At 71.6% G+C, this 112,364-nt stretch carries 113 protein-coding genes, 3 tRNA genes, 3 pseudogenes and 1 riboswitch (2 of these 120 only partly in view); of the genes and pseudogenes, 61 read left to right on the top strand and 58 right to left on the bottom strand.

Annotated features, from left to right (window positions below; all coding sequences use genetic code 11):
* On the bottom strand, positions 1-251 hold the 5' portion of the coding sequence (locus tag Pdca_RS03880) for a GntR family transcriptional regulator (protein ID WP_085914507.1). It extends 112 nt beyond the left edge of the window; the window shows 251 of its 363 coding nt (coding positions 1-251); its start codon is at positions 249-251; the stop codon falls past the left edge of the window.
* Positions 252-469: 218 nt separating this feature from the next.
* On the opposite strand from Pdca_RS03880, the gene Pdca_RS03875 reads away from it, so the two are divergent.
* Positions 470-1,933, top strand: coding sequence for an amidase (locus Pdca_RS03875; protein WP_085914526.1), 1,464 nt, complete (start codon positions 470-472; stop codon positions 1,931-1,933).
* A 101-nt stretch (positions 1,934-2,034) separates the two neighbouring features.
* On the opposite strand, the gene Pdca_RS03870 is transcribed toward Pdca_RS03875, so the two are convergent.
* Positions 2,035-2,808, bottom strand: coding sequence for an SDR family oxidoreductase (locus Pdca_RS03870; RefSeq protein ID WP_085914506.1), 774 nt, complete (start codon positions 2,806-2,808; stop codon positions 2,035-2,037).
* Between the two features lie 134 nt (positions 2,809-2,942).
* Between Pdca_RS03870 and Pdca_RS03865 the strand changes: the two genes are divergently transcribed.
* Genes Pdca_RS03865 through Pdca_RS03860 form a run of 3 tightly spaced genes read left to right on the top strand, consistent with a single transcriptional unit; the run spans position 2,943 to position 3,918 of the window.
* The gene (locus Pdca_RS03865; RefSeq protein WP_085914505.1) at positions 2,943-3,269 is read left to right on the top strand and encodes an ArsR/SmtB family transcription factor; all 327 of its coding nucleotides are present in this window, start codon (positions 2,943-2,945) and stop codon (positions 3,267-3,269) included.
* On the top strand, positions 3,269-3,418 hold the full coding sequence (locus tag Pdca_RS35305; protein ID WP_158092238.1) for a hypothetical protein: 150 nt from the start codon (positions 3,269-3,271) through the stop codon (positions 3,416-3,418). Before Pdca_RS03865 ends, Pdca_RS35305 begins: the two co-directional genes overlap by 1 nt.
* Positions 3,415-3,918, top strand: coding sequence for an SRPBCC family protein (locus Pdca_RS03860; protein ID WP_085914504.1), 504 nt, complete (start codon positions 3,415-3,417; stop codon positions 3,916-3,918). Before Pdca_RS35305 ends, Pdca_RS03860 begins: the two co-directional genes overlap by 4 nt.
* A 207-nt stretch (positions 3,919-4,125) precedes the next feature.
* On the opposite strand, the gene Pdca_RS03855 is transcribed toward Pdca_RS03860, so the two are convergent.
* Positions 4,126-4,761, bottom strand: coding sequence for a hypothetical protein (locus Pdca_RS03855; protein ID WP_125911249.1), 636 nt, complete (start codon positions 4,759-4,761; stop codon positions 4,126-4,128).
* A 124-nt stretch (positions 4,762-4,885) separates the two neighbouring features.
* On the opposite strand from Pdca_RS03855, the gene Pdca_RS03850 reads away from it, so the two are divergent.
* Positions 4,886-5,578, top strand: a complete 693-nt coding sequence (locus Pdca_RS03850) for a TetR/AcrR family transcriptional regulator (protein WP_085914525.1) — start codon at positions 4,886-4,888, stop codon at positions 5,576-5,578.
* Between the two features lie 15 nt (positions 5,579-5,593).
* Here Pdca_RS03850 and Pdca_RS03845 read toward each other — a convergent pair whose 3' ends face one another.
* The 5 genes from Pdca_RS03845 to Pdca_RS03825 form a co-directional block, all read right to left on the bottom strand.
* Complete coding sequence (locus tag Pdca_RS03845; RefSeq protein WP_125911248.1) at positions 5,594-6,295, bottom strand: hypothetical protein; 702 nt, start codon at positions 6,293-6,295, stop codon at positions 5,594-5,596.
* 23 nt (positions 6,296-6,318) lie between these two features.
* Complete coding sequence (locus Pdca_RS03840) at positions 6,319-7,266, bottom strand: ATP-binding cassette domain-containing protein (RefSeq protein WP_158092237.1); 948 nt, start codon at positions 7,264-7,266, stop codon at positions 6,319-6,321.
* A 143-nt stretch (positions 7,267-7,409) separates the two neighbouring features.
* Positions 7,410-8,051, bottom strand: coding sequence for a DedA family protein (locus Pdca_RS03835; protein ID WP_232021402.1), 642 nt, complete (start codon positions 8,049-8,051; stop codon positions 7,410-7,412).
* A 97-nt stretch (positions 8,052-8,148) separates the two neighbouring features.
* The gene (locus Pdca_RS03830; RefSeq protein WP_085914499.1) at positions 8,149-10,326 is read right to left on the bottom strand and encodes a 3-hydroxyacyl-CoA dehydrogenase NAD-binding domain-containing protein; all 2,178 of its coding nucleotides are present in this window, start codon (positions 10,324-10,326) and stop codon (positions 8,149-8,151) included.
* Between the two features lie 14 nt (positions 10,327-10,340).
* Entirely contained in the window at positions 10,341-11,561 is a 1,221-nt protein-coding gene (locus Pdca_RS03825; RefSeq protein WP_197719913.1) for an acetyl-CoA C-acetyltransferase, read from the bottom strand.
* Between the two features lie 177 nt (positions 11,562-11,738).
* Here Pdca_RS03825 and Pdca_RS03820 point away from each other — a divergent pair, with 177 nt between their 5' ends.
* Entirely contained in the window at positions 11,739-12,479 is a 741-nt protein-coding gene (locus Pdca_RS03820; RefSeq protein ID WP_085914498.1) for a MerR family transcriptional regulator, read from the top strand.
* A gap of 29 nt (positions 12,480-12,508) precedes the next feature.
* Positions 12,509-12,940: an acyl-CoA thioesterase gene (locus Pdca_RS03815; RefSeq protein ID WP_085914497.1), complete on the top strand. Its 432-nt coding sequence runs from the start codon at positions 12,509-12,511 to the stop codon at positions 12,938-12,940.
* A gap of 669 nt (positions 12,941-13,609) precedes the next feature.
* On the opposite strand, the gene Pdca_RS03810 is transcribed toward Pdca_RS03815, so the two are convergent.
* A complete protein-coding gene (locus Pdca_RS03810; RefSeq protein WP_085914523.1) occupies positions 13,610-14,800 on the bottom strand; it encodes a fumarylacetoacetate hydrolase family protein in 1,191 nt (396 codons plus the stop codon).
* Between the two features lie 97 nt (positions 14,801-14,897).
* On the opposite strand from Pdca_RS03810, the gene Pdca_RS35300 reads away from it, so the two are divergent.
* The 4 genes from Pdca_RS35300 (at position 14,898) to Pdca_RS03795 (ending at position 17,780) form a co-directional block, all read left to right on the top strand.
* Entirely contained in the window at positions 14,898-15,329 is a 432-nt protein-coding gene (locus tag Pdca_RS35300) for an ATP-binding protein (protein WP_166665895.1), read from the top strand.
* A 45-nt stretch (positions 15,330-15,374) separates the two neighbouring features.
* Positions 15,375-15,806, top strand: coding sequence for a hypothetical protein (locus Pdca_RS35295; RefSeq protein WP_166665894.1), 432 nt, complete (start codon positions 15,375-15,377; stop codon positions 15,804-15,806).
* Between the two features lie 247 nt (positions 15,807-16,053).
* Complete coding sequence (locus Pdca_RS03800) at positions 16,054-17,142, top strand: S-(hydroxymethyl)mycothiol dehydrogenase (RefSeq protein WP_085914496.1); 1,089 nt, start codon at positions 16,054-16,056, stop codon at positions 17,140-17,142.
* Positions 17,142-17,780: an MBL fold metallo-hydrolase gene (locus Pdca_RS03795; RefSeq protein ID WP_085914495.1), complete on the top strand. Its 639-nt coding sequence runs from the start codon at positions 17,142-17,144 to the stop codon at positions 17,778-17,780. The genes Pdca_RS03800 and Pdca_RS03795 overlap by 1 nt, the downstream gene beginning before the upstream one ends.
* Before the next feature lie 64 nt (positions 17,781-17,844).
* On the opposite strand, the gene Pdca_RS03790 is transcribed toward Pdca_RS03795, so the two are convergent.
* The 3 genes from Pdca_RS03790 to Pdca_RS03780 are packed head-to-tail and all read right to left on the bottom strand — an operon-like array spanning position 17,845 to position 21,482.
* On the bottom strand, positions 17,845-19,014 hold the full coding sequence (locus tag Pdca_RS03790; RefSeq protein WP_085914494.1) for an MFS transporter: 1,170 nt from the start codon (positions 19,012-19,014) through the stop codon (positions 17,845-17,847).
* A 22-nt stretch (positions 19,015-19,036) separates the two neighbouring features.
* Positions 19,037-20,047 (bottom strand): ABC transporter substrate-binding protein, encoded by a 1,011-nt coding sequence (locus tag Pdca_RS03785; RefSeq protein ID WP_085914493.1) that lies wholly within the window; start codon positions 20,045-20,047, stop codon positions 19,037-19,039.
* 52 nt (positions 20,048-20,099) lie between these two features.
* Complete coding sequence (locus Pdca_RS03780) at positions 20,100-21,482, bottom strand: carotenoid oxygenase family protein (protein WP_085914522.1); 1,383 nt, start codon at positions 21,480-21,482, stop codon at positions 20,100-20,102.
* 73 nt (positions 21,483-21,555) lie between these two features.
* Here Pdca_RS03780 and Pdca_RS03775 point away from each other — a divergent pair, with 73 nt between their 5' ends.
* A complete protein-coding gene (locus tag Pdca_RS03775) occupies positions 21,556-22,086 on the top strand; it encodes a PadR family transcriptional regulator (protein WP_085914492.1) in 531 nt (176 codons plus the stop codon).
* 81 nt (positions 22,087-22,167) lie between these two features.
* On the opposite strand, the gene Pdca_RS03770 is transcribed toward Pdca_RS03775, so the two are convergent.
* From Pdca_RS03770 to Pdca_RS03745, 6 genes are all read right to left on the bottom strand, one after another.
* Positions 22,168-23,337 (bottom strand): amidohydrolase family protein, encoded by a 1,170-nt coding sequence (locus tag Pdca_RS03770; RefSeq protein WP_085914491.1) that lies wholly within the window; start codon positions 23,335-23,337, stop codon positions 22,168-22,170.
* A 73-nt stretch (positions 23,338-23,410) separates the two neighbouring features.
* Positions 23,411-25,099 (bottom strand): chaperonin GroEL, encoded by a 1,689-nt coding sequence (gene groL, locus Pdca_RS03765; protein ID WP_085914490.1) that lies wholly within the window; start codon positions 25,097-25,099, stop codon positions 23,411-23,413.
* 161 nt (positions 25,100-25,260) lie between these two features.
* The gene (gene mimD / locus Pdca_RS03760) at positions 25,261-25,623 is read right to left on the bottom strand and encodes a propane 2-monooxygenase effector subunit MimD (RefSeq protein WP_085914489.1); all 363 of its coding nucleotides are present in this window, start codon (positions 25,621-25,623) and stop codon (positions 25,261-25,263) included.
* Positions 25,623-26,825: a ferritin family protein gene (locus tag Pdca_RS03755; protein ID WP_085914488.1), complete on the bottom strand. Its 1,203-nt coding sequence runs from the start codon at positions 26,823-26,825 to the stop codon at positions 25,623-25,625. Before Pdca_RS03755 ends, mimD begins: the two co-directional genes overlap by 1 nt.
* Positions 26,822-27,880 (bottom strand): FAD-binding oxidoreductase, encoded by a 1,059-nt coding sequence (locus tag Pdca_RS03750; RefSeq protein ID WP_085914487.1) that lies wholly within the window; start codon positions 27,878-27,880, stop codon positions 26,822-26,824. Before Pdca_RS03750 ends, Pdca_RS03755 begins: the two co-directional genes overlap by 4 nt.
* 212 nt (positions 27,881-28,092) lie before the next feature.
* A complete protein-coding gene (locus Pdca_RS03745) occupies positions 28,093-29,730 on the bottom strand; it encodes a ferritin family protein (protein WP_166666025.1) in 1,638 nt (545 codons plus the stop codon).
* A gap of 461 nt (positions 29,731-30,191) precedes the next feature.
* On the opposite strand from Pdca_RS03745, the gene Pdca_RS03740 reads away from it, so the two are divergent.
* From Pdca_RS03740 to Pdca_RS03725, 4 genes are all read left to right on the top strand, one after another.
* Positions 30,192-32,084: a sigma-54-dependent Fis family transcriptional regulator gene (locus Pdca_RS03740; protein WP_307724074.1), complete on the top strand. Its 1,893-nt coding sequence runs from the start codon at positions 30,192-30,194 to the stop codon at positions 32,082-32,084.
* A gap of 10 nt (positions 32,085-32,094) precedes the next feature.
* The gene (locus Pdca_RS03735) at positions 32,095-32,343 is read left to right on the top strand and encodes a hypothetical protein (RefSeq protein WP_085914485.1); all 249 of its coding nucleotides are present in this window, start codon (positions 32,095-32,097) and stop codon (positions 32,341-32,343) included.
* A 26-nt stretch (positions 32,344-32,369) separates the two neighbouring features.
* The gene (locus Pdca_RS03730; RefSeq protein WP_085914484.1) at positions 32,370-32,639 is read left to right on the top strand and encodes a hypothetical protein; all 270 of its coding nucleotides are present in this window, start codon (positions 32,370-32,372) and stop codon (positions 32,637-32,639) included.
* Positions 32,640-32,855: 216 nt separating this feature from the next.
* Positions 32,856-33,959, top strand: a complete 1,104-nt coding sequence (locus tag Pdca_RS03725) for a gamma-glutamylcyclotransferase family protein (protein ID WP_085914483.1) — start codon at positions 32,856-32,858, stop codon at positions 33,957-33,959.
* Between the two features lie 60 nt (positions 33,960-34,019).
* Here the strand turns inward: Pdca_RS03725 and Pdca_RS03720 are convergent, their stop codons facing one another.
* The gene (locus tag Pdca_RS03720) at positions 34,020-35,393 is read right to left on the bottom strand and encodes an MFS transporter (RefSeq protein ID WP_085914482.1); all 1,374 of its coding nucleotides are present in this window, start codon (positions 35,391-35,393) and stop codon (positions 34,020-34,022) included.
* A 178-nt stretch (positions 35,394-35,571) separates the two neighbouring features.
* On the opposite strand from Pdca_RS03720, the gene Pdca_RS03715 reads away from it, so the two are divergent.
* Together Pdca_RS03715 and Pdca_RS03710 are read left to right on the top strand one after the other, a co-directional pair.
* A complete protein-coding gene (locus Pdca_RS03715; protein WP_085914481.1) occupies positions 35,572-36,477 on the top strand; it encodes an ABC transporter ATP-binding protein in 906 nt (301 codons plus the stop codon).
* Positions 36,474-37,664 (top strand): ABC transporter permease, encoded by a 1,191-nt coding sequence (locus Pdca_RS03710; RefSeq protein WP_085914480.1) that lies wholly within the window; start codon positions 36,474-36,476, stop codon positions 37,662-37,664. Before Pdca_RS03715 ends, Pdca_RS03710 begins: the two co-directional genes overlap by 4 nt.
* On the opposite strand, the gene Pdca_RS03705 is transcribed toward Pdca_RS03710, so the two are convergent.
* The 4 genes from Pdca_RS03705 to pdxH all read right to left on the bottom strand — a co-directional run bounded on the left by Pdca_RS03705 (position 37,645) and on the right by pdxH (position 42,750).
* The gene (locus Pdca_RS03705) at positions 37,645-39,036 is read right to left on the bottom strand and encodes a cryptochrome/photolyase family protein (protein WP_085914479.1); all 1,392 of its coding nucleotides are present in this window, start codon (positions 39,034-39,036) and stop codon (positions 37,645-37,647) included. The genes Pdca_RS03710 and Pdca_RS03705 overlap by 20 nt on opposite strands.
* Before the next feature lie 202 nt (positions 39,037-39,238).
* Positions 39,239-40,549 (bottom strand): citrate synthase, encoded by a 1,311-nt coding sequence (locus tag Pdca_RS03700; RefSeq protein ID WP_085914478.1) that lies wholly within the window; start codon positions 40,547-40,549, stop codon positions 39,239-39,241.
* An 89-nt stretch (positions 40,550-40,638) separates the two neighbouring features.
* The gene (locus Pdca_RS03695) at positions 40,639-42,048 is read right to left on the bottom strand and encodes an MFS transporter (RefSeq protein ID WP_197719912.1); all 1,410 of its coding nucleotides are present in this window, start codon (positions 42,046-42,048) and stop codon (positions 40,639-40,641) included.
* Between the two features lie 48 nt (positions 42,049-42,096).
* Positions 42,097-42,750, bottom strand: a complete 654-nt coding sequence (pdxH, locus tag Pdca_RS03690) for a pyridoxamine 5'-phosphate oxidase (protein ID WP_085914477.1) — start codon at positions 42,748-42,750, stop codon at positions 42,097-42,099.
* A 196-nt stretch (positions 42,751-42,946) separates the two neighbouring features.
* Here pdxH and Pdca_RS03685 point away from each other — a divergent pair, with 196 nt between their 5' ends.
* Entirely contained in the window at positions 42,947-44,089 is a 1,143-nt protein-coding gene (locus tag Pdca_RS03685) for a citrate synthase 2 (protein WP_085914476.1), read from the top strand.
* A 9-nt stretch (positions 44,090-44,098) separates the two neighbouring features.
* Here the strand turns inward: Pdca_RS03685 and Pdca_RS03680 are convergent, their stop codons facing one another.
* Together Pdca_RS03680 and Pdca_RS03675 are read right to left on the bottom strand one after the other, a co-directional pair.
* Positions 44,099-44,998, bottom strand: a complete 900-nt coding sequence (locus Pdca_RS03680) for a DUF7847 domain-containing protein (protein WP_085914475.1) — start codon at positions 44,996-44,998, stop codon at positions 44,099-44,101.
* Positions 44,999-45,209: 211 nt separating this feature from the next.
* Positions 45,210-46,484 carry an MFS transporter gene (locus Pdca_RS03675; protein WP_085914474.1) on the bottom strand — a complete coding sequence of 425 codons (1,275 nt, stop codon included), beginning with the start codon at positions 46,482-46,484 and terminating at the stop codon, positions 45,210-45,212.
* Positions 46,485-46,555: 71 nt separating this feature from the next.
* Between Pdca_RS03675 and Pdca_RS03670 the strand changes: the two genes are divergently transcribed.
* The 3 genes from Pdca_RS03670 to sepH all read left to right on the top strand — a co-directional run bounded on the left by Pdca_RS03670 (position 46,556) and on the right by sepH (position 51,108).
* Positions 46,556-47,548, top strand: a complete 993-nt coding sequence (locus Pdca_RS03670) for a GlxA family transcriptional regulator (protein ID WP_085914473.1) — start codon at positions 46,556-46,558, stop codon at positions 47,546-47,548.
* A gap of 67 nt (positions 47,549-47,615) precedes the next feature.
* A complete protein-coding gene (gene serC / locus Pdca_RS03665) occupies positions 47,616-48,752 on the top strand; it encodes a phosphoserine transaminase (protein ID WP_085914519.1) in 1,137 nt (378 codons plus the stop codon).
* Between the two features lie 334 nt (positions 48,753-49,086).
* Positions 49,087-51,108, top strand: a complete 2,022-nt coding sequence (sepH, locus tag Pdca_RS37430; RefSeq protein WP_197719911.1) for a septation protein SepH — start codon at positions 49,087-49,089, stop codon at positions 51,106-51,108.
* Positions 51,109-51,232: 124 nt separating this feature from the next.
* Here the strand turns inward: sepH and Pdca_RS03655 are convergent, their stop codons facing one another.
* On the bottom strand, positions 51,233-52,039 hold the full coding sequence (locus tag Pdca_RS03655) for a TrmH family RNA methyltransferase (protein WP_232021401.1): 807 nt from the start codon (positions 52,037-52,039) through the stop codon (positions 51,233-51,235).
* A gap of 168 nt (positions 52,040-52,207) precedes the next feature.
* Here Pdca_RS03655 and Pdca_RS03650 point away from each other — a divergent pair, with 168 nt between their 5' ends.
* The 7 genes from Pdca_RS03650 to Pdca_RS03620 all read left to right on the top strand — a co-directional run bounded on the left by Pdca_RS03650 (position 52,208) and on the right by Pdca_RS03620 (position 59,498).
* The gene (locus Pdca_RS03650) at positions 52,208-53,695 is read left to right on the top strand and encodes a glutamate-cysteine ligase family protein (protein ID WP_166665893.1); all 1,488 of its coding nucleotides are present in this window, start codon (positions 52,208-52,210) and stop codon (positions 53,693-53,695) included.
* A gap of 206 nt (positions 53,696-53,901) precedes the next feature.
* Entirely contained in the window at positions 53,902-55,344 is a 1,443-nt protein-coding gene (locus tag Pdca_RS35290) for a hypothetical protein (protein WP_125911247.1), read from the top strand.
* Positions 55,341-55,877: a hypothetical protein gene (locus Pdca_RS03640; RefSeq protein WP_085914469.1), complete on the top strand. Its 537-nt coding sequence runs from the start codon at positions 55,341-55,343 to the stop codon at positions 55,875-55,877. Before Pdca_RS35290 ends, Pdca_RS03640 begins: the two co-directional genes overlap by 4 nt.
* The gene (locus tag Pdca_RS03635) at positions 55,865-56,995 is read left to right on the top strand and encodes a VldE C-terminal domain-containing protein (protein WP_085914468.1); all 1,131 of its coding nucleotides are present in this window, start codon (positions 55,865-55,867) and stop codon (positions 56,993-56,995) included. The genes Pdca_RS03640 and Pdca_RS03635 overlap by 13 nt, the downstream gene beginning before the upstream one ends.
* On the top strand, positions 56,992-57,543 hold the full coding sequence (locus tag Pdca_RS03630; RefSeq protein ID WP_085914467.1) for a hypothetical protein: 552 nt from the start codon (positions 56,992-56,994) through the stop codon (positions 57,541-57,543). Before Pdca_RS03635 ends, Pdca_RS03630 begins: the two co-directional genes overlap by 4 nt.
* Before the next feature lie 15 nt (positions 57,544-57,558).
* Positions 57,559-58,503 carry a glycoside hydrolase family 16 protein gene (locus tag Pdca_RS03625; RefSeq protein ID WP_085914466.1) on the top strand — a complete coding sequence of 315 codons (945 nt, stop codon included), beginning with the start codon at positions 57,559-57,561 and terminating at the stop codon, positions 58,501-58,503.
* A 65-nt stretch (positions 58,504-58,568) separates the two neighbouring features.
* Positions 58,569-59,498: a glycoside hydrolase family 16 protein gene (locus Pdca_RS03620; RefSeq protein ID WP_085914465.1), complete on the top strand. Its 930-nt coding sequence runs from the start codon at positions 58,569-58,571 to the stop codon at positions 59,496-59,498.
* A gap of 183 nt (positions 59,499-59,681) precedes the next feature.
* Here Pdca_RS03620 and Pdca_RS03615 read toward each other — a convergent pair whose 3' ends face one another.
* Positions 59,682-61,115, bottom strand: a complete 1,434-nt coding sequence (locus Pdca_RS03615; RefSeq protein WP_085914464.1) for an NCS2 family permease — start codon at positions 61,113-61,115, stop codon at positions 59,682-59,684.
* A 66-nt stretch (positions 61,116-61,181) separates the two neighbouring features.
* Between Pdca_RS03615 and Pdca_RS03610 the strand changes: the two genes are divergently transcribed.
* Together Pdca_RS03610 and Pdca_RS03605 are read left to right on the top strand one after the other, a co-directional pair.
* Positions 61,182-61,463, top strand: coding sequence for a DUF2530 domain-containing protein (locus tag Pdca_RS03610; RefSeq protein WP_232021400.1), 282 nt, complete (start codon positions 61,182-61,184; stop codon positions 61,461-61,463).
* Positions 61,464-61,487: 24 nt separating this feature from the next.
* A complete protein-coding gene (locus Pdca_RS03605) occupies positions 61,488-62,225 on the top strand; it encodes an SDR family NAD(P)-dependent oxidoreductase (RefSeq protein ID WP_085914462.1) in 738 nt (245 codons plus the stop codon).
* Between the two features lie 3 nt (positions 62,226-62,228).
* On the opposite strand, the gene Pdca_RS03600 is transcribed toward Pdca_RS03605, so the two are convergent.
* The gene (locus tag Pdca_RS03600) at positions 62,229-62,450 is read right to left on the bottom strand and encodes a hypothetical protein (protein ID WP_085914461.1); all 222 of its coding nucleotides are present in this window, start codon (positions 62,448-62,450) and stop codon (positions 62,229-62,231) included.
* A 31-nt stretch (positions 62,451-62,481) separates the two neighbouring features.
* The gene (locus Pdca_RS03595) at positions 62,482-63,543 is read right to left on the bottom strand and encodes a UDP-N-acetylmuramate dehydrogenase (protein WP_085914460.1); all 1,062 of its coding nucleotides are present in this window, start codon (positions 63,541-63,543) and stop codon (positions 62,482-62,484) included.
* A 22-nt stretch (positions 63,544-63,565) separates the two neighbouring features.
* On the opposite strand from Pdca_RS03595, the gene Pdca_RS03590 reads away from it, so the two are divergent.
* Entirely contained in the window at positions 63,566-64,063 is a 498-nt protein-coding gene (locus Pdca_RS03590) for a DUF2505 domain-containing protein (protein WP_085914459.1), read from the top strand.
* Positions 64,063-64,941 (top strand): formyltetrahydrofolate deformylase, encoded by an 879-nt coding sequence (gene purU / locus Pdca_RS03585; RefSeq protein ID WP_085914458.1) that lies wholly within the window; start codon positions 64,063-64,065, stop codon positions 64,939-64,941. The genes Pdca_RS03590 and purU overlap by 1 nt, the downstream gene beginning before the upstream one ends.
* A 251-nt stretch (positions 64,942-65,192) precedes the next feature.
* On the opposite strand, the gene Pdca_RS03580 is transcribed toward purU, so the two are convergent.
* The 8 genes from Pdca_RS03580 to Pdca_RS03545 all read right to left on the bottom strand — a co-directional run bounded on the left by Pdca_RS03580 (position 65,193) and on the right by Pdca_RS03545 (position 72,865).
* A complete protein-coding gene (locus Pdca_RS03580; RefSeq protein WP_085914457.1) occupies positions 65,193-65,657 on the bottom strand; it encodes a DIP1984 family protein in 465 nt (154 codons plus the stop codon).
* Positions 65,658-65,781: 124 nt separating this feature from the next.
* On the bottom strand, positions 65,782-68,112 hold the full coding sequence (gene lon, locus Pdca_RS03575; RefSeq protein WP_197719910.1) for an endopeptidase La: 2,331 nt from the start codon (positions 68,110-68,112) through the stop codon (positions 65,782-65,784).
* A 63-nt stretch (positions 68,113-68,175) separates the two neighbouring features.
* The gene (locus Pdca_RS03570) at positions 68,176-68,484 is read right to left on the bottom strand and encodes a DUF2516 family protein (RefSeq protein ID WP_085914455.1); all 309 of its coding nucleotides are present in this window, start codon (positions 68,482-68,484) and stop codon (positions 68,176-68,178) included.
* 211 nt (positions 68,485-68,695) lie between these two features.
* The gene (locus Pdca_RS03565; RefSeq protein WP_125911246.1) at positions 68,696-69,424 is read right to left on the bottom strand and encodes a hypothetical protein; all 729 of its coding nucleotides are present in this window, start codon (positions 69,422-69,424) and stop codon (positions 68,696-68,698) included.
* 5 nt (positions 69,425-69,429) lie between these two features.
* Positions 69,430-69,966: a helix-turn-helix domain-containing protein gene (locus Pdca_RS03560; protein ID WP_085914518.1), complete on the bottom strand. Its 537-nt coding sequence runs from the start codon at positions 69,964-69,966 to the stop codon at positions 69,430-69,432.
* A gap of 144 nt (positions 69,967-70,110) precedes the next feature.
* Positions 70,111-71,385, bottom strand: a complete 1,275-nt coding sequence (locus tag Pdca_RS03555) for a DUF445 domain-containing protein (protein ID WP_166666024.1) — start codon at positions 71,383-71,385, stop codon at positions 70,111-70,113.
* Positions 71,386-71,784: 399 nt separating this feature from the next.
* Positions 71,785-72,300 carry a bifunctional DNA primase/polymerase gene (locus Pdca_RS03550; protein WP_085914452.1) on the bottom strand — a complete coding sequence of 172 codons (516 nt, stop codon included), beginning with the start codon at positions 72,298-72,300 and terminating at the stop codon, positions 71,785-71,787.
* A 361-nt stretch (positions 72,301-72,661) separates the two neighbouring features.
* On the bottom strand, positions 72,662-72,865 hold the full coding sequence (locus Pdca_RS03545) for a cold-shock protein (protein WP_068796724.1): 204 nt from the start codon (positions 72,863-72,865) through the stop codon (positions 72,662-72,664).
* Between the two features lie 672 nt (positions 72,866-73,537).
* Between Pdca_RS03545 and Pdca_RS36655 the strand changes: the two genes are divergently transcribed.
* Positions 73,538-74,440, top strand: coding sequence for a hypothetical protein (locus Pdca_RS36655; RefSeq protein WP_218031436.1), 903 nt, complete (start codon positions 73,538-73,540; stop codon positions 74,438-74,440).
* 76 nt (positions 74,441-74,516) lie between these two features.
* Here the strand turns inward: Pdca_RS36655 and mftR are convergent, their stop codons facing one another.
* Positions 74,517-75,155 carry a mycofactocin system transcriptional regulator gene (gene mftR / locus Pdca_RS03535; RefSeq protein ID WP_232021399.1) on the bottom strand — a complete coding sequence of 213 codons (639 nt, stop codon included), beginning with the start codon at positions 75,153-75,155 and terminating at the stop codon, positions 74,517-74,519.
* A gap of 204 nt (positions 75,156-75,359) precedes the next feature.
* On the opposite strand from mftR, the gene Pdca_RS03530 reads away from it, so the two are divergent.
* From Pdca_RS03530 to Pdca_RS03515, 4 genes are all read left to right on the top strand, one after another.
* Positions 75,360-76,469: a sigma-70 family RNA polymerase sigma factor gene (locus Pdca_RS03530; RefSeq protein ID WP_232021398.1), complete on the top strand. Its 1,110-nt coding sequence runs from the start codon at positions 75,360-75,362 to the stop codon at positions 76,467-76,469.
* Between the two features lie 81 nt (positions 76,470-76,550).
* Positions 76,551-77,102, top strand: coding sequence for an ATP-dependent Clp protease proteolytic subunit (locus Pdca_RS03525; protein ID WP_085914450.1), 552 nt, complete (start codon positions 76,551-76,553; stop codon positions 77,100-77,102).
* Positions 77,103-77,112: 10 nt separating this feature from the next.
* Positions 77,113-77,745, top strand: coding sequence for a MerR family transcriptional regulator (locus Pdca_RS03520; RefSeq protein WP_085914449.1), 633 nt, complete (start codon positions 77,113-77,115; stop codon positions 77,743-77,745).
* Positions 77,746-77,800: 55 nt separating this feature from the next.
* Entirely contained in the window at positions 77,801-78,757 is a 957-nt protein-coding gene (locus Pdca_RS03515) for a hypothetical protein (protein WP_085914448.1), read from the top strand.
* Here the strand turns inward: Pdca_RS03515 and Pdca_RS03510 are convergent.
* Complete coding sequence (locus Pdca_RS03510) at positions 78,729-79,214, bottom strand: MarR family winged helix-turn-helix transcriptional regulator (protein WP_085914447.1); 486 nt, start codon at positions 79,212-79,214, stop codon at positions 78,729-78,731. The two genes, Pdca_RS03515 and Pdca_RS03510, sit on opposite strands and share 29 nt — an antisense overlap.
* Before the next feature lie 74 nt (positions 79,215-79,288).
* On the opposite strand from Pdca_RS03510, the gene Pdca_RS35285 reads away from it, so the two are divergent.
* From Pdca_RS35285 to crcB (Pdca_RS03490), 3 genes are all read left to right on the top strand, one after another.
* Positions 79,289-79,699 carry a helix-turn-helix domain-containing protein gene (locus Pdca_RS35285; protein ID WP_085914446.1) on the top strand — a complete coding sequence of 137 codons (411 nt, stop codon included), beginning with the start codon at positions 79,289-79,291 and terminating at the stop codon, positions 79,697-79,699.
* 27 nt (positions 79,700-79,726) lie between these two features.
* Positions 79,727-79,788: riboswitch (Fluoride riboswitch) on the top strand.
* Between the two features lie 12 nt (positions 79,789-79,800).
* Entirely contained in the window at positions 79,801-80,223 is a 423-nt protein-coding gene (gene crcB / locus Pdca_RS03495; RefSeq protein WP_232021397.1) for a fluoride efflux transporter CrcB, read from the top strand.
* On the top strand, positions 80,211-80,585 hold the full coding sequence (crcB, locus tag Pdca_RS03490; RefSeq protein WP_307724080.1) for a fluoride efflux transporter CrcB: 375 nt from the start codon (positions 80,211-80,213) through the stop codon (positions 80,583-80,585). The genes crcB (Pdca_RS03495) and crcB (Pdca_RS03490) overlap by 13 nt, the downstream gene beginning before the upstream one ends.
* A 4-nt stretch (positions 80,586-80,589) precedes the next feature.
* Here crcB (Pdca_RS03490) and Pdca_RS03485 read toward each other — a convergent pair whose 3' ends face one another.
* The 4 genes and pseudogenes from Pdca_RS03485 to Pdca_RS37930 form a co-directional block, all read right to left on the bottom strand.
* Positions 80,590-81,123 (bottom strand): hypothetical protein, encoded by a 534-nt coding sequence (locus Pdca_RS03485; protein ID WP_085914444.1) that lies wholly within the window; start codon positions 81,121-81,123, stop codon positions 80,590-80,592.
* A 205-nt stretch (positions 81,124-81,328) separates the two neighbouring features.
* Complete coding sequence (locus tag Pdca_RS03480) at positions 81,329-81,925, bottom strand: TetR/AcrR family transcriptional regulator (protein WP_125911243.1); 597 nt, start codon at positions 81,923-81,925, stop codon at positions 81,329-81,331.
* Positions 81,922-83,016, bottom strand: coding sequence for an ATP-binding cassette domain-containing protein (locus Pdca_RS03475; RefSeq protein ID WP_373865541.1), 1,095 nt, complete (start codon positions 83,014-83,016; stop codon positions 81,922-81,924). Before Pdca_RS03475 ends, Pdca_RS03480 begins: the two co-directional genes overlap by 4 nt.
* A 36-nt stretch (positions 83,017-83,052) precedes the next feature.
* Positions 83,053-83,463: pseudogene (locus Pdca_RS37930) on the bottom strand (ATP-binding cassette domain-containing protein); the annotation flags it as partial.
* Between the two features lie 158 nt (positions 83,464-83,621).
* Between Pdca_RS37930 and Pdca_RS03470 the strand changes: the two are divergent.
* Positions 83,622-83,894: a DapH/DapD/GlmU-related protein gene (locus Pdca_RS03470; RefSeq protein WP_085914441.1), complete on the top strand. Its 273-nt coding sequence runs from the start codon at positions 83,622-83,624 to the stop codon at positions 83,892-83,894.
* Between the two features lie 75 nt (positions 83,895-83,969).
* Here the strand turns inward: Pdca_RS03470 and Pdca_RS03465 are convergent, their stop codons facing one another.
* Positions 83,970-84,923, bottom strand: a complete 954-nt coding sequence (locus Pdca_RS03465; RefSeq protein ID WP_125911242.1) for a putative RNA methyltransferase — start codon at positions 84,921-84,923, stop codon at positions 83,970-83,972.
* Between the two features lie 283 nt (positions 84,924-85,206).
* On the opposite strand from Pdca_RS03465, the gene Pdca_RS03460 reads away from it, so the two are divergent.
* Together Pdca_RS03460 and Pdca_RS03455 are read left to right on the top strand one after the other, a co-directional pair.
* Positions 85,207-85,566, top strand: a complete 360-nt coding sequence (locus Pdca_RS03460; RefSeq protein ID WP_085914439.1) for a VOC family protein — start codon at positions 85,207-85,209, stop codon at positions 85,564-85,566.
* Between the two features lie 119 nt (positions 85,567-85,685).
* Entirely contained in the window at positions 85,686-86,000 is a 315-nt protein-coding gene (locus Pdca_RS03455) for a cold shock domain-containing protein (protein ID WP_085914514.1), read from the top strand.
* Between the two features lie 225 nt (positions 86,001-86,225).
* On the opposite strand, the gene Pdca_RS03450 is transcribed toward Pdca_RS03455, so the two are convergent.
* Both Pdca_RS03450 and Pdca_RS03445 read right to left on the bottom strand, forming a co-directional pair.
* Positions 86,226-87,521, bottom strand: a complete 1,296-nt coding sequence (locus Pdca_RS03450) for a cytochrome P450 (RefSeq protein ID WP_197719909.1) — start codon at positions 87,519-87,521, stop codon at positions 86,226-86,228.
* A gap of 289 nt (positions 87,522-87,810) precedes the next feature.
* Positions 87,811-89,067, bottom strand: a complete 1,257-nt coding sequence (locus tag Pdca_RS03445; RefSeq protein ID WP_125911181.1) for an IS256 family transposase — start codon at positions 89,065-89,067, stop codon at positions 87,811-87,813.
* Here Pdca_RS03445 and Pdca_RS37925 point away from each other — a divergent pair.
* Complete coding sequence (locus Pdca_RS37925) at positions 89,055-90,392, top strand: replication initiator (RefSeq protein ID WP_408635053.1); 1,338 nt, start codon at positions 89,055-89,057, stop codon at positions 90,390-90,392. The genes Pdca_RS03445 and Pdca_RS37925 overlap by 13 nt on opposite strands.
* 158 nt (positions 90,393-90,550) lie before the next feature.
* Positions 90,551-91,864: an ISL3 family transposase gene (locus tag Pdca_RS03440; RefSeq protein ID WP_085916822.1), complete on the top strand. Its 1,314-nt coding sequence runs from the start codon at positions 90,551-90,553 to the stop codon at positions 91,862-91,864.
* Between the two features lie 16 nt (positions 91,865-91,880).
* On the opposite strand, the gene Pdca_RS03435 is transcribed toward Pdca_RS03440, so the two are convergent.
* Entirely contained in the window at positions 91,881-92,564 is a 684-nt protein-coding gene (locus Pdca_RS03435) for a TetR/AcrR family transcriptional regulator (protein WP_085916823.1), read from the bottom strand.
* Between the two features lie 114 nt (positions 92,565-92,678).
* On the opposite strand from Pdca_RS03435, the gene Pdca_RS03430 reads away from it, so the two are divergent.
* Positions 92,679-93,134 carry a VOC family protein gene (locus Pdca_RS03430; protein WP_125911241.1) on the top strand — a complete coding sequence of 152 codons (456 nt, stop codon included), beginning with the start codon at positions 92,679-92,681 and terminating at the stop codon, positions 93,132-93,134.
* Positions 93,135-93,270: 136 nt separating this feature from the next.
* Positions 93,271-93,852 (top strand): NADPH-dependent FMN reductase, encoded by a 582-nt coding sequence (locus Pdca_RS03425; RefSeq protein WP_085916824.1) that lies wholly within the window; start codon positions 93,271-93,273, stop codon positions 93,850-93,852.
* Positions 93,853-93,953: 101 nt separating this feature from the next.
* On the opposite strand, the pseudogene Pdca_RS03420 reads toward Pdca_RS03425, so the two are convergent.
* Positions 93,954-94,133 (bottom strand): annotated as a pseudogene (locus tag Pdca_RS03420) (IS5/IS1182 family transposase); the annotation flags it as partial.
* 58 nt (positions 94,134-94,191) lie between these two features.
* Between Pdca_RS03420 and Pdca_RS03415 the strand changes: the two are divergent.
* Together Pdca_RS03415 and Pdca_RS03410 are read left to right on the top strand one after the other, a co-directional pair.
* Entirely contained in the window at positions 94,192-94,569 is a 378-nt protein-coding gene (locus tag Pdca_RS03415; protein ID WP_085916825.1) for a tyrosine-type recombinase/integrase, read from the top strand.
* 461 nt (positions 94,570-95,030) lie between these two features.
* Entirely contained in the window at positions 95,031-96,404 is a 1,374-nt protein-coding gene (locus Pdca_RS03410) for a rolling circle replication-associated protein (protein WP_085916826.1), read from the top strand.
* A gap of 101 nt (positions 96,405-96,505) precedes the next feature.
* On the opposite strand, the gene Pdca_RS03405 is transcribed toward Pdca_RS03410, so the two are convergent.
* The 5 genes and pseudogenes from Pdca_RS03405 to Pdca_RS03385 form a co-directional block, all read right to left on the bottom strand.
* Positions 96,506-97,312 carry a 3'-5' exonuclease gene (locus Pdca_RS03405; RefSeq protein ID WP_125911239.1) on the bottom strand — a complete coding sequence of 269 codons (807 nt, stop codon included), beginning with the start codon at positions 97,310-97,312 and terminating at the stop codon, positions 96,506-96,508.
* A gap of 13 nt (positions 97,313-97,325) precedes the next feature.
* Positions 97,326-98,205: pseudogene (locus Pdca_RS03400) on the bottom strand (IS5 family transposase).
* On the bottom strand, positions 98,202-99,311 hold the full coding sequence (locus Pdca_RS03395) for a UvrD-helicase domain-containing protein (RefSeq protein ID WP_125911237.1): 1,110 nt from the start codon (positions 99,309-99,311) through the stop codon (positions 98,202-98,204). The pseudogene Pdca_RS03400 and the gene Pdca_RS03395 overlap by 4 nt, the downstream one beginning before the upstream one ends.
* Positions 99,312-99,313: 2 nt before the next feature.
* Complete coding sequence (locus Pdca_RS03390) at positions 99,314-101,242, bottom strand: ATP-dependent nuclease (RefSeq protein WP_085916170.1); 1,929 nt, start codon at positions 101,240-101,242, stop codon at positions 99,314-99,316.
* Positions 101,243-101,332: 90 nt separating this feature from the next.
* A complete protein-coding gene (locus Pdca_RS03385) occupies positions 101,333-101,734 on the bottom strand; it encodes an NUDIX hydrolase (RefSeq protein WP_197719907.1) in 402 nt (133 codons plus the stop codon).
* Positions 101,735-101,839: 105 nt separating this feature from the next.
* Here Pdca_RS03385 and Pdca_RS03380 point away from each other — a divergent pair, with 105 nt between their 5' ends.
* The 7 genes from Pdca_RS03380 (at position 101,840) to Pdca_RS03360 (ending at position 106,307) form a co-directional block, all read left to right on the top strand.
* On the top strand, positions 101,840-102,616 hold the full coding sequence (locus Pdca_RS03380; RefSeq protein WP_085916171.1) for a GntR family transcriptional regulator: 777 nt from the start codon (positions 101,840-101,842) through the stop codon (positions 102,614-102,616).
* Positions 102,617-102,728: 112 nt separating this feature from the next.
* On the top strand, positions 102,729-103,115 hold the full coding sequence (locus tag Pdca_RS03375) for a hypothetical protein (protein WP_085916172.1): 387 nt from the start codon (positions 102,729-102,731) through the stop codon (positions 103,113-103,115).
* Positions 103,115-103,270 carry a hypothetical protein gene (locus Pdca_RS35280; RefSeq protein ID WP_158092328.1) on the top strand — a complete coding sequence of 52 codons (156 nt, stop codon included), beginning with the start codon at positions 103,115-103,117 and terminating at the stop codon, positions 103,268-103,270. Before Pdca_RS03375 ends, Pdca_RS35280 begins: the two co-directional genes overlap by 1 nt.
* Entirely contained in the window at positions 103,267-104,508 is a 1,242-nt protein-coding gene (locus Pdca_RS35275; protein ID WP_085916173.1) for a hypothetical protein, read from the top strand. Before Pdca_RS35280 ends, Pdca_RS35275 begins: the two co-directional genes overlap by 4 nt.
* A gap of 1 nt (position 104,509) precedes the next feature.
* Positions 104,510-104,689: a helix-turn-helix domain-containing protein gene (locus Pdca_RS03370; protein WP_085916174.1), complete on the top strand. Its 180-nt coding sequence runs from the start codon at positions 104,510-104,512 to the stop codon at positions 104,687-104,689.
* Positions 104,686-105,051 carry a hypothetical protein gene (locus Pdca_RS03365; RefSeq protein ID WP_085916175.1) on the top strand — a complete coding sequence of 122 codons (366 nt, stop codon included), beginning with the start codon at positions 104,686-104,688 and terminating at the stop codon, positions 105,049-105,051. Before Pdca_RS03370 ends, Pdca_RS03365 begins: the two co-directional genes overlap by 4 nt.
* A complete protein-coding gene (locus Pdca_RS03360; protein WP_085916176.1) occupies positions 105,048-106,307 on the top strand; it encodes a site-specific integrase in 1,260 nt (419 codons plus the stop codon). The genes Pdca_RS03365 and Pdca_RS03360 overlap by 4 nt, the downstream gene beginning before the upstream one ends.
* 77 nt (positions 106,308-106,384) lie before the next feature.
* On the opposite strand, the gene Pdca_RS03355 is transcribed toward Pdca_RS03360, so the two are convergent.
* From Pdca_RS03355 to Pdca_RS03335, 5 genes are all read right to left on the bottom strand, one after another.
* Positions 106,385-106,458 (bottom strand) — tRNA-Phe (locus Pdca_RS03355).
* Positions 106,459-106,495: 37 nt separating this feature from the next.
* Positions 106,496-106,569 (bottom strand) — tRNA-Asp (locus Pdca_RS03350).
* Positions 106,570-106,583: 14 nt separating this feature from the next.
* Positions 106,584-106,656, bottom strand: a tRNA-Glu gene (locus tag Pdca_RS03345).
* A 139-nt stretch (positions 106,657-106,795) separates the two neighbouring features.
* On the bottom strand, positions 106,796-107,014 hold the full coding sequence (locus Pdca_RS03340; RefSeq protein ID WP_085916177.1) for a hypothetical protein: 219 nt from the start codon (positions 107,012-107,014) through the stop codon (positions 106,796-106,798).
* A 205-nt stretch (positions 107,015-107,219) separates the two neighbouring features.
* On the bottom strand, positions 107,220-108,476 hold the full coding sequence (locus Pdca_RS03335; RefSeq protein WP_085916178.1) for a GDSL-type esterase/lipase family protein: 1,257 nt from the start codon (positions 108,474-108,476) through the stop codon (positions 107,220-107,222).
* A gap of 275 nt (positions 108,477-108,751) precedes the next feature.
* Between Pdca_RS03335 and Pdca_RS03330 the strand changes: the two genes are divergently transcribed.
* From Pdca_RS03330 to Pdca_RS03315, 4 genes are all read left to right on the top strand, one after another.
* Positions 108,752-110,641: a propionyl-CoA synthetase gene (locus Pdca_RS03330; RefSeq protein ID WP_085916179.1), complete on the top strand. Its 1,890-nt coding sequence runs from the start codon at positions 108,752-108,754 to the stop codon at positions 110,639-110,641.
* Positions 110,642-110,787: 146 nt separating this feature from the next.
* Positions 110,788-111,084 (top strand): hypothetical protein, encoded by a 297-nt coding sequence (locus Pdca_RS03325; protein ID WP_085916180.1) that lies wholly within the window; start codon positions 110,788-110,790, stop codon positions 111,082-111,084.
* 98 nt (positions 111,085-111,182) lie between these two features.
* Complete coding sequence (locus Pdca_RS03320; protein ID WP_085916181.1) at positions 111,183-111,374, top strand: ferredoxin; 192 nt, start codon at positions 111,183-111,185, stop codon at positions 111,372-111,374.
* An 88-nt stretch (positions 111,375-111,462) separates the two neighbouring features.
* On the top strand, positions 111,463-112,364 hold the 5' portion of the coding sequence (locus Pdca_RS03315; RefSeq protein ID WP_373865548.1) for an acyl--CoA ligase family protein. It continues 733 nt past the right edge of the window; 902 of the gene's 1,635 nt are visible here — the first part of the coding sequence; it begins with the start codon at positions 111,463-111,465; its stop codon lies off the right edge, out of view.

The following is a 112,364-nucleotide window of genomic DNA, read 5'->3' as shown; positions in this document are numbered from 1 at the left end:
CGGCGGCTCTCCAGCAGCCGGGTCCGCGCCCCTTCGGCGACGAACATGCCGATCCCCCGTCTCTTGTAGAGGACACCCTCGCTGACCAGCTGGTTGAGCCCCTTGGCCGCGGTCGCCGGGTTGATCCGGTGGAACGCTGCCAGCTCATTGCTGGACGGGACCTGGGTCTCCTCCGAGTAGGTCCCGTCCACCACCGCGGAGGCGATCTCCTCCGCGATCTGCACGAACAGTGGGCGGCCGTCGTCGTTCACGGTGACCTTCCGGTGCTGTAGTGCGGTGGCTCATTAGTCATGTAATGAACCATAGAGCTGACGAAGCTCGTCGTCCAGTCCTGATCTATTTCCGTTTCTACTTATATAAGTCGGTGCATGCCGATGCCAATCCGATCGCGACACCGGCCCGGATCGCCGACACTGTCGGCACCCGCCGTCCGGCACCGGCCGGCGGAGCAGGCGGAGGGGGAACCGGCATGACCGATACCGAGCCGACCTGGCGGAGCGCGGGCGAGCTGGCCGGCGATCTGGCCGCACGCCGCATCTCGGCGGTCGAGCTGGCCGACGAGACGATCGCCCGTATCGAGCGCCTCGACCCGGCGCTCAACGCGGTGTGTGTGCCGGACTTCGAGCGGGCCCGCCGTGCCGCCGTCGACGCCGATGCCGCACTCGCCCGCGGGGAGCGACGACCACTGCTCGGCGTACCGCTCACCGTGAAGGAGTCGTTCCGCGTCGCCGGGCTGCCCTCCACCTGGGGCCTCACCGAGCACCGCGACGCCGTCGCCGACACCGATGCCGTTGCCGTGCAGCGGGTCCGCGCCGCCGGGGCGGTTGTGTTGGGCACCACCAACGTGCCGCCGCACCTGGGCGATCTGCAGACCTTCAACGACGTGTACGGCACCACCGTCAACCCGTGGGACCACGACCGCACACCGGGCGGATCCTCGGGCGGGTCCGCCGCCGCGCTGGCGGCCGGCTTCGGGCCGCTGTCACTGGGCTCGGACCTCGGCGGATCGCTGCGCTACCCGGCGCACTGCTGCGGGGTGTACGCACACAAGCCCTCACTCGGCCTGCTGCCGCCGCGCGGGCACACCCCTCCGGGACTGCCCGCCCTGCCCACGGAGCACGATCTCGCGGTGATCGGACCGATGGCCCGCACCGCCGCGGATCTCGATCTGCTGCTCGACGTACTCGCCGGCCCGGACGAGCTCACCGGGGGCGTCGCCTACCGGCTCGCGCTGCCGGCGGCCCGGCACACCGAGCTGCGCGGTCACCGGGTGCTGGTGCTCGACGGGCATCCGCTGCTCCCCGGCTCGGCGCCGGTACGGGCCGCGATCGACGGGTTCGCCGAGGCGCTGGCCGGCGCCGGCGTCACGGTGCTGCGGGAGAGCCCGCTGCTGCCCGATCAGGCCGAGTCCGCCCGGATCTACATGCGGATCCTGCATTCCGGTCTCGCCGCAGGGTTCCCGCCCGAGGCATACGACCGGGCCCGCGCCGACGCGGCGCTGGTCGCCGACGACGACCGCAGCCTGGCTGCCGAACGTGCCCGCGGCGCCGTGCTCAGCCACCGTGACCGGGTGGCCGCCGAGAGCGGGCGCGAGCTGATCCGGCAGCGCTGGCGGGAGCTGTTCGCCGAGTTCGACCTGGTGATCGCGCCGATCGCGCCGACCACGGCCATCCCGCACGACCACAGCGACCTGACCGACCGGCGGATCACCGTCGACGGCGTCGAGTACCCGTACTTCGACCAGCTCGCACCGGCCGGCACGGCGACGCTCCCGGGCCTGCCGGCGACCGCCCTGCCCATCGGGCTGTCCGGCGACGGCCTGCCGATCGGGGTGCAGGCCATCGGGCCGATGTTCGGCGACCGCACCACGATCGCCTTCGCCCGGTTCGTCGAGCGCGAGTTCGGCGGTGCGATCCGGCCGCCCGGGGTCTGAGCGGGCTCTCCGGGCGCGGGCCGTCCGGCCCGGAGTCGGGCGCCCGAGGCCGGGGGGCCGGGGGCCGAGGTCCGGGGGTCCGGGGGGGCGGAGGTCCGGGCTCAGACCGTGGGGACCAGTCCGCCGTCGCACCGGATCGCGGATCCGGTGACGTAGCCGGCCGGCCCGCTGCACAGGAAGGCGGCGACCGCGCCGAACTCGTCCGGATCGCCGTAGCGGCCCATCGGGATGGCGGCCCGAGACTCGGCGGCGACCTCCTCGACGCTCCGGCCGAGCCGCTCGGCGTTGGCTTCGTCGAGCCCGCGGACCCGGGGCGTCTCGATCCGGCCGGGCAGCAGCGTGTTCACCGTGATCCCGTGCCGGGCGACCTCCCCGGCGAGCGTCTTGAGGTAACCGAGGAGTGCGGAGCGACCCACGTTCGACAGGGCGAGCCGCGGGATCGGTGCCTGCACGCTGGTGGAGCTGATGCTGAGGATCCGGCCCCAGCCGCGCTCGATCATCGTCGGGAGAACCCCGGCGACCAGGCGCTGCTGCGGCAGCACCAGGGTGCGCACCGCCTGCTCGATACCGGCGGCGTCGACGTCGGCGGCCGTCCCCGGAGCAGGTCCGGGTCCGTTGAGCACCAGGATGTCGGGCGATCCGACGGCCTCCCGGGTGGCCTCCAGCAGGAGATCGACCCCGCCGTCGGCGGTCAGATCGACGCCGACGCCGACCGCGCCGGGGATCGTCGCCGCCACCTGCTCGGCCCGCTCCGCCGTCCGGCCGGTGATCACCACCCGGGCACCGTCGGCGGCCAGCGCCCGGGCGGTGCCCAGGCCGAGGCCCGACGTCGAGGCGCAGACCAGCGCCGCGCGGCCGGCGATTCCGAGATCCATGGCGGGCCCCTCCGAGTGCTGACGTGGCCGGACGCCGCCGGACCGGCGACGGCCGACCACGCTACGTGCCCGGTCCTGCGACGCTCGCGCCGGTCCTTCTTTTATTTCTGCATCAGCTTATATAAGCTACCGCTATGCATGCGTTCGACGTGCTGGGCGATCCGGTCCGGCGCCGGATCCTCGAGCTCCTGGCCACCGGTGAGCACACCGCCGGCCAGGTCACCGAGATCGTCCGGGCCGAGTTCGGGATCTCCCAGCCTGCCGTCTCCCAGCAACTGAAGGTGTTGCGGGAGAACGGGTTCGCCACCGTCCGCAAGGACGGCACCCGACGCATCTACGCCGTCGACCCGGCCGGTCCGTCCGACGCCGAGAAGTGGCTGTCCCGGCTGCGCGGCTTCTGGTCGCAGCGGCTCGACGCGCTCGACACCGAACTGGCCCGTGGCCGGAGGAGGAACCCCTGATGAACGACCTGCTCGACACCCCGGACGAGGTGCACCGTCGCGTGCACGACGACCGGACCGGCGATGCCGCGACGACCCGGCCGGTCGTCGCCTCCGCCGTCGCGGAGTTCTCCCTGCAGCAGCTCACGGTCCTCCCGGAGGACCGGTGACCGCCGCGCCCGGTCCGGCCGGGGAGGTCCGGCGCGGTCCCGACGGCCGGTCCCGGCTGGTGTTCCGCCGAGTCTTCCCCGACCCGATCGACGAGGTGTGGTCGGCGGTCACCGACCCGGCTCGGTGCGCCCGCTGGTTCGGCACCTGGACCGGCGACGCCCGGCTCGGCGGGACCGTTGCACTGAGCCTGACCAGCGATGAGGACAGCGGCGGGCCACCCGCGGACACCCTGATCACCGAGTGCGACCCCCCGCACCGACTGGCGGTCCAGGTCACCGAGGGCGGCGATTCCGCATGGGAGCTGTCGGTCTCGCTGCACCCCACCGGCACCGGCACCGTGCTCACCTTCGAGCAGGTGCTGCCCGGCACGTTCAGCCCGGCCGACGCCGGGCCGGGCTGGCACTGGTACCTGGACCGACTGTCCGCGGTGCTGTCCGGCGGACCGATGCCGGACTGGGAGGCGACCCTGGCCGCGACGGCGCAGCATTACCCGCGCTGATTCGGCGCTGATTCGGCGCTGCATCGGCACTGCATCGGCACTGCATCGGTGCTGAATTGGCACTGCATCCGCACTGAGCCGGCAACCCGGTGGCGCCGCGGGCCGAGATCGACGGTGTCGCACACGCCTACGTCGACCGGCCCGCGCTCGCGGGCGTCGCCGCGCTGCCCGGCCGGCCGGCGACCGCGTGCAACCGTGCGGCACCGCTCAGCGCAGGGCAGCGCCCCGGTCCGCGCGCACCGACCCCGTCCGCAGCGCCGCGGCGAGCAGCACACAGCCCACCGCCAGCAGCACCCCGTGCGCGATCCGCATCGCCGGCGGTGCGAAGAACTGCGGCAGATAGAGCACCAGCGCGACGGCGAGCACGGCAGCCGCCGGCACGGGTAGCCCGCCCCGGCGTGCCGCGACCAGCACCGCGATCCCGGCCGAGGCCACCGCGAGCAGCCCGATCAGGAACGTCGCTGCGGCGTACGGGCCCAGCCGGATGCCCTCGGCGAGCGCCGAGGCCTGCCCGGCGTCGATCCCGGACTCCGGCAGGCCGATCAGGTGCAGCGCATAGGCCTCCGCGCCGTAGTACGGCAGGACGAGTGCCGCACCCACCCCGGCCGACACCAGCGCCACCCAGCCGGCGCGCTCGCCCGGCGTGTCGCGCAGCCGTGCCCACACCGTGGCGAGCCCCGGCACCAGCAGCGCGAACCCGACGACCCCGAGCAGGTGCGACGGCACCCACAGCGGCTGCGCCCATACCTGCGAGCCGTCGGTCCACGGCCGCAGCGCCGGGTAGGCGGCGAAAGCCACCCCCGCGGCCCCGAGCGCCACGGCCCCCCATTTCGTCCGGTCCATCACGGCTCCCCCTCGTCGTCGCTGTCGAAGAGCAACGCTCTCAGTACGGAGCAGAAGAATCAAGAGCATTGCTCTGTTTTCAGACTGTTGCTTCACTACAGGGACAGTGGTCTACCGTGCGGGTGTGAACGCCTCCCGCACAGCCCGCGAGCGCGCCCGGGCCGAGCTCGTCGCCGAGATCACCGCTGCCGCCCGCCGGCAGCTGGCCGACACCGGCGCCGCCGCGCTGTCCATGCGGGCCGTCTCCCGCGAGCTCGGCATGGTCTCCTCGGCGCTGCACCGCTACTTCCCGACCCGGGACGACCTGCTCACCGCACTGATCGTGCAGAGCTATGACGCGCTGGCCGACGCCATCGAGCGAGCCCTCACCGGCGTCGCGGACCCGGTCGACCGCTGGCGCGCCCTCGCCCGCGCGGTACGGGGCTGGGCGCTCGCCAACCCGCACGAGTACGCACTGATCTACGGCTCGCCGGTGCCCGGCTACCGGGCTCCCGCCGACACCGTCACGTCCGCGGCCCGCGGGATCACACCGCTGGGCAGGTTGCTCGCCGACGCGCACGCAGCGGGCGCGCTCGCCGTCGATCCGGAGCCGGTAACGCCCGGACCGGCCGCCGACGCCGGCCGGCTCCGCGCCGCGCTGGCCACCCCGGACCTGCCGGACGGAGCGCTGCTCGCCGCGATCACCGCCTGGACCGGGTTGTTCGGGCACGTGTCGTTCGAGCTGTTCGGCCAGTTCGAGAACGTGCTGGAGCACCGGGACGCCGCATTCGACGCCACCATCGACCGGCTGGGCCGGATCGCCGGGCTCGGCACCTGACCCGGTCCGGGCGACTCAGCGACCGGGACGCAACCGTTCGAGCAGCCGTTGCAGCAGCCGGTCCCAGCGCTCCCGCCAGGCCGCGAACCCACCCTGCTCCACCCGCACCACCAGCGCCAGCGCGGCAATCGCGACCAGCACCGCCAGCAGCAGGTCACCGAACGGGCCCAGCCCACCGCGGCCGGATCCCATCGACGCCGCGGCCGTGCCGACCGGCGGCAGCCAGGATCGGGTCCCGGTGACCACCAGGAAGGTCAGCGCCGCGACCAGCGCGATCCCCTCGCTGCGGAACAGCGGCCTGGCGAACACCGAGCCCACCGCCGCACCGGTGATCCCGCACGCCAGGTGGGCGAGCATGCCGTCGAGCAGGCCACCGGTGGTGGCCGTGCCCCAGGTCGCGACCACCCCCCACACGACCGCGACCAGCCCCAGCGCGGCGATCCCGGCGGTCGCCGCGAGCAGCACCCCGGCGGCGACCGGGAGCGGCCCGCCCGCGGCGGACAGCGTGACCGTGCGTGCGACGTCGTCCTCCGACTCGGCGAGTGCGTGCGCGAACCACGCCCCCAGCGGGTAGAGCAGCAGCGCGCTCGCCGCCCACGGCTGCGGCAGCGGATCGGCGTCACCGGCGAACAGGAACGCGACCACGCCGACGTAGAGCAGCGCGGGGGCGATGAACCGCTCCGAGCGGGCCAGGTCCTCGCCGAGCAGCATCGCCACCGCGAAAGCCGAGCGGGCCCGCCTCACCACTGTGGTTCCACCCGTCCCCGGCGACGCCCCGCGGACGTGTCCGGCGGGCCGGCCGGCGGCCGGGCGTCCGGAGCGGCGGAGGTCCCGTCGCCCTCCTGACGCACCGGCCGGACCGACCGCACCGCGCAGCCCGCGGCCAGCGCGGCCATCAGCCAGGCGTCACTCTCGGGGGCGGGCACCCGGACGGTCAGCCGCCCCGGGGCCGCGGCCTCCACCCGAGCCGGCGGGAGCCCCTCCAGCACCGGCCGGGGATCCCCCGCGCAGGCCAGGTCGAGCCGCATCACCGAACCGGGCGGCGGCGCCGTCCGCAGCGGGACCGAGTCCGGATCGGAGGCGGCCGCCAGCCTGCCGTGGCGCAGCCGGTGCAGGCGGGCGCCGGTGAACCCGGCCGCGGTGCCGGTGCGGTCGGTGAGCAGCAGCCCGCCGGAACGGTCGGCCAGCAGCCGGGTGAGCACGTCGGCCGCGTCGTCGTCGAGCCCGGACCACGGTTCGTCGAGCACCAGCACGTCCGGGTCGCAGGCCAGCGCCTGCACCAGACCGATCTTCTGCGCATCGGACCGGGACAGCTCGGACATCGGCTCGTCGTCGGCGCCGCCGTAGCCGAACTCCTCGAGCAGCTCGTCGGCACGGTCGCCGGTGTCGTCCGGGTCGAGTCCGCGGATCCGGCTCATGTGGTCGAGCCAGCGCCGCGGCGGCAGCTTCATCCGGGCGGGAAACCGGTCGGGCAGGTAGCCGACGACTGCGGGCCGGTCCTCGATCTCACCCGCGGTCGGGACGACGACGCCCGCGGCGACCCGCAACAGGGTCGTCTTCCCGGCACCGCCCGGCCCGCGCAGCACGGTCGGGGCCGCCGGATCGACGACGAGATCGATCCCGCGCAGCGCGACGATTCCGGACGCGTGAGTGTGGTGGATGCCGACCAGGCGCACGACCACCTCCACCTGTCCGTCCGTCGGCTGGCTGCCGATCAGGTTCGCACAGCGCCGATCACCGGCGGTCGGCCGGTAGCACACGGGTACGCCCCGTGGTGGGACCGGCACGCGGGGCGTTCGTGCTCACCCGTCCGCCGCAGCGGCGGGGACCTTCAGCGCGGAGTGGGCGCGTCCTTCTCCGGCACCGCGCCACGGGCCCTGCGCTGCGCGACCTTCCGCCAGATCAGCCAGCCCAGCACCAGCACGCCGGCCACCGCGACGATCTTGCTCAGCGGCGACATGTAGCCCTCGACGACCTCCCACCGCTCCCCGAGCGCGAACCCGAGATAGACGAAGATCGAGTTCCAGACGGCGCTGCCGAGCGTGGACAGCCCGACGAACCGCAGCAGCGGCATCCCGGCGATCCCGGCCGGGATCGAGATGAGACTCCGGACGATCGGGATGCAGCGCCCACCCAGCACGAACCAGCTGCCGTAGCGCTCGAACAGGTCGAGGCCCTTCTCCAGGTCCTTCTGGCTGGAGAGGATGAACCAGCGGTTCCCCGCGAGCCGGTGCACCCGTTCGAAGCCCAGCATCGCGCCCAGTGCGTAGAGCACCAGCGCCCCCGCGACGGCACCCATCGTGGCCGCGGCCCAGACCGCGACCGGATCCATCGCGCCGGTGGACGCGCGGAAGCCGCCCAGCGGGAGGATGACCTCCGACGGGATCGGCGGGACGACGTTCTCCAGGAAGATCAGCAACCCGATCCCGGCCGCCCCGAGCCGGTCCACGATGTCGAACACCCATTGCGTCACGCGTTCCATGGTGCACGTGTCCGGCTGCCGGCGGGTGGACCGGGCGCGGGACGGCCCCGCCCGCGCGGGCGCGCGGACGGGGCCGGGACCTCCGGGATCAGGCGGCCGCGGTGGCCGACTGCCCCTTGGCGGCGCGGTCCCGCAGGCTCTGCGGCACGTCGAAGCGCTCGCCGTAGGTGGCCTTCAGCTCGTCCGCGCGGGCGACGAAGCCGGCCGGACCACCGGGGTAACCCTCGATGTACTGCAGCACCCCGCCGGTCCACGCCGGGAAGCCGATGCCGAAGATCGAGCCGATGTTGGCGTCGGCGACGGTCTCCAGCACGCCCTCGTCGACGCAGCGCACCGTCTCGATCGACTCGATGAACAGCATCCGCTCGCTGAGCTCGTGCAGGTCGACCTCGTGGTTCGTCGCGCCGAACTGGTCACGCAGCCCCGGCCAGAGACCGGTCCGCTTGCCGTCGGCGTAGGAGTAGAACCCGGCGCCCGAGCTCTTCCCCTTGCGGTCGAACTCGTCGACCATCCGGTCGATCACCTCGTCGGACGGGTGCGGCGTCCAGGTGCCGCCGGCCGCCTCGACACCCTTGCGCGTCTCCTCGCGGATCTTGCGCGGCAGGGTCAGGGTCAGCTCGTCCATCAGCTGCAGCACCGGGGCCGGGTACCCGGCCTGCGAGGACGCCTGCTCGATCGTCTGCGGGTCGATGCCCTCGGCGATCATCGCGACGCCCTCGTTGATGAAGGTGCCGATCACCCGGCTGGTGAAGAAGCCCCGGGAGTCGTTGACGACGATCGGGGTCTTCTTGATCCCCAGGGTGAGGTCGAACGCCTTGGCCAGGGCCTCGTCGTTGGTCCGCTCGCCCTTGATGATCTCGACCAGCGGCATCTTGTCGACCGGCGAGAAGAAGTGCAGGCCGATGAAGTCGTCCGGGCGGTCGACGCCCTTGGCGAGCTCGGTGATCGGCAGCGTCGAGGTGTTCGAGCAGAGCAGCGCGTCCGGGTCGATGTGCTTGGCCGCCTCGCGGAACACCTCCTGCTTCAGCTCGACGGACTCGAAGACGGCCTCGATCACGACGTCACAGCCGGCGAGGTCGGCGTAGTCGTCGGTCGGCAGGATCCGGCCGAGCAGCGCGTCGCCCTTCTCCTGGGTGGTCTTCCCGCGCTTGACGCCCTTCTCGACCAGGGTCTGCGAGTAGGCCTTGCCCTTCTCGGCGGCTTCCTTGGAGACGTCCTTGAGCACGACGTCCCAGCCGGACAGCGCGCAGACGTAGGCGATCCCGGCGCCCATCATCCCGGCGCCGAGCACGGCGACCTTGGTCGGCTGCCACTTCTCCGGGCCGTCCGGGCGGGACTTACCGCCGTTGATCGCGTTGAGGTCGAAGAAGAACGCCTTGGTCATGTTCTTCGAGACCTGGCCGACGACGAGCTCCGCGAAGTAGCGGCCCTCGATCTTCTGCGCGGTCTCGAAGTCGACCTGGCTGCCCTCGACGGCCGCGGCGAGGATGTTGCGCGGCGCCGGCATCGGCGCTCCCTTGAGTTGCTTGCGCAGGTTCGCCGGGAACGCCGGGAGGATCGAGGCCAGCGACGGGCTCGACGGCGTGCCGCCGGGGATCCGGTACTTCGGCTGGTCCCAGGGCTGGGCGGTGTGCTCGGGGTTCGCCAGCACCCACGCGCGCGCGGCGTCGAACGCCTCCTCGCGGGTGGCCACGAGCTCGTCGATCAGGCCCAGCTCCAGCGCCTTGGCCGGCTTGTGCCGCTGGCCCTGGGCCAGGACGTTCATGAAGCCGTTCGCGATGCCGAGCATCCGCGTGATGCGGGTGACACCACCGCCGCCGGGCAGCAGGCCCAGGCTGACCTCGGGCAGGCCGTAGACGATGCCCTTGGCGTCGACGCCGACCCGGTGGTGGGTGGCGAGCGCGATCTCCAATCCGCCGCCCAGCGCGGCACCGACCAGTGCCGAGGCGACCGGGCGGCCGAGGGTCTCCAGCTTGCGCAGCTGGGCCTTGACCTCGGCGACCAGCTCGACGATCCGCCCGGCGTCCTCCGGGCGGGCCGCGGAGAGCTGCTGCAGGTTCCCGCCGGCGAAGAAGGTCTTCTTCGCCGAGGTGATGACGACACCGACGATGTCGTCCTTGTTCTTTTCCAGGTCGTCGACGACCTCCCGCATGGCCTCGCGGTAGGCGTCGTTCATGGTGTTCGCGCTGCTGGCGGGGTCGTCGAGGGTGACGACGGCGATGCCGTCGGCGTCGCGCTCCCAGCGCACGGCCTTCTGCTCAGTCACTGATCCAGTCCCCTTCAGACTCGCTCGACGATGGTGGCGATGCCCATGCCGCCGCCCACGCACAGCGTGGCCAGCCCGCGGCGCAGGTCACGACGCTCCAGCTCGTCGACGAGCGTGCCGATGATCATCGCGCCGGTGGCGCCGAGCGGGTGGCCCATCGCGATGGCACCGCCGTTGACGTTGGTGATGTCGTGCGAGATGTCCATGTCGCGCATGAAGCGCAGCGCGACGGCGGCGAACGCCTCGTTGATCTCGAACAGGTCGATGTCGCCCACCGAGAGACCGGCCTTGGCCAGCGCCTTGCGGGCGGCCGGGGCGGGCCCGGTGAGCATGATCGTCGGGTCGGCGCCGGACAGCGCGGTGGCGACGATCCGGGCCCGCGGGGTCAGCCCGTTGGCCTTCCCGGCGGCCTCGGTGCCGATCAGCGTGAGTGCTGCACCGTCGACGATGCCGGAGCTGTTGCCGGCGTGGTGGACGTGGTCGATCTTCTCGACCCAGTGGTACTTCTGCAGCGCCACGGCGTCGAACCCGCCGTCACGGCCCATCATCTCGAAGGACGGCTTGAGCCCGCCCAGCGCTTCGACGGTCGCGCCGGCCCGGATGTGCTCGTCGCGGTCGAGGACGGTGAGGCCGTTGCGGTCGCGCACCGGGATGACCGAGTTGGCGAAGCGGCCGTCGGCCCACGCCTTGGCGGCACGGGTCTGCGACTCGACGGCGAACGTGTCGACGTCGGTGCGGGACCAGCCCTCGAGCGTCGCGATGAGGTCGGCTCCGATGCCCTGCGGCACGAAACCGGTGGTGTAGGCGGTGTCGGGGTCCATCGCCCAGGCGCCGCCGTCGGAGCCCATCGGGACCCGGCTCATGGCCTCGACGCCGCCGGCGAGGACCATCTCCTCCATGCCGGAGCGCACCTTCTGCGCAGCGGTGTTGACGGCCTCCAGGCCGGACGCGCAGAACCGGTTGAGCTGCACACCGGCGACGGTGTCGGGCAGCCCGGCCGCGATCGCGGCGGTCTTGGCGATGTCGCCGCCCTGGTCACCGATCGGCGAGACGACGCCGAGCACCAGGTCGTCGACGGTGTTGGTGTCCAGGTCCGGGTGGCGCTCCCGGATCGCGTCGATCAGTCCGGTCACCAGCGAGATCGGCTTGACCTCGTGCAGCGAACCGGAGGCCTTGCCCCGGCCGCGGGGTGTGCGGATCGCGTCGTAGATGTAGGCCTCGGGGATCTCGCTCATCCGAACCTCTCGTGGGTGGTCGGTAGGCGTGACGCGTGGGCGCCATCGCTCCTACTTGCTGGTAGCTTTTGTTACAGCAGCACTGTCACATGGTCAATACGCCCGACCGAGTATGTGACAGCAATGATGTCACATCAAGACTGTCACGTTCGCCGATCGGGCCGTAGCCTCCTCGCCATGTCCGCTCCGGCAACCCCCGAGGACCTGCTCACCGTCGACCAGCTGGCCGAACGGACCGGGATCTCGGTGCGCACGATCCGCTTCTACGCCGGGAAGGGCCTGCTCCCGGCGCCGCGACTGCGCGGGCGCACCGGCCTCTACGACGCCGGGCACCGCGCCCGCCTCGAACTGATCAGCGAGCTGACCGGCCTCGGCTTCACCCTGGCCGCGATCGAGCGGCAGCTGGAGCGGCTCCCGCACGACGCGGGCCCCGAGGAGCTGGCGCTGCAACGGGCGCTGCTCACCCCATGGATCCCCGAGCACGGCGAGGACCTGACCCGGGCCGAGCTGGACCGGCGGGCCGGGCGCCCGCTCACCGACGGCGACGTCGAGACCCTGCAGACCCTCGGCGCGCTCGTCCGGTACGACGACGGCCGGGTCCGGGTGCACGGCGCGACCGCACTCGGCACCGCCCTCTCGGCACTGGACTCCGGGCTCCCACCGGAGATGTGGCAGCGCGCCCAGGCCTCGATCGAGCGGCACACCGCCGCGCTGGCCGAGGAGCTCATGGCCCTGTTCCAGGACGAGGTGCTCCAGCCCTACCGGGACCGCGGCCGCCCGGCCGACGAGCGGAGCAGGCTCGCCGCGGCGCTGTCGCGGCTCAAGCCGATCACCGTGCAGGGCGTGGTCACGACGTTCGGCCGCGCGGTGAACCGGACGATCCGGGAGCGGATCGGCGTCGCAGCGCAGGACGGGTGAACCCGGCCGGGCGGTCGTAGCATCACCGCATGGCGACCTTCGAGTTCCCGGTGCGGGTGCGCTACCACGAGGTGGACGCTCAGGGTGTGGTGTTCAACGCCTGGTATCTGGCCTGGTTCGACGAGGCGATGACCGAGTTCCTGGAGCACCGCGAGCTGACCTACCGGGCGATGCTCGACGCCGGCTACGACGTCCAGCTCGTGCACACCGAGCTCGACTGGCGGGCCGGTGTCGGCTGGGGCGAGGACGTCGTCGTCGCCGTCTCCACGGCACGTATCGGCCGGACCAGCTTCGCCCTGGACTTCGAGGTCAGGGCACTCGACGAGGCCGGCAACCGGATCGTCACCTGTGACTGTCGCACCGTCTACGTGGTGATCGCCGTCGACGGCTCGGGGAAGCAGGAGGTGCCGCCGCTGATCCGCAACGCACTGGGCGAGCCGCAGCCGTTGCGCGCCGGATGAACGGCCCGGCCCGCTGTGTGCCGGATGCGGCTCAGAGAGTTCTGCGAAACCTGGTCATGGACCGGCGTGGCGTGAGTGGCGGCCGTTCGGAGCCGGTGATCATCCGGTCGGTGAGCACGGGTTCGTGCCGTCCTCACAGGTCGAGGATCGGCGTGACCCGCGACCGTCGCCGGCGGTGCGGGACTCGCAGCCTGCCCGCGCGGCCGAGAGTGGTGCAGCGAGCGGCTACGGCGCCCCGAGACGGGCGGGAGGGTATGCGGCCCGGTCGGGGTTCGAGCGACCCCGAGGTGTGCCTGTTCCCGGATTTCGCTCACCAGATGAGCGAACTCCACCGACAGACAGGCCCCCGGTCCCCGGGTAGACCGAGCGCCGACAGGTCGAGCCACCCCGAGATGTACCTGCGCCCGAGTTCGCTCACCAGATGAGCGGACTCCGCCGACAGACAGGCCCCCGGCGCCCGAGTAGACCGAGCGCCGACGGGCCGAGCCACCCCGAGACGTCCCTGCTCCCCGAATTTCGCTCACCAGATGAGCGAACTCCGGCCGAGAAGGGTCCCGCGGACCACGGACCACGGGACCGGTGTGTGAGCGCGAGCCGTTCGAGGTCGCCGCGTTCCGCGGAACGCAGACGTGAGCGGCCCAGCCGCTGCGCACCCGAGGAGCGGCGCGATCACGAACCGCGGACCCGGCCCCGCACCTCCCCCAGCGAGAACCGTCCGCCGCCGGGCGCCGGCGCGGTCGCACCGATCACGATCTCGTCGCCGTCCTCCAGCCAGCAGCGCTGCGCGCCGCCGGACAGCGCCACCGGGTCCCGGCCGTTCCAGCCGAGCTCCAGCATCGAGCCGAACTGCCGGCGCTCGCGCCCGGAGACCGTCCCCGAGCCGAGCAGGTCACCGGCCCGCAGATCCGCCCCGTTCGACGTCAGGTGCGCGACCATCTGCTCGGGCGACCAGTAGAGGTCCGCGGCCGGCGGCGTGGAGATCCGCTCCCCGTTGAGGTGCACGACGAGCTCGATGTCGAGCCCCAGTGCGCCCGCCGACGGCGTGAGATGGGGCAGCGACGGCGGATCGTGCGGCGGGACCGGGACCCGGGCCGCGGCGAGCTCCTGGAGCGGGGTCACCCAGGCCGAGATCGAGGTGCCGAACGACTTGCCCAGGTGCGGGCCGAGCGGACGGGACTCGAAGAACTGGATGTCGCGGGCGGACCAGTCGTTCAGCAGCACCACGCCGAAGACGTGCTCGGCAGCGTCGTCGATACCGACCGGGCCGGGCACCGGGCCGCCGAGGACGAACCCGAGCTCGGCCTCGAAGTCGAGCTTCGCGCTGGGGCCGAAGTCCTCGGGGCCGCGCTGCCCCGATGGGCGCACGACCGGGGTGCCGGTGACCCGGACCGTCCCGGAACGACCGTGGTAGCCGACGGGCATCCGGCGCCAGTTCGGGGTGAGCGGATCGGCCGCGTCCGGGCGGAAGAGCAGCGTGGCGTTACGCGCGTGCTGCTCGCAGGCGTAGAAGTCGACGTAGTCGGCGACGGTGAACGGCAGCACCGGGATCAGCCCTTCGGCGGGCATCCGGTACGCGGCGGTGCGCTCGGGATCGGCGCGCCATCCGCGCAGCCACTCGACGACCTCCCGCCATGCCGGCGCGCCGGCGTCGAGCAGCCGGGTCAGGTCGGGCGCGGTGAGCAGGTCCGGGTAGGGGCCGCGCTGGGCGGTAGCCAGCGAGCCGACGTCGAGCAGGCCGCCGTCGGGCAGCGGGCAGGCGATCCGGGAGCGGCCGGGCCGCCCCGTCCCGGCGACGGCGCCGAGCGCGAGCGCGGGAAGGGCCGTCGGTGTGTCGGTGGGCTCGGGCGGCGCGGTCGTCACCTGCCCGACCGTACCCACCGGGGCGGTCACCGAGCCCGGATGTCCTCGGGCGGGCGAGGCACTAGCGTGGGCTCGTGGCCGTCGATCTCCGCTGCTCGTGTCGCTCGTAGGTAGGCAGAGCGAGATCCGGCGCCTCGGCGAGCTGATCGGCGCCACGCGGGCGGAGAAGGGCGGGGCACTGGTCCTGCGTGGTGAGGCGGGCATCGGCAAGACGGCACTGCTCGACCACGCCCGCCGCGCCGCCACCGGACTGCAGGTGATCGACGCGGAGGGATCGGAGTTCGAGTCGGAACTCCCCTTCGCCGCCCTGCACCAGCTGTGTGCTCCGGTGATGACGCATCTCGACGACCTGCCCGCCCCGCACCGTGAGGCACTCCGGATGAGGTTCGGTCTGGCCCGGGGTGCGCCCGATCCGTTCCGCATCGGTCTGGCGACCCTGGAGCTGCTCGCGTCCGCAGCGCGGGAGCGCCCGTTGCTGTGCGTGATCGACGACGCGCAGTGGCTCGACGTGGCGTCGGCGCGGGCCTGAGCATCGACGAGGACACCCACGTCTGGACCTTCACCCCGACTGTGGGTGGTCATCGCCGCGCGGCCGCGCAGCAGCCACGGCGTCTGGGAACTGCTGCTGCAGAGAATCCTCGTGACGATCTGGGCCTTCGTGATCTTCGGCGTGCCCGAGTCCGTGCAGAGCGCCTTCGTCGACCTGTACCTGGTGGTCACGACCGCCACCGCGCTGATCTCGGGCCTGCCCGTGATCGCGGCCGTGGTCTCCGCGGTACGCAGTCGCGGCGCACGTGTGCAGCGCGCCCTGACCGCTGTCATGGCGGCGGCCCATCTCGTCCCGCTGGCGTCGTGGCAGTTCTCCACCAGCGGTGCACCCAGCCTCACCACGTACCTGAGCCCGACCGCCACGGTGGTGGTCGTCGCGATCGGTGTCGTCGTGGCCGGCGCGCTCACCGTCCTACGCTTTCGGTCAGGTGCCACCGCCGGCCGGGCAGCGACCTGACCCCGCACCGGCGTCCCCCACTGGGCAGCAGGTCGATCCGGCTACGACCGACGGTCACGGCCGACGACCGCACGCGGGTCGCTCGCGCCGTGGTGCGGCCCCACCGCACGCCTGCGGGCAGGTGACTCGCGAGTAACACATGTTTCAAGTCGACGGGGGCGAGACACTCCATGGGCACACATGCCAGAGTCGCGATCTGAGCATCCGTCGACGGGTCCTCGTCGACGACGACTGGGAGTAGGTACGCATGACACAGCAGGTACGTGGCGTCGTGGCCCGCGCCAAGGGTGAGCCGGTCACCATCGAGACGATCAACGTCCCGGACCCGGGCCCGGGCGAGGCCGTGGTGAAGATCCAGGCCTGTGGCGTCTGTCATACCGACCTGCACTACCGCGAGGGCGGCATCAACGACGAGTTCCCGTTCCTGCTCGGCCACGAGGCCGCCGGGATCGTCGAATCCGTCGGCGACGGTGTCGTCGATCTCGAGCCCGGCGACTACGTCGTGCTCAACTGGCGCGCGGTCTGCGGGGTCTGCCGGGCCTGCCGCAAGGGCAAGCCGCACCTGTGCTTCGACACCCACAACGCCACCCAGAAGATGACCCTGGCCGACGGCACCGAGCTCTCCCCCGCCCTGGGCATCGGCGCGTTCATCGAGAAGACCCTGGTCGCCGCCGGACAGTGCACCAAGGTCAACCCCGAGGCCCCCGCCAAGGTCGCCGGACTCCTGGGCTGCGGCGTCATGGCCGGGCTCGGTGCCGCGGTCAACACCGGCCAGATCGGGCGCGGCGACTCCATCGCCGTGATCGGCTGCGGCGGTGTCGGTGACGCCGCCATCGCCGGGGCGAAGCTCGCCGGCGCGACCACGATCATCGCCGTCGACACCGACCCGCGGAAGCTCACCTGGGCCACCGAGTTCGGCGCCACCCACACCGTCAACGCCAAGGAACAGGACCCGGTCGAGTACATCCGCTCGGTCACCGGCGGCAACGGCGCCGACGTCGTCGTCGAGGCCGTCGGACGCCCGGAGACCTACAAGCAGGCCTTCTACGCCCGCGACCTCGCCGGCACCGTCGTCCTGGTCGGCGTGCCCACCCCGGACCTCAACGCGCCCGAGATCCCGCTGATCGACTACTTCGGCCGCGGCGGCGCACTCAAGTCGTCCTGGTACGGCGACTGCCTGCCCAGCCGCGACTTCCCGATGTATGTCGACCTGTTCCTGCAGGGCCGGTTCCCGCTCGACAAGTTCGTCACCGAGGAGATCGGCATCGACGGCGTCGAGAAGGCCTTCGAGAAGATGCACTCCGGCGAGGTCCTGCGTTCGGTGGTGGTCCTCTGATGGCCGCTCTCGACTCCGCGATCGGGCACGTCGTCACCTCCGGCACGTTCAACCTCGACGGCGGATCCTTCGACGTCGACAACAACGTCTGGATCGTCGGTGACGACCGCGAGGTGTTCGTCATCGACGCCGCCCACGACGCCGACGCCATCGCCGCCGCCGTCGGCGACCGCACGGTCAAGGCCATCGTGTGCACCCACGCCCACGACGACCACGTCAACCAGGCGCCCGCGCTGGCCGACCGGTTCTCCGCGCCGATCCTGCTCAACCCGGCCGAGCAGGTCCTGTGGGACATGACCTGGCCCGACCGCAAGCCCGACCAGGAACTCGCCGACGGCCAGGTCCTCTCCGCCGGCGGGATCGACCTGCGGGTCCTGCAGACCCCCGGTCACTCCCCGGGCTCGTCCTGCCTCTACGCACCGGAACTGGGCGTCGTGTTCACCGGCGACACCCTGTTCCAGGGCGGACCCGGCGCGACCGGACGCTCCTACTCCAGCTTCGACACGATCATCGAGTCCATCCGCACCACCCTGCTCACCCTGCCCGGCGACACCGCCGTCCGCACCGGGCACGGCGACTCGACCAAGATCGGCGACGAGGCACCGCACCTGGAGGAATGGATCCGCAACGGATCCTGACCCGCCAGGAGCACGACCGGGCCCGGCACCGAACGATCGGTGCCGGGCCCGGCGCACGTCGGCCTCAGCCGGCCCGGCGCCGGACCAGCGGTGTGACGCCCAGCAGCACCACCGCTGCCACCCCGAACGCGGCGACGAAGCCGAACGGCTCGGCGATCGCCCCCAGCCCGGTGGCGCCGAGGCCGGTACCCGCGTCGTAGGCGATGTTCCACGCCGCGCTGGCCTGGCCGTAGTGCAACGGCCCGGCCGCCGTGAACAGGGCGACCAGGGAGTCGTTCTGCACGATCCCGAACCCGATCCCGACCGCGATCGCGCCCGCCACCAGCAGCGCCGGGGCGAGCGGGGCGGCGAGCACCCCGAGCATCCCGGTGCCCGCGATCAGCGTGCCGACCGGCAGCAGCGCACCGGGACGACCACTGCGGTCGGTGCGCGCACCGGCGAAACCGCGGCCCAGCAGCGCACCGAACGCGGTCGCGAACAGCGCGACGGGGACCACCGCCGACGCACCGGGGACGGCGAGCGGCGCGAAGGTGATCACCCCGCCCTGTGCGGTGGAGCAGGCCAGCATCGCCAGCACGGGAGCGGCCGGCAGCCGGTGCCGCGGCGCCCGTGGATGCCCACCGGGATCCCGGGCCGCGGTGTGCCGCGCGGGCGCCGGGTCCGTGAGCCGGCCGCGCCGGGGGCCGCGTACGAACGCGACGACCAGCGCCCCGGCCACCGGCGCGATCCCGGCCGCGAGGAACACCCCGGTGAACCCGGTGAGGTCGACGACCGCGACCCCGGCCGGCAGCAACGCCAGCTGCGGCACCCCGATCGCGTAGCCGTAGCGGGCCGAGGCCCGGCCGTGCGCGGACGGCTCGACGAGCTCGGCCACCAGCGCGCTGCCCGCGACTGTCGCCATGCCGAACCCGATGCCGCGCACCGCGGAGATCGCCAGCACCGGTGCGAGCTCCGCGGACAGTGCCAGCAGCGGGGTCGGCAGGCCGAGCAGCAGCGACCCGCCGACGAGCACCGCACGGTGCCCGATCCGGCGCAGCATCGCCGGGACGAGCAGCTGGGTTCCGACCGTGACCGCCATCAGCACGCCGGTGGTCAGTCCCGCTCCGAACGCCCCGGAGCCGCCGCGGGCCACCCACAGCGGCACCACCGGCAGCATCAGGGCGTAGCCGCCGAACCCGAGCGCGGTAGCGCCCAACAGCAGCAGGAACGAGGGTGCGGACAGGGAGCGGGACACACCCCACCCTCGCAAGCGGCCCTCAGGTCTTCGGCAGCGCCTGCTCCAGCAGCGGGAGCACGCCGTCCAGCGCGGCGGGCAGGCTCAGCACCGTCTGCCAGGCGAACGCCAGCTCGGTCGCGCCCTCGAGGAAGACCGTCCGCCCCTCGCGGGTCACCGCGAGCCGGGAGATCAGCGGATCGGCCTCGACCGTGGCCCGCCCACCCGGGGTGAACGACAGCTGGTCCCAGACCACCAGGTCGCGCTCCAGCTCGTTCGACTGCTCGAAGCTCAGGTCGGCGTAGAAGTTCTCGCCGGACAGCTCGTCGAACCGGGCCGGGACGACGAAGCCCAGCTCGGTGAAGAACTGCGACCGCAGGTCGTGCGAGGCGAACACACCGAGCTTGTCGGCGCTTCGGGTCGCGACCGCGACCTCCTTGCCCGCCCACTGCGGGTTGGCCTCGCGGGCGGCCGCGAACCGGGCCTCGACCCCGGCGACGGCCTGCTCGGCCTGCTCGGACCGGCCGAGCGCCCGCCCGACGATCCGGGTCGTCTCCTGCCACGGGACGCCGTAGTCGGCGTACTGCGCCGGGGCCGCGACGGTCGGCGCGATCGCGCTGATCAGGTCGTAGCTGCCCTGCTCCAGATCGGAGTAGATGCCGATCACCAGGTCCGGGGACGCGGCGGCGATCTTCTCCGGGTCCGGGGTCTCCATGGTCAGGATCTGCGGCTGCGAACCCGTCTGCCGGGCCGCATCCTCCGCCCAGGGCTGGATCGCGTCGCCCTCCGGGCCGTACCAGTAGCGGACCCCGGCGACCGGTACCCCGAGCGCCATCACGGCGTCGTGGTCGCTGTAGCCGATGGTCACGACCCGCTGCGGTGCACGCTCGATCGTCGTCGTCCCGAACCGGTGCTCGATGGTGACCGGGAACCCCGGGCCGGCCGCAGCGTCGTCACCGCCGCCGGTGCCCTCGCCGCGGCCGCAGCCGGCGAGCACCAGCCCACCCGCCGTGACCAGTGATCCGACCAGCAGCTGCCGGCGCGTGATGTTCATGTGTGGCCTCCATGTTCCGCGGCGGAATAGTAGATCCACTATTGAGGTTTGCCTAGCCTTGCCCACGATCCGGGAGCCAGGAGCCGTGGAATCCGGTCGGCACCCCGCGCGGGAGCGTCACCCGGGCCACCGGATCGGTGGCGGGATCCCGTGCGTCGAGCACGAGCAGCTCCGACGCCCGGCCGTCACGGGTGGTGGTGATCGAGAGCAGCCAGCCGTCGTCCTCGGCGCGGTCCGCGGCCGCGGACGGCACGAACACCGCCTCACCGGCGACGACGTCGGAACCGAGCTCGTGCGCGGCCATCTCGTCGCGGAGCCGGTCGTGGCGCAGCACCGCGGCGTAGGGCGCAGCCGACGGGCCGGCGTCGGCCACGGCGTAGGTATAGCGGTTCGAGCGTCCGACTACGGCGTCGTCGACGGTGGGGAACTCCAGCCCCACCTCGGAGAGCGCGTTCTCGCTGACCGCACCGGTCGCCGGGTCGAGCGTCCAGCGGTGCAGGGTGGCCTTCCCGGAGGCTGCCGCGGAGGCCGCGGGCCCGGCCGGGTCGCCATCCAGCGACGACCACATGACGGCGACGTCGGCCGGGGCGTAGCGGGCACCGTCGACGACGATCCGGCCGCGGTCGTCGGTGTGTGCGTTGCCGACGTGGAACACGAAGCACGGGGCGATCTCGAACCAGCGCACCTCGCCCGGGCGGTCCAGCGCCATGACGCCCAGGCGCGCACCGTGGTCGTCGTCCCACCGGTAGGGCATGGCGCCGGCCGACGCGTCCTCCATCCGGAACATCATGGGAAGTTCCAGGAACACCGCGTGCCGGTCGGTGATCGCGAAGTCGTGCATCATCGTCGGCGCCGGCACGGCGACCTCGGTGGTGGTGACGAGTTCGCCCGCCGCGGAAACCCGGTGATAGGTCAGGTACGGCGGGACGAAGCCGTAGCCGAAGGAGTGCAGGTCCCCGGTCACCGGATCGATCTTCGGGTGCGCCGTCATCGCGGTGCGCAGCCGGCCGCCGAAGTCCAGGGCTCCGACGGTCTCCAGCTCCGGCGTCACCTCATGGGGCAGCCCCGCCTCGACGAGCGCGAGGATCCGGCCCGCGTGCGGCACGACGTGGGTGTTGGCGGGTACCGCTGCCAGGTCGGGAGCGCCGTCGAGGGTGAAATGCGGCCGCCCCGCGAGCAGGCCGGTGCGCACCCAGCGGTTGCGGTACCACTCCGCACGACCGTCGCGCAGCCGGATGCCGTGCAGCATCCCGTGCCCGGCGAACCAGTGGCCGGAGTGCTGACCGGGCAGCGGATTGGGCCCGTTGCGCAGGTAGCGCCCGGTCAGCTCGGGCGGAAGCGCTCCGATGACGGGCAGGTCGTGTGCGGTGATCTCGTCCGGAACCGGGGCGAAGTGGCCCTGCAGGGGAGCCGGGAGGCGGTCGCTCGTCGTCATGCCGACGAGCATCGAGGCGCCACCCTTGACATGTCAATACTGACATGTCGAAATTGACAGGTAAGCTTGCCCGGTGTCGCTCCCGCACGCACTGCTCGGACTGCTCGCCCTGAACCCGGCCACCGGCTACGACCTGGCCCGGTGGTTCGACACCGACCTGGGCAGCTACGCCTGGCAGGCCGGGCACACCAGCGTGTACCCCGAGCTCGGGAAGCTCGCCGCGCAAGGACTCGCCGAGGTGACCGAGGAGGGAGCCCGCGGCGCGAAGACCTACACCCTCACCGACGACGGCCGCGCCGAGCTCCGCCGCTGGATGCTCGCCCCCCAGCAGCAGGCCAAGGTCCGCAACGAGCCGGTGCTGCGCATGTTCCTCATCGCGGCACTCCCACGGGACGACGCGCTCGCCGTGCTCGACCGGACCGCGGACGAGGCCGAACGCGGGCTGGCCGTGCTGCGCGAGGTGCGCGCCGAGCATCCCGCCGACGCCTCGATGCTCGGCGAGGACGGCATCGGCCAGCTCGCCGCCGAGTTCGGCGTCCGTCAGTACGAGGCGATCCGCGACTGGGCCCGGTGGGCCGCGGACCGGCTGCGCGCCGAGGCATGACCCACGCCGGGAGGCCCAACCGTGTCCCCGGGCCGGCCGCGAGCGGAATCGGGCCGGCGCGCCGGCCGCGGACCGGGTCGTTCAGCGCGCCCGCGGCGAGCGGGTGAGCGCGACCGGCCCGGCGGGCCGGCGGCGCCCGACCTGCGGCACCCGCGGATCGGCCAGCTGGTAGAGCCGGGATGCGGTACCGCCGAGCAACGCCTCCAGGACCTCGTCGTCCAGCTCGGGGTAACGCCCGCGCAGCGACTCCGGGTAGCGGAAGGTCATCAGGTCCCGGATCAGCCGGGCAGGCCGCACCAGCGGGTAGCCGCTGCCGAACATCAGGCGGTCCGGCCCGTAGGCGGCGAGCAGCTCCCCGAGCGCGGCCGCGGCCGGTTCCGGGTTGCGCCGCAACGCGATCAGCAGGTCGGTGAGCAGCACGTAGACGTTCGGCAGCCGGGCCAGACGGATCAGTGCGGCGGTCGGTGCCGCCGCCGCGCCGAGCACGAACCGGACCCGCGGCAGCGCCGCGGCCAGCTCCCGGACCTCGGCGACGTCGACCGCGCCGGCGGGCAGCGGGCCCGCCGTCCGGGCCCGGACCGGTAGCGCCGAACCGGCCCGGACCGGCTCCGCCCAGGACGGCCAGCGTGGACGCGGCACCGCCTCCCCCGCGTCCACGACGCCGGCGTGCGCCCAGTCCGGTGCGGCGGCCGGCGGTCGCGCGGTCGGCGCCACCCCGATGTGGACGACGCCGGCGCCGGCCTGCTCGGCCCGGATCAGCGTCCGGCGCAGCCAGGACTCACGCAGCGACACCGTGGTCTCCGGACGCCGCGACGGCAACACCGTCAGCGCGCGCAGGCCACCCCTGGTGACCTGGGCCCCGATCCCGCGGGCCCGGTCCCGATCGGCCGGGTCGAGCTCCCCGGCGAGCACCAGCCGGCCCGGGTGTTCCTCGGCCAGCTCGGCGTGCCAGGCCGGGGCGGCGAACCCGAGCACGAACAGGTCGTCGAAGGTCGCCGGCACGAGCACCGCACGGTCCACGGCGGACAGCACGTGCGCGGCCAGCGCCTCCCGGGTGACCAGACCGAACGCGTCCGCCGACAGCGGCCGCGGCGACGGGTCGACCATCCGGTGCCGGTGGTGCAGGTCGGCGACGAACTGCTCACCGGCCGGCCCGGCCTGGTTGTGCGGGCGTCCGTCCCAGCCGTGGACCTGGGCGTCCACGACGAACGAGACGCCGGAACCCCCGCAACACCGGTCCACCACGACCACCTCTCCACTCCCACGGACCGGCCCGGCACGCGCTCGGCGTGCCGGGCCGGGATTGCGATGTGCTGTGCGCGTCTCAGCCGACCGACGGGCCGAGGCCCATCGACTGCGGCGTGCTCGAGTCCGGGCTGGGCTGCGGGATGCCCTCGTCCAGCTCACCGAACTCGGTCATCAGCGCCTTGTTCCAGGGCGTGACCTCCTCGGCCACCAACGAGTTGGTGGTCAGGATCAGACCGGCCACCGAGGCGCCGTTCTGCAGCGCAGAGCGCACCACCCGGAGCGGGTCGATGATGCCCATCTCGACCATGTTCCCGTAGCGGCCCTCGAGGGCGTCGAAACCGGAGTCGGCGTCCAGCGCGGTGACCTGCTTGACCACGTCGTCACCGTCGTAGCCGGCGTTCGAGGCGATCAGGTGCACCGGCTCGGTGAGCGCGTGCCGGACGATCTCGACGCCGATCCGGTAGTCCTCGTTGACCTCGAGCGCGTCCAGCGCGGGCTCGGCGTGCAGCAGCGCCACACCACCGCCCGCGACGATGCCCTCGGCGACCGCGGCCCGGGTGGCCTGCAGCGAGTCGTCGACCCGGTGCCGGATCTCGCGGGCCTCGGCGTTGGTCGGCGCGCCGACCGAGATGATCGCGGCCTTGCCGGACAGCCGGGCGATCCGGTCCGAGAAGAAGTCCTCGTCGGTGCCGATGGTGGCCCTGGCGAGCTCGGCACGCAGCTGGGACAGCCGGTACTCCAGCTTCTGCTTGTCCCCGTGGCCGCCGATGATGGTGGTGTTCTCGCTGGTCACCCGGATCTGGGTGGCCCGGCCGAGGTGCTCGATGTCGATCTGCTCCAGCGAGAACGACGAGCTCTTCGAGTGCACCTGGCCGCCGCACAGCGCGGCCATGTCCTCCAGCAGGTGGATGCGCTTCTCGCCGAAACCGGGCGCCTTGATCGCGACGGCCTGGAAGTGCCCGTTGACGTGGTTGTGCACCAGCATCTGCAGGGCGGTGCCCTCGACCGTCTCGGCGATCACCACGAGCGGGCGGCGCTCGTTGCGCATCACCCGGTCGAGCACCGGCATGATCTCCTGGACGTCCTTGATCCGGCCCGCGGAGAACAGGATGTAGGCATCGTCGACGACCGCCTCGAGCGTGCCCGGGTTGGTCACCATGTACGGCGTCACGTACCCGTTGTCGAACTCGAAGTCCTCGACGAAGTCGACCGAGACGCCGGGCACCGGATTGTCGTCCACGGTCACCACGCCGTCGTCGCCGACGGTGTGCAGGGCCTTGGCGACGACGGTGCCGATCGACCAGTCGTCGTTGGCCGAGATGGCGGCGACGCGTGCGTAGTCCTCCTCGGTGCTCACCGGGTGCGACACCGTCTGCAGCCGGTCCACCAGCGCGCCGACCGCGATGTCGATGCCCCGCTTGACCAGCACCGGGTTACCGCCGCGCTCGATGGCGATCATGCCCTCCCGGACGATCGCCTGGGCCAGCACGGTGGCGGTCGTGGTGCCGTCGCCGACCGTGTCGTTGGTCTTGACCGCCGCTTCCTTGACCAGCTGGGCGCCCATGTTCTCGAACGGGTCGCGCAGGTGGATCTCGCGGGCGATCGTCACGCCGTCGTTCGTGACCTCGGGCGAACCCGTGATCTTCTCCAGGATGACGTTGCGGCCCTTGGGGCCGAGCGTGCTCTTGACGGCTTCGGCCAGCTGGTCGACACCGGCCTGCAGCAGGTGCCGGCCCTCTGCGCCGAAGCGGAGTTCCTTGGCCATGGTGGAGTCCTCCCGGAGGAATGAGTTGGTCCAGTGCGCGGGTGCGGATCAACGCAGGTGCTCGGTGACCGAGCAGCGCCGCACCGCCCGAGCCGGCTCGGGTGTGGTGGCTCCGTGCCGGGTCGTCGTCCCGGGCGGTGCGGCGCGTCAGGGCGAGGGCGTCAGTCCACCGGCTTCAGATCGAAGTCGATGTACTCGGCGGCGTCCTCGGGGTTGGCGAACATGATTGTCTTCTCGTCGAGGTGCACCATCCGCCCGTAGTGGGTGGACATGTTCTCCTCGAACTGGGCGGCGTCGAACCAGCCCTCCTCCTGACCGGCCTCCTCGTCCATCGCGACGTAGTCGAGCTCGAACATGCCGGTGCCGTCGATGCGGATCATCGAGGGCAGGTGCTGCACGGTGACGTTGTCCTGCCGGTCCAGCACGGTCGCGATGACCGCGCCGATCTGGTTGTTCATCAGGGTGAAGCCGCACATGTTCGACGCGGTGCTGTCCTGCTTGAACGGCGAGTCGGTGCTGGTCATCACTGCTTCAGCTCCTCGGGGACGTCGAGGCCGAGATCGCTGCAGATCCCGGCGAACCGGTTCTTGGCGCGGTCGAGGGAGTCCTCGAACGTCGGCGGCTTGGAGTCCGACTGGGACCACATCGGCTGCATCGTCCGGGCAGCCTCCAGTGCCTGCGGCACGTAGTTCCGCAGCCAGCCGTTGAGCAGCCCCCGGTTGTGGTCGGCGAACTCCCGGTCCTGGCTCAGCGGCGCGAAGCAGGCGATCGACCAGCGCAGGTCGCGCTGCGCGTAGTCGTACTCGCCGGCACCCATCACCGTCGGAGTGACGAAGTCGCCGTTCGTGGCGGCGGACTGCATCACCAGGTTCGACCGGAACAGCTCTCCGACCAGCGGCTCGAAGATGCAGTTCGTCGCGAAGATGGCCTCGCCCCAGTCGTCCTGGACAGCGGTGAGGCTCTCGACCAGCTTGCGCACGCCCTGCCACTCGGGCGCGTTGTCCCAGGCGTCGATGTGGGCCCGGCCGTCGAACTCCTCGATCTCCTCGGACAGGGTCAGGTTGTAGAGCGCCAGGTCCTGTGCGAAGCGGATCTTGCGGGTCGAGTTCGCGGCGAGCGCCGTGTTGTGCATGTTGGTCGGCGCCGACCGCTCGTTCGCGGCGAAGACGTACAGCCCGAGGATGTGCTCGATGTGCATCCAGGCACCGACGTTGCGCTCGACGAAGCGCGTCCAGTTCGTGTTCCAGAGCTCGAACGCCTTGCCGTTACGGGCGTTCTCGATGTTCTGGGTCAGCTGGCGGACGACGTTCGCGTTGTACCGGAAGAGGGACTGCTCCCACTCCTCGTTCGGGTCGCGGAACTCGTGCCAGCCGTGGGCCGGCCAGTTCTTGACGGTCATGCCGCCGGTGCCGATCCCGCGCTGCGGCTCGGGCTCGTCGACGCCCCAGGTCTTCAGCTTGGTCCAGTGCAGCGGGTAACCGCCCTCACCGTTCGCGAAGCCGTAGATCCAGCCCTGGGTGAGGTAGTGCCGCGGGTCCGGCTGGACCTCGACGGTGGTGTCCTCGTAGATGGTCTGCTTGCGCTTGGCCGGGGTGTAGTAGTTGTAGCGGCGCGCGTTCGAACTCGAGTCGGGGAACTCGCGTGCCCCTGCCTCCGCGTCGGTGAAGACGGGCTTGGGAACGCTGCGCTGCGAACCGGACGACGTGCTGCTTTCGGTGGTGGTCACTGTCCGTCCTCGCCTTCTTGCTCACCGGTCGTGGTGAACTTGTCGTAGAAGATGTTGTCCTCGCTCACACCCAGTTGGGTCAGCGTCGCGATGGCCGCGTCGACCATCGGTGGCGGACCGCAGACGTAGGCATCGACTCCCTTCAGATCGGTCTCGTTCTTCCTGACCACATCGGTGATCAGGCCCGTCTCGCCGGCCCAGTCGCCGTCGGAGCTGTCCGGATCGGACAGCGCCGGCACGAAACGGAAGTCGGTGAGCTGTGGTGCGAGCTCGGCGATCTCCTTCTCGAAGCACAGGTCCTTCGACGTGCGGGCGCCGTAGTAGAAGGTCGCCCGGCGCTCCACCCCGCCCTCGGTCATCGCTCGGAGCAGACCGAGCACCGGGGCCATTCCGGCCCCGCCGCCGATGAAGATCAGCCGCGAGCTCCGGTTCTGGCGGAGCGTGAACGTGCCGAAGGGTGCTTCGACCTCCAGCCGGTCACCCGGCTTGGCGGTCTCGTCGAGCCAGGTGCCGAACAGGCCACCCGGGTAGACCTTGATGACGAACTCGAACAGGCCGTCCCGGTTCGGCGTGTTCGCCATCGAGAAGGAGCGGCTCTCCTCGGTGCCCGGGCAGACCAGATCCATGTACTGCCCGGGGAAGAACTTGATCTCGCTCGGCTCGACCAGCTTGACCGTCAGGTGCCGCATGTCGTGGGTGACGCTCTCGACCGACACCACCTCCACCGCTCCCCTGGTGAGCGGCAGGCCGGACCGGATGATCTCCTCGTCGTAGTTGAGGAGCTCGATCACCAGGTCCTCGTACGCGTGCGCCCGGCAGAGGAGCGTCGAGCCCTCCTCCTTCTCGTAGTCCGGCAGGGCGAACGTCGAGTAGCTGTCGTACTCGATGTCCTCTCCCTCGAGGACGAACGACTTGCAGGCCGCACACTGGCCTTCCTTGCAGCCGTGCATGAGCTGGACACCCTGCTCGGCAGCGGCACGCAGGATGTTCTGGTCCTCGTCGACCTCGATCTCGATGCCGACCGGCTCGAACCGCACGACGTGTTTGTCACCCACGGTCTCCGGACCACCTCTCTGGCGTGAACAACACCGCAACATTGGTGTGAGAAAAGCGACGAATCGGACAATTGAGCACGCGGAGGAACCCGCCGTCCTACGTAGGGACGGCCGGGTTGACCCGGCCGGGGAAGACGACCCCCCGGCCGGGCCGCGGAGAGAGGGCCCCGCTATGGACTAGCGGGGGCCCTCCCCCCTCGCCTGACCCGCGCTCAGGCGTCGGTGGGCGCGGGCCGACCAGCCGGCCCCTGGCGGTTGTAGTCCGCCACGAACGCTTCGCGCTCGGAGTCGCTCATCTCGTTGAGGATGACGTTGGGGCTCGCCAGGTGCGGCATCCGCCGCATGTGGTCGAGCGTCCACATCTTCTTCGGGTCGAGATCCAGGTGCGGCTGGGCGGTCAGGGTCTTGCCGTCGTCCCGGACGAAGCCCATGTCCTGGATGACGTCCGCCCAGTTCCAACCGTGGTAGAGCGTCTCCCACTCGCGGTGACCCACGAGCTTGCCCATGTTCGGGGTCTCGCGACCCTGGTACACGGGACGGAACGCCTCGGCGTCGGTCCAGCGGCAGACCTCGTGGCAGTACGTCCGCCACTGGCCGTCCACCTTGTCGACGACCATGTCCTCGCGCACCAGACACGGCACCATGCAGGTCCAGCACCGGTGCGGGTACACGTAGTCGACGTCCTCGGCGACGATCGCGTGGTGACCGTTCGGCTTGGCAAGGCGGTTGTAGTTCTCCCACCACTTGCCGTACCGGTCGTACCAACCCGGGTACTTGTACTCGAACCACTCGAAGTCGGTGTCGGTCATGCCGTCGATCCGCCAGTAGTTGGCGCACCAACCGGTGGCGAAGAACTGCGCGACCTCGTGGACGTAGCCCTTGTTCCAGATCTGGTTCCAGGACTCCTCGACCAGGTCGTGCGGGATGACCAGGCCGTACTTCTCCAGCGGCAGCAGGTACGAGCGGTAGTAGTCGTCGTAGATCCAGCGACGCCACATCTCCGCGTAGGACTCGCGGTCCTTACGGCGGTCCTTCGTGCCGTACTCGATGAAGGTACCGATCGCGGCGTCGACCACCCGGTGGTTGTTCCACCAGGCGTACCGCAGGTCACGCTCGAGCAGCTGGCGGTTGTCCTCGTCGGACAGCGCCATCAGCAGCGTGGCGTAACCGTTCGAGATGTGCCGCGACTCGTCGGACTGCACCGAGTGGAAGACCGTCGGCAGCAGGTAGTCACCGTTTGCCGCCGCCTCCGCCGGCATCGCCACGAACAGGGTGTTCGTGAACGCGGTCTCCGCGACGATGGTCAGGTAGATCGACGCCGCGGTGATCGCGTCACCGGTGATGAACCCCTCGGCGAACTGACGGCCGATCGTGCCGGCGTAGTCCGACTGGAAGTTCCGCAGCGAGTTGTTGAACCCCGCCGGGTCGATGTAGTTGTTCATGTACAGGCGCTTGAGGTTCTGCTGGATCGTGCTGTGCCGAACCTCGTCGATCATCTGGATCGCCTGGCCGTTGTGCAGCTCCGGGTTCGGAACCACGTGGAACAGCATCGGCATCGACCGCGCCGCCGAGATCTCCGGCAGCGGGATGATCGACAGGAAGAGCTTCTGCCACTCCAGCCAGCGCTCCTGCACCTGCCGGAACATGTTGCCGCGAATGGCGCCGTCCTGGGCACCGTAGACGCGGTGGTCCTTCTCCTCCTCCATCGGGAAGTACGAGCGCAGGACCTGCTTGAGCGGGTCCTTCTTCGCCGCCTTCTTGAAGGTGTAGTCGGTTCCGTACTTCATGTACGGCTCGTGGTACTGCGGCTCCCAGGAAAGCTCCTGGATCTTCTGGTGAGCCTTTGCCAAGCTCTGCCGACTCACGTCGTCTCCTCACGGTGGTGGGTGGTGGTCGGATTCGGTCCAACCGGTCGTGCGTCGATCGCGGCGGCCGCCGGTGCATGCGCCCCGCGGGTCCCCGAGTCCTTCCGGGGAGAGCGCCTGTCGTACGGGTCCGCCTCGCCCGACCGCCGGACCACGGGGCGAGCGCGGGTGCCCCGGGTGGAGATCGGTCACGGGACCTGCAGCGGCCGGGGGGCGCGAGTGGATCCCGCGGCTCCGGTGCCGTTCATCCCGTGCTGCGAATCACACCGGCTCCGCAGGGGGTCGGAGGTCTCAATATGAGACGCTGCAGAACGGTCACGTCTGGTGATCTTGCTCTCACGGCGCGTACCGTCGTCGTCACACCTTCTTCCGGAGCAGGTCACCGCTGCTCAGCCCTCGGTTGCGGGGTGTGGTTCCCGATCACGACGCAGGCGAGGAGGCCATCCGTGACATCCCTGCCCGATGGTGCGCAGGGCGGTACCGGATCAGGGCGGACCACCGCCCCGCACAGCCCCGGTAGCCGCCACGCGAGTGCTCTCGTCGCAACGGAACGGGTGGCGGCGGCGCGGGAGGCCTTCCTGCACCGCGACGCCGTGGCCCCCGAGTCGGTCCGCGCCCCGATCCTGGCCTCCTGGATCCGGTCCCGCGACATGGATGTCCCGGCCGATTCGATCGACCTCGCCGAGCTGGACTGCGAGACCGACGGGCCGCTGGCCAGGGCCGCGACACCGATCGTGGCCGAGCTCGCGGACCAGTTCGCCACCGAGCCGGTCAGCCTGATCCTGTGCGACCACGACGGCGTCGTCCTCGACCGCCGCACCGGTGACTCGGCGCTGCGCCAGCACCTGGATCGGGTGTGGCTGGCGCCGGGCTTCTCCTACGCCGAGCGGCACGTCGGCACGAACGGGATCGGCACCGCACTGGAGGGGCGCCGGCCGACCGCGGTCTTCGGGCACGAACACTTCGTCGAGCACCTGGAGGACCTGGCCTGCGCCGGCGCGCCGATCCGGCACCCGGTGACCGGGAAGATCCTCGGCGTGGTCGACCTGACGGGCTGGCGGAGGGAGGCCAACTCGCTGATGATGGCGACGGCGGCGACCACCGCCCGCCGGATCGAGGAGGCGTTGCTGGCCGCCTCCGGGCGGCACGAGCTGACCCTGCTGCACGACTACCTCGCCGCTGTCCAGCGGGCCGGGAACACCGCGGTGCTCGCCGTGGGCGACGACCTGGTGATGATGAACGACCGGGCCCGCGAGCTGATCGCGCCGTCGGACCAGGTCCCGCTGCTGGCCGGGGCCACCGAGGCGCTGCGCTCCGGGCGCAGCCGCCAGCTCGTCGTCGACCTGCCCAGCGGCGCGACCGCCAGGGTGCAGTGCCGTCCGAGCTGGGCCGAGAGCGACGGGTCCTCGGGCGGGGTGCTCCAGGTGACACTGACCCACCGGGAGGCGCCCGGCCCCCGCGGCTCGCACCCGACAATCACCACGGCGCTGCCGACCGCGGTCGGCTCCGGCGCGCTGTGGACCAAGTGCGCCCAGTCCGTCGACCGGCACCTGCGCAAGAACGAGTGGGTGGTGCTCGAGGGCGAGCCGGGTTCGGGCCGGACCACCCTCGCCCGGGCCACCCACCACCTGCACTCCCCCGCCGGGCACGTGCGGATCCTCGACGCGGCCGACTTCTCGCCGCGCTGGCTGTCCGAGGTCGTCGACGAGCTCGCCGGCAGCAACGGGACGCTGGTGCTCCGCGAGGTCGACACGCTGCCCGCGGCCGCCGCGAGCGCGCTGACCGAGGCACTGGAACCACAGCGCGAGTCGACCGACCACGAGCGCCCGTGGGTGGTCGCGACCCGTGGCCCCGCACCCGAGAGCGGTACCGACCTCCCGGAGCTGACCGAGCTGCTGGGCGCGTTCCCGCGGACGATCGAGGTGCCGCCGCTGCGCCACCACGTGGAGGACGTCGCCGAGCTCGTGCCGTACCTGCTGGCCCGGCTGACCCGCGGCGCCGACCTGACCTGCTCACCGGAGGCGCTGCGGGTGCTGATGCGCAACCGCTGGCCGGGCAATGTGGACCAGCTCTACCAGGTCCTGCGCAAGGTCGTCGCCCGCCGCCGCACCGGGGTGATCCGGGTGGAGGACCTCCCGCCGGAGACCAGGGCCCTCACCCGCCGGGTACTGACACCACTGGAGTCGATCGAGTGCGACGCGATCGTCGACGCGCTGCTCGACGCCGACGGCAACAAGGCCGAGGCCGCCCGGCGGCTCGGGATGAGCCGGGCCACGATCTACCGGAAGATCCGCGGCTACGGGATCGCGATGCCGGAGGGTGTGTCGATCTCCGGGTAGCGTGCGCGATATGTCCGATCCGGTCCGGCGCAACCCGCTCGTGCGGGCCCTGACGTTCCCGGCGGGGACCCCGCCGCCGCTGCTGGTCATGATCGTGCTCAGCACCTCGATGGTCGGGGTGTTCTCGGTGCCCCTGCTGCTCCCCGACGCCACCCCGCTGTGGGTGCGCTCGATCGTCGGGGTGCTGGTCGTGTTCGGACTGATGGTCGCGACCGCACTGCTGCGGCGGGCAGTCGCGAAGGGCCGTGAGCGGCGATGACCGGAGAGCGCCGTAGCGTCACCCCGGTGACCCGGCCGATCGGACCCGCCCTGCGCCGGCTGCTCGGATCGCTGACCCTGCCCGAGGAACTCCCGGGCTGGCAGCGGCTGCTGGTCGGCATCGGCGCAGCTCTGCTCACGCTCGTCGGGGTGGTGACCTCGGTACCCGAGGGCGCACCGGCCTGGGTCTACGCCCTGACCGGTTGGCTCGGGGTGCTCGCGCTGGCCGCACTGGCGTCGGTGCTGATCCGCCGCCTGCATCCGGCGCTGCGCCGGACGCACGACGACACCGGCTGACGCCCGTACCGGGAGGTGCGCACTCCCCGGTGTTGATCCGGTGCCCCGTCACAGAACGTTCAGGGCCGAACTCGGCGGCCCAGCCGCCCGCTCGCGGCGTTGCCGAACAAGCCGAGTACCTCCGGTACTGGGCCCGTCCGGCGCCTTGCGAGTGAACGCCTGGATCCACCGATTCCGACCCCAACGTCCTGCGACGAGGCACTACCGTCGCACCGCATGAACCCGGACACCTCGCCACCGTGGCCGGATTCCGGCTTCCCCGCGGAGCCCTATCCGGGGTCCCGGCCGGATGTCTCGTTCGTGCACGAGGACGCGCTGACCAACCCGATCACGCCGGATCCGTCGGCGCCGTCCGGATGGCGGGTCGACCGGCGCTGCCTGGACGACTGGCTGGCCGGGCGAGGTGCGGTGCCGCTCGCGCAGCGGGTGCCGGTGCTCGGCTACGGATCGAACGCGAATCCGGAGAAGATCAGCTGGATGCGGGAGCACCGGGGGCTCACCGGGCCGGTCGTCGCGTTGCAGGTCCGGACGGAGGGCCTGGCCGCCGTCTGGTCGGCCGGCCGGCGGGTGGTCGACGACCAGCGTCCGGCCACCCTGGCCGCCGTCCCCGGAGTGGCCGAGGAGCACGTCGTCTGGCTGACGGCGCCGGAGCAGTTCGCCGCACTCGACGCCGTGGAGGGCCGATCCGCGGACCCGCCCCGCTACCGGCTGGCCCGGATCGCCACCGGATCGGTGATCGTCCCCGAGACCGGGGCGGTGCTGGACCGGCTCTGCGCCTACGTCGCGCCCGAGCGCCCCACCGGTGTCGCACGGACCGACCGGCGCCCGCTGCTGGTCGGCGGCAGCCCGGTCCGGTGCACGCAGCTCGGCCAGGCGGATGCGGCCGCGCTGACCGGCGAGCCGGGCGCCGACGGTCTGGACACCACGACGGTGACCGGTCCGCCCGAGCCGGACGGCTGGCCGTCCCGGATCTTCGTCTACGGATCACTGATGCCCGGCCAGCACGCCTGGCCGCTGGCCCGCGGGCACGCCGATCCGCTCGTCCTGCCGCGACCGGCGTTCCTGTCCGTCGGCGGTGTCGCCGACACCGGGCACGGCTATCCGGCGCTGAGCCTGGACGGCACCACGGGCGTCCCCGGCTATCTGGTCGAGCTCGCCGATCCGGTGCGCTCGCTGCCGGCGCTGGACGACCACGAGGGCCCGGAGTACCGCCGGATCCGGGTGGTGCTGGAGGACGGCGCCGTCTGCTGGGTCTGGCTGTGGACGGCCTCGCGGGACGGGCACGTGCCGCTGCCCGGCGGCTGGGCCGCCCGCCGCTGAACCGGGCCGGGCCCGCCTCCGGCCTGCGGAGACGGGCCCGGCCCGGTGGTGGTGCGGAGTTCAGGCGCGTGCCTTGGCCGCCAGCCTCGCCTCGTGCTCGGCGAGCCCCGGCAGCTCCCGGCCGCCCAACGACGACCCCTTCGTCTCGATCACGAAGTAGAGCGCGACCAGCCCGACGAGCGAGGCACCCATCATGAAGTACGCCGGGACGAGCAGATCCCCGGTCGATTCCACGAGCGCCTCGCTCGCGACCGGCGCCCAGCCGCCGAAGATCGCGGTGGCCACGTTGTAGGAGATCGCCATCCCGGCGAACCGGACGTGGGTCGGGAACATCGCCGGGAACGTCGCCGAGATGGTGCCCAGCTGCAGCGCGTAGACCAGCCCCAGCACGGTGAAGCCGACCACCGCCCAGCCGAAGCTGACCCCCATCAGCATGTACATCGGGATCGCCAGCACGAACACGCCGGTCAGCGAGATGAGCCAGCAGGGCTTGCGGCCGATCCGGTCGGACAGCGACCCCGCCATCGGGATGAAGACCATCATCAGCGCCCCGCCGAGCACGCCGACCAGGGTGGCGTCGTCGGCGTTCATCCCGATGGTGCCCTGCAGGTAGGTCGGCATGTAGGTCAGCAGCACGTAGTTCGTGACGTTCAGCGCGATGACCAGGCCGAAGAGGGTGATGATCGGCTTGTTGTAGTCGACGAGCAGGCGCTTGAGCGCCCCGGTGGCCGCCGTCTCCGCCTGCCCGCTCTCCTCCAGCTCGCGGAACACCGGGGTGTCCTCGAGCTTGCTCCGGATGTACAGACCGATCAGCGCGAGCGGGAGCGCCAGCATGAACGGGATCCGCCAGCCCCAGCTGTTCATCGCGTCGCTGCCGACCGCGGCGGTGAGCCCGAAGACGACCAGCGCGGCCAGGGTCAGACCAGCCATCGTGCCGAACTCCAGGAAGCTGCCCCAGAAGCCTCGCCTCCGGTCCGGGGAGTACTCGGCCATGAAGGTCGCGGCGCCGCCGTACTCACCGCCGGTGGAGAAGCCCTGCACCACGCGCAGCAGGATCAGCAGGATCGGCGCGAGCACACCGATGGTCTCGAAGGTCGGCAGGATGCCGATCAGGAAGGTGGCGACACCCATCAGGATGATGGTCATCGCGAGGACCTTCTGCCGGCCGATCCGGTCGCCCAGCGGCCCCCAGACGATCCCGCCGAGCGGGCGCAGCACGAACGAGACGGCCAGCCCGAGGAGCGCGAACAGCCGCTCGTAGTCGCCGGGGAAGAAGTTCGCCCCAATGATCACCGCGACGTATCCGTAGACGCCGTAGTCGTACCATTCGGTGGCATTTCCGATCGCCGAGGCGGCGACCGCTCGACGCAGGATCGACGGCTCGACCTCACCGTGCGTGCCCTGCTGACCGGGATCGGCCGGAACCGAGGACATTCGATACACCCCCCATTACCGAAATGCGTTCCGCAACCAGGGAACGCATTTCGTTACACAATCGACATATTCTCGGGCATTGCGCGGCGGGGAGCTTACAGAGCGAAATCCGGGCCTGCTACCCCGTGCAACGATCACGTTCCGCTGTGCGGACGGGGGTCCGTGTAGCGTCGCCGCCGTGCTGGCGATCGAGGGGCTCGACAAGCGGTTCGGCACCGCGACGGCACTGGAGGACGTGACGTTCGAGGTGCGCCCGGGCGAGCTCTTCGGCTTCGTCGGCGGCAACGGGGCGGGCAAGACGACCACGATGCGGATCGTGCTCGGGGTGCTCGAACCCGACGCCGGATCCGTCTCGTGGCGGGGCGCGCCGGTGGATGCGGCGGTTCGCCGCCGGATCGGGTACCTGCCCGAGGAACGCGGCCTCTACCCGAAGATGCGGGTCGTCGAGCAGCTCGTCTACCTGGCCCGGCTGCACGGCGTGCCGCGTGCGGCCGCCGTCGCCGCCGCCGAGCACTGGACCGAGCGGCTCGGCCTCGCCGGTCGGCGCGCCGACGAGGTCCAGAAGCTGTCACTGGGCAACCAGCAACGGGTGCAGCTGTGCGCCGCGCTGGTGCACGATCCGGAACTGCTGGTGCTCGACGAGCCGTTCTCCGGGCTGGACCCGACTGCCGTCGACACGATGAGCGACGTGCTGCGCGAACGGGCCGCGACGGGCACCCCGGTGATCTTCTCCTCGCACCAGCTGGAGCTGGTGGAGCGGCTCTGCGACCGGGTGGGGATCATCTCGGCCGGTCGGATGGTCGCCGTCGGGTCGGTCGGGGAGCTGCGCTCCGGCGGTGGCGACCGCTACGACGTCACCGGCCCGCCGCCCGGCTGGGCCGACGGGCTGGCGGGGGTGCGAGTGCTGGACACGACGGGTGACCGGACCCGCGTCGAGCTGGTGGCGGGCACCGGCGATCAGGAACTGCTCACGGCCGCGCTGGCGGCCGGACCGGTGCGCGCGTTCGGGCCGTACCGGCCGCCACTGACCGAGCTGTACCGCGACGCCGTCGCCGATCGACTCCCCGGCGGTGCGGCCGCATGACCGGACCCGCCGCCACGATCGCCCTGGTCGCCCGCCGGGAGATCACCACCCAGGTCCGATCCCGGACCTTCCTGGTCGGGCTGCTGCTGATGCTGGCCGTGTTCGGTGGCTACGGCGCGGTGTTCGCGTTCGTCGGCTCGCAGAGCTCGGAGTCGTCGCTGGTCCTGCAGGGGCAGTCCGGCGAGCTGCGCACCGATCTGCAGGCCGGCGCCGATCGGCAGGGTCTCGTGCTGCGGCTCACCGAGGCCGGTGACCGGCCCACCGGGGAGTCGATGGTGCGCTCCGGTGAGGCCGACGCGATGCTCACCGGCGCACCGGGCAGCTATCAGCTCGTCGGTCGCGACGATGTCGGCGGCGCCCTGCGCGGGCTGGTGACCGAGGTCGTCGAGCAGCGCGCGGTGAGCGACGCGCTGAGTGCGGCGGGCGCCGATCCGGCGCAGGTCACCGAGCGGTCCGGGGTCGGTGTGCGCACCCTCGAACCGGAGGACCCGGAACGCGGCCAGCGGGTCGGTATCGCGCTGTCGGTGACGCTGCTGCTGTTCTTCTCGGTCACCGCGTACGGCGCCGCCGTGTCGCAGGGTGTGGTCGAGGAGAAGTCCAGCCGGGTGGTGGAGCTGCTGCTGGCCACCGTCCGGCCCGGCCACCTGCTCGCCGGGAAGATCCTCGGGCTGGGCCTGGTCGGGCTGTTGCAGCTGCTGATCCTCGGCGGGATCGGGACGACGATCGCGCTCGCCACCGGCGTGCTCGCGGTGCCCACGCTGCTGCTGGGGATGCTGCCGTCGGTCGTCGTCTGGTACCTGGTCGGCTTCTTCCTCTTCGCGACGCTGTACGCGGCGGCCGGGGCGCTGGTGTCCCGTCAGGAGGAGCTCCAGTCGGTGACGGCGCCGATCGCGGTGCCGCTGCTGCTGCCGTTCCTGCTGGCCGTCGCGATCCTGCCGGCCGATCCGCGGAACACCGTTGCCACGGTGCTGTCGTTCGTGCCGTTCTTCTCCCAGACGCTGATGCCGGCGCGCACCGCGCTGGGGGTCACCGCCTGGTGGGAGCCGCTGGTCGCGCTGCTGCTCGCGCTGGCGGCGCTGACCGGGATGGTGCTGCTGGCCGCGCGGGTCTACCGGAACTCGATCCTGCGCACCGGCGCCCGGATCTCCTGGCGGGAGGCGCTGCGGGTCAGCCCCGGGCGTTCTTGACGAGCTCGTAGCGGTCCAGCGCGTCCTGCCGTTCGGCGCGGTGGTCGACCATCGGCTCCGGATAGCCGTCCGGGATCCCGCCGGGCAGCTTCCACGGCTGGTGCACCGCCTTGCCCCCGACACCGGCCAGCTCCGGCACCCAGCGCCGGACGTACTCGCCGTCCGGGTCGAAGCGTTCCCCCTGGGTGATCGGGTTGAAGATCCGGAAGTACGGCGAGGCGTCCGTCCCCGATCCGGCCGTCCACTGCCAGCCGTGCTGGTTGGACGCCAGGTCGCCGTCCACCAGCAGCTGCATGAAGTGCCGGGCACCCCACCACCACGGCAGGTGCAGGTCCTTCACCAGGAACGACGCGACGACCATCCGCAGCCGGTTGTGCATCCAGGCCGTGGCGCGCAGCTGGCGCATCCCGGCGTCGACGATCGGGAAACCGGTCCGGCCGTCGCGCCAGCGGTCGAAGTCGGCGTACGCGTCCTTCCCGGTGCGCAGCGGCAGGTGGTCGAACGCGGTGTCGTAGTTGCCCCGGGCCGAGTCCGGGCGCCGGTGCAGCACGTCGGCGTAGAACTCCCGCCAGGCGATCTCGGTGCGGAAGGTGGACACCGAGTCGCCGCGCCGGCGGCCGAGATCGGCGAGCAGCGTGCGCGGGTGCACACAGCCGTACTTCAGGTACGGCGACATGCCCGAGGTGCCCGCCTTCGCCGGGATGTCGCGCTCCGGCTTGTAGTGCGCCACGGCATCGTCGAGGAACTCCGCCCAGCGGGCCAGCGCCGCCCGCTCACCCGGCTCCGGGAGCTCGGCGTCGCACGGCTCGTCGCCGGGGATGCGAACCGCGCGCGGGCCGCCGGCCGGCGCCGCCGGGTCGAGCCAGTCGCAGGTGGACCCGTCGGTCGTGGCGGGGGCCCGCCAGCCGTGATCGGCCCAGGCCCGGCTGAACGGGGTGAACACCTTGAACGAGCCGCCGGTGCCCTTCTCCACCCGGCCGGGCGCGACCGCGTAGGGCGAGCCGGTGCGGACCAGCTCGGCGCCGTCGTCGGCGAGCGCCTTCTCGACCCGCTCGTCGCGTTCCCGGCCGTAGGGCCCGAAGTCGGCGGCGACGTGCACCGTCGTGGCACCGGCCGCCCGCGCAACCCGCGGGACGACGTCGGCCGGGTCGCCCCGGACGATCAGCAGCCGGCCGCCGAGCGCTTCGTCGAGCTCGCGCAGGCAGCCGAACAGGAAGTTGATCCGGGCCGCGCCGGAGGGCTTCAGCAGCGCCGGGTCCAGCACGAACAGCGCCAGCGCGCGATCGGCCGCGTCCGCGGCGGCGAGGAACGTGGGCTGGTCGGCGACCCGCAGGTCACGCCGGAACCAGACGACGGCGGTCGAGTCGGCCATGATCGGCGACGCTAGTGCCAGGCCGGTCTCCCCGCGCGGCGACGCCCGCCGGCACCCCGGGTCGCGCCCGCCACGGCGCACCGTCCACCGGGGAGGCGGCTGAACGCGCGCTCCGCCCGCCGAGCGGCACCCCGGCGGGACACGGGCACGACGAACGGCCCCGCCGGATCCCGGCGGGGCCGCTGGTGTCTCGGCTACCCGGTCAGCGCTGGCCGACCGGGACGTAGAGCCGCTCCGCCGAGCCGGTGTACAGCTGGCGCGGGCGGCCGATCTTGTTCTGCGGGTCGCTCATCATCTCGCGCCAGTGCGCGATCCAGCCGGGCAGCCGGCCGAGCGCGAACAGCACGGTGAACATCTTGGTCGGGAAGCCCATCGCCCGGTAGATGACGCCGGTGTAGAAGTCGACGTTCGGGTAGAGCTTGCGCTCGACGAAGTAGTCGTCGGCGAGCGCCTTCTCCTCCAGCGACATCGCGATGTCGAGCAGCGGGTCGTTGACGCCGAGCTTCTTCAGGATCGTCTCGGCCTGCTCCTTGACGATCTTGGCGCGCGGGTCGTAGTTCTTGTAGACCCGGTGCCCGAAGCCCATCAGCTTCGCGCCCTGCTCCTTGTTCTTCACCCGGTTGACGAAGTCGTCGACGTTGCCGCCCTCGACGTCGGAGATCCGGGTCAGCATCTCCAGCACGGCCTGGTTGGCCCCACCGTGCAGCGGGCCGAACAGCGCGTTCACCCCGGCCGAGATGGAGGCGAACAGGTTCGCCTGGCTGGAGCCGACCAGCCGCACCGTCGACGTCGAGCAGTTCTGCTCGTGGTCGGCGTGCAGGATCAGCAGGGTGTCCAGCGCCCGGGCCATGTCCGGGTCGACCTCGTAGGGCTCCGCCGGGAACCCGAAGGTCATCCGCAGGAAGTTCTCCACCACACCCAGCGAGTTGTCCGGGTAGAGGAACGGCTGGCCGACCGACTTCTTGTACGCGTAGGCGGCGATCGTGAAGACCTTCGCCATCAGCCGGACCGTGGAGAGCTCGACGGCCTCCTCGTCGTGCGGGTCCAGGCTGTCCTGGTAGAAGGTGGACAGCGCGCTGACCGCCGAGGACAGCACCGGCATCGGGTGCGCGTCCCGCGGGAAGCCCTCGAAGAACCGCTTCAGGTCCTCGTGCAGCAGGGTGTGCCGGCTGATCCGGTTCGTGAACGCGTCGAGCTGCTGACGGGTCGGCAGCTCGCCGTAGATGAGCAGGTAGCTGACCTCGAGGAACGTCGAGTTGGTCGCCAGCTGGTCGATCGCGTATCCGCGGTAGCGGAGGATCCCGGCGTCACCGTCGATGTAGGTGATGGCCGAGGAACAGGCTGCGGTGCTCGTGAAGCCCGGATCGTAGGTGACCAGGCCGGTTTTACCGAGGAGTTTGCTGACGTCGACGGCCTGCGACCCCTCCGTCGGGGTGTGCACCGCCATCTCGAACTCGCCACCGGAATGCTTCAGGACGGCGGAGTCGGCGCGGGCGGCGGTCTCGTCGGACATGTGGAGGTTCCCTCTCACAGCTGGGTCATATGGGTTCAGCCGCACACGCTAGCCCGCCGCGCCGAATCCGCAGAACGCGGCGACGAGGGTCACCCCGGATCGCGCCCGGCGACCGGTGCGCGATATCGCCAGAACTCCGGGAACCGGGCCACGACGACCAGCGTGCCGACGATGACGGCCAGCCCGCCGAGGGTCGCGGTCGTCCCCGGGCCGATCACGTCCGCCGACGCGCCGTGCCACATGTCGGCCAGACGCGGCCCGCCGGCGACGACCACGATGAACACGCCCTGCATCCGGCCGCGCATCTCGTCGGTGGCGACGGTCTGCAGCATCGACGACCGGTACACCGAGCTGACCAGGTCGCCCGCCCCGGCGACGGCGAGCGCGAGCACCGCGAGGAACAGCGACCCGGTGAGGCCGAACAGGGCGATCCCGCCGCCCCACACGCAGATGGCCACGACGACGGCGACCCCCTGGCGTTCCACCCGCTGCAGCCAGCCGGACAGCACCCCGCCCGCGACCATCCCGATCGGGATCGCCGCGAACAGCATGCCCAGCGCGATGCCGCCGCCCGGTGGATCACCGAAGGTCTGCTCGGCCATCTCCGGGAACATCACCCGGGGCATCCCGAGGCCCATCGCGATCACGTCGACCAGGAACGAGACGAGCAGGATCCGGTGCATCCCGACGTAGCGGAAGCCGTCGACGACCGCCCGCAGCCCGACCTTCGGCCTGCGGCCGCCCGCGGCCTGCGCCGAGCTGGGCAGCGGCGGCAGCCGCCAGGTCGCCCACAGCGTCGCGAGCAGCGCGATCGCGTCCAGCAGGTACAGCATCGGCAGGCCGATGATCGGGATCAGGATCCCCGCGAGCAGCGGGCCGAGTACCGCCCCGACCTGTACGACGGTCATGTTCAGCGCGTTCGCCGCCGGCAGCTGCTCGGCCGGGAGCAGTCGCGGGATGACGGCGCTGCGGGTCGGCTGGTTCATCGCGAGCATCGCGGACTGGATCGCGAACAGCACCAGCACGAGCCACACGTCGCCGACCCCGCTCGCCGAGACCACCCACAGCGCCAGCGAGGTCAGCGCGATCCCGGATCCGGTGAACAGCAGCATCACCCGGCGGTCGACGGCGTCCGCGATCGCACCGCCCCACAGCCCGAACACGACCAGCGGGACCAGGCCGAACAGCCCGGTCAGTCCGACGTACGCCGACGACCCGGTCATCTGGTAGATCTGCGTCGGGACGGCCACCACGGCGAGCTGGGCGCCGATCACGGTGACGATCCCGGCCGTCCACAGCCTGCGGTACGCGGGCGTGCGCAGCGGCGTGGTGTCGGCGAACGCCGACCGCAGCGCGCCGGTGAAGCGGCCGCCGGCACGGACCCGGCGGGTCGGTGCGTCGGCGGAGCTCTCGTTGACGACCGGCCGGGTCGGCGACTCCCGGTCACCGCCGGGAACCGGCTGCGTCGGCCCGTCGTCGGGATCGTTGCGCTTGCTCACGGGACCACGTCTACACGGGGTCTCCCCCGCGCCGCCTCGGGGTTCCCCTTACGGGGCGAGCCTGCGGACCGTCCAGCGGTCGTCCCGCCCGATGTCGAAACGGAGCCGGTCGTGCATCCGGTCCCCGCGGCCCTGCCAGAACTCGACCTGCCACGGCACGATCCGCCAGCCGCCCCAGTGCGGCGGGCGCGGGATCCGCTCGACACCGTCGAACCGTGTGGTCACGCCGGCCAATGCCTGGTCGAGCACGTTGCGCCCGGCGACGACCGTCGACTGCGCGGACGCCCACGCCCCGAGCTGCGAGCCACGCGGACGGGTCGCCCAGTAGGCGTCGGACTGGGCCTCCGAGCAGCGCTCGACCCGCCCGGCGAGCTGCACCTGCCGATGCAGGTCGTACCAGGGGAACGTGACGGAGGCGACCCTGGTGCGGTTCAGGTCGTGGCTCTTCGCGGACGTGTAGTTCGTGTAGAAGGCGATGCCGCCGGAGTCCAGACCCTTGCACAGCACCGTGCGCGACGCCGGTGTGCCGTCCGGGTCGGCGGTCGCCAGGACCATCGCGTTCGGCTCGGCCAGGTTCGCCTCGCGGGCCTCCTCCAGCCAGACGGCGAGCTGTTCGTGCCAGGTGGGGGCGAGATCAGGGACGTCGAAGGGCCGACCGGCGTAGTCGATCCGCATCCTCGCCAGTTCGGGCGCGTCCGTCATGGGTCCCCTCCCCCTCGTGCGTTCCCGGCCGGGTGTCGCAGGTTCGACGGTAGGCGGCGGCCGGGCGCCGGGGCACCCGCCGAACGGCGTGTTCCGCGACGCGCCGGTCGGGTGACCGATGACACCGGTGCCGCACGTTGCCGACGCGGACACGCCCCGAGCATGGTGATCGCGAGCCCGAGCCGAAGGAGCCCCGGTGACCGTGACCGAACCGTCCCACGCCGTACCCGCGCCACCTCCCGGATTCAAGTCCGGTCTCGAGGGGCACGTCGCGTTCCGGACCGAGATCGCCGAGCCGGACAAGGACGGCGGGTCGCTGCGCTACCGCGGCGTCGACCTGGAGGACCTGGCGGGCGTCGTCACCTTCGGCGACGTGTGGGCGCTGCTGGTGGACGGCCGGTTCGGTCAGGGACTGCCGCCCGCCGAGCCGTTCCCGATCCCGGTGCACGCCGGTGACGTCCGGGTGGACGTGCAGGCGGCGCTGGCGATGCTCGCCCCCTACTGGGGCTACCGCCCGCTGCTCGACATCGACGACGCCGAGGCCCGCGACAACCTGGCCCGGGCCTCGGTGATGGCGCTGTCCTACGTCGCCCAGTCGGCCCGCGGGATCGGGGTCCCGGCGGTCCCGCAGGCCCGGATCGACGAGTGCTCGACGATCACCGAGCGGTTCATGACCCGCTGGCGCGGCGAGCCGGACCCGCGGCACGTCGCCGCCGTCGACGCCTACTGGGTGTCCGCCGCCGAGCACGGGATGAACGCCTCGACCTTCACCGCCCGGGTGATCGCCTCCACCGGGGCCGACGCCGCGGCGTCGTTGTCCGGTGCGATCGGCGCCATGTCCGGGCCGCTGCACGGCGGTGCGCCCGCCCGGGTCCTGCCGATGATCGACGAGGTGGAGCGGACCGGGGATCCGGCGGCGCTGGTCACCGGCCTGCTGGACCGCAAGGAGAAGCTGATGGGCTTCGGGCACCGGGTGTACCGGGCCGAGGACCCTCGGGCCAGGGTGCTCCGCCGCACCTGCCAGGAGCTGGGTGCGCCCCGGTTCGAGGCGGCCGCCGAGCTGGAGCGGACCGCGCTGGCGATCCTGCGGGAACGACGCCCGGACCGCCCGATCGAGACCAACGTCGAGTTCTGGGCCGCGGTCATCCTCGACTTCGCCGAGGTGCCACCGCACATGATGCCCGCGATGTTCACCTCGGCACGGACGGCGGGCTGGTCGGCGCACGTGCTGGAGCAGAAGCGCGAGGGCAAGCTGGTCCGCCCGTCCGCCCAGTACATCGGTCCCGGTGCGCGGCACCCCCGCGAGGTCGAGGGCTGGGACGGCGTCGTCGTCCGCTGACCCGCGCCGTCACCACCCCTGGGCGGCCTCGCGTGCCAGGTCCAGGTCGTAGCGCTCCCGCCGGATCCGCTGGTCCTGGTGCAGCAGGCCGATGACACCCGGTCCGACGGCGAGCGCCAGCGTCATCAGCACCGTGCTCGCGAGCAGAGTGCCCACGACGATCGGGGCCGGCCCGGCGCCGGCGATCGCGAGACCGATGCCGAGGAACATCAGCGGCAGCATCACGACCATCCCGGCGACCATGAGCAGCAGCACGGCGAGCAGCTGCACCCCGAAGAACCGCCACCAGGAGCCGCGGACCAGCTCGACCGAGCGCCACAGCGCGTCCCGCAGCCCCAGGCCCTCGACGACGATCACCGCGGTCGCCGGGTAGAGCAGTACCCCGATCCAGGTGAGGGCCAGGTAGCCGACCAGCATGATCAGTACCGCGACGACGACGGCCACCCCGCCGGCTCCGGCCATCGGGACGGCGACACCGACCAGCAGCAGGATCGGGACGAGGCCGAGCAGGGTCAGACCGATCTGCAGGCCGTAGAGGCTCGGCAGCCGGGGCCGCGTCGTCGCCCACGCCTGCGCGAGCGACGTCCCGCGGCCGAGCACCGCGGGCCGCAGCGCCGAGAGCACCATCCCCAGCATCGGCGGGAGCACCGCGGCGTAGAGCAGGCTCAGCGGGATCGCGGACACCAGCGAGTCGACGAAGACATCGGTCAGGCCCTGACCGGGCTCCGGCACCGCCGCGCCGGAGAGCTGGATGCCGTACTGCGTCGCCCCGATCACCAGCGCGACCAGGAACGCCGGGCCCAGCACGACGAGCGGGTACCGCCGGGCGAGCCGGACGGCGCCGCCGACGATCTCGAGGGCGTCCAACGGGCGCAACGGGACGATCCCGGGCCGGTCCTCGTCGGTCATGCGCTCTCCTGCGGTCGTCGGCGGGCACCGGGACCGGTGCCGCGGCCGCATCGGGGCCGCGGCGCGATGGTGCCGGGCCGGGCCGGGTGCGCGCCCACCGGGGCGCGCCGGGTGCGTGCCCACCGAGCCGGGCCGGGTGTGCCCACCGAGGCACGACAGGCGCGTGCCCACCGGGGCGCGCCGGGAGCCGCCGGCCGGCCCGGTGGCTTCCTCAGGCCGCGACCGCGACCCGGCGGCGGATCGCGATCGAGAGCACCGCCGCCACCAGGCAGAGCACCGCCCCGCCGTACCAGGCGGCGTCGTAGCTGCCCAGCGCGTCCCGCACCAGTCCGGCGCTGAGCGCCGCGACGGCCGCGCCCACCTGGTGCGCGGCGAAGATCCACCCGAACACGACGGCCGACCGGGCCCCGAACTCGGCCCGGGCCAGCGCCATCGTCGGTGGCACGGTGGCCACCCAGTCCAGCCCGTAGAACACGACGAAGGCGAGCATGCTGGCGTTCAGGTCCGTGCCGAACAGGGCAGGCAACGCGAACAGCGACACCCCGCGCAGCGTGTAGTAGGCGGCCAGCAGCAACCGCGGATCGAAGCGGTCGGTCAGCCAGCCGGAGAACACCGTCCCGACCAGGTCGAAGACCCCGACGACGGCGAGCAGCGACGCGGCCGTGGTCGCCGGCATCCCGTGGTCGTGCGCGGCCGGGACGAAGTGCGCCTGCACCAGGCCGGCCGTCGTCGCCCCGCAGATGAAGAAGCCCGCGAACAGCAGCCAGAACGTCCGGTTCCGCGATGCCTCGACCAGCGACCGCAGCGCGAGCGCGGCGGCACCGGTGCGCTGGGCGGGGACGACGTCGGCCGCGGTGCCGCCGTAGGGCAGCACACCCACGTCGGACGGCCGGTCGCGCATCAACAGCAGCACCACCGGTACGACCGCCAGTGCCGCGACCGCCGTGACCAGCGCCGCGGGCCGCCATCCGGCCGACTCGACGACCAGCGCGACCAACGGCAGGAACACCAGCTGCCCGGTCGCCGACGCGGCGGTGAGGATCCCGGACACCAGACCGCGGCGGGCCACGAACCAGCGGTTCACCACCGTCGCGACCAGCGCGAGGGCCATCGATCCGGTCCCCAGCCCGACGATCACGCCCCACAGCAGCACCAGCTGCCAGACCTGCGTCATGAACACGGTGCTGCTCGCCCCGGCGGTGACGAGCAGCAGCGCGACCGTCACCACCCGGCGCACCCCGAAGCGCTCCATCAGCGCGGCCGCGAACGGCGCCGTCACCCCGAACAGCGCCAGGTTCACCGCGATCGCGAACGAGATCGCCCCGATCGACCAGCCGAACTCCGTGTGCAGCGGCTCGACCAGGACCCCGGGCGTCGACCGGAATCCGGCCGCGCCGAGCAGCGCGAGGAACGTCGCCGCGGCGACCCACCAGGCCGGGTGCACCCGGCGTGCCCGTCCCGCCGTACGCGGGCGTGCCTCCGTCATGGAGATCAGCCTGCGCCGTCCCGCCCGATCATGACAGTGGCCGATCGGACGACATGTGCAAAGATTCGGCCATGCCCGCCACACCGCACCGGGTCGGGGTGCTCGCCGTCGACGGGGTGATCACCTTCGAGCTCGCGATCCCGGAACGCATACTCGGCACCACGACCGGCCCCGGCGGCGCGCCGCTCTACGACGTGCGGGTCGGCTCCGTCGACGGCGGCCCGGTCCGCACCAGCTCCGGCTACCGGCTGCTGCCCGAGTACGGCCCCGAGGTGCTCGACGGCGCGCAGACCCTCGTCGTTCCCGCGATCGCCGGGCCGCACGCGCCCGGCCCCGCGGGTGGCCCGGAGCTCGGGCCGGACCAGCGGGTCCTCGACCTGCTGCGCCGGGTCTCCGGGCGCGCGCGGATCGTCGCGATCTGCACCGGCGCCTACACCCTCGCCGCGGCGGGGCTGCTCGACGGCCGCCGGGCGACCACGCACTGGGCGCACGCCGCCCGGCTCCGCAGGCGGTGCCCGCAGGTGCAGCTCGATCCGGACGTCCTGTTCGTCGACGACGGCGATCTGCTCACCTCCGCCGGCGTCGCCGCCGGGATCGACCTGTGCCTGCACCTGGTGCGCCGTGACCACGGGGCGGAGGTCGCCGCCGCCACCGCGCGGCGCAACGTCGTCGCCCCGTGGCGGGAGGGCGGGCAGGCCCAGTTCGCCGAGAACCACACCCCGGAGGCGACCGGGACCGACACCGCGGCCGTGCGCCGGTGGGCGGTCGAGCATCTCGACCGCTCCCCCGGTGTCGACGAGCTCGCCGCACGGGCGTCGATGAGCGTGCGCACCTTCACCCGCCGGTTCCACGCCGAGACCGGCACCAGCCCGGGCCGCTGGCTGGCCGCTCGACGGCTGGACCGGGTGCGGCGGCTGCTGGAGAGCACCGACCTGCCGGTCGAGCAGATCGCGGCGCGCACCGGATTCGGCACCACCGCCGCGCTGCGGCACCGGTTGCGCGCCGAGATCGGGATGGCGCCGCTGGCCTACCGCCGTGCGCACCGGCCGCCGCGGGCGGGCTGAGCCGGCCGGTGTGGTCCGGCGCACCACAGCCGCTGCACCGCCGTACGGTGCTGCGACACTGGCACCCGTGACCTCTCCTGCCGACCTGAAGATCCCCACCGATCTCCTGCCGTCGGACGGCCGCTTCGGATGCGGTCCGTCCAAGGTGCGCCCGGAGCAGCTCTCCGCGCTGGCCGCGACCGGCGACTCACTGCTGGGCACGTCGCACCGGCAGAAGCCGGTGAAGAACCTGGTCGGACGCGTGCGGGCCGGGCTGTCCGAGCTCTTCTCGCTGCCCGACGGCTACCAGGTCGTCCTGGGCAACGGCGGATCCACCGCGTTCTGGGACGCAGCGGCGTTCGGCCTGGTCCGGCAGCGCTCGCTGCACCTGGCCTACGGCGAGTTCTCGCAGAAGTTCGCCGACACCACGACCGGGGCGCCGTTCCTGGCCGACCCGGTGATCGTCTCGACCGCCCCGGGCACCGCCCCCGCCCCGGTGAGCGACCCGTCGGTGGACGCGATCGCGTGGGCGCACAACGAGACCTCGACCGGCGTCGCGGTGCCGGTCACCCGCCCCGCGGACGCGACCGACGACCAGCTCGTGCTGATCGACGCGACCTCGGGCGCCGGCGGCCTGCCGGTCGACGTCGCACAGTCCGACGTCTACTACTTCGCGCCGCAGAAGGGCTTCGCCTCCGACGGCGGGCTGTTCATCGCCCTGATGAGCCCGCGCGCGCTGGACCGGGTGGCGGAGCTGAAGGCGGCCGCCGATCGCTGGATCCCACCGTTCCTGTCGCTGGCCACCGCCGTCGACAACTCCGGCAAGGACCAGACCTACAACACCCCGGCCGTCTCGACATTGTTCCTGCTGGCCGAGCAGATCGACTGGATGAACGGTCTCGGCGGGCTGGACGGCTGCGTCGCGCGCACCCGTGACTCGTCGGACCGGCTCTACTCGTGGGCCGAGAAGAGCACCTTCGCGACGCCGTTCGTGACCGACCCGGCACACCGCAGCCAGGTCGTCGGCACGATCGACTTCGACGACGCGGTGGACGCCGCCGCGGTCGCCGTCGCGCTGCGGGCGAACGGGATCGTCGACACCGAGCCATACCGCAAGCTGGGCCGCAACCAGCTCCGGATCGGCATGTTCCCGGCGGTCGAGCCCGCCGATGTCTCGGCGCTGACCACGAGCGTCGACTGGGTCGTGGAGCAGCTCGGCTCCTGAGCCGGACAGCACGACGACGGCCGGGCCCGGAGCACGCGGGGCCCGGCCGTCGTGTGTCCGGATCAGGTATCCGCACATCGGGGTTGCCTCGGGCCGGCCGTCCGTTGCGCGATCGATAGACACTCGTTGTAGTCACAGTAGTAACATCCGCCCCAATTGCATCTTGTGTCACGCATCATGGAAGTCTGAGCACGGTGAGTGAGACCGGCCCGCAGATCCCTCTGCCAGGTGGGTGTCGTCGACCAGGCGGAACTCGCACGGCGCGCCTCACTCGGCACGGAGCTGCAGGCATCTACCGTCACCCGGACGGGGACGACAGCGGGAGGTCTGATCGATGCGCGCGTTGCGGGTCGTGGGGGTGACCGGGGACGGCTCGGTCGTCCTCGAAGACCCGGGGCGCCGCGAGCGCTACACGGTGCCGGCCGACGAGCAGCTGCGAGCTGCCGCACGTGGTGACGTGACCCGGCTCGGCCAGATCGCGATCGAGTTGGAGAGCCAGTTGCGCCCACGGGAGATCCAGGCCCGAATCCGGGGCGGCGCGTCGGTCGACGAGGTCGCCGCCGCGGCGGGCGTGCCGACCCAGAAGATCGAGCGGTTCGCCTACCCGGTCCTCCTCGAGCGGTCCCGCACCGCCGAGCTCGCGCAGAGCGCACACCCGCAGCGGGCCGACGGCCCCGACTCGCGCACGCTCGGCGAGACCGTCGCGCACACCTTCGGCCTGCGTGGCCAGGACTTCACCGCCGCCGGCTGGGACTCCTGGAAGGGCGAGGACGGCAAGTGGGTCATCGTCCTGACCTGGCAGACCGGCCGCTCCGACAACGCCGCGCACTGGGCGTTCCAGCCCGGGGCACACGGGGGCACCGTCGCCCCGCTGGACGAGCACGCCTCCGATCTCGTCGAGGGGCTCCCGGCGCGGCCGCTGCGGCCGCTCGGCTCGGTCGTCGACCTGGCGCGTGACGACGAGCCCGTCCACGACCACACCACCGAGGCCGCCCCGGCCCGGGCGGTCGCCGGCGGTCAGGCACACCCCTCGGCCGACTCCTGGGCCGGTCGCGGCATCGCGCCCGAGCAGCGGCGTTCCAGCCTGCCACCGCGGCCGCGGGTCGAGACGTCCACCCGGACCAGCACGACGCGTCCCGACGAGAACCGGCCCCCGGCCGCCGCGGCACCGGTGATCCCCCGGGTCGAGCCGGTCGACGACACCGAGCGCCGCACCGCGGACGAAGGCGAGGGCGCCCCGACCTCCGGCGCGGACACCGAGCAGGACGGCACCCCCGCGCCGGCAGCGGCCGGGACTGCGGCGGCAGGCGACGGCACGGGCGATCGAGCCGTGGCCGGTGGTGAGAGTGGCGCCGGGGCAGGCGCCACCGCCGGCGGTTCCGGGGCCAGCGGCTCCGGCGACAGCAGCACCGCCGACAGCGGCTCCGGAGACAGCACCGCCGACAACGACGCCGCCGACAGCAGCCCGACGGTCGGCACCGTCGCAGCGGGCGGTGCAGCGACCGTCGGTGCAGCAACTGCCGGTGCAGCGAGCACCGGCGCGGACCGCGCCAGCACGGACGCGACCAGCGTGGCAGGCACCGGCACGGCTGTGGGCGGCGCGGCGACGAGTGGCACGGCGACGAGTGGCACCACGGTCGGCGACGCAGCAACCGACGGCGCGACGATCGGCGACACCGCAGCCGGGAACTCGGCGAAGACCGGCAACGCGGAGACGAGCGGCGCCACCGGTGGCAACGCGGCTGCGGGCGACACCGCAACCGGCAACTCGGCCGCCAACGGCACCGCGACCACGGACGGCGGCACAGCCGCCGGCGCGACCAAGGACATCGTGGCGGTCGGCGACACCGCGACCGCAGGATCCTCCGACGCGGCAGCAGCGGCAGCAGATGACGCGGCGAAGGGCCGCACTGCGTCCGACGGCACTGGGCCCGACGGCACTGGGCCCGACGGCACTGGGCCCGACGGCACTGCGACGGAGGGTGGCGCGACGCCCGCCGCGACGCCCAGCAGCGCAACCGCTACCGGGACACCGGCCGAGGACACCACCGACCGGGGCTCCGCGGCCGAAGCCACTGCGGCCGAAGCCACTGCGGCCGGGGCCACAGCCGACCGCGATGCGGCACCGGCTCGTGACAGTGCCCCGAACCCGACCGACGAACCTTCCGCCGACCAGCAGCGGGGCTCCGGCAACTCGGAGTCCGAGCAGGGCGCCGGCACCCCGGAGCAGGACTCGTCCGCGCCCCAGGACTCGTCGTCCCGCCAGCGCAGCGCGGCGTCGCGGCGGACCAAGAAGGGCAAACCGGTCATGCCGTCGTGGGACGAGGTCCTCCTCGGCGTCCGCGGCCAGCGCTGAACCATCTCGCACGGGTTCGTCGCGTTCGCACGGGATCCGATCCCGTGCGAACGGGGTGATCCCGTGCGAACGCGGCGATCCGGTGCGAGCGCGGCGACGCTGCCGGGGGCGACGGCGCCGCGAGTCAGCCGCCGGTGACGGCGTGGAACGCCACGGCGGCGGCGGTGGCGACGTTCAGCGAGTCGACCCCGGAGGCCATCGGGATCCGGATCCGCCGGTCGGCCGCGGCCAGCGCCTCGTCGCTGAGCCCCGGCCCCTCGGCCCCCAGCAGCAACGCCACCCGCGCCCCGGCGAGTCCGGCGGTCGCCAGCGGCTCGGCGTCCGCCGCCGGGGTCAGCGCCGCGACCGTGAAACCGTGCGCACGGAGCGTGTCGAGTGATGCAGGCCACGTACCCGCCAGATGGGTGAACGGCACCCGCAGCACATGCCCCATCGACACCCGGACGCTGCGCCGATAGAGCGGGTCGGAGCACCCCGGCCCGAGCAGGATGCCGTCCACCCCCAGGGCGGCGGCGTTGCGGAACAGCGAACCGAGGTTCTCGTGATCACCGACACCCTCGCAGACGGCGACCGTGCGGGCCCGCCCGAGCAGCTCTGCCGGATCCGGCTCACCGACCCGGTCGGCCACCGCGAGAACGCCCCGGTTGAGGTGGAAACCCACCGCCCGGGCCATCGTGTCGGCGTCGGTGGAGTAGGCCGGTACGTCCACCCGGGTGAGCTCGTCGGAGAGCTCCTCCAGGCGCCTCCGCACCCCCAGCAGCGAGCGCACCGGATACGGCGACTCCAGCAGCCGCCGCACGACGACCACGCCCTCCGCGATCACGAGGCCGCGGCCACCGGGCCGATCGGGGCGCCGATCGGCGGTCGTGAGGTCACGGAAGTCGTCGATCCGGGGATCGTCCGGGGTGTCAACCGGCGTGAGTATGGCCACGAGGGCCGATCGTCCCATGTCACTGACCGTTCACCGCTCCCGGTCGCCCGGTCAGCCGGTACCGCCCGGTCCGGCGATATGTCACCGTGTAGTGCCTCTCCCTTCGGAACCGGACCTGGTCCGGGAGGGTGAGGAGGCGCTCCCCGTTCGATGGAGGTCGGTTCACGCATGGGTCAGGTGGTCGACCGGACGACGTTCACCCGGCGCGACCGCCAGCGATACCGGATCAAGGTGCAGCGCTGTCTGGACTCCCTGGCAGACATGCTCCGCACCTACCCCTTCCCCGAGACGGAACCGATGACGGGGGTGGAGGTCGAGTTCAATCTCGTCGATCCGGAGCTGGCGCCGTCGCTGAACGGTCACGACGTTCTGGAGACGATCAACAGGGGCGAGTGGCAGACCGAGCTCGGCCGCTGGAACCTCGAGCTGAACCTGCCACCCCGCCCGCTGCCGGGTGACCAGTGGCGTCAGCTCGAGCACGAGCTGCTGGACCTCCTCGCCGGAGCCGGCGCCAAGGCCGGTGATCTGCGCACCCAGCTCGTCATGATCGGGATCCTGCCGACCCTCGACCCGGGCCACATGGTCGGTGAGTCGATCACCGCGGACGACCGCTACCAGGCGCTCAACGACCAGATGCTCAACGCCCGGGGCGAGCCGATCCGGATCGACATCACCGGCAGCGACCCCGACGAACGGGTCAACGCGGACTTCGACACGATCATCCCGGAGGCCGCCTGCACGTCGCTGCAGCTGCACCTGCAGGTGGCGCCGTCGGAGTTCGCCCGCTACTGGAACGCGGCGCAGTGCCTGGCCGGGGTCCAGCTCGGCCTGGGCGCGAACTCGCCGTTCCTGCTGGGCTCCCAGCTGTGGGCGGAGACCCGGATCCCGCTGTTCGAGCAGTCCTGTGACGTCCGCACACCTGAGTTCCACAACCAGGGTGTACGGCCGCGGGTCTGGTTCGGCGAGCGCTGGATCGACTCGGTCCTGGACCTGTTCTCCGAGAACGCCCGCTACTTTCCGGCCCTGATGCCGTTGACCACCGACATCGACCCGGTCGCCCAGATGCGCGACCACGGCTTCCCCGAACTGCCCGAGCTGACCCTGCACAACGGCACGATCTGGCGCTGGAACCGGCCGATCTACGACAGTACGGGGCGTACCCCGCACGTCCGGTTGGAGAACCGGGTGCTCCCCGCGGGACCGACCACAGTCGACATGGTCGCGAACGCCCTGTTCTTCTACGGGCTGCTCCGCACGCTCGTCGAGTCCGATCAGGAACTGTGGCGGTCGGTGTCGTTCGAGGCGGCCCGCGAGAACTTCCAGACCGCAGCCCGGCACGGCATGCAGGCTCCCCTCTACTGGCCCGGCACCGGCTGGATCAGCCCGGACGAGCTGGCGCTGCGCAAACTGATCCCGCTCGCGCACGAGGGATTGGCCCGCTGGGGTGTCAGCGAGGCCGTCTGCGACCGCTATCTGACGGTGCTGGAGCGGCGCTGTGTGACCCGGCAGACGGGTGCGTCGTGGCAGCTCGACACCGTCGCCGCCCTGGAGGCCCGCGGCGCGGACCGGATCACCGCGCTGCACGGGATGCTCGAGCGCTACCTACCCCATTCCGCCGCCAACGAGCCGGTGCACACCTGGGAGATCCCCGGCTGATCCCGGGCTGAACGTTCCCAACCGGCTTCGCCATCGCGAAGGGCCCCAGCCGAAGCAGCACGGCACGGGCCGCGTGTTCCTACCGTCCTCCATCGCGCGACCGCCCCGGGCGCGCGAGGAGGTCGGAGCGCCATGTCCGTGCAGCAGCCGCCGGAACCGCAGTGCGGCACCCGGTCGTCCGGTCCCGCCCACCGGTGACGCGGCCGATGTCCCCGTTCCGCATCTTCGGCCGGTCCACCCGCCCGGTCGACGACGGCCCCGATCCCTGGCTGGACGATCCGCCGCCCGCCCAGGCCCACCACCCCGGTCCGCCGCCGCCCCCGGCCCGCCCCGCGACGGCCGCAGCCCGGCCCGCGCTCTGGACGCCTCGGCGCCCGCCGCAGAGTCCGCCCGCCGATCCGGAGCCGGTCACCGACCCGTTCGGGTTCCCGCTCGTCCAGGACCGGGTCGGCAACCCCGGCACCGGCTGGGGCCCACCGGCGGGTGATCCGCTGTCCCCGTTCGCCCCGGCTGGAGATCCGCTGTCGCCGTTGACCGCGGCGAGGCCCGGGCCGCACGCCGCGGACGGAGCACCCGGTGGGATCGCGCCGGAGCCGGGTGGGGCCGCGATCATCGGCACCGCGATCATCGGCGCCGCGGCCACCGGCAGCCCCACAGCGGACGCCACGCTCGGCGCTCCCCCGCCCGGACACCGGGACGACCGATGGCTCACCGGCCCGCAGCCGCCGGGTGCCGTCTCCCCTGCGCCGCCGGTCACCGCTGTCCCCGCCGGCCACCCGGCTACCACCGCCGCCCCCTCCGGCACGGCCACCCCCGGCACAGCCACCCGCTCCGGCACCGCCACTGCCCCCGGCGCAGCCGCCCCCTTCGACACGGCCGCCCGGCCCCAGCCGGACACCGCGTCCGTGCCCGGCCCGACGACTCCGCCGGCCGTGGACCCCCGGCCCGGCGCAGCGGCCATACCCACCACCGAAGCACCGGACGGCGCTCCGGAACCGGCGACCGGCACCCGGCCGGACACCACCGACCCCACCACCGACACGACCACGGAGCCCGCCACCGAACCGGAGCGCGCGCCGGAACCGCCCGCAGCCGACGCCCCGGCCGCCGGCCAGGACACCGGCTCGGACATCGAGTCGGGCGCCGAGCCGGCTGCCGGGACCGCGATCGATCCCGCCGAGGCGGCCGCGCTGGCCGGAGCGTTCGCGGTCGACCTGCTGTCCTGGGACGAGGACGATCCGGCCCGCCGCGGGCACGCGCTCGGCGCCCACCTGGCGTCCCCCGAGGGGGCGGCCCTGCTGGGCTGGACCGGCACCGGCCGGCAGCGCGCCGATCTGGTGCTGCCCGGGAGCGTCCGGGGCGACGGCGGGCGGGTGCAGGTCGACGTCCGGGTCCGGATCGTCCCGTACCGCCGGGTCGGCACCCGCAGTCCGGCTGCTCCCGAGGTGGAGCCCGAGCAACCGCTCGGTGAACCCGCCGCCGCACCCGCGCCGTCGGCCCGCGGCTGGCGCGGGCTGGCCGCGAGGTGGCTGCGGATCGAGGTGACCATCGCCCGGATCGGCGACCGGCTCGTCGTCGACGCGGGCCCGGCAGCGGAGCCCGGACCGCACACACCGAGCCCGCACGATCTCGCCGGGCGACCCCGGTGACCGGTACCCAGCGCATCCCGGCGGTCGGCGGCCTCGCCGGCGGCGTCGGCACCACGACCGTCGCGCGCGCACTGCGGGCCCACGATCTCGGCGTCGTCCGGGGCTCCGATCTCCTGCCGGACGTGCTGCTGTGCCGGGACACGGTCGCCGGGCTCGCCGACGCCGCCCGGGTCGCGCCGGGGCCTGGGCCCGGCGCGCCGGTGCTGGCACTGCATCCGGGATGGAGCGAACCGGACGGGTTCGACGCCGACGCCGCGGGCACCGGCTGGGCCGCCGTGGTGGCGCTGCCCGCGGTGCCGGGATGGGTCCGCTCACCCGATCCGTGGTCGGACGCCGCGACGGTGCTGACCCGCTCCGCGCCGTCCACCGCGATCCGCCGGTACGCCGAGGCGCTCGGCCGGATCGTCGCCGCACTGACCGCCGGGGACCGGCTCGCGCGCCCGCTCGTCACCGGTGGGTCCGGGGGCCTGCGCCCGCTGCACGGGGCCGTCCCGCTCCCCCGGACCGGACCCGGTGACCCGTGCGGGCACTGATGCTGGTGCCTGCCCTGCTCGCCGCGCTGCTGGCGGCGCCGGGTCCGGCCGCCGCCGAGCCTCCGGAACCGTCCGGGATCGACCACGAACGGGTCCCCGAGGCCGCCCGGCCGCATCTGCCGCTGATCACCGAGCTCACCACCGATGGCTGCCCTGAGCTGCCGGCCGCCTGGGTCGTCGCGCAGGTGCAGGCCGAGTCCGGCTGGAACCCTGAGCTGCGGACCGGCTCCGCGGTGGGGTTGCTCCAGGTGTCCGAGCGGACCTGGACCGCAGCGGGTGGCGCCCCCTGGCCGGATCCCGCGCTCACCGATCCCGCCGCACATCTGCGGACCGTCGTGCCGTGGCTGTGCGCCACGCTGCGCGCCGCCGCCGGGCACCTGGCGACCACACCGAAGGACGTCACGGTGCTCGACGCGATGCTGGTCTGCCACATCGCGGGCTGCCGCCGGGTCAGCGGATCGGCGAACGGGATCCCCGCCGCAGGCGAGGCCGGCTGCTCGCAGGCGTGCGCGTCCGCGGTCCGCCGCTACCTCGACGCGGTGCACGAGCTGGTCGCCGGCTACTCGACCGGCACCCCGCAGGCCACCCCGGAGACCGCCCCGCCCAGCGATCCCGCGGCCGCCGATCCCGGGGCCGCCCCGCCCGCCGATCCCGCAACGGCCGCGGCGCCGGCCTGGACCGGCGGGGAGACGGCGTGCGGCGAGCCCGACCCGGTCCGGTCGGACGGCTGCCTGACCGGCGCCACCGCGCACGGCCTCGCCGCCGTCCGGGCCGCCTTCGATCCGGTGATCGACACCGTCGGCTGCTGGGACGAGCACCCGCGCAACCCCCGCTCCGACCACCCGAGGGGACTCGCATGCGACCTGTTCACCGGCCCGGCCGGACGCTTCCCGGAGGAGCCGGACCTGGCGGAGGGCTGGCGGATCGCGCACTGGCTCGCGGCCAACGCCGAACCGCTGCAGATCCGCTACCTGATCTGGCAGGGCCGCTACTGGGATCCGGCGGTGCGCGAGGACGGGACAGGCTGGGGGCGTCGCTACACCGGTGGCGCCGTGTACGACACGTCCGACCCGACCGGCGGGCACTACGACCACATCCACGTCAGCTTCGCCCAGTGACGGCGGTGCTGCTCGCCGCCGTACTGGTCGTCCCGGTGGCGGTGCTGGTGCTCGTCGTCCTGCCCGGTGATCCGTCGCCGGCCGGTGTCCTGAGCGTGGACGACCGGGCCGCGCTCGCGGATCCCGGACCGGAGCGGGGCCCGGATCCGCGGCGTCCGGCGGTGCCGCCGTCGTCCCCCGAGGCCGTCGCCCGCGCCTACCTGGTTGCCGCCCACGGCGCCGCCCCGGACCCGGCGGAGCGGACCCGCCGCGACGCCGTCGGATACGCCACCCCGGCCGGCGGCGCCGGTTTCCCGGTCCTCGATCCGCCGGGTGCGGGCGAGCGCCGGATCGCGGTCGTCGACGCGCTCGAACCGGCGGGGACCGATCCGGTCCGCGGCCGGGTCGCGTTCGTCGCCGAGGTCCGGACGACGACCGCGGCGCTGGGCGCAACGCCGCGCACCGAGCGGTGGCGGACCCGCGTCGTGCTGCACCGCGACCCGGCGGGCCGCTGGCTGGTCGCCGCCGACACACCGATCACCCCCGACACGCCCGACGTGGGCGACTGACCCGAGGAGCGGGCGATGACCGCCGACGAGCTGGAAGAACTGATCAAGAGACTGGTCGCGAAGGGGGTCACGGTGCTGCTGCTGGTGCTCGGCCCCGGTGGTGAGCTGATCGGGGTGACACCCGGCGACACCGGCTCGCCGCCGGGTGTCTCCGAACAAGTCACCGAACAAGTCACCGAGCAGCTCACCGGGCAGTCCCTCGGCCAGGACACCGAGCAGGACGGGTACCCGGAGCCGGACGATCCGGGCGGCCGCGCGACGGACCCGGCACCATCGGGGAATGACACCAGGAGCGACGAGGTGAGCAGAGCAGAGGGCACCGGCACCAGTGCCGCCGAGCAACTCGGTTGGGGTGAACCCGTCCGCTCGGACGACTTCGACGACGGCCTCTCCGGCTGGAACATCTACGACGGCCCCGGGCACGCGGGCAACGGCCGCCGCACCCCGGACGCGGTCGGCGTCGCCGACGGCATCCTCACGATCACCGGCGACGCCGACGGCAACACCGCCGGGATGGCCTGGACCGAGGGCAGCCAGCGCTACGGCCGCTGGGAGGGGCGGGTGCGGGCACCGGCGTCCGACCCGTCGTACAACGCCCTGCTGCTGCTCTGGCCGACCGCGGAGAACTTCCCGGTCGGCGGCGAGATCGACTTCATGGAGATGATGGACCCGTCCCGGCAGGAGACGAACATCTTCGTGCACTACGGGGCGGACAACTCCCAGATCGACGGCTCGGTCGGCATCGACGCGACCGAATGGCACAACTGGGCGGTCGAGTGGACCCCGGACCGGATCACCGCCTACGTCGACGGCGAGCAGTGGTTCGAGACCACCGACCCGACGGTCCAGCCACCCGGCCCGATGCACCTGTGCATCCAGCTGGACTGGTTCCCGAAGGGCGGCTCGGTGCAGGAGTCGTCGATGGAGGTCGACTGGGTGCGGCAGTACGCGCTCGACTGACTCTCAGCGTGGCCACAGGCCGTCCTCCCTAGCGTGTTGCGGGTCGCCACGAGAAGGAGGACGGCGTGCAGCAGAAGGCACCCGAGCGGGCACGGCACCGCACGCCGGATCCCGAGGCGCCCAGCCGGCGCAGGTGGCCGACCGTCCTCGGTGCGCTGCTCGCGGTGGGCGCACTGGCCGGCGTGGTCGTCGTCGCCGCGTCCGTCGAGCTGACCGGCGGCTCCGAACGGGACACCCCGCCCGCCGCAGCCCCGGCCCCCGAGGAGTCCCCCGGCGGGATGAACGACCAGCTGCGGCCGGACCAGGTCGGCGCGCTGGCCCCGGCGTCCCGCTCGGAGGCCGAGGCCGGTGTCCGCAACAACTGGCAGATGATCGCCGGCGACGAGTTCGAGGGCACCGAGCTCGACCTGGACCGGTGGGCCCCCTACACCGGCGAGACCACCGGCGGCGTCGGCAGGCACCTCGCCGAGAACCTGTCGGTCCGCGACGGACGGCTGCTCCTCACCAGCCGCGGTCTCACCTCGGCGGGCCTGCACTGGAAGGGCGGCATGCAGTACGGCCGCTGGGAGATCCGGGCCAAGACCAACCCGGGCACCGGCTACGGCGACGTGGCGCTGCTCTGGCCGGTCGCCGAGGACTGGCCGATCGGCGGTGAGCTCAACTTCATGGAGATTCCGAAGGGCGACCGCTCCGAGACGCACGCGATCGTCCACTACGGATCCGACAACAGCCAGGTCGGCAAGACGATCACCGGCGACTTCACCGACTGGCACAACTACGCCGTCGAGTGGCTGCCGGACCGGGTCGTCTTCTACATCGACGGCGTCGAGGTGTTCCGGACGATGGATCCCGACCACATCCCGCCGCGCCCGATGCACCTGGCCATGCAGCAGGACATCGGCCCGTACGGCAAGGACTGGATCCCCCCGCTCGACGAGACCTCCCCCGATGAACTCGACTTCGAGGTGGACTGGGTGCGCATCTACGCGCCCTGACCGGCGGAGCACCGTCCTCGCTCGGCGGCGGGACGGTGTGACTGGGGAAAAGAAGAAGGCCCCGGCTCCTCCAGGGAGCCGGGGCCTTCTCCTGTCCCGAACTGACGCGCCGCTCCCACCACGAAGCGACGTGCATAAGTTAGCTCAGCCTTGCCTTACCTCGCAAGGCGTGGCGGGAAAGTTCTAGCCGAGCAGCTCGCGCAACGGTCCCACGCCGAAGTACCCGACGAACAGCACCGCGACCACCCACATCAGCGGGTGCACCTGCCGGGCCCGTCCGGTCGTCGCGGCCAGCAGCACGTAGGAGATGAAGCCGGCGCCGATGCCGTTGGCGATCGAGTACGTGAACGGCATGACGACGACGGTGAGGAACACCGGGATCGCCGTCCGCAGGTCGTCCAGCTCGATCGAGGTGATCTGCCGGAACATCAGCGCCCCCACCACCACCAGTGCCGGTGCGGCGGCCTCGACCGGCACGATCGCGTACAGCGGGGTGAAGAACATCGCGAGCAGGAACAGCAGGCCGGTCAGCACGTTCGCCAGCCCGGTCCGGGCGCCCTCGGCGATGCCGGCCGCCGATTCCACGAACAGCGTGTTCGACGACGACGACGCCGCACCACCCGCGACCGCACCCGCCCCCTCGACGACCAGTGCCCGGCCGACGTTCGGCAGCTTGTCCTGGGCGTCGTTGAGCCCGGCCTGCCTGCCGAGCCCGGTCAGCGTGCCCATCGCGTCGAAGAAGTTCGCCAGCACCAGCGTGAAGATCAGCAGCACTACGGTCAGGATGTCCAGCCGGGCGAACGCGCCGAACGACACCTCACCGACCAGCGACAGGTCCGGCATCCCGACGATCTGCGACGGCAGCTCGGGCACCGCCAGCGACCAGCCCCCCGGGTTGTCCGGCCCGCCTGGGCCCACCCGGGTCAGCGCCTCGACGACGATCGCGATGATCGTGTTCAGCACGACGCCGATCAGGATCCCGGCCCGCACCCCACGCGCCACGAGCACGCCCACGATCAGCAGGCCGAGCACGAACACGAAGGTCGGCCAGGACGCGATCGACCCGTCGATGCCCAGCCCGACCGGCACGGTGGTGTTGGCGGCGTCGGGCAGCCGGCGCACGAAGCCGGAGTCGACCAGCCCGATCATCGCGATGAACGCCCCGATGCCGACCGCGATCGCCGTCTTCAGCTCGGTGGGTACGGCGTTGAAGACCGCCGTGCGGAAGCCGGTGGCGGCGAGGATCACGATGATGAAGCCGTTGATCACGACCAGGCCCATCGCCTCCGGCCAGCTCATCAGCGGGGCGATGGTCACGGCCAGCAGGGTGTTGATCCCCAGCCCGGTGGCGATCGCGAACGGGTAGTTCGCGAGCACGCCGAAGAGGATCGTCATCACCCCCGCCACCAGCGCCGTCACCGCGGCGACCTGGGCCAGCGGCAGGATGCCGCCGAGCGCGTCGGTCTTGGCCGACGGGTCGGTCGCGGTGACACTGCCGAGGATCAGTGGATTCAGGACGATGATGTAGGCCATCGCCATGAAGGTGACGAGTCCCCCGCGCAGCTCCCGGGGGATCGTGGACCCGCGCTCGGAGACGCGGAACAGGCGCTCGATCACGGCGACACCCTAGACGCGGCGAAACGCTGGGCGGTCCGCCGGTACACGGTCGTTAGGGTGCAGGGTGTGACGGCACCCCACGACGGCGACCCACCGCCCCCGCCCGCGTTGCCGTCCCGGTTCTACGGATCACCACCGGTGATCATCGGCGGGATGGTCCTCTGGGCGATCGCCGCCGGGATCGTGCTGTGCGCCGGGTTCGTCGCCGGGACCGGTCCGGGGGAGGTCTTCTGGACGTGTGTCGCCGGGCTGGGCGTCGGACTGTTCGGTGTGCTCGTGTTCACGGCGCAGCGGGCGGCCGCCCGCCGGGGTGACCGGTCCGCGCAGCGCGGGGTCGAACCCCGCTGAGACCGGCCGCCTAGGCTTCGGGGCATGACCGCCGAGCACAAGACCGCTGTCGTCACCGGCGCCTCCTCCGGGATCGGCGCCGCCACCGCCCGCGCCCTCGCGAAGGCCGGGTTCCATGTCGTCCTCGGCGCCCGCCGGGTCGAGCGCTGCCAGGAGATCGCCGACGAGATCGGCGGCACCGCGCTCGCCCTGGACATCACCGACGCCGATTCGGTCCGGGCGTTCGACGAGGCCGTGCCCGAGGCCGCTGTCCTGGTCAACAACGCGGGCGGCGCCAAGGGGCTCGCCACCGTCGAGCAGGCCGACGAGGACGAGTGGCGCTGGATGTGGGAGACCAACGTCCTCGGGACGCTGCGGCTGACCAAGGCGTTCCTGCCGAAGCTGCGCGCCTCCGGCGACGGGCACGTGATCACCGTGACCTCGGTCGCCGCGCTCGACTGGTACGACAACGGGGCCGGTTACACCGGCGCGAAGCACGCCCAGGCGATGCTGCACCGGACGCTGCGCGGTGAGCTGCTCGGCGAGCCGATCCGGGTCACCGAGATCGCCCCGGGGATGGTCGAGACCGAGTTCTCCGAGGTGCGGTTCGGTGGCGACGCCGAGAAGGCCGCGAAGGTCTACGCGGGGCTGACCCCGCTGACCGCCGAGGACGTGGCGGACACCATCGTCTTCGCCGCGACCCGGCCCTCGCACGTCAACCTGGACCAGATCGTGCTCAAGCCGCGCGACCAGGCGACCTCCACCCGGAGCGCGCGCACCTGAGGCTCAGAGCGCTTCCTCGGAGCGGCGGCGCTGCTCGGCGTCGGCGGCGGGCTCGTCGCCGGCGGCCGCACCCGCGATCCGCTCCTCGGACTCGCGCAGGATCTCCTCGGCGCCGTCCCGGTCCGGCGCGCCGGTGCCCTCCTCCTCGGGAAGCGGGGTGGCACGGCTCTCGGCGCGTTCGGCGGGGACGGCGGTGTTCTGCGGGGAGTTCTGCGGGACGTTCATGCCCGGTCCGTACCCGTTCCCGGCCGGTTTCTCACCGGGCCGGTCGGAGTGCGCAGCCGACGAGCACCGGTTCCGGGTGCAGATCGACCCGGAACCGGTCGGCCACTCCGTCGCGGACCTCGCGGGCCAGCGCGAGCAGGTCCGCCGTCGTCCCGCCGCCGCGGTGGGTGAGCGCCAGCACGTGCCGGGTGGACAGCGACACCCGCCCGCCGGGTCCGGTGTGGCCACGGCCGAAACCGGCCTGCTGGATCAGTCCGGCGGCGGACAGCTTGACCCGGCCCTCGCCGGCGGGCCAGGCGGCGAGCCCGTCGACGACGGGTGCGTCGGCGACGGCCAGGACCGGGTTGGTGAAGAACGACCCGGCCGACCAGGTGTCGTGGTCCGAGGCGTCGAGCACCATGCCCTTGCCGCGGCGCAGGGCGAGCACCGCCTCGCGGGCCACCGCCGGATCGACCCGGCTGTCCTGCTCGACGCCGAGGGTGCGGGCCAGCTCGGCGTAGCGGATCGGGGCGGACCGGCCGTCGGCGCGCAGTGCGAACCGGGCACGCAGCACGATCGCGTCGTCGTTGCCCTTGAGCACGCTGGTCCGGTAGGCGAGCCCGAGCGCGGCGGCCGGCACGTGCTCGCGCACGGTGCGGGTACGGCGGTCGTAGAGATCGACGTCGACGAGCAGGTCGGCGATCTCGACGCCGTAGGCGCCGACGTTCTGCACCGGGGTGGCGCCGGTGCGGCCCGGGATGCCGGAGAGGCACTCCAGCCCGCCGAGCCCCTCGGCGACGGTGGCGGCGACCACGTCGTCCCAGTCCTCGCCGGCCTCGGCGGTCAGCACGACCGTGCCGTCGCGACGCTCGTGGCTCAGCCCGCGCCCGGCCAGCAGCACCGCGGTGCCGTCGAACCCGGCGTCGGCCACGACCAGGTTGGAACCGCCACCGACCAGCAGCACCCGCTCCCCCGCGGCGTCCGCCGAGCGGACCGCGTCGACCACCTCGGCGGCGCCCTCCGCGCGCACGATCCGGGCGGCCGGCCCGCCCAGCCGCAGCGTCGTGTGCGCGCTCAGCCGGGGATCGGTGGTCGTCGAGGCGGGGGAGCTCACGGGTCAACGGTAACCTGCGCGCATGCCGCGCTCGCTCGACTACCGCGCCACCTCCGCACACCCGGCGGAGAAGGTCTACGCCGCGATGGTGGACCGTGACCTGCTGGAGCAGCAGCTCAAGCATCTCGGCGGGCCGGGCGCCGCGGTCACCGCCTACGAGACCGAGCCGGGCGGCGTCCGGTACACGCTGCGGCACGGCATCGCCGCGGCGGACCTGCCGTCGGTGGTCACCTCGTTCATCCCCGGCGGCGACCTGAAGATCAACCGCACCGAGCACTGGCGGGCCGGCGGGGCCGGGCACTACGACGGCACCGGCTCGGTCGAGGTCGTCGGGACGCCGGCGACGGCCCGGTCGGTGATGCGGATCGTCGACGTGGACGGCGGCTCCGAGGTGATGATCCGGGCCGAGGTCACCGTGCGGGTGCCGCTGCTCGGGTCCCGGATCGAGGAGGCCGTGGCCGGGCAGATCGAGAAGCTGCTCGCCGCCGAGACCGAGTTCACCCTGGGGCAGATCTCCTGATGTCCGACCGCCGCTACGTCATCACGCTGTCCTGCCCGGACCGGACCGGCATCGTCGCGCGGATCGCGTCGTTCCTGGCCGACCTGGGTGCGTCCATCACCGAGGCGGCCTACCACGCCGAGGCCGAGGCCGGGGTGTTCTCCACCCGCCAGGTCGTCGACGCGGCGTCGGTCCCGTGCGACGTCGACGAGCTCCGCTCGCTGTTCGCCCCGGTCGCCGCCGAGCTCGGCGGGGAGCACCGGATCTCCGACACCGGGACGCGCAAGCGGGCCGTGCTGCTGGTGACCCGCGACCAGCACTGCCTGCACGACCTGCTCGGACGCGTGTGGACCGGTGAGCTGCCGGTGGAGATCACCCGGGTGATCGGCAACCACGCCTCGCTGGAGCCCATCGTGACCGCGCACGGGGTGCCGTTCCATCACGTGCCGTTCCCCGCCGCCGGCGACCCGCTCCGCGAGCAGGGCAAGGTCACCGCGTTCGAGGAGATCCGCAAGCTGGTCGACGCCGACGACCCGGACGCCATCGTGCTGGCCCGTTTCATGCAGATATTGCCCGCGCACCTGTGCGAGGCGTGGGCCGGGCGGGCGATCAACATCCACCACAGCTTCCTGCCGTCGTTCGCCGGGGCCCGGCCCTACCACCAGGCGCACCGGCGCGGGGTGAAGCTGATCGGGGCGACCTGCCACTACGCCACCGCGGATCTCGACGCCGGCCCGATCATCGAGCAGGACGTCACCCGGGTCGACCACGCCGACACCGCCGCCGACATGGTGCGCCGGGGCCGGGACATCGAGCGATTGGTGCTGGCCAGGGGCCTGCGCTGGCATCTGGAGGACCGGGTGCTGGTCCAGGGCAACCGGACGGTCGTCTTCCACTGACCGCCCGGCCGCCCCGGTGACGGGAGGGGCTCCCCGAGCCCACCCTCCCCGGGGCGGAGTCGGCACGTGGTGGTGCGCGGTGTGAATGCGCGTTCACCTGTCACGATGCGGGGCGAAAACGGTGAGACGGTGGAGTCGAACCACCAGCGTTGCCCGCCACGCGCCGTGCAGTGGGCCGGAATTCACCCGCCGGCCCTCGGGTTCGTGCCCGCCCTCCGCTCCGGGTACCTGCTCCCCTCCCGCCCGGTTCCTCAGTCCAGCAGCTCGACGGTCCAGTTGGCCTGCTGCACCGCGGTGTCGAGCTCCCGGATCTCCCGCGCGACGTCGTCGGCGCGGGTACGCAGCTCGGCCACCGGCAGCGCCGACAGCGTGCGGAGCTCGGAGCGCAGCTGCCGGTACCCACCACCACTGCCCGCCGCGGCGTCCGCGGCGGCGGCCAGCACCGAGTGCCGCAGCCGCAGCACGTCGCGCCGGGCGAGCGCGTCGGTCAGGGTGCCGTGCGCGCCGAGCGGGGTGGCCGCGTTGGTCCGGTTGATCCGCCGGATCCAGACCTCCAGCTCGTCGAGCACGGTGTCGGCCTCGGTGAGCAGCACCGTGGCGTCCTCCGCCGGCTCCTCGCCCTCCTGGTAGCGGGCGTTCGCGGTGATCCGCGACCGCAGCTGCTCCACCCGGTGCCGGGCATCGGCCCGCAGCGCCAGCGCCTCCGCCAGCTTCATGACGATCCTCCCTCGGTCCGGCGTCGATCACGGTAGCCGTTGCGGCGCAGCCCGTCGTCAGGGTTCCGGACACACGAGCGCCCGCCCCGCATCCGGGGATGCGGGACGGGCGGCTCGGGTGGGCTCAGGCGGCGTGCTGCTCCACGGCCACCGGCTCCAGCGCGATCTCCAGGACCTCGGCGACGTCGGCGACCGGGTGCACCCGCAGCTCGCTGCGCACCGACTCCGGCACGTCGTCCAGGTCGGGCTCGTTGCGCTTCGGGATGATCACGTCGGTCAGTCCGGCCCGGTGCGCGGCGAGCAGCTTCTGCTTCACCCCGCCGATCGGCAGCACCTTCCCCTGCAGGGTGACCTCGCCGGTCATCCCCACGCTGGACCGCACCGGGCGTCCGGACGCGAGCGACGCGAGCGCCGTCGTCATCGTGACGCCCGCGCTCGGCCCGTCCTTCGGGACCGCGCCGGCCGGGACGTGCACGTGCAGCTTGCGCTGCGCGAGGTCCCCGGCGAGCCCCTTCGACCGCAGGTAGGACAGCGCGATCGAGACGGACTCGGTCATCACCTCGCCGAGCTGCCCGGTGATCTGCAGGCCCGGCTCGCCGTCCATCGCGGTGGCCTCGATGAACAGCACGTCCCCACCGGCACCGGTGACGGCCAGTCCGGTCGCGACCCCGGGGACCGAGGTCCGCTCCGCCGTCTCCGGCGTGAACTTCGGGCGTCCGAGATAGCCGACGAGCGAGTTCGCGTCGACCGTCACGGGGGCGTCGGTCCCGGCGTCCAGCTCCACGGCGACCTTGCGGAGCACCTTCGCCAGCCCGCGCTCGAGCTGACGGACACCGGCCTCCCGGGTGTACTCGGCGGCGATCATCGACAGCGCGACGTCGGTGAACTCGACGTCGGCCGGCTCCAGCCCGGCGGAGGTGATCTGCCGCGGGAGCAGGTGGTCACGGGCGATCGCGACCTTCTCCGGCTCGGTGTAGCCGTCGAGCGTCACGACCTCCATCCGGTCGGCGAGCGGGCCGGGGATCGCCGAGACGTCGTTGGCGGTGGCCAGGAAGAGCACGTTCGACAGATCGAGATCGACCTCCAGGTAGTGGTCCCGGAACGTGTGGTTCTGCGCCGGGTCCAGCACCTCCAGCAACGCCGCGGTGGGGTCCCCGCGGAAGTCCGAGCCGACCTTGTCGATCTCGTCGAGCAGCACGACCGGATTCATCGACCCGGCCTCCCGGATGGCCCGCACGATGCGGCCCGGCAGCGCGCCGACGTAGGTGCGCCGGTGCCCGCGGATCTCCGCCTCGTCCCGGACGCCGCCGAGCGCGACCCGGACGAACTTGCGGCCCAGCGAACGGGCCACCGACTCCCCCAGCGACGTCTTGCCGACACCGGGCGGACCGACCAGGGACAGCACAGCACCGGAGCCGCGTCCGCCGACGGTGTCCAGCCCCTTGCGGGTGCGCCGGGACCGGACGGCCAGGAACTCGATCAGCCGCTCCTTGACGTCGTCGAGGCCGGCGTGGTCGGCGTCCAGGATCCGGCGGGACTCGACGAGATCGTCGGAGTCCAGGGTGGTGGTGGTCCAGGGGATGTCGAGGACGGTGTCGAGCCAGGTCCGGATCCATCCGGACTCGGGGCTCTGGTCGGAGGCCCGCTCCATCTTGCCGACCTCGGTCAGCGCGGCCTTGCGGACGTTCTCCGGCAGGTCGGCGGCCTCGATCTTGGCGCGGTAGTCGTCGTCGGCGGCGTCCGGGTCGCCCTCGCCGAGCTCCTTGCGGATCGCGGCGAGCTGCTGGCGCAGCAGGAACTCGCGCTGCTGGCGCTCCATGCCCTCGCGGACGTCGTTCGAGATCTTCTCCGAGACCTCCTGCTCGGCGACGTGCTCCTTGGTCCACTCCAGGAGCTTCTCCAGGCGCGCCGTCACGTCGGTCTCGGCGAGCAGCTCGGCCTTGTGCGCGACGTCCAGCCAGGACGCCCAGCCGGCCAGGTCCGCCAGCAGGCCGGGATCGGAGGTCTGCTGCACCGAGTCGATGACCTGCCAGGCACCCCGCTGCTGCAGGATCCCGACGACCAGCGCCTTGTACTCCTTGGCCAGCTCGTGGGTGCGCCCGGTCGGCTCGGCCTCGGTCAGCGGCTCCGCCTCCACCCACAGTGCGGCGCCGGGGCCACCGACCCCGCTGCCGATCCGGGCACGGCGCTCACCACGGACGACGGCGGCCTGCTCACCGTTGGGGAGCCTGCCGATCTGCTCGAGCACGGAGACGACGCCGACCGAGCCGTAGCGACCGTCGATCCGGGGGACGACGAGCACGCGTCTCCCGTCGTCGTTCTCCTGCTCGCCGGCGCTCGCCGCGTCCACCGCGGCACGGGTGTCGGGGGCGTCGAGACGAACCGGCACAACCATGCCGGGCAGCACGACCGCGTCGTCGAGAGGGAGGACGGGGAGGGTCAGCACATCACTCATGACCCTGCCAACGCTTACACCGTTGCAGTCAATCCGCTGTCCGCTCACGGCGAACGGGACGGCTCACCAGCGTGGGCCGCCACCCTGCACCTCGACCACCGCGGGCTTGACGTCGACGATGTAGACGAGCACCGCCACCATCGCCGCCAGCCAGAACATCGCGCCGCCGTACATCGGGCCGGGGGTGATGATCAGCAGGAACAGCCCGACGCCGGTGATGCCGAGCCAGGCGTTCTTGGTGAGCTTCCCGGCAGCGGTGAAGGCGTCGGCGCGCTGGCGCACGGCGTGCAGGAGTGCGTATCCGCCCACCGGGAGTGCAGCGATCTTCAGGGCGAAGATGATCCACTGGTCGAGGACGTACAGCAGTTCCACGCGGCCAGAGTACGGGCAGCCCGGTCCCCGGTCACGCGGGCTCCGCCATCGGCTGCCTCGTCGGACGGGGCGCGGGCGGGGCGTGGGCGGGGCGTGGGCGGGGCGTGGGCTGCACCGACGGCTGTCCGGGCCCGGACAGCGGACCGCCCCGCCGGCGGGAGGCCGGCGGGGGCGGTCGGTACTGCACACCGGGCGTACCGCCCGGCGGGTGTCACTTCTTGGTGGTGCCGGTGGTGCTGCGCCGGGTGGCCGGCTTGCGGGCCGCCGCGGTGCTCGCACCGGTGTTCGTCTTCGGGTCGGTCTTCGCCGCGGCCTTGCGGGCGGTGGACCGGGTGCTGCCGGCGACCTCGTCACCGGCCTCCTCGATCGCCTCCGCGGCATCCTTGGACGCCTCGGTGACGGCCTCGGCGGCCTGACCGGCGACGGTCTGGGTGCGCCGCGCGACCTTCTCGCCGACCGAACGGGTCTGCGTGGTCACGGTGTCCAGCGCCTTCTCGGCGGCGTCGTGGGTGTCGTCCACGAACTCGTCGACCCGGGCGTCGAACTTCTCGGTCAGGTCCTCGACGGTCGCGAAGGCCTGCTTGACCTGCGGCTGCTTGCGGATCTTGCCCCAGGCCTTCTCGCCGCGCTGGGCGAACCCGACGTAGACGTCCTCGGCCTGCGCGCGGAACTCCTCGACCTGCTTGCGCAGGTTCTCGGAGCTGAGCTTGCCGCGCAGCTCCTTGATCTCCTCGGGCAGCTCCTGCACGCGCCCCTGGACCTCCTCGGCCCGCTTGGTCGCGGTGGACCGGACGTCGGCGACGGCCTTGGTCACGGTGGTGTAGGCGTAGTCACCCGCGCCGAGCACGGCGAGCAGCGGGGTACGGACTACCTCGGCCTGCTCCGCGGTCTGCTCGCGCAGCTTCTTCACGTCGGCACTGGTCGGGAGGTTCACGGCCATGGTGATCACTTCCTCGTCTCTGTCGGTGTGGCGGCAGTGCTGTCAGCGCTGTCGGTAGTGCTGCCGGCGGCGCTGCCGGTGAGACCGTTCTCCCTGCGGAACGACTCGTAGACGTCGAGCAGCACTCGTTTCTGCCGCTCGGTGAGGGTCGGATCGGTGAGCACCGCGTCGGTGACCTTGCCGGCGGGCCTCTCCTCGAGGATCCCGGCACGCACGTACAGCGCCTCGGCCGAGATCCGCAGGCCCTTCGCGAGCTGCTGCAGGATCTCCGCGGACGGCTTGCGCAGTCCACGCTCGACCTGGCTCAGGTAGGGGTTGCTCACCCCCGCCGTGCGGGCCAGCTGGCGCATCGAGACCTGTGCGGCCTCGCGCTGGGCGCGGATGTAGGACCCGATGTCCTCCACCGCGTGCCCGACCACCTGCTGGGCCTGGCCGACGACCTGGCCGACGTGTTCGACGGCCTGACCGACGCGCTCGGACGGCTCGGCGGAGGGCTTGGACTCACCGGCCGATCCCGTTGCGGGATCCGGTCTGGTGGACATCAGCCCCACCTCCGATCTCTCCTCGTTGCCGGCACCGACGCTACGCGCCAGTGCTAGCTCTTGCAAGCAGAGTGCTAGCGCAGGTCGCGTGGCGTGCGCCACGTTCGTGACCACCCGATGGCAACAGGATGACGCCGGTGTGACTCAGAACATGAGCTCACCGACGGTGTGGATCACCAGCCCCGCCAGCGCACCGACGACGGTGCCGTTGATCCGGATCCACTGCAGGTCACGGCCCACCTGGAGCTCGATCTTGCGGGAGGTCTCCTCCGCGTCCCACTTCGCGACCGTCTCGGTGATCAGCGTGGTGATCTGGGACCGGTAGTGCCGGACGACGTAGCAGGCGGCGTCGGCCATCCAGCCGTCCAGCTTGCCGCTCAGCTCGGGATCGCGGCCCAGCCGCCGGCCGAACGCCATCAGACCGTCGCGCACCCGCAGCCGCAGCTCGTTGGACGGGTCGTCGGCGGCGTCGAGCACCATGCCCTTCACGACCGTCCAGGCCCGCCCGATGAAGTGCTGCACCTCGGGGTGCTCCACCACCTGACGTTTGACCTGCTCGGCCCGGTCCATCGTGGCGGGGTCGTTCTGCAGGTCGCGCGCGAACTCGGCGAGGTAGCGGTCCACCGCGTGCCGCAGCGGGTGCTCCGGATCGGTCTTGACCCCCCAGGCGTAGCCGCGGATCTCGGCAAAGAGCTTGTCGGCGACCATGTCGTCGACGAACCGGGGGGTCCACGACGGTGCCCGCTCGTGCACGACCCGCAGCACCATCTCCTGGTTGTCGGCGACCCAGTCGTAGGCCCGGTCGCAGACGAGATCGACCAGCCGGCGGTGCGCACCGTCGGCGAGGACGCCCTCGAGCGCCTTGCCCAGCGGCGGGCCGACCGGGATCTCCATCAGCTTGCGGACGGCGACCGTCTCGATGACGTTCTGCACGTCCTCGTCGCGCAGCACGGTCACCAGGGCGCGGGCGGCCGTCACCAGCTCCGTGGTGACGCGATCGGCGTTGCGCTGCTCCCCGATCCAGAGCCCCACCTGCTCGCTGACGCCGATCCGCTCCAGCTTGTCGCGGACGACCGCCTCGGAGAGGAAGTTCTCGCCGACGAAGTCGCCGAGGCTGTCACCGATCATGTCCTTCTTGCGCGGGATGATCGCGGTGTGCGGGATCGGGATCCGCAGCGGATGCCGGAACAGCGCCGTGACCGCGAACCAGTCGGCCAGCGCGCCGACCATGCCCGCCTCGGCGCTCGCCCGCACGTAGGCCGCCCACGGCAGCCCCTGAACGGACTCCAGGTACTTGGCGATGAAGAAGACGATCGTGGCCCCGACCAGGAACCCGGTCGCGACGGCCTTCATCCGGCGGAGATCACGCCGCTTCTGCTCGTCACCGGGCCCGAAGCCGCCGAGCGGCGCCGAGGGCACCGAGCCGACGTTCCGGTCCCGCTGCGGGTTCGGAGCGGGGGCGGGGCGCTCCGGCGCGCTCGAGGTCTGCACATCTCCATAGTGCCCCGCGGCACCGGCAGCCGGACTCGGGGTACGTCGGGGGCGATCTCCGGGGATACCCGGGGGTGAGGCCGGCCGGGCCCGGGGGCTGTCCCGCCGGACCCGGCCGAGACCGGTGGAGCGGCAGCTCGGCGGCGCTCGCTGTGTGAGCGCCGCGCGCGAGGGAGAAGTGCTCCCCCGGGCGCCGCTACCGGTGCGCACCGTCCGGCCGATCCCGGCGCCCTGAGTGATCTCGGGCGAGCGCGGGAGGAGTCCGGGCGGACGGCGCACCGGGTGCGCGGGCCGGCGGGTGATCAGGCCGGGCCGCGCGGGGTGCGGTCAGCGCCGCAGAGCGGCGACCCCGGTCGCCGGGGTCTGCACCACCGGATCGGCGCCGGCCGTGCCGGGCGAGCGGATCGCGTCGACGACCGCGTCGACGATGACGGCCGCGTCGGGCACCCGGTACCCGACCCTGGCCGGTGCGACGCGCCACTGGACCCAGCCGTCCGGCCGCTCGGTCGGCGGGGCGACCACGCCGATGCCGTCGGTGTGCAGCACGACGTCGGTGTGCAGGCTGAGCTCGGCGGGCAACGCGTGCCGCGGAGTCATCGGGAACCACCAGGTGCCCTGCGGCGTCGCGGCGACGGGCACGACCTCGCCGGCCTCCCGCAGCGTGCTGCAGACCCTGCGACCGACCTCGGCGGGCACCTCGATGACGTCGAGGGACTCGCCGGTGGCGAGCAGCACCTCAGCTCCCGGCCCCGGCACGAGGGGCCAGCCGTGGTCGACGTACTCGCGTGCGGCAGCCCGCAGCTCCGCGCCGTAGACGGCTCGGTAGCTGTCCCACCAGGACATCGGGATCCACTTCCTTTCGCTTGCCGCGGCACCGCCTTGGTGCCGCATCTGTGAAGTGCAACACCAGGATGCGGTCTGGAGTGATGTCCTCGCGAGTGGTAGGCGACGAGCACGCGCGACGGCGAGACGAGCGGGATCCGGCGACCGCACGGCGGCGCAGGCGCCGGTGAACGGTGGGCGACCGGCCGGAGCGATCGGTCGGACGGTGGCAACCTCTGCGGCGTTCGCCGCCACGCCCGGTCGTCGCGCCGCTCGCCTGCTTCCCTGCCGGACACAGGGGCCGGACATACGACGGCGCCGGCACTCCGAGGAGTGCCGGCGCCGGTTCACACACGAGCGGGGACATGCCCCGCACGGAAGATCAGATCACGCGGACCGAGTCGGCCTGCGGGCCCTTCTTGCCCTGGCTGGCCTGGAAGTCGACCCGCTGGTTCTCCTCCAGGCTCCGGAAGCCGTTGGCCTCGATCGCGGAGTAGTGGACGAAAACGTCCGGTCCCTCGTCGTCGGTGGCGATGAAGCCGAAGCCCTTCTCGGCGTTGAACCACTTGACGGTGCCCTGCGGCATAGCTTTGTCCTTCTCAGATGGAGCGGTTCCGGTCTCTCACTGCGAGAGCCGGAGGTCGCGCGGGCGGCGTCGGAGACACATCCGTATCACCGGCGAAGCCCACCGTCACAACTTCACACGGACGCTTCACGGCGATCGGGGAAGAACGACTGCAACCTCGCGCAGGCTATCAGAACCCGGCCGCGCGATGCCCGAGCAACGCACGCCCGCCGGCCCGCCCGGCAGCCGGGCCCTGGCCGCCGCCACTTCCTCCCCGCACACCTCCGTCGTCACACCCGTCGCAGAGCACGACACGATGCGTGATGATCCCGCCGATTTTCGGGCACCGCCGGTCACCGTCGTCCCGAACGGGTGAGCGCGAACGTCATTCCACGCCGACGGGTGAGCAACCGGGCGTCGGACCCCCCGAACCGGGTGACCGGACGGGCCGCGGCCCCCGCACGACCGCTCCGGCACCCCGTCCGGGGTCGCCCGTTCCGGGTTCGTTGCGGTCCGATCCGGTCACTGTGTGACCGGCGGGGCTCCCGTGGCGGGTGTGGCCACGAACGGGTCACTGGTGGATGACCGCTGGTGACTACAAGCTCTGCGCCGTCAGTCAGTCAGCACAGCAACAGCCCGCGAACTGGAGAGAACGTGCGATCCCGAGTCACCGCTTCCGTCGCCCTGACCCTCATGATCGGCACCCTGGGTGTGTACGGCGCCGGCGCGGCCGGCGCGGCCGAGCCCACGCGTGCCTCCGCCGAGCCGGTCGCCCTCACGGCCGCCGCGCCGCAACAGTCCGCCGGTGACGGCCCACTGGACCGGCTGTTCAACACGCTGTTCGGTGGCGGGGCCGCCGCTCCGGCCACCGTCGATCCGGCCGCGATCGATCCCGCGGTGCCTGCGGTCCCGGCAGCGCCCGCGGCGCCCGCCGTGCCGGCGGTACCCGCGGTGCCGGCTGACGCACAGGTCCCGGCCGCACCGGCCGTCCCCGCGACACCCGCCGTTCCCGGCGCACCCGCGGTTCCGGCTGCGCCGGCCGTCCCCGCCGCGCCGGCCGTGCCTGCGGCGCCGCTCGCTCCCGCGGAAGACGCCGCGGCCGCCGGGGAGGCCCCGGCGCAGGTGATCCCGGAGCCGCCGGTCGAGCCGGTCGTCCCCGGTGCCCCCGCGGCCCCGGCCGTTCCCGGTGCCCCCGCCGTCCCTGCTGTTCCCGCCGACCCGGCCGTTCCGGGTGTTCCGGCTGTCCCCGCCGACCCGGCGGTCCCGGGTGTGCCCGCCGCACCCGCGGTCCCCGGTGTTCCGGCCGACCCGGCCGTTCCGGCTGTTCCCGCCGACCCGGCCCTGCCGGCCGTTCCCGGAGCGCCGGCCGTCCCGGGTGTGCCCGAGCCCGCAGTCCCCGCAGTCCCCGCGGTGCCCGGCGCCCCGGCCGTTCCCGCCGCACCGGCCCTCCCGGGCGCTCCCGTCGACCCGGCTGTCCCGGCCGCCCCGGCCCTCCCGGTGGCGCCGGAGGAGGCCGCCGCGGCCGATCCCGAGGCAGAGCCGGCTGTCACCGCCGCCCCGAGCCTGTGGGAGCGGATGTTCGGCAGCCCGCGCTGAGCCGATCCGCCGCCACGACGGCGTCCCGCGAGCACCGGGGGCGCCGTCGTGGCGTGCGTGGACCCCACCCGCATGCTCAGCCCAGCTCGGCGGACCAGCCCCCGATGAGCGACTCGAAGACGCTGTCGAGCAGCCCGGCCAGCTCGGCGCCGTCGTCGGCCAGCCAGCGCTCGTATGCCGCGAGACACACCCCCAGGCAGGCGTGCCCGATGCTCTGCGGGACGAGCGCAGACGCCGGCTCGCCCCGCCGCTCCGCGACGTGGTCCGCCACGACCTCACGCCACGCGGCGTACCGCAGTGTGGAGTGGGCCTGCAGCGCGGGAGTGCCGAGGATCAGCCGCAGCCGCCTGCGGTGCCAGGGCTGCTCGGCCGGCTCGACGTGGTTGAACTCCAGCACCGCCCGCCGGATGCCCTCGAGCACCGGGAGATCGGCCGGCTGGGCCGCGAGGACCGCGCGCATCCGGACCAGCTGCTCGTCGAACGATCCCCAGGCGACGTCGTTCTTCGAGGCGTAGTAACGGAAGAAGGTGCGCCGGCCGATGCCGGCCGCGCTCGCGACGTCGTCGACGGTCGTGTGCTCGAAGCCGTGGTCGCTGAACATCTCCAGCGCGATGTGCTCGATCTCGGACCGTGAGGTCACCGGCCGCCGACCGGCCCTGCGCAGCGGGGAGACCGCGCCGGATCCGTCCGTGTCGTCCCGGCTGTTACCGGTCAACGCCGACATCGTCGCGCCTCCCGTCCGCACCGCCGCTGCCGCGATCATCCCACGGCACCGGGCCGGACCGTTCGGACACCGCGCAGGAGCGCCGTTCGCCGGAAAGGGACTCCACACTGTCGGTGGGCAGGGGCACACTCGCCTCGACACGGACCGGGATCGCCCCGGCCCACCCCGGACCGGGGACGTCGCGAGGGGGAACCGATGAGCGCACCCGCCCGGGCAGGCAGCAGCTCCGGCAGCACAGGCAGCGCCGGCAGCACAGACAACACGGACAGCCGACCGCTGGATCTGCAGATCGAGGACTACCGCCGCGAGCTGACCGGATACTGCTACCGGATGCTCGGGTCCGCGTTCGAGGCGGAGGACGCGGTGCAGGACACCATGGTCCGCGCCTGGAAGGGCCTGGCGAAGTTCGACGGACGGTCCTCGCTGCGGTCGTGGCTGTACCGGATCGCCACCAACGTCTGCATCGACGCGCTGAACGGCCGCAAGCGGCGCGCCGTGCCTATGGATCTCGGCGCCCCGGGGGCACCGGTCGCGGAGTCGCTGCGCGAGCCGCTGCCCGATGCCACCTGGCTGGAACCGATGCCCGACGCGCGGGTCTCCACCCCGGCCGGCGACCCGGCCGACAAGGCGATCGCGAAGGAGACGATCCGGCTCGCCTTCATCGCGGCGCTGCAGCACCTGCCCGCCCGTCAGCGCGTCGTCCTGATCCTGCGTGAGGTGCTCTGCTGGCGTGCCGCCGAGGTCGCCGAGCTGCTCGACACGTCCGTGGCCTCGGTGAACAGTGCGCTGCAGCGGGCCCGCGCGACCCTGTCCGAGCAGGGGGTCTCCGAGGCCGCACCCGGTACCACGCCGGTCGTCGATCCCGCGCAGACCGAGCTGCTGATGCGCTACATGGAGGCGTTCGAGGCGTTCGACATGGAGGCGCTGACCGCGCTGCTGCACTCCGACGTCGAGCAGAACATGCCGCCGCTGGAGCTGTGGTTCCGCGGCCGCGACGACGTGATCGCCTGGATGGCGAGCGGGCCCGGCCAGGCCTGCCGTGGATCGCGGGTCACCCCGGTGGAGATCAACGGCACGGTCGGATTCGCGCAGTGGAAGCCGTCCGGCCCGAACGGCGAGTTCGAGGCCTGGGGCATCACCGCACTGCGGATCGAGGACGGCGCGGTCACCGGGTTGAGCATCTTCCTCAACACCGAGCTGTTCGCCTACTTCGGGCTGCCGCTCGCGCTGGCCGACCGGCCGGAGCTGTGGGAGCCCAAGACCGCCGGGATCGCGGGCGGTGAAACCGTTGCGCCGACGGCGTAATCAGCGGCCGGGGTGCACCGGCCGGGCCTAGCGTCGGGACAGGCCCGCCGGTCGGCGGCGGGCCGGAGTCCGGAGGTCCCGATGCCCGTCCTGTCCACCCCGTCCGATCCCGCCGATCGGCTGCTCGGCGCGCGGATCGTGCTGCTCGCCCGCGAACTCGACGACGAGGTCGCCGCCGAGACGTGTGCCCGGCTGCTCCTGCTCGCCGCGGAGGACCCGCGGCGCGACGTCACCCTGTACCTGCTCTCCCCCGGCGGCTCGCCGGTGGCCGCGATGGCCGTGCACGACACGATCCGCACCCTCGGCGTCGACGTGGTCACGGTCGCGGCCGGCTCGATCGCCGGGCCGGTGCCGTTCCTGGTGGCGGCCGGCACCCCCGGCAAGCGGTACGCGCTGCCGCACGCGGCGCTGCTGCCCTCGGCGTGGGACGCGGCCGGTCAGGTCCGCGGGGCCCATCCGGGCGATGTGCGCGTCCGGGCCGATCATCTGGCCCACCGGCGGGCGGAGATCGACGCGCTCACCGAGCGGTACTGCGGCGCGGCGCTGCCCGACGAGGCACGGTCGCGCTGGTTGAACGCCGCCGAGGCGGTGACGTTCGGGCTCGCCGACCACATCCGGGGTTCGGATAGCTAAGCTTCCCCAGGTGCGCGTGTCAGAGCTGTCCCGGTCGTCCGAGGTCCCGGTCGCGACGATCAAGTACTACCTCCGCGAGGGTCTGCTGCACCGCGGCGAGACGACCTCGCCCAACCAGGCTCGCTACGACGAGTCCCATCTGCGGCGGCTCCGGCTGATCCGGGCCCTGGTGGAGGTCGGCGGGCTGCCGATCGCCGTCGTCCGGGACGTCCTCGCCGCCGTCGACGACCCGGACACCGGACTGCACCGGATGCTCGGGCGCACCGTGTACGCGGTCACCGGGACCGGCGACGGCGGCGGCAGTTTCGCCGAACGCGCCGAGGCCGAGGTACGCGCCCTCACCGCGCACACCGGCTGGACGGTCTCCGAGAGCGCACCCGCACTCGCCGGGGCGCGCAGCGTGCTGGCCCGGATGCACGAGCTCGGCCACGCACCGGACGAGCGCACCCTGCAGCGGTGGGCGGAGGCGGCCGACCGGATCGGCGAGGCGGACCTGGACGCCGTCGGGCGGATCGCGGACCGGGAGGAGGTCGCGGAGACCGCCCTGGTGGCGACGGTGCTGGGCGACGCACTGCTCGCGGCGCTGCGCCGGATCGCCCAGGAGAGCCATTCAGCGGGCCGGTACCCGGACGGAAACGAATAGACAGCGTCGCTATCCGATAGTTACAGTATCCATACTGTCGCTCTCGGAGGTCCCGATGTTCCTGCGCACCGCGCTCACCTGGCACCGCCCGCTGATGATCGTCGGCCTGGCCTGCGCCGCACTGGTCCCGCTCGGGCTGCTCGGAATCCTGGCCGATCCCCGCGTACTGCTCGGTGCGCCGATCTGGCTCAAGCCGACCAAGTTCGCCGTGTCCATCGCGATCTTCTGCGTGACCTGGGCGTGGCTGTACGCGCAGTTGCGCGAGCAGCGCGGGCGGGCCCGCGTGGCGTTCCTGGCGGGCACCGTCGCGGCGATCACTCTGGCGATCGAGATGGTCGTGATCGCCGTGCAGGCCGGACGCGGGACGACCAGCCACTTCAACGTGACGACGACACTCAACACCACCCTGTGGTCGGTCATGGGCATCTCGATCGTGGTGGCCTGGCTGGCCACCCTCTGGCTGACCGGCGCACTGTTCGGGCTGCGCGATCTCGATCCCGCGCGGTCGCTGGCCATCCGCGCCGGGGCACTGATCGCAGTGGCCGGGATGGCACTCGGATTCCTGATGACCAGTCCGACACCGGACCAGCTCGCCGACTTCCAGGGCATCGCCGGCGCGCACACCGTCGGACTGCCCGACGGTGGGCCCGGCCTGGCCGTCGTCGGCTGGAGCACGGTCGGCGGAGACCTGCGGATCCCGCACTTCGTCGGGATGCACGCGTTGCAGATCCTGCCGCTGCTGTTGATCTGCCTCGAGCTGGCCGCCCCCCGGGTCGCCGTGCTGGCCGATCCCAGGGTGCGCCGGGACCTGGTCGCGACCGCGACCGCGGGATACCTGGGCCTGCTCGCACTGCTCACCTGGCAGGCACTGCGCGGGCAGCCGCTGCTCGCCCCCGACGCCTGGACTGCGGCCGCGTTCGGGGCGGTGGTCGTCGCCGTCGGCGCCGGGTCGGTGCTCGCGCTGCGGCGGCGGACGGTGCCGGTCAGCCGGACCGGGGCCGGCGGCCACTGACCCCGCTCCCCTCGCCCGGCTCCGGATGGCCGTGGTGCTCGACCAGGATCCGGAGCAGCCGGACGAGCTCCGCCCGGCGCCCCGGCGAGAGCGGCGCGAGCAGCTCGTTCTGGGCGTCGTCCAGCACGGCGTCGAGCAGGTGCAGCCGCTCCCGCCCGGCAGCGGTCAGATCGACGACGTTGCGACGCCGGTCGGCCGGATCCGGGCCACGGGTGACCTCGCCGCGCCCGACCAGTTCCCCGATCAGCCCCACCAGGTCACTGGTGTGGATGCCGGTCCGCACACCGAGCGCGGCCTGGCTGGCCGGGCCGCGCTCGGCCAGCGTCGCGAGCACCGCGTAGTGCCACCGGTGCGCATCGACCCGGGCCAGCTCGGTGCCGACCACCCGCTCGGCGTGCCGGGCGGAGAGCCCCAGCAGCCGGCTCGCCAGTCCGTCCAGCCGTCCCTCGTCCGTCATCCGGCAACCGTACCCGTTGCGTTGGTCCGACTCACGAATTATCGTTAGTTGGACCAATGATATTGGAGGGCCCGATGATCGCCTTCGGCACTCAGCTGGTCGGCCGGACCGAGAAGGCACTGAACGCGTTGCTGCTCCAGGAGCTGGCCGGCACCGGGCTCGACGAGCACCGCTGGATCGCGTTGACACTGACCACCGCCGGCGGCGACGACGTCACCGGCCGGATCGCGCGGGCGCTCCGGGTGGACCGGGCGACCGCGACCGCCCGGCTCGCCGAGCTGGCGGCGTCCGGCCTGGTCCGGATCGACGGCCCGGAGATGGTCGCGACGCCCCGGGGTGTGGCGCTGCGTGACCGGATCGTCGCCGCCATCGGCCGGATCACCGCGGACCTGTGGGGCGATCTTCCGGCCGACGACCTGGCGGTCGCCGGTGACGTGCTGCGCACCGTTCTCTCCCGCGCCGAGGTGGCGCTCGCCGCGCGCTGACCCGCGCGCCCGTCCGGGCTACGGTGGAGCCCGGACGGCGATGGGGCTCGCCGACAACCGCGCCGCGCGCTGATGGCTCCTACCCGGCGATCCAGGGGTGGGTGAGGCGTGTGCATTCGGTCGGTCCTCGTACCCGCGGCGTCGCCGCGGTCGCGGCCGGGGGCGTCGTCGGCGCCGAGATCCGCTACCTGCTCGGTGTCGCGTTCCCGGCGGATCCCGGCGGCTGGCCGTGGACGACGTTCTGGATCAACATCACCGGCTGTCTGCTGATCGGTGTCCTCTACACCGTGCTGGCCGGGGCGGATCGGCCGAACCCGCTGCTGCGCCCGCTGCTCGGAGTCGGCGTGCTGGGCGGGTACACGACGTTCTCCACCTGGTCGGTCGAGACGGTGCAGCTCGCCGAGCACGGCCGCTACGGCCTGGCGCTGGGCTACGCGCTGGCATCGCCGGTGGTCGCGACCGCAGCCTGCGCCGTCGCCGTCGTGCTGACCCGCCGGATCGGCAGGGCCCGATGGACCCGCTGACGATCCTGCTGGTCGGCCTGGGTGCCGCGGTGGGTGCGCCGCTGCGCTACCTGGCCGACACCGCGGTCCGCTCCCGGCTCGATCCGGTCTTCCCGTGGGCGACGTTCGCGGTGAACGTCGCCGGCTCACTTCTGCTCGGCGCGCTCGTCGGCGCGGCAGGCACGCTGCCACCGGAGATCGGGGCGTTGCTCGGGACCGGATTCTGCGGGGCGCTGACGACCTACAGCACATTCGGGTACGAGCTGGTCACGCTGGCCGAGCGGCGCGTCACCGCTACCGCGGTCGGTTACCTGCTCGCGAGTGTGGTGATCGGGATCCTCGCCGCGGCGGCCGGGTGGGCGCTCGTCCGGCTGGCGCTCTGAGCGGTCACGGCCGGCGTGCGACCGCCACCGACGTCACCCACAACACCACCGCTGCGACCAGCCCACCGACCGCTCGCGCGTGATCCGCACCGGCCGCCGCCCACACGACGAGACCCGCGGCGCCGGCGATCACGAGTGCGATCCCGGTGAGCCGGTAGCCCGGCTGGTCGACGGCCACGGCGAGCGGCAGGAAGTGCACGCCGACGACGACGCACACCGCCGGCGCGATCAGACCGGGCGCCCCGAGCAGTACCGCCCCGGCGACGACGGCGGCGATCAGCACCCCCTGCACGAGACCGATCCTCCGGTACCGGCCCGCCCAGTCCGCCGGGAGTCGGCGCGGGCGCGCCGCCGGCCCCGGGAGCAGTGCGACGACGATCGCGACGACGGTGACCGTGGCCGCGAGGAGCACGACGGGCAGCGGAACGGGCAGCGCCGAGGCCCCGGTCAGCGCCCAGACGAACCCGAACGACGCGGTGATCAGTGCCCCGTTGCGGCGCAACGATGTGTCTGCGGGCGCCTTCTCCTCCACCTGCACGTGACCGTCTCCTCCGAACCGACCGGCGATACAGACATCATGGGCCGAACCCGGCGAACCCGAACACCCGGCGATGGTGGTGGCCGCGCTCACCTTCGTCGATGACCCGCAGACCGACGTCGACCGGCGACCGCGCGTCCGGGAGATGCTCCCCGGCCCCTGCCCCTCGACGCGGTATCGGCGGACCCGGCTCCCTACGGAGCGGTCACCTGGCGGGCGGCGCCGTGAGGCGTGCCAGATGCCGGTCGACGACCTGGCGGGGACCGATCGCCGGAGCCACACCGTGCGGCTGGACGCGCTCGGCGGAGACGCCGACGATCAACGCGACGAGCAGCTCGACCTCGACGTCGAGGTCGGCCGCCCCGACGACCGGCTCCAGGGCGGCCCGCAGCACCGAGCGGAGATCGTCTCCCATCCGGGTGGCGAAGGGGCGGTAGGTGTCGCTCAGCCGTGCTGCGGCCAGGAACTCCTGCAGCACGACGAGCTCGCGGTGGCCGTCGTCGCCGGTGGGGATCACGGCGAGGCAGACGCTCCGGAGGGCGGCGAGTGCCGACCGGCCGTCGCCGGGAACGGGCCGGGCACAGTGCGCGAGCCTGACCTCCATCCGCCGTCCCACCTCCTCGGCGGCGGCGATCATCATCGACTCGCTCGTCGGGAAGTGGTGCCGGACCGAGCCGACGTTGATTCCCGATTCCGCGCTGACCCGGCGTTGTGACACCTCGGCGATCCCGCCGCCCTGGATGAGGGTGAACACCGCCTCCAGGATGCGGGGCCGGGCGTCCTCGGCACGCACCCTGCTCATCGGCTGTCCCACACCGGCTCACTGGACTCGGACACCGTCCCATCGTGGTGGAAGATCAGGAACCGGTCGAATGCGCGCGTCAGCCAGCGATCGTGGGTGACGGTGAGGACGGTGCCGTCGAACGCGCCGATCGCCTCCTGCAGCACGTCGGCGGAGTAGGGATCGAGGTTGTCGGTCGGCTCGTCGAGCAGCAGCATCGTGGCGCCCCGCAGCTCCAGCAGCAGCACCTGGAAGCGGGCCTGCTGGCCACCCGAGAGCGTGTCGAAACCGCGATCGGCGGCGCCGGCCAGGTCGTAGCGGGCCAGCGCCCGCATGGCGTACTCGGGATCGGCTCCGGGACGGTGCGGTCCCCCGGCGATCAGGAGATCGGCCAGGTCGTGTCCGGTGAACTCGGGGTGCTGGTGGGTCTGGGCGAACCAGCCCGGGACCACCCGCGCCCCGAGCCGGACGGTTCCGTGGTGGGCGACCTGCTCGGCACCGTCGGACGCGTCCGGGTCGAGGGTCGCCAGCAGCCTCAGGAAGTGCGACTTGCCGGTGCCGTTCGGTCCGAGAACGGCGACCCGGTCGCCGTAGAACACCTCGACGGAGAGGGGTTTCGTCAGTCCGTCGAGCACCAGATCCTGGCAGGTCAGCGCCCGCTGCCCGGTGCGGCCACCACCGAGTCGCATCTGCAGCCGGGGCCGGCGCGGGACGGCCTCCGGCGGGCCGGCGGCGTCGAACCGGGCCAGCCGGGTGCGGGCGGCCTGGTAGCGACTGGCCATGCCGTCGTTGTACGAGGCCTTCTGTTTCAGCTCGTGCAGCAGCCGCAGCAGCCGGGAGCGATCCTCGTCCCAGCGCCGGCGCAGCTCGTCGAGGCGCTCCATCCGGTCGGCGCGGGCCTCGTCGTAGGTCCCGAACCCGCCACCGTGCGTCCAGACCGTGTTGCCGGCCGGATGGAGTTCGATCGTGACGACCCGATCGGCGCTGCGGCGCAGCAGCTCCCGATCGTGCGACACGAACAGCACCGTCTTGACCGTGTCGCGGAGCTGCTGTTCGAGCCATTCCTTGCCCGGGACGTCGAGGTAGTTGTCCGGCTCGTCGAGCAGGAGCACCTCGTCGGGGCCCCGCAGCAGGACCTCCAGGGCGAGCCGCTTCTGCTGGCCGCCGGAGATCCGGTCGGTGTCGCGGAAACGGATCTCGTCGTACGACGGCCCGACCGCGATCCGGCAGCAGCGGTTCCACAGCGCGTCGGCCTCGTAGCCGCCTGCATCGCCGTACTCGGTGAGGGCCTCGGCGTAGCGCAGCTGCTCGGACGTCCCGTCGGACTCGATCAACGCGTCCTCGGCGGCGTCGAGGCGCCGGCCCGCGACGCGCAACCGCTCCGGCGACAGTTCCAGTACCAGCTCGCGCACCGTGCGACCGCCGAGGAACTGCGGCATGACGCCGAGGCCGCCCGATCGCTGGACGCTGCCGGCCGACGGTTCGACCCGGCCCGCGATCAGCCCGAGCACCGTCGACTTCCCGACGCCGTTCGCGCCGATCAGCGCGGTCGTCGTGCCCTCGCCGACCCGGAACGACACGGTGCTGAGCAGGACGCGTCCGTCCGGCAGGACATGGTCGACGTCCCGCAGCTCCACATGGCCCATGCGCGAAACTATCGCAGCTGCGATAGTCCCGTCGCATCCGGTTTTCCGCCGTGGTCGGCGACGATGGCCCGATGGGCGAGCACAAGGATCGAATGCTGCGCAACGAGTGGTATCTCGACGAACCCGACCTCGTCGAGGACCACGACCGCCGGCGGGCCGGGTGGGAGCGGCCCGCGCCCATCGCGATCGGTGCCGACGCCTGGCTCGGTGCGGGCGTGATCATCTGCCCGGGAGTCACGATCGGCCCGGACAGCGTCGTCGGGGCCGGCAGCGTCGTCACCCGCGACGTCGGGGAACGCGTTCTCGTCGCGGGGAACCCCGCCCGGACGGTTCGCCGCATCTGACGTCGGCGGTCATCGGGCCGCCGGGTTTGCGCCGCACCAGGTCCCGTGGACCGCCGATCCTCGGTCCCACTCTGCTCACCGGCTTCCGCGGTCGACCTCGCCGGTCATCGGTTCCCGCGATCGGCGTCGCCGGTACACCGCCACGTCCATCGCGGCCGTGAGCCCGACCGGCTCGGGCAGCCGGGACAACGGATCGTCATCCCCGCCCGTCCCGAGATGGTGCGCGTTCGGGCCCATCCGGACCAGCGCGCGGGCTTCGTCCCGGCCCAGGGCCAGTCGCCACTGCACGATCTGCCGCTCGGCGAGCTCGAGCCCGGCGAAGGCTCGTCGGTGCCGGTCCGCCTTCTGCGGGTCGACGCCGATCCCGCCGACATGAGCACGCAGTTCCCGCAGGTGGTCGGGGCGGGCGGAGGCGACGACCAGGATTCCGCCCTCGGGGAGGACTCGTTCGACCTCCTCGGCGTTGCGGGGCCCGAACACGCTCAGCACGACCCCGGCCGAGCCGGTCGTGATCGGCAAGGGCTGCCAGACGTCCGCGGCGATCGCGGCTGCCCGGCGATGCGCGCGGGCGGCGCGGCGCAGCGCGGCGGTGGACAGGTCCACGATCACGCCGGACGCGGCCGGGAGGGCGTCGAGCACCGGTGCGAGGTAGTGACCGGTGCCGCCGGCGAGATCGACGACCAGCTCGGTCTCCGTCGGGGCGTGCTCGGTGGCCAGCGCGGTGATGGTGGAGCGCAGCGGCCGGTAGTGGTCGCTGTCCAGGAAGGACTCACGTGCTCCGACCATGGCGGGATCGTCACCGCGGTGGGTCCGGCGCCCGGGCAGCAGCGACAGATAGCCGGGCCGGGCGATGTCGAACGTATGACCCGACGGGCACCGCACGGTGCGGGCGCTGCGGTGCAGCGGACCGGTGCAGTGCGGGCAGGTCAGGCGGGTCACGACGGCGTCGAGCGCGGGGTGCCGGTAACCGGCCGAGCGGTGGTGGGATGAGGCGTCGGCGCAGCGGCCGACCACGAGTGGAGTGTCCATGATCGCGTTGTCCCTGGATATCGGGAGGGGGACGCGGCGGTGTCACGTCTGCACGACGAGCCCATGTCGGCACGGGTCAGAGGCCGCCGGACCCTCGGAGCCGGGGTCGGGCGGCGGGGTGCACCGCCTCAGGCGGTGCGGGGGCGCTCCGCGAGCGGCAGCCACATGGCTCCGAACGTACTACGGGTCCGCACCGGCGGCACACGGCCGGCGCGGCGAGCAGCCGGACCATTCACTCGCGCACCGGCTGCGCCGTCCGATATGCACGGATACCGTCGCCGCGGTGAAGGTGACGTGGGAAGCCCTGACCATCGATGTCCGAGACCCCGTCGCGTCTGCCCGGTGGTGGGCGGCGACCCTCGACTGGGAGATCACCTCGCACGAACCGGCCGGAGTCGAGGTCCATCCACCGGACCGGCAGGGCCCGAGCCTGTTCTTCGTGGAGAACTACGGCGCCAAGCTCGGGAAGAACCGGCTCCATCTCGATCTCGCCGCCGAGGACCAGGCCGCCGTACTGGAACAGCTGATCAGCCGGGGCGCCACGCGGGTGGACATCGGGCAGGCCCCGGACGCCGACTGCGTCGTGCTGAGCGACCCCGACGGCAACGAGTTCTGCCTGCTGGAGCCGCACGGCGCCAGCTGACCCGAGCCTGACACCGGCCTCTCTGCCACCCGGAACGGCCGGGGCCGGAACCGCTTCGACCGTTGCATCGCCGTCGACGTGGCCGCCGCTCCTGGCGCTGTTCGGCCATCATGTCGACCATGTCCACCCCGGGTGAGGTCCGCGTCTGGCACGACGAGGAGGGCTGGGGCGTCATCGACTCGCCCGCGACGCCGGGTGGCTGCTGGGCGCACTACAGCGATGTCGCCGTTCCCGGACTCCGAGCTCTACACCGCGGCCGGCCCGTCGAACTGGAGTGGGAGCCGGTGGAGCAGGACGGCTTCGGCTTCCGCGCGGTCCGGGTCCGGCCCCGCGGGGAGGAGCCCTACGACAGGCCTCCCCGCGCCTCGGCGTCGGAGGACGGGACCGCCTACCGGAGCACATTGACGATCTCGTTCGACGAGCCACCCACCTGACGCCGGTCCTCGCCTGCTCACTCCCCGGCGTTGCAGGTCCGCGCCGCGCGAGACAGGAGACGATCGTCATCCGCAACGCCGCTCAGCGGGTGCCGAGCTTTCGCTCGATGTCTGTCAGGCGACGCGATCGCGTCGACGCCCCATCACGCGTCCTCCTCCTCGGCTACTGCCGAGTCTGGAGGTGCCCGGCCAGTAGGCGCTACGCCAGACAGCCCCCCATAGCCGTCAACGGTCGACCGCGACGACCCGCGCAAAAGGGCCACGTCGTGGCCGCATCGCGGCCAGCCCGACGGGCGTCATGTCCGAGGGCTCCGGCGACAACGTGACGCGTCGCGCCACGCACTCGAGCAGAACGGTCAGTTCGACCGTGGCGAAGGCCGCCCCGATGCACCGATGCGAGCCGCCCCCGAACGGGAGGAACTCGTGTGGTCCGGGCCTGCGATGGTCCGGCGCTGTCGGGTTCCAACGATCAGGATCGAGTTGGAGCGGGCGGGGCCACAGCTCGGGGAGCCGATGGGTCAGGTACGGGCTGATCAACAGGGTACTGCGCGCGGGCACCTGCACACCGTCGAACTCGAAGGACTCGAGCACCTTGCGAGCGGTGAGGACCGCGGGCGGGTGCAGGCGCAACACCTCGGACACCAATCCGTCCACACAGCGCCACTCCGCCGGCCGGGTGAGCGAGCGACCGGTGTCCTCGGCGGCGGCGGACACTCTCCTCGCGAGCTGCGGGTCGGTGATCAATGCGTGCATCGCCCAAGCCGCCGCCGCCGAGGTCGTCTCGTAGCCTGCCGCGATCAGGCTGATCACCTGGTCGACGATCTCCACATCGTGCAGGCCGGACCGATCGCCGTCCTGGCTGTTCATCAGCCGCGCCAGCACGTCGTACGCGTCGGCGTCCGGCTCCCGTCGGCGGCGTTCGATCTCGGCCTGGACCCTGGCCGCGACCTCTGCCCGCGACGCGACGGCGCGGCGCCACGACGGCGCCCCGAGGCGCTGCAGCTGCTGCCACGGCGCCAGCCGATCCACGACGGCCAAGGCGTGCTGCAACAGCCTGCCCAGCTCGGGCTCCTCCTCGGCAAGCCGCGGGCCGAACAACGTCGCAATGGTGCTCCGACGGATCACACGCCGCATTTCGGTATAGAGGTTCAGCACCTGGCCCGGCTGCCAGGTGTCGATCGCGGCATCCACGTTGCTGCGAATGATCTCGGCATAGCCGTCGATGGCGTGACGGGTGAAAGCGGGCATGACCAGCCGCCGCCTGCGCTCATGATCGGCTCCGTCACTCACGATCAGCGCGGTCTCCCCGTCGACCACAACGAGAGGGTCGAAGGCCTCTCGCCATCCGAACAGCTCGGAGTGGGCGAAGACGAACCGATTCGCCTCCGGACCGAGAAGCCAGACGACACGCAGTGGACCGAAACCGGCCGAGCTGACGGGACCGAACCGTCGATAGCGCACATCCAGGCTCTCGCGCGGGGACACCGCGAGGTCGACAGCCTCACGCACTCGTCGTGACACCGATTGCATCATTGCTTTCACAGCAGCCCCTTGCGTTCTCCCGTCGCCCCCAGAGCGACCGTACTCCTCGTGCCTTCCCCATGGACGCCGCTTGTCACAGGTCGCTGCCGGCTCAGATCAGCAGGCCGGTGACCGCTGCATCCTCGCGCTCCGAACCTGATTACCGGCAACCCCGCGGCGACCTCGGAGATTCGATCGATCGACTTCACCCTGCAGGCTGTTGATTCACCGGGTCACGTCCGGCGGAGTGGTGTATGAGATCGACTCCGCGTGATCTTGGTTCGGGATTCTAGGCGGTTATTGCCTCGGTTGTCATGAGTGCCTCGCTGCCGGTCGGTGCGGCTTCGGTGGTGACGATGCGGATGCGTGAGCGGGCCAGTAGATCGAGGCCCATGTAGCGGCGGTTCTCGGTCCACTCATCACTCTGTTCGGCCAGGACGGCGCCGACGAGGCGGATCAGGGAGTCGCGGCCGGGGAAGATCCCGACCACGTCGGTGCGACGGCGGATCTCCTTGTTCAGCCGCTCTTGAGGGTTGTTCGACCAGATCTGGCGCCAGACCTCGCGCGGATATGCGGTGAACGCCAGCAGCTCATCGCGGGCGTTGTCGAGGTGCTTGGCTGCGTCGGGCCAGCGCGCGGTGAGAGTGTCGACCACGCGTCCGTACTGGGCTGTGACGGCGTCGGCGTCGGGCTGGTCGAAGATCGTGCGCACCTGCGTAGCGACATGCGGCTGCGCCGACTTCGGAACACGGGAGAGCAGGTTACGCAGGTAGTGGGTGCGACACCGCTGCCACGCCGCACCCGGCAACGCCGAGGCGATCGCCGCCACCAAGCCGGGATGGGCGTCGGAGATGACGAGCTGGACCCCGGACAGGCCGCGGGCGACCAGACCGCGCAGGAACGCCAACCAGCCCGCTCCGTCCTCGCTGGAGGCCACATCCAGGCCGAGGATCTCGCGGTGCCCGTCGGCGTTCACCCCGGTCGCGAGCAGCGCGTGCAAGTTGACCACCCGGCCGTCTTCGCGGACCTTCACCGTGAGCGCGTCGACCCACACGAACGTGTACGGGCCCTGGTCGAGCGGGCGCTCGCGGAACGCGGCGACCTGCCCGTCGAGGTGCGTGGCCATCTCGCTGACCTGCGAACGCGACAGCGACTTCACCCCGAGTTGTTCGGCCAGCTTCTCCACCCGCCGGGTGGAGACACCGAGTAGGTAGGCCGTGGCCACGACGGTGACCAGGGCCTGCTCGGCGCGGCGGCGGTGGGTCAGCAGCCAGTCCGGGAAATAGGAGCCCTGGCGCAGCTTCGGCACCGCCAACTCGATCGTGCCCGCTCGGGTGTCCCACTCCCGGGCCCGGTAGCCGTTGCGCTGGTTCGTCCGCTCGCTGCTGCGCTCGCCATAGCCGGCCCCGCACTGCTGATCGGCCTGCGACGACATCAACGCGTTCGCCATCGTCGCGATCATCGTCTGCAACAGATCCGGCGACACACCCGCCGAGGCGAGCTCCTCGACAAGCTGGGCAGGGTCCACACTGTGTGGTGCGGCCATCGTGGTGGTCCTTCCTGGAGTTCCTTGGTCGGTACTCGAGAAAGATCACGCGGTGGCCGTCTCACGTCACGACGCCACGCCGCTCACCAGCGACGAACCCGTACACCACCTCCGCGGACGTAACCATTCACCGATCCCCTTACCCGCCTCGGGTGATCCGATCCAGCGATTTATACCGCTTTCGCACTCACGCCGATCGGGACTCTCCGGGGAATTTCTCTATTGGGAGTCCTGGCCGGAGAATTCGAGCGGCAGGGACGGCGTCTCGCCCTGCCCCGCCCGGCCTCGACGACCGCGCGGAGATCGCCACGAGCGCGGTCGCCGTCTACCCGGCCACGTATGCCATGGAGGTCGCCGAGGCAGCCGGGCACCTCTCCGCCCGGCTCCGGCCCGACACCGTGCGCCCCTACACCGACCACGCCACGCATGCCGGGCGCCAGATCGGCGCCTGCAGGCGGCTCGGGCAACGCGCGGTGGATGGGGACCCGAAGCAGCGGGCGACGTCCTGGGCCCGGCTGAGGCGGTGGGCGTACGTGCTCGACTTCGCCGGCCGCCCCTGCCGCGACTCGGCCAACTCCGACCGCACTGCGCAGGCCCGTCGCGACCGGCAGCTCAGCCACTCCCGCACCGGCCCCGATGACGCCGAGCGGCTCGACCGGGCAGAGGACACGACAGGCGCCGATCGGACCGACGGCGGCCTCGTGCTCACCTCGCGGCGCCGGACAGCTTCCGTCGCTCGTGGTATCCGCTATCGGAACAGATCGGGGCCGACGACGACCGGTTCCACGATCTCCGGCACCGGTGCGTGCTCCTGCTGGTCGGACCGCCGCCACAGATCGTGCGGGGGACGGGGCAGGCGACGCGACTTAACGGTGTCTGCGCTGGTGGGAGAGTGTGGCCAGGGGCGGGGTCGAACCGCCGACCTTCCGCTTTTCAGTCCCGGTTCGGCAACGCCGACGCACTCCGTCGTGTCCATGGGTGTAGCGGTGACCAGCGCTAACGTCCGTGAGTGTTCAGCGCCAGCGAACGATGTTGCTATACACGTAGCTACACCGCTGAAGCACTCTGCTCCACCATCGCGAAAGTCCGCCGTTCCGAAGTACCGGTCGTCGACGCAGTGTGGTGCGGATACACTCGCTCCCAGATCGGTGAAGGGCGGTCCAACACCGTCTGCGACCGGTGGCGACGCGACCAGCTGGGACAGGGGAGTGCCTGTTTGGGCTTGGGACCGCTGTCCACTGCTCGTCGCGCACACCCATTGGGCTGTTCATCGAGCCAGTGACCTCATCGCCGCAATTCCGAGTCCCACAGTCGCCAACGCCTGATCGGGTTGGCAAAGGATTAGTGGCTCTTCCGGAAACGGAGTGCAGGTGAGGGTGTGGCCGGGCCCGGGACTGGGGTCGTGTCGCTGCGGTGAGGCGGGCCCCGAGAAGTTGATGATGCAGGTTCCTACGCCAGCACCGTCAAGCGTCCCGGGGACCCGATGCCGCAGCCTACGTCGCCGCCTGCCCAGATCGTGGCCGACACGATCATCCGGACCGTCGAGCTGGGGGTGCGGATCACCGACGCCGCCCTGGACGGCGACACCACCGTGCTGTGGTGCGAGCTGCTCACCGACGGGCCCGGGGTGTGTCCGGGCTGCGGGCTGGTCGGGGTCTACCGCGACACCGTGGAGCGCCGCGTCACCGACGTCCCGGTCGTGGGGCATCCGCTGCAGCTGCGGGTCCGGGTGCCGCGCTACCGGTGTGTCCACGACGGCTGCGTCCGCGAGGTCTTCGCCCACGACAGCCGCCGGCTGGCCCGCCCGGGGTGGACGACCACTCGACGCTGCGCGGCCTACGTGCTGGGGCGCCTGGCGGTGGACAAGGCCACCGTGTCCGCGGTCGCCCGCGAGCTAGGCCGGTCGTGGGACACCGTGAACAGCATCGCCGTCACCGCCACCGAGCAGTTGCTGCTCACCGCCGGTCCGGCCCGTCTCGACGGGGTGCGGGTGATCGGGGTCGACGAGCACAAGTGGGCTCACGTGTTCGGCGCCGACGGCGACGGGTTCGTCACCGTGATCACCGATCTCACCGCCGTCGTCGCAGGTCACGGTCCGGCACGGCTGCTCGACCTGGTGGCGGGCCGCTCAGCGGCGGCGATGACGACCTGGCTCAACGCCCGCGACCAGGCGTTCCGCGACGGCGTCCGGATCGTGGCGATGGACGGGTTCGGCGGCTACAAGAACGCCGCCACCACCGCACTGCCGGACGCGGTCACGGTGATGGACCCCTTCCATGTGGTCGCGCTGGCCGGGCACAAGCTCGACCTGTGCCGCCAGCGGGTCCAGCAGGACACCCTCGGCCACCGCGGCCGCACCGGTGACCCGCTCTATCGAGAGCGCCGCACCCTACGGACCCGGCTCGGGCTGCTCACCGACAAGCAGAGAACCAGGCTCGAGGCGGTGTTCGCCGGCGACCAGCACGTCGCGGTCGAGGTCACCTGGTGGGCGTATCAGCAGATCATCGCCGCCTACGCCACCACCGACCGCAGGCGCGGCAAGACCGAGCTCGCCTCGGTGATCGACCGGCTCCGCGGAGAGCTCCCGGCCGGGCTCGCCGAGCTCGCGACCCTCGGCCGGACGCTGCACCGGCGCCGCGAGGACGTGCTGGCCTACTTCGACCACCGCGCCTCGAACGGCCCGACCGAGGCCATCAACGGCCGCCTCGAAGCCCTCCGCCGCAACGCCCTCGGCTTCCGCAACCTGATCAACTACCGCATCAGATCGCTGCTGCACTGCGGAGCCCTTGCACTCTAGATCCGGAAGAGCCGGATTAGTGCACGTTATGGGTGCCGCCGTCGGTGGTCGAGTGCTGCTCCATGGCCTCGCTGTGGGCGACGAGAGCGTCGTAGTCGACTGCGGCGCCGCGCAGTAGGGTTTCGATCAGCCGGCCGGCGTCGTCGTCGCTGAGGTGGCGCTCCTCAAACAGAGCGCGGTAGTAGACCAGGGAGCCGAGCAGGTCGAGGATTTGGTCGCGGTCGGTGTCGGGACGTAGGTTGCCCCGGGCGATAGCCCGGTCGAGCATGGCCCCGACCGCAGTCCGGGGTGGGTCGAACACGATGCGCATGTACTGGCCGCGCAGCTCCGCATCGGTGGCGCACTCAGCGAACAGGGAGCTGAGTACGTCGGGGCGGATGGCGCGGAACTCGGCGAGGAAAACGAACAGGCCTTCGCCGAAATCGCACAGCGTGCAGCCGGTGTCTGGGGACTCTGGCACGTCCAGGCGGGCGGCGATCGCGGCAAGTGCCAGCCGTGCTCGCCCGCTGAAGCGTCGGTAGATGGCGGGGCGGGTGGTGCCGGCGCGGCGGGCGACCTCCTCGACCGACAGGGCGTGATACCCGGACTCGTCGAGTACCGCCAGGGTCGCCTCGACTACCGCGGTGTCGATCTGCGGGTCGCGAGGCCGCCCACCCGGTTTGGACCGGCTTGTGGGCTCGGCGGTTGGCTCGGTCGTCATCTCGTCCCCAACCTCTCTCTGGACATACCTTGGACTGTACTGTTACGTTACGGCCCGTATTGAAACAGGGAGGAGTTCTGGCGCGGCCAGAACTTCGGAAACGGAGGCAGCCTCATGTCCGTCGAGTTCAATCACACCGCCGTCGCCGTCCGCGATAAGCACGCCTCTGCTCAGTGGCTGGCCTCGCTGCTAGGACTTGAGGTCGGTCCGCCGTGCGGCCCGTTCGTCCCGGTCCAGACCAGTAACGGCGTTGAACTGGACTATCTCGACGTCGACGAGGGTGAGATCGTGGCGCAGCACTACGCGTTCCTCGTATCCGAGGTCGAGTTTGACGCGATCCTCGCCAGGATTCGCCACGCCGAGATCCCTCACTGGGCGTGGCCGGGACATCAGGGTCTGGGCGAGATCAACCACTACGACGGCGCCCGGGGCACCTACTTCGACGATCCCAATGGTCATCACATGGAGATCCTCACTCACCCGAGCGGGAGCGGGAGCGGGAGCGGGAGCGGGAGCGGGAGCGGGAGCGGGAGCGGGAGCGGGAGCGGGATGAGCATTCCAGCAATCTGATCGCTGCCTGCCGACGCACAACTCACCCGGCGCCTGGGGCGCCCACCTCAGACCTTGCGATCGCCACCCTCCCGACCAAACCACCATCGCCTATTTACGTTACGATATGTAACGTAAATAAGGACGGAGGTTGACCATGACACTGCAGCATCCGATCCGACTCGCGGTCATCGTCGGCAGCACCCGGCGGGGACGGTTCGCCCCTACGGTGGCCGACTGGGTGGCCGAGCAAGTACGGGCACGCGGCGACATAAAGGTCGACGTCATCGACCTGGCCGAGACGGCGTTGCCCGAAGTCCTCGGCGACGAACACGAACCGATCCCCGCCCCGGTGACGAAGCTGGCGCCTCGACTGGCGGCCGCGGATGCGTTCGTGGTTGTGACCCCGGAGTACAACCACAGCTTCCCCGCCGCACTGAAGACCGCGATCGACTGGTTCTTCGACGAGTGGACGGCCAAACCGGTGGGGTTCGTGTCCTATGGCGGCATGGGCGGCGGGCTCCGCGCGGTGGAAGCGCTGCGCCTGGTGTTCGCCGAGCTACACGCCACCACCGTCCGCGACGTGGTCAGCTTCCACTTCCGCGACTGGCCCTTCCAGTTCGAGCCCGTCGACCCCGGCGCGGTCAAGGCGCTGTCGGCCCAACTCGACCAGCTCGGCTGGTGGGCCGCAGCGCTGCGGACCGGCCGGGAGCGTGTCCCCTACGCGTCGGTGACCTGAGGTTCACCATGAACGCTCCGAACACGAACACCCAGTACGAGTGGAGCCTGACCCGCTTCCTCAGACTCCTGTCCTGAGAGCGTGTTGTGAAACCTCGTGGGTCAGCCTTCGAGGTCCTCTGCTAGCCTGCGGGCGGCTTCCTTCTCGATCTCGCTGCGAGATTCGGGGAGTTGCTCGCCGGCCAGCCGAGCCGAAATCAGCCGGATCATTGCGAACTGGATCATAGCCTCGGCGTGGGCGGTCTTGCGTTCGTAGTCGCGTGCCAAGCGTCGACACCGCGAGGACACCGGAGCCCGGGAATGCTGGCCTCCGCGACGGTCGTGGGCCTGGTGGCCCCGAGTGGTCCCGCTCCCCCGGTTCGTCGCGGATGCCCTGGCCCGGCACCGGGACCGTCAGCGCAAGGAGCAGGAGGAGGCCGGCGCCGACTGGACCGACAGCGGCCTCGTGTTCACCTCGCGGCGCGGGACACCGTTGGAGCCGGACAACCTCCGGCGCTCCTGGTACCCGCTGCGGAAGCAGATCGGGGCCGACGACGTCCGGTTCCACGACCTGCGGCACTCGTGCGTGACGCTGCTGCTGGGGCTCGGGGTTCCGCCGCACATCGTGCAGGAGATCGTGGGCCACGCCCATCTCGGTGTCACGATGGGGGTCTACGCCTACGTGTCCCTGACCGAGAAGCGCGCGGCGCTCGACCGGCTGCAGGAGGGGCTGAGCTGAGGGGCGTTGCTACACCCGTTGCTACAAAACGCGGGCCAGGTGAAACAACTGAACAGTGTTTCCGCTGGTAAGAGAGGTGGCCAGGGGCGGGGTCGAACCGCCGACCTTCCGCTTTTCAGGCTGTTGCCGACCCCGGCGCATCCGCTTCCGAGCCGGTCCTGACCTGGTCGGTTCCCCGACAGTCCCCCGTCGCCGCCGTCGCGTTGCCGTCAACGTAGCCGTCACCTGACGGCCCGGCGGCGACGCGTCGTTCCCCGGAACCGTTGCTGAGCACCACGCGTGCTCCAGCGGCGGTTCTGCATGTCCGCATGCCCTGATCCGGCGTGCGCCGCCCCGGCACCGACGGCCTCTTCCGAGAGGTCGCCGTCTTGTCCACTCCCCCGCACGTCCCGGTCCCCGGCTCTGAGCCGACGGACCCGACCGATCACACATCAACCGACCGCACGCCCGCTCTCCCGTCGGTGGCGGCCGTGGGCGCCGCGGCCGGGCCGCAGGCGCGGGCCGGAGGCAGGAGCGCCGGCGGGCCGGGCGCGAGCGACCCGGCCGCGGCCCCGGCGGCAGCCGCGGGCCGGCCTGGGCTTGTTCTATGTGCCATATCGGGCCGGGCCACCGAACAGGCCCGGGTCCCGGACACCGTCGACGGGCTGTGGTCCCCGGCGTTCCCCTCGCCCGAGCTCGTCGACGCCGCGGTCGCGCTACTGCCCGCGGTCCGGGAAGAGGCCGGCCGACTCGCCGAGGGGCCGCGCTGGGAACTGACGGTCGGTCCCGGCATGTTCGCCGTCGCCACCCACGACTGGGCCCGCGTCGAACGCACCGCCGAACGACAGACCGAGGCCCGTCGCAAGGACGTGGACCTGGCCGTCGCCCACCATCTCGCCACGGGCGAGTGGAGCGATCCGCCGCCACGGGCACCGATTACCGGGTGGTCGCGCAAGTCCCGCGCCCGCATGGTGCGACGGCTTTGCGAACTGAACTACACCCCGCTCTACGCCGCCGGCCGACTCCCGGCGATGGTCACGCTGACCTACCCCGGGGACTGGGAGAACGTCGTCCCCACCGGCCCGGTCCTGAAAGCGCACATGAAGGCGCTGCGCAAGCGCTACCTGCGCGCGTGGGGTGAGGACTGGGCGTGCGTGTGGAAGCTGGAGTTCCAACGACGCGGCGCCCCGCACGTCCACATGCTCTGCACCCCTCCGCACGGGCAGACCAGCACCGGGGAACGGTTCCACGTCTGGCTGTCACGGGTGTGGGCCGAGGTCGTCGACCACCCCGATCCCGAGCAGCGGCGACGCCATCAGTTGGCCGGGACCGCGCTGGACTACCGGGAGGGCCTGCGCGCGACGGACCCGCGCCGAGTCGCGGCGTACTTCTGCAAGCACGGGATGCTCGCGGCCAAGGAGTACCAGCACCAGGTCCCCGAGGCGTGGCAGGAACCCGGCCGCGGGCCGGGACGGTTCTGGGGCGTCTGGAATCTCGAACGCGCCACCCGCACGCTCGCCGTCACCCCGGCCACCGGCGTGCAGGCCGGCCGGATCGCCCGGCGCTGGGCTCGCGCGCAAGGCCGGGCGCAGCAGACCTGGAAGATGCGCGTCGAGCAGTCCACCGGACGCGTCCGGTACCGACGCTCGCGGTCACGGGTGAAGCTGATGACCAACGGCGGCCGGGGCTGGATCGCGGTCAACGACGGACCGGCGTTCGCCGCCGGCCTCGCCCGCTATCTCGACCAACTCGACCACAGCTCAACAGGAACACGGCTGTCTCCTGTCTCCCCGTCGGCCAGGTCCCCCGAGAGCGCCTCCGGTGGGCGGGTCCAGGTGGAGCACCGCATGCGCTGAACGACCTGGACCCGCCCGCCGGAGGTGCTACCGCCGCAGGTGGCCGGCGGGGAGACACCCTCCCCGGAGGTCGCCCGGGGTGTGGGGCGCGGCGAGCGCCCCTACGTGAAGTGTTCTTCGGCAACGCCGGCCTGTTGCAGCAGATCAAACAACGGCGAGATCTCGTGCCGACGGCCACGTTCAGCACAGTGCGCGTAGATCAACCGTCGGCGAGCGCGGGACATGCCCACGAAGAACGTGGAGTTCCCTTCAGATGGATCTCTTCTATAGCTCCACCATGAGGCGTCATCGAAGCCAACATTTATTACAGTATCGAACTCAAGTCCTTTGCTTCGATGGATGGATAGAATCGAAACAGCATTCTCCCCACCGAAGTCGGCAGCAACTGACCACCACTTGTCCGTGTAGTCCAGAACTTGCCGTAGTCGTTCCGCGAAGGCACTGCGGGCCCGCTGCGCGGCATCCGAGTCCTGATAGGAGCGAAACCCTCGACTCCAAACTCTATCCGGAACGAATTCCTCCATCCGAGCCGCCACCTGATCGGCAGATGAAGACTCCACGGGAAGGCTCGCGATCAGTAAGCGCAACTGATCAACCTCTTTGTGGATTTCATCCTCCAGGTCCAGATATGCGATATCGTCTTCCACTGGGTCTAATTGCCTCAAGAGCAACAAAGTCTCCCGAACTGAATCCCAACTTCGTGGGGGAGCCTCCGCGACAGACAATCGAAGCAACTCCACGCCAAAAGAGCAGATACGATCTTTTAGAAGATCCTGAAGAGGAATGGTCGCAGCTTGCTTCGCATGATTCACAAGCCGTACATCATACTTCTCAAAGTATGGGCGTAGAGACTGCTCGAAGTCATCCGCTTTCTGCCGTACCAGTAAGAGCGTGTTTGAGAAGATCAAGTCGCGGGTGTGATCATGTACTTCTGTTGCCGGGCGGCCGGGGTGCCGCGGGCGAGGCGGCGGGTGATGGTGTTGATCGCCGCCCAGCGGATCATGGCCTCGGACACGGCGGGGTCGCGTTCGTAGTCTCGGGCCAGACGCCGGTGCGCGGTGAGCCAGGCCAGGGTCCGCTCGACCGCCCACCTGCGCGGCAGGACGGCGAATCCGCGCTGCTCAGGCGGTTTGCGGACGACCTCGACCGTGGTCCGCAGGATCGAGGTGGCCCAGTCGAGCAGGCGGCCGGCGAACCCGGCGTCGGCGAACACGAAGCGCACCCTCGTGCGCAGGTAGAGGTCGAGCAGGATCGACTTGGCGCCGTCGCGGTCCTGGACCGACGCCGAGCACACCATCGTCGTCAAGAGCAGGCCGAGGGTGTCGGTGATGATGAACCGCTTCCGACCGTTGACCTTCTTTCCGGCGTCGTATCCACGTGTGTCCTGTCCGACGGTGTCGGCGCCGCGCACGGACTGGGAGTCGATGATGCCCGCGCTCGGCTCCGGGTCGCGGCCCTCGTCGGCGCGCAGCTGTCCGCGTACGACCGGCAGGATCTGTTCGGTGACCTTCTGCTGCTCCCATCGGTTGAAGTACCAGTACACGGTCTGCCATGGCGGGAAGTCCGCAGGCAGAGCACGCCATGCGCACCCCGCGCGCACCACGTAGAGGATCGCGTCGACCACGTCCCGGCGTGGATGCTTCTCCGGCCGCCCACCCGATCCGGCCTCGGGCAGGAGCGGCTCGATCAACGCCCACTGGGCATCGCTGGTGTCCGAGGGATACCGCCGCTTACGCCGAGCCACCCATCCACGATGGACCACACCGGCGCCCGGACCACGCAGACACGCCGGCCTTCTCAAACACGCTCTAAGACGTAGTTGTCGTATGGGAGGCCGGTACGCAGGTGATCTTCCTTGATCCACCTGGCGATGCGCTCGCCTTCGTCGTCGATTCGATCAAACGTCCACAGCCGAGCCGATTGTTCATCCTCGATAAGCTCAGCTTTCGACTCGCCCATTTCGATAGCAGGGTCCAATTGCTGCGCGACCGAATGCTGAACTCTGACTAGGTCAGGAACGCTTCGATAGTTGAATCTTAGTTCCCGGGGACTAATGGAAACTTCGCTACAGAAGGCACCGAACGAGTCAGACCTGGCTCCAGCCCAGCCCATAATCTTCTGCTTCTCATCCCCGACTACGGTGATCTTCGAGCCACCCGACAGAAACGTCGAAGCCAACAAGTCGTACTGGGAATGCGTTGTATCCTGGAATTCATCCACGAACACAAATGGGTAAGTGGCCATCAATGCCCGCGCCACCGAAGGGGCGTTTCGCAGCAGCAAATGCGTTAGTCGATTAATGACCGGGAAAGAGAGGGCGGATGGACTTCGATCTACTCCGGATTTCACCCAATTCAAGACCGCACACTCCTGAGCAGTGGCCGCCGCTGCAGGGCTAGAAGGAAGCGAGAACGTCCCAAGGAGATTCTGACTGAAGTCGTCCCACGTCATACCCATAAGAACATCGCGCCAATGTGGCCGGAACTGTGCGAGCTTGGCCGTAAACGTTCGAAAATCACCTCGTGTGGGAAAATCTACGTGGTAGGCGTTAGATGGCTGCCAGATCTGAGGAAGGGTTGTTGAGAACCGATCCAGAATATTCTTAGTGAAGGCATCGAAAGTCATCGAGTCGAAACGAAGCGACGTCGCGCGCCCGCAACGCTCCTCGACTCGCCGGGCCAGATTCTCTGCAGAGTCCGTCTTAAATGATATCGACAGCACGCGATACGGAGCCGGACATAATCCCGACGAAAACAGATATGCGGCTTTTTGAGCCAGCAACTCCGTTTTGCCGGCACCTGGACCTGCAATAACGCAACCGTGGCCTGCTTCTCGAACTGCTTCTAACGCGGCCGGTTCGAGACTCGGTATGCCGACAGGCGCCCATTCGGTTTCGCGACCACCCATAACTATTGCACCCCTCCGAAGGGGGAGTTCGGGATCTCCGATGCGATGCGGTCGACCAAAGCGCGGAGCTCTTCCGGAGACCTGAGCGCGAGATCGCTATCCTCTACCTTCGAGAGGGACCTCGCGTGTGTTGTGGGCTTGCCTCGACCAAGAAATAGGTACCTATACCAGGTAAACGGCAGTTCCTCGAGCAGACTTGCGTCACCCTTCTCACCGAGTACCGCACTTACAGGATCGCCCTGATCGCTTGGGCCATTCCCGCCATCGGCAACTTCTTGATACTGCTCCGGCAGGGAGACTAACATTGACATGTCGATATCAAGCGGGTATGAGTAATAGATTCGATGCTGCCGCAGTTTAGCAATCCACTGATCGAGTACATCACGAGACATCGAAGCTTCCGCCAACGCGGAAACCGTTAGACTCGTTCCACTAACGATTTGATCGTTAGGCACACCTATGGCTTCTAACTGCTCAATTGCGTACTTGATCCGCCCATGACCCCCTCCGCTTCTGCCAAGATCGAGGTCCAACAGGGTCGAATGAGGGATATCCAGATCGTTCAGTAACCGCCAGAAGTGATTCACATGACGCCCGCCAAGCGGGACAATTGCCACAAAAGATCTATCAATCGGAAGGCCAATAGCTTCCGCAACGCGCGGGATTACGACTTCCTCGGAGCTTCCTTCGCCCAGAATGACATAGCTCGCAAAATACAGCTCGGGATACGCCCGTACTGCTTCCCGGATATACTTGTACTCGTCTTCGCCCGCTGGCAGCTGGATCTTCCGGACCGAAGATCCCGAGGAGGACTTAGCTCTGAAATGGCGGATTTGCTTCGGCTCAATACGAGAAAGAACACTCGCTGAGTGGCTTGATATCAGAGCTTGGCCACCTCTCGAAGCCATAACCTCGCGAAGCTGCTCCACAATCCTAGACAAGTAGAACGGCATCAAGTTGTTCTCAGGTTCTTCGACGCCGACAAGCGTAAGTACCGGCATAGAGAAAGCTTCGGCGTCGAAACCTTCCGCGCGCTCCTTAATCTGGTTCTCGACATCGAGCGTGGCGGAAACTAGCGATATGCAGAACATGGACCGCTGGCCATCGCTAAGCTCAGATACAATCCGATCTCTTCCCGTTTCGTCTGGCCTGAACACGACATCGAGGTTGCGTACGAAGTCTTCGAGTTTCGAGTTGATCGGTCGAAGTACCGGCTGAGAATGGGTACCCGCTCCATGGACTTCTTGCCAACGCGATGTCAATACCGATAGCAGTGAATCTACACCCCGCTCGTCGAGGAATGCGTCATTGAGCCCATCTCCACTTTTCTTAAGCTCATCAACAAACCCATCAGACCACTTGATAGACTGCCATAGACGCCCTCTTAGAAGGCCTGCAAGGTGGGATGCAGCGTCGCGCACTGCTGGCACATAGACAAACTGGATCTGGCTCCTGGTCGGGCCACGCACGATCGCGACCGCCTCGTCAGTGTAATTTTCATCGTGACTCTTGATAGCGATCAGACGGTCGTCAATGGTGCCGTCGAGTCCATTATTGGTCCAGGTCGCTTCAAGACGAAGACGACACTTCATTGTGCCGTTCTGGTCAGCCGCCATCTGGTGCCAGAAAGCTGGCACCGCGCTCGATAAATCCCGGCCAGCGCCTAGCTCAGGGAAGGCGAAGACAGCTTCCACCATGAGCGAACGCTCGTCCGGCTCTTCGACTTCCTCGGCTGGGACGTGGAAATCCTGCCGCCGGACACGTCTAGCGTCTGCCACAACACCAAACATCCGCTGGAGCGCCTGCATAACTGCAGTCTTCCCGCTTCCGTTAGCACCGATGAACACTGTTGTATCCGTCTCGAACTCTAGGCAAACGGGATCCGGCCCGAAGCATCGAAAGTTCTGGACCGTGAGTGACTCTAGGTGCAACTCAGCTCCTCGCTTCGCACCAACGACGCGTAGTCTTCGGTGGTCCTGGCAGTATCGAGAAGTTTTGTATCACACTATCGGGAAAGAGGTCTAGTCTGACAGTATCCGATTTCCGTCGTGACTCCGCACTGCGACATGCTCGCAGTCGAACGCATCTTCAACACGTACTCTATAGACTAGAGTCATCTCTTCGAGAATCGCCGCACGATCTTTCCACGCGACACGCCGGGACTCATCGGAGGTCGATAGAGCACCCGCGACTGGCTTACACCGGAAGACGAGAGCAATCACTCCGCGTTGCATGTTCTTGTATACGCCAGTCAAGCGTTCGACTTCGACCTGTATGCCAGTTTCTTCGAGCACCTCACGTACCGTTCCAGCTTCGGGAGTTTCATCCATTTCCAGCACTCCACCCGGGGGCTCCCAATGCAGATTGTCTTGCCGCTGAATGGTTAGGACCCTACCCGCTTCATCCACTACTATTCCGGCCACACTTACAGAATGTCTCGGCGGTTCTGACACAGGGACCTCCAGGAGGGACCACCGTCGGTAGGCTTGTCCAGCAACATAGTCGTCTAGGCACCTGGAGACGAGACAGTGCACCTCGGAAGCCTTGACCGCTCGGGTGACCGCGCGCCTTACCGTCAGATCGCCGACCAGCTTCGCGCTGCCATTACTCGAGGCGAGCTGGTGGCAGGAGACAAGCTGCCGTCCGAAGCTCAGCTCATGAAGCACTACGAGGTCGCCCGAATGACCGCCCGGCAGGCGATCCAGGAGCTTCGCTCCGAGGGTCGAGTCGTCGCTGAGCAGGGTCGAGGCGTCTTCGTCAGCCAGCCCGTCCAAGTCCGCCGCCTCGCCTCCGAACGCTTCGCCCGCCGCCATCGCGAGGCCGGCCTCGCCGCGTTTGGCGTCGAGGCAGAAAAGACCGGCTTCACCCCGCGCGTCGACCAGCTGGAGGTCTCGACCGCCAGCCCACCCGACGAGATCCGCGACCGCCTGCGCCTCGGCGATGGCGGGGACGTCGTCGTCCGGTCCCGCCGCTACCTGGCCGACGGCCAGCCCGTCGAGACGGCCGTCTCGTACGTCCCGGCCTCGATCGCGGCCGGCTCCCCCATCGTCGCCGACGACACCGGCCCGGGCGGCATCTACGCGCGCCTGGAGGAGCTGGGCCACGAGCTGGACCACTTCACCGAGGAGGTCTCGGCCCGCATGCCCACCGCCGACGAGCGACGCCGCCTCCAGCTCACCGACGGCGTGCCGGTGATGGTCGTCCTGCGGACCGCCTACGACACGACCGGGCGCCCGGTCGAGGTCTGCGACACGCTCAAGGCCGCCCCGGCGTATGTCCTGGAGTACGACATTCCAGCTCGCTGACCTGGGCCGATCGGGTGCACTCCGTTCGGTGACGGCAACTCCTCTAGACACCTAAGCGTCTTGCACTTACCGTCGAACCTGTCTAGAGGACCGACACCACGGGGTGATTCCAGTGCCGCAGATCTACGCCATCGACCAGGCAGCGACGTTCGAGCGCGTGCTCTTCCTGTCCGGCGAGCCGAAGACACGCTTCGGCTCCGACGTGCAGGAGACGTCCAAGGACGGCGTGCCGAAGTGGGAGGTACAGCTCGTCGCGAGCTTCCGCCAGTTCGGCCGCTCGACCAACGAGATCATCAAGGTGGGTATCACGGCCCACCACCAGCCGGGCGCCGAGCTGGGGCCGGCCGAGCCCGTCCAGCTCGTCGGGTTCGAGATCGGCGTGATGGACAAGAAGAACCGCGAGGGCCAGGTCGTCGGTGCGCAGGTCTGGTATCGCTGCCAGGAGGTCCGCTCGCTGACCGCCACCGGCCCGCGTACCAAGCAGGCGGAGGCGAGCTGATGGCCGCCGAGACCGACCCGGGCGTCGTGTTCGTCTGCCGCGGCTGCGAGACCGAATACCCGCCCGCGCTGGGCGAGTGCCCGGAGTGCGGGGACTGGGCGTTCACCGCCGCCCTCTCCCCCGCCCTGCTTCCGGTGCCGCGGAGGGCGTCATGACCGCCACGGCGCTCCTGCCGTTCCCGCCCGACCGATCACGCGGTGGCGGCTGGTTCGGCCGCACACGGCGCTCCTGGGCCGACCGCCGGGCTGACCGTGAGCACGAGCAGGAGTGCTGGGCGTTCGCCGAGCACCTGCGCTTCGTGTGGCGGGACGCCTGCGAGGGCGTCGGCGTCAGCCGGACCACCGACACCGCCACCGGGCCGACGGTCCGCACCCCCAGGGTCGGCCGGATCGTCGTCGACCGACCGACGACGGTGCTCGTCGAGCTGCTGCCCGGTCAGGAGCCGCAGGACCTCTCCCGGGTCGGCGACCGGCTCGCGCACAGCCTCGGGTTCGAGACGCTGCGCGTCGTGCCGCACGGCGGCCGGTGGGTCCGTGTCGAGCTGCTCGACCAGGACCCACTCACCGAGCCGTTCGCGCTGCCGCGCATCACGGTCGGCACGTGCCAGGACCCGGTCCTGCTCGGACGCGACGAGTTCGGCGACGCGCTCGGGCACACCTTCGCCGACGCCGCGCACGTCGCGCTCCAGGGTCAGAACGGCGCCGGCAAGTCCCAGTTCGCCTACGGCCTGCTCGCCCAGCTCGCCGCGGCCGACGACGTCCGGATCGCGGGCTCGGACATCACCGGCCTGCTGCTCGGTTGTCCCTACGACGGCACGGTGCATCGGCCGTGGCAGGCAACCGGGACCGCGGATCTCGAGGAGCACGCGGCGCTCCTGGAACGGCTAGTGGGCGTGATGGACGAACGCCTGGCCGCGCTGCCGGACCGCGTGGACAAGATCGAGCCGTCCCCGGCCGTGCCGCTGTTCGTGGTCGTCGTCGAGGAGTTCCCCGGCCTGCTCCGAGCCGCCGGCGCCATGCCGAAGCTTGGGCGCGGCGAGCGCTCGGTCCTCGACCGGATCAGGGCCGCGAACCTGCGCTTGCTGTCCGAGGGCCGCAAGGTCGGCTTCCGCGTGATCACGCTTGCGCAGCGCGCCGAGGCCGAGGCGATGGGCGGCGGCTACGCCCGCGACCAGTACGCCCTGCGCCTCTCGTTCCGCGTCCCCGGCGACTCGCTGGAGATGCTGCACGGCCCGGCCGTCCGCGAGCTCGCGGAACGCCACGCGACCGCCGAGCCCGGCGTCGCCGTCCTCTCCGCGCCCGGCCGGGACGTCGTCCGCGTCCGGGTGCCCTACCTCGGTGCCTACGCCGAGTACTGCGACCGCATCGCCATGACCGCACGGAAGGAGCCCTGACATGGACCCGCTGCTGCTCACCGTCAAGGAGGCCGCCGAGGTGCTGAGGATGAGCACGAGCCGCGTCTACGACCTCATGCGGACCCGTCAGCTCCGCTCCCACAAGGTCGGCCGCGCCCGCCTCATCCCTGCCGAGGCGCTGCGGGAGTTCGTCGAGTCGCTCGGTGAGGACGCGGCATGAGCGCACCCGCCGTAAACGCCGTTTACGCCGACAGCCGGTCGCTGTTCCTGGACGTCGTCGTGGCCGGCCTCGACCGGACGACCGCCGCGCTCTCCGGCCTTCACGCACACCACCCGGCGACGGCCGCAGAGCGCGCCGCGCACGCCCACCGGCTCGCCGAGCTGCACCGTCGCCGGGCCCGCTGGTGGGCCGTGCTCGAACGCTCCGCCGCCGACCGGCTGGAGACCCACCGTGTGCACCGGCTGGCAGTCATCGCGGCGCGCGCCGCCGCGGACGACGGGGTGCGCTTCTGGCTCGACGCCGCACGGTCCTGGGAGGCCATCGCCGACCGCGAGCGCACGGGACGGGGTGCGGTCGCGTGACCACCGAACCGACGCCCGACGAGCGGTTCCCCGCCCCCCGCACCGGCAAGCAGCGCGCCAACGGCGAGGGGACGATCTACAAGCGCCAGGACGGCCGCTACGAGGGCGCCTGCTACGTCCTGATCGCCGACGGCACGATCCGGCGGAGGCGGGTCTACGCCCGCACCCGCAAGGAGGTCGTCGAGAAGCTGGCCGCCCTCCAGCGCCAGTCCCGCGACGGCATCCCGATGCCCACCCGGAGCTGGAAGGTCGGCGAGTACCTCGCGTACTGGCTGGAGCACGTCGTCCGGCCGAACAGCAAGCCGAAGACCCACCAGGGCTACGAGGTCGTCGTGCGGGTGCACATCGTCCCGGTGCTCGGCACCAGGCGGCTCACCGCGCTCCAGGCCGCCGACGTCCGCCGGCTCCTGGCCCACGTGCAGAACCGCTGCCGGTGCTGCGCCGAGGAGATCGACGCGCGACGCCCGGAGAAGCGCCGCCGGTGCTGCGCGGTCGGACGGTGCTGCGCGAGCTTCCCGTCCATCCGGACGCTCCAGCAGGTGCACGCCGTCCTGCGGAACGCGCTGCAGAACGCGGTCCGCGAGGAACTGATCATGCGCAACGTCGCACAGCTCGTGCGCGTCCCGTCGCCGAAGTACCGCGTCAACCGGGGCATCAGCGCCGAGCAGGCCCACGAGCTGATCGAGGCCAGCCAGGACGACCGGCTGCACGCGCTCTACGTCCTGACGCTCTACCTGGGCATGCGCCGCGCCGAGCTGCTCGGGCTGCGCTGGTCCGACGTCGACCTCGACACCGGCCACCTGGAGATCGTGCAGACGCTCCAGCGGGTCGACGGCGAGCTGCGCTTCGTCCCGGCCAAGACCGATGCCTCGGAGCGCACGCTCCCGCTCGTCGGCCGCTGCCTGGACGTCCTGCGCAAGCACCGCGCCGGACAGTCCTGGGAGGCGTCCGAGGCCGGCGACGCGTGGCAGGACCACGGCCTGGTCTTCCCGAGCCGGATCGGTACGCCGATGGAGCCGGACAACCTGCGCCGCTCCTGGTACCCGCTGCGGGCCCGGGTGGGCGCACACCGCGTCCGGTTCCACGACCTCCGGCACACCTGCGTCACGCTGCTGCTGGACCTGGGCGTGCCGCCGCACATCGTCCGGGAGATCGCCGGCCACTCCGACATCGGCGTGACCATGAAGATCTACGCACACGCGTCGCTGACCGAGAAGCGGGCCGCGCTGCAGAAGCTCGACGGGAGGATCGGATGACCGCGTTGCCGTCACCGTTGCCGTCAAGCGGCATGATCGAGAAGAAGAAGCGCGGAGAACCCGCTGGTAAGAGGGTGTGGCCAGGGGCGGGGTCGAACCGCCGACCTTCCGCTTTTCAGGCGGACGCTCGTACCAACTGAGCTACCTGGCCCCGGCCCCCGGATGAACCGGGGTACCTGAGAGTGGAGCGACCCAGACGGGACTCGAACCCGCGACCTTCGCCGTGACAGGGCGACGCGCTAACCAACTGCGCCACTGGGCCTTGCTGTGTAACCGTACCCCCAACGGGATTCGAACCCGCGCTGCCGCCTTGAAAGGGCGGAGTCCTAGGCCGCTAGACGATGGGGGCTTGGATGACCGAGGAGGCTCAACCTTCCCTCAACGGCTGTCCGTTGGGAGCGATGAAACCATACGACACCGCTCCGGAGCCCCCTGCAGGCACCCCCCTCATTCCGCCGTCGTGGCCGGTCAGACCCCGTCCGGGGCCCTCATCGGGCGACCGGTGGCGGCTGGTCGGGGTTCGCGGAGATCAGCCCGAGCATGTCGAGCAGCTCGCGCAGGTCTCCGGAATCGTCGGAGTTCTTCGCCACGACGAGACGGGCCTTCTGGACCTGGTCGTCGGACACCTTGAACGCGTCGGCCGCGTTCCGTGGGGCCGGGATGGACCCGGTCTCCTCGTCGACAGTGCGCTTCGCACCGATGCTCATGACGCCTCCCCGTAGGCAGTCAGGGCGCCGCATGTCCCTGGCACACCCCCGGGTTCCGTCCGTGGGTCGCGCCGCGGTGCCGGGTCTCGCCGATACCGCCACGTGCTGTGGCCGTGACCAAGACGTTACCCATCGTGCGAGGCGCCTGCACGCCCCTTCCCGGGTGACGGAACGGTCACCGCGCGCGGTGGGCCGGGACGAGGGTTCAGCCGGACGCCGGAGCCGGGCAGGGAGCGCCGGACAACGCTCCGACCGGCACCGCAGCCGCCAGTGCCCGGTATCCGGCCGGCGACGGGTGCAGCCCGTCGCCGGAGTCGTAGTCCGGTCGCAGTCGCGTCGGGTCACCCGGATCGGCGAGCGCCGCGGCGGCGTCGATCACCCCGTCGGCCCAGTGCGGCCCCTCGGTGCGGATCCGTTCGTTGACCCGGTCCCGGGTCGCGACGACCGCCTCGGCGTCCCGCCCACCACTCGTCGACGGCGGGATCGTGCTGAGGAACACCCGCAGTCCGGACGCCCGGGCCCGGTCGGCGAACGCCTGCAGGCCCGCCACCAGCTCGCCCTCTCCGGCTCCTGCGGCGAGATCGTTGGTGCCGATCAGCAGGATCACGTCACGGATCCCGGCGAGCGGTTCGACGTCGACGTCGAACCGGGTCCCCGGGGCGTCCCCGCCGGCGGGCGGATCGTCCTGCAGCAGCTGGTTGCGCGACAGCCCCGCATTGAGCACCGTCGTCGCCCCCTCCCCGGACGCCGGCCGGGCGGCCAGCGCGTCGGAGAACCGGTCGTCACCGTTCGGGGTGCTGCCGACGCCGTCGACGATCGAGTCGCCGATCACCAGCACCCCACCGACCGGTCGAGGTGCGAGCACGTCGAGCCCGGCCAGCACGGGCCACGACTGCAACGTGGTGCCGAAGCCGTCCGCCCCGGGCTCCGCGGACCGATCCCCCGGTCCGGACAGCCACGCCGTGCGCATGGCGACCGGATGGGAGCTGATCGTCGCCGGGACCTGCGCCAGGTACAGGCTCACCGTCAGCGGCACCCCCCGCTCCACGGGGACCGGCAGCGGATCGGTCAGCACCTCCGTGCCGGGCTCCAAGCGGACGTCGGATCGCCCGCCGGTCGACACCGGCCGCGGCTCCGTCGTTCCCGCTCCGGCAGCCGTCCGCCCGACGGTGACCGATCCGACGTGCAGCGGCCCGTCGCCGTGCCGGTTGGACAGCCGCAGCCGCAGCTCGTCCCCGGACGCCTGCGGGCGCACGACCATCCGCAGCGTCCGGCCGGCGAGCTGGTCACCGGGCACCGCCTGCTGAGCGGCGTGCCATCCGGCCGCCCAGCCGGGCCCACAGCCCGTCGCACCCGCGGCGACCGGGAGCATTCGGCCGCAACCGGCGAACGTGATCCCGGCCAGGAGCAGCGCCAGGACGGCGAGCGCCGCAGGGGTGTGCCAACGACCGTCACGCCGCACGTGCGTCCGCCTCCGTCCGTTCCGGCCCGGCCGGGTACAGCCCGCCGGGTCCCGCACACGCTGTGTCGACCCGTCACCCGATCACGTTACGTAGGCTGCCGGTCACTCTGCGACGACCGGCCGAACGGGAACGCCGAGCGGACTCTCCGTTCGGACGGGCGCCCGGAACACCCGGACGCGGGAGGCTGCGAACTGTCGGGGGCAGCTCCTAGTGTCGTACCCCACGGACGGTGGCCGGTGCGGGTCGCCGGGAGCAGGAGAGGGAGGCGGGGCACGTGGCCGGCTACGAGGAGATCTTCCGTTCCAGCGTCGAGGACCGCGCGGGCTTCTGGCTCCGCGCGGCCCGAGCCCTGGACTGGCACGTCGCACCCACCACCGCGCTCGACGACTCGAACCCGCCGTTCTTCCGCTGGTTCCCCGACGGCGAGCTGAACGTCGCGCACAACGCGCTCGACCGGCACGTCGACGCCGGGCACGGCGACCGCACCGCGCTCGTCTACGACTCGCCGGTCACCGGCAGCCGGCGCAGCTACACCTACGCGCAGCTGCGCGACGAGGTCGCGACCTTCGCGGGTGTGCTGCGCGATCTGGGCGTCACCCGCGGCGACCGGGTCGTGATCTACATGCCGATGGTCCCCGAGGCGGCGATCTCGATGCTGGCCTGCGCGCGGCTCGGGGCGGTCCATTCGGTCGTCTTCGGCGGTTTCGCCGCCAAGGAACTCGCGGTCCGGATCGACGACGCGGGCCCGAAGGTCGTGGTGTCGGCGTCCTGCGGGATCGAGGGCAAGCGGGTCATCGAGTACAAGCCGCTGCTGGACAAGGCGATCGAGCTGTCGGACCGCAAGCCCGACGCGACGGTGATCCTGCAGCGCGAGCAGGCCACCGCCGAGCTGGGCCCGATCGACGTCGACTGGGCCGAGGCCGTCGCGAAGACGACCCCGGCCGATCCGGTGCCGGTGCGCAGCACCGACCCGCTGTACGTGCTCTACACCTCGGGCACCACCGGCAAGCCCAAGGGCGTCGTGCGCGACTCCGGCGGCTACGCCACCGCGCTGGCCTGGTCGATGCCCAACATCTACGACGTCGGCCCCGGCGAGACGATCTTCACCGCGTCCGACGTGGGCTGGGTCGTCGGCCACTCCTACATCGTCTACGCACCGCTGCTCGCCGGCGCCACGACCGTGCTCTACGAGGGCAAGCCGGTCGGCACGCCGGATGCCGGTCAGTTCTGGCGGGTCGTCGCCGAGAACCGGGTGAAGTCCCTGTTCACCGCACCGACGGCGTTCCGGGCGATCAAGAAGGAGGACCCGGAGGGGACCTTCCTCGCGCAGCACGACGTCTCCTCGCTGCGCTACCTGTTCCTGGCCGGCGAGCGGCTCGACCCGGAGACCTACCGGTGGGCCTCCGACCTGCTCGGCATCCCAGTGATCGACCACTGGTGGCAGACCGAGACCGGCTGGCCGATCGCGGCGAACCCGGCGGGCGTCGAGCTGCTGGAGATCAAGCCCGGCTCGCCGACCCGGCCGATGCCCGGCTGGGACGTGCAGGTACTCGACGAGACCGGCCGGCCCGCGGAGCCCGGCGTCGACGGCGCGATCGTGGCGAAGCTGCCGCTGCCGCCCGGCGCGTTCCCCACCCTGTGGAACGACGACGAGCGCTACGTGAACTCCTACATGCAGGCGTTCGACGGCTACTACCTGACCGGCGACGGCGGGCACATCGACGCCGACGGCTACATCTTCGTCATGGGCCGCACCGACGACGTGATCAACGTCGCCGGGCACCGGCTGTCCACCGGCGGGATGGAGGAGGTGCTCGCCTCGCACGCCGACGTCGCCGAGTGCGCGGTGATCGGGGTCGCGGACACCATGAAGGGCCAGATCCCGCGCGGGTTCGTGGTGCTCAAGTCCGGGGTCGACGCCGAGGCCGAGGGCTACGAGAGCCGGCTGCGCTCCGAGCTGGTCCAGCTGGTCCGCGACCAGATCGGTGCGGTCGCGTCGCTGAAGGACGTGGCGATCGTCCCCGCCCTGCCCAAGACCCGCTCCGGGAAGATCCTCCGCAAGACGATGCGCGGGATCGCCGACGGCGCCGACGAGGCCGTCCCCTCCACGATCGATGACGCGTCGGTCCTCGACACCCTCCGGCCGATCCTGCGCAGGGAGTGACGCCTTTCAGGTGGTCCACGCGGGCCTTCCTTGACCTCACCGGGCCGGGCCGGTAACGGCCCGGCCACGTCGGCCGATCAGCTGACGACGGCCGCACCCGCTCCCCCGCATCCCCGCGCGGTCGTCGACCGACGTGGAGGTTCGTCATGGACGGGACCCGCACCCGGCTCGTCGCGCTGGCCGGCCCGCTCGCCCTCGGCGTCGTCCTCGGGATCGCCGCACTGCTGGAGTCCCCCTCGGACCGGCCGGCCGTCGCCATCCCGGAGTCGGCCGACAGCCGGCCCGCCACCACCGCGGCGACCGCCGCGAGCGCGCCGGCGATGCTCGGCCTGCCGCCCACCACGCCGCGCTCGGAACCGGCCCGCGAGGCCAGCGCGAACCCGGCCCCGGCACCTGCTCCGGCCCCCGCCCCGGAGCCGGCGCACACCGCGTCCGGGCACTGAGCGACCCTCGCCGTCGCCGTCAGCACAGGGAAGCATAACCGCAGGTCAGGGCATCCTCAGTCGTGCACGCGAGGCCGCCCGGGGGCACCATGGACCCCATGAAGGTCATCGTGGATTTCGACCGCTGCGAGAGCAACGCGGTGTGCATGGGTGTCGCCCCCGAGGTGTTCGAGGTGCGGGACGACGACTACCTCTACATCCTCGACGAGAACCCGGCGGAGGCGCTCCGCCCGAAGGTGGAGGAGGCGGCACGGAGCTGCCCCAAGGCCGCCATCACGATCGAGGGCTGACCGGGCGCGCCCCCGGCGTCCGGCAGTTGCCGCGCCGGGGCACGGCGACGAGTATCGCGGCAGAGCACCGCCTGCGAAGGAGCCGCCCGTGACGCACCAGGACAACGCCATCGCCGACGTCTGGACGACGCCGCTGACCCCGCTCGCCTTCCTCGCGCGGTCGGCGGACGTCTTCGCCGACCGGACCGCGATCGTCTACGGCGACCGCAGGCACACCTACGCCGAGTTCGCGGCGGAGGCGACCCGGGTGGCGCACGGGCTGCGCGCGTCCGGCGTCGGCCCCGGTGACCGGGTGGCGTACCTGCTGCCGAACGTGCCGGAGATGCTGATCGCGCACTTCGCGGTGCCGCTGGCCGGTGCGATCCTGGTCGCGATCAACACGCGGCTGTCCACCGAGGAGGTCCGCTACATCCTCGACCACTCCGGCGCGACGGTGCTGGTGGTCGACAACGTGCTGTACGAGACGGTGCGTCCGGTCGCCGATGAGCTGACGACGGTCCGGGAGATCGTCACGGTGACCGATCCGGCGGCGCCGGGCGACGGCGCCGGGTCCGGCACCAGCTACGCCGATCTGCTGGCCCGCGGCTCGGACGAGCCGCTGCCCTGGGCGGTCGACGACGAGCGGGCCACCATCACGATCAACTACACGTCCGGGACGACCGGCAATCCCAAGGGCGTCGAGTACCACCACCGCGGTGCGTACCTGAACTCGTTCGGCGAGATCGTGCACTCGTCGCACTCCGCGGACAGCGTCTACCTGTGGACCCTCCCGATGTTCCATTGCAACGGATGGTGCACGCCCTGGGCGGTGACCGCGATCGGCGGCACCCACGTGTGCCTGCGCGAGGTCCGCGGCGACACCATCTGGCAGCTGATCACCGAGCACGGCGTGACGCACCTCAACGGGGCGCCCACCGTCGTCACGACGATCATGAACTCGCCGGCGGCGGTCACCCTCGACTACCAGCTGGTGGTCACGACCGCCGGTGC

This window comes from Pseudonocardia autotrophica (assembly GCF_003945385.1).
Taxonomy (GTDB): domain Bacteria; phylum Actinomycetota; class Actinomycetes; order Mycobacteriales; family Pseudonocardiaceae; genus Pseudonocardia; species Pseudonocardia autotrophica.
The sequence above is the reverse complement of the archived record's forward strand: the minus strand, read 5'-3'. Positions and strand labels throughout refer to the sequence as shown.

What these genes read in the sequence shown, in the direction of transcription:
- Pdca_RS03545 (WP_068796724.1), bottom strand. Translation starts at nt 72,865, where the DNA reads ATGCCGCAGGGCACCGTCAAGTGGTTCAACGCCGAGAAGGGCTTCGGC.
- Pdca_RS03560 (WP_085914518.1), bottom strand. Translation starts at nt 69,966, where the DNA reads ATGTCCACCAGACCGGATCCCGCAACGGGATCGGCCGGTGAGTCCAAG.
- Pdca_RS35275 (WP_085916173.1), top strand. Translation starts at nt 103,267, where the DNA reads ATGACCGCCACGGCGCTCCTGCCGTTCCCGCCCGACCGATCACGCGGT.
- Pdca_RS03320 (WP_085916181.1), top strand. Translation starts at nt 111,183, where the DNA reads ATGAAGGTCATCGTGGATTTCGACCGCTGCGAGAGCAACGCGGTGTGC.
- crcB (WP_307724080.1), top strand. Translation starts at nt 80,211, where the DNA reads ATGGACCCGCTGACGATCCTGCTGGTCGGCCTGGGTGCCGCGGTGGGT.
- Pdca_RS03825 (WP_197719913.1), bottom strand. Translation starts at nt 11,561, where the DNA reads ATGAGCGAGATCCCCGAGGCCTACATCTACGACGCGATCCGCACACCC.
- Pdca_RS03440 (WP_085916822.1), top strand. Translation starts at nt 90,551, where the DNA reads ATGCCGCAGCCTACGTCGCCGCCTGCCCAGATCGTGGCCGACACGATC.
- Pdca_RS03865 (WP_085914505.1), top strand. Translation starts at nt 2,943, where the DNA reads ATGCATGCGTTCGACGTGCTGGGCGATCCGGTCCGGCGCCGGATCCTC.
- Pdca_RS03340 (WP_085916177.1), bottom strand. Translation starts at nt 107,014, where the DNA reads ATGAGCATCGGTGCGAAGCGCACTGTCGACGAGGAGACCGGGTCCATC.
- Pdca_RS03445 (WP_125911181.1), bottom strand. Translation starts at nt 89,067, where the DNA reads ATGGCCGCACCACACAGTGTGGACCCTGCCCAGCTTGTCGAGGAGCTC.
- Pdca_RS03465 (WP_125911242.1), bottom strand. Translation starts at nt 84,923, where the DNA reads ATGGACACTCCACTCGTGGTCGGCCGCTGCGCCGACGCCTCATCCCAC.
- Pdca_RS03795 (WP_085914495.1), top strand. Translation starts at nt 17,142, where the DNA reads ATGGCCGCTCTCGACTCCGCGATCGGGCACGTCGTCACCTCCGGCACG.
- Pdca_RS03780 (WP_085914522.1), bottom strand. Translation starts at nt 21,482, where the DNA reads ATGACGACGAGCGACCGCCTCCCGGCTCCCCTGCAGGGCCACTTCGCC.
- Pdca_RS03365 (WP_085916175.1), top strand. Translation starts at nt 104,686, where the DNA reads ATGAGCGCACCCGCCGTAAACGCCGTTTACGCCGACAGCCGGTCGCTG.
- Pdca_RS03815 (WP_085914497.1), top strand. Translation starts at nt 12,509, where the DNA reads ATGGCGACCTTCGAGTTCCCGGTGCGGGTGCGCTACCACGAGGTGGAC.
- Pdca_RS03550 (WP_085914452.1), bottom strand. Translation starts at nt 72,300, where the DNA reads ATGTCCTGGTGGGACAGCTACCGAGCCGTCTACGGCGCGGAGCTGCGG.
- Pdca_RS03455 (WP_085914514.1), top strand. Translation starts at nt 85,686, where the DNA reads ATGTCCACCCCGGGTGAGGTCCGCGTCTGGCACGACGAGGAGGGCTGG.
- Pdca_RS03875 (WP_085914526.1), top strand. Translation starts at nt 470, where the DNA reads ATGACCGATACCGAGCCGACCTGGCGGAGCGCGGGCGAGCTGGCCGGC.
- Pdca_RS03820 (WP_085914498.1), top strand. Translation starts at nt 11,739, where the DNA reads ATGTCCGCTCCGGCAACCCCCGAGGACCTGCTCACCGTCGACCAGCTG.
- Pdca_RS03785 (WP_085914493.1), bottom strand. Translation starts at nt 20,047, where the DNA reads ATGAACATCACGCGCCGGCAGCTGCTGGTCGGATCACTGGTCACGGCG.
- sepH (WP_197719911.1), top strand. Translation starts at nt 49,087, where the DNA reads ATGCGCGCGTTGCGGGTCGTGGGGGTGACCGGGGACGGCTCGGTCGTC.
- Pdca_RS03650 (WP_166665893.1), top strand. Translation starts at nt 52,208, where the DNA reads ATGGGTCAGGTGGTCGACCGGACGACGTTCACCCGGCGCGACCGCCAG.
- groL (WP_085914490.1), bottom strand. Translation starts at nt 25,099, where the DNA reads ATGGCCAAGGAACTCCGCTTCGGCGCAGAGGGCCGGCACCTGCTGCAG.
- pdxH (WP_085914477.1), bottom strand. Translation starts at nt 42,750, where the DNA reads ATGACGGACGCGCCCGAACTGGCGAGGATGCGGATCGACTACGCCGGT.
- Pdca_RS03720 (WP_085914482.1), bottom strand. Translation starts at nt 35,393, where the DNA reads ATGTCCTCGGTTCCGGCCGATCCCGGTCAGCAGGGCACGCACGGTGAG.
- Pdca_RS35290 (WP_125911247.1), top strand. Translation starts at nt 53,902, where the DNA reads ATGTCCCCGTTCCGCATCTTCGGCCGGTCCACCCGCCCGGTCGACGAC.
- Pdca_RS03530 (WP_232021398.1), top strand. Translation starts at nt 75,360, where the DNA reads ATGAGCGCACCCGCCCGGGCAGGCAGCAGCTCCGGCAGCACAGGCAGC.
- Pdca_RS03855 (WP_125911249.1), bottom strand. Translation starts at nt 4,761, where the DNA reads ATGGACCGGACGAAATGGGGGGCCGTGGCGCTCGGGGCCGCGGGGGTG.
- Pdca_RS03480 (WP_125911243.1), bottom strand. Translation starts at nt 81,925, where the DNA reads ATGAGCAGGGTGCGTGCCGAGGACGCCCGGCCCCGCATCCTGGAGGCG.
- Pdca_RS35305 (WP_158092238.1), top strand. Translation starts at nt 3,269, where the DNA reads ATGAACGACCTGCTCGACACCCCGGACGAGGTGCACCGTCGCGTGCAC.
- Pdca_RS03710 (WP_085914480.1), top strand. Translation starts at nt 36,474, where the DNA reads ATGACCGGACCCGCCGCCACGATCGCCCTGGTCGCCCGCCGGGAGATC.
- Pdca_RS03705 (WP_085914479.1), bottom strand. Translation starts at nt 39,036, where the DNA reads ATGGCCGACTCGACCGCCGTCGTCTGGTTCCGGCGTGACCTGCGGGTC.
- Pdca_RS03675 (WP_085914474.1), bottom strand. Translation starts at nt 46,484, where the DNA reads ATGACGGAGGCACGCCCGCGTACGGCGGGACGGGCACGCCGGGTGCAC.
- Pdca_RS35285 (WP_085914446.1), top strand. Translation starts at nt 79,289, where the DNA reads ATGATCGCCTTCGGCACTCAGCTGGTCGGCCGGACCGAGAAGGCACTG.
- Pdca_RS03680 (WP_085914475.1), bottom strand. Translation starts at nt 44,998, where the DNA reads ATGACCGACGAGGACCGGCCCGGGATCGTCCCGTTGCGCCCGTTGGAC.
- Pdca_RS36655 (WP_218031436.1), top strand. Translation starts at nt 73,538, where the DNA reads ATGATCGGCACCCTGGGTGTGTACGGCGCCGGCGCGGCCGGCGCGGCC.
- lon (WP_197719910.1), bottom strand. Translation starts at nt 68,112, where the DNA reads ATGAGTGATGTGCTGACCCTCCCCGTCCTCCCTCTCGACGACGCGGTC.
- Pdca_RS03525 (WP_085914450.1), top strand. Translation starts at nt 76,551, where the DNA reads ATGCCCGTCCTGTCCACCCCGTCCGATCCCGCCGATCGGCTGCTCGGC.
- Pdca_RS03600 (WP_085914461.1), bottom strand. Translation starts at nt 62,450, where the DNA reads ATGAACGTCCCGCAGAACTCCCCGCAGAACACCGCCGTCCCCGCCGAA.
- Pdca_RS03370 (WP_085916174.1), top strand. Translation starts at nt 104,510, where the DNA reads ATGGACCCGCTGCTGCTCACCGTCAAGGAGGCCGCCGAGGTGCTGAGG.
- Pdca_RS03700 (WP_085914478.1), bottom strand. Translation starts at nt 40,549, where the DNA reads ATGTCCGACGAGACCGCCGCCCGCGCCGACTCCGCCGTCCTGAAGCAT.
- Pdca_RS03435 (WP_085916823.1), bottom strand. Translation starts at nt 92,564, where the DNA reads ATGACGACCGAGCCAACCGCCGAGCCCACAAGCCGGTCCAAACCGGGT.
- Pdca_RS03625 (WP_085914466.1), top strand. Translation starts at nt 57,559, where the DNA reads ATGACCGCCGACGAGCTGGAAGAACTGATCAAGAGACTGGTCGCGAAG.
- Pdca_RS03800 (WP_085914496.1), top strand. Translation starts at nt 16,054, where the DNA reads ATGACACAGCAGGTACGTGGCGTCGTGGCCCGCGCCAAGGGTGAGCCG.
- Pdca_RS03395 (WP_125911237.1), bottom strand. Translation starts at nt 99,311, where the DNA reads ATGGGTGGTCGCGAAACCGAATGGGCGCCTGTCGGCATACCGAGTCTC.
- Pdca_RS03605 (WP_085914462.1), top strand. Translation starts at nt 61,488, where the DNA reads ATGACCGCCGAGCACAAGACCGCTGTCGTCACCGGCGCCTCCTCCGGG.
- Pdca_RS03870 (WP_085914506.1), bottom strand. Translation starts at nt 2,808, where the DNA reads ATGGATCTCGGAATCGCCGGCCGCGCGGCGCTGGTCTGCGCCTCGACG.
- Pdca_RS03425 (WP_085916824.1), top strand. Translation starts at nt 93,271, where the DNA reads ATGACACTGCAGCATCCGATCCGACTCGCGGTCATCGTCGGCAGCACC.
- Pdca_RS03325 (WP_085916180.1), top strand. Translation starts at nt 110,788, where the DNA reads ATGGACGGGACCCGCACCCGGCTCGTCGCGCTGGCCGGCCCGCTCGCC.
- Pdca_RS03515 (WP_085914448.1), top strand. Translation starts at nt 77,801, where the DNA reads ATGTTCCTGCGCACCGCGCTCACCTGGCACCGCCCGCTGATGATCGTC.
- Pdca_RS03430 (WP_125911241.1), top strand. Translation starts at nt 92,679, where the DNA reads ATGTCCGTCGAGTTCAATCACACCGCCGTCGCCGTCCGCGATAAGCAC.
- purU (WP_085914458.1), top strand. Translation starts at nt 64,063, where the DNA reads ATGTCCGACCGCCGCTACGTCATCACGCTGTCCTGCCCGGACCGGACC.
- Pdca_RS03735 (WP_085914485.1), top strand. Translation starts at nt 32,095, where the DNA reads ATGTCCGATCCGGTCCGGCGCAACCCGCTCGTGCGGGCCCTGACGTTC.
- Pdca_RS35280 (WP_158092328.1), top strand. Translation starts at nt 103,115, where the DNA reads ATGGCCGCCGAGACCGACCCGGGCGTCGTGTTCGTCTGCCGCGGCTGC.
- Pdca_RS03565 (WP_125911246.1), bottom strand. Translation starts at nt 69,424, where the DNA reads ATGGCCGTGAACCTCCCGACCAGTGCCGACGTGAAGAAGCTGCGCGAG.
- Pdca_RS03725 (WP_085914483.1), top strand. Translation starts at nt 32,856, where the DNA reads ATGAACCCGGACACCTCGCCACCGTGGCCGGATTCCGGCTTCCCCGCG.
- Pdca_RS03510 (WP_085914447.1), bottom strand. Translation starts at nt 79,214, where the DNA reads ATGACGGACGAGGGACGGCTGGACGGACTGGCGAGCCGGCTGCTGGGG.
- Pdca_RS03580 (WP_085914457.1), bottom strand. Translation starts at nt 65,657, where the DNA reads ATGAAGCTGGCGGAGGCGCTGGCGCTGCGGGCCGATGCCCGGCACCGG.
- mimD (WP_085914489.1), bottom strand. Translation starts at nt 25,623, where the DNA reads ATGACCAGCACCGACTCGCCGTTCAAGCAGGACAGCACCGCGTCGAAC.
- Pdca_RS03670 (WP_085914473.1), top strand. Translation starts at nt 46,556, where the DNA reads ATGCCCGCCACACCGCACCGGGTCGGGGTGCTCGCCGTCGACGGGGTG.
- Pdca_RS03470 (WP_085914441.1), top strand. Translation starts at nt 83,622, where the DNA reads ATGGGCGAGCACAAGGATCGAATGCTGCGCAACGAGTGGTATCTCGAC.
- Pdca_RS03590 (WP_085914459.1), top strand. Translation starts at nt 63,566, where the DNA reads ATGCCGCGCTCGCTCGACTACCGCGCCACCTCCGCACACCCGGCGGAG.